Source organism: Geobacter grbiciae (genome assembly GCF_018531165.1).
Lineage (GTDB): Bacteria > Desulfobacterota > Desulfuromonadia > Geobacterales > Geobacteraceae > Geobacter > Geobacter metallireducens.
In genome coordinates this window covers 1-115,343 of record NZ_JAHDIW010000008.1, presented here as the reverse complement: position 1 = coordinate 115,343, position 115,343 = coordinate 1, and the positions used below count along the sequence as shown (strand labels likewise).

Here is a 115,343-nt window from a genome sequence, read left to right as displayed (position 1 = left end):
GCGGCAGGAGCGCATTGTGGGCACCCGAGAGGATAGACAAGCCAACCGCGTCAACGTCCTCTTGAATGGCTGCGGAAACGATCTGCTCCGGCGTCTGATGGAGCCCCGTATAAATGACCTCAAAACCGGCATCACGGAAAGCTCGGGCAATAATCTTCGCCCCACGGTCATGGCCGTCGAGCCCGGGTTTACCCACCAGAATACGCAGTGTTCTTTCAGTCATGACTCTCTCCCCTTATTTTTCTATTCCGACTCGAGCCGGAACACCGGCACGATAGTAATGCTTGATCTCCCGCATTTCAGTAACAAGATCAGCGGCAGCGATGACCCGTTCATCAGCATTTCTGCCGGTCAAAACGAGTTCAACACTCAAAGGTTTCTGCTCCATGAGTATCAGCAGATCCTCAACTGACAAAAGCCCGAAAGAAACGGCACCGTTTACTTCGTCAAGAATAACCAGATCGTACTCCCCGGAGGTCAAGGCAGTGCGTGCTGTTTCGAGAGCTTCCCGGGCAAGACGCGCATCCTCCGGATCGGGATTATCCCTATCAACCCACCCCGGTCTCCCGGTCTGGATTATAGTAAAGTCGGGAGCGAACCGCTCGGCGGCAGCATGTTCCCCATAGGGGCCTCCCCCCTTCATGAACTGAAGCATGAACACCTTCATGCCCCTGCCAAGGGCACGGAAAGCAAGTCCGAGGGCAGCAGTGGTCTTCCCCTTGCCATTACCCGTGTAAATTTGAATACACCCTTGCTCCAGTTTCATGGTCCCTTCCCAGTTACCGTCCGGTAAAGCGGGGTTCCCGCTTCTCCATGAAGGCGCGCATCCCTTCTTTTTGGTCGTCAGTGGAAAAGCAGAGCGCAAAGGCATCGCGTTCCATCAAACAGGCTGTGGCAAGATCGATACCCGCCCCGGCGTCGATGACCTCCTTCGCCACGCGGAGGGAAAGAAGCCCACGGTTGCAGATATTCTTGACCAACGAGACTGTCTCGGCGAGAAGCCGGTCATCAGAGACAACACGGTTGACAAGCCCAATGGAGTGGGCCTTCGCCGCATTTATCCGCTCCCCGGTGAATATCATCTCCTTTGCCCGTGACTTGCCGATCAACCGCGGCAGACGCTGCGTGCCGCCGAAGCCGGGCATGACGCCGAGAAGAACCTCGGGAGCGGCGAAGACTGCTGACTCAGCAGCAACAATGAAATCACAAGCCAGCGCCAGTTCAAGCCCGCCACCAAGCGCATGACCGTTCACGGCAGCCACCACCGGTTTTCCGACCCTCTCGACGGCAAACATGAGCCGTTGCCCCAATTCGGCGAATGACGACGCCTCGGCAGGACTCATGCGGGCCATCTCGGAGATATCAGCGCCGGCACAGAAACTCTTTCCCTCACCGGTAACCACAATCCCCTTCACCCTCCCATCGTCCTTAAGCGAGGTGAATGCAGAGAGCAAACCCAAAACCAGATCTCGACTCAAGACGTTACGTGACTCAGGTCTGGCCAAAGAAACAACGGCAATGGCATCATCATGCCTGACGGCAATCTGTTTTGCGCTCAAAACCATCTCCTGTTTTAGTACCGATAAAAACCGCAGTGACGGACTATAACAACAGCGCCGATTGGCTGTCAAGGTGTATTCAACGGGAAGTATAACGATTTTTTACTATCACTTAAACTTACTCAATACCTCTCGTCCCTCCGAATAAAATTCAAAGCTTGACATGGTTTAACGGTTTTGTTATTAACTTTCTACTTTTTGGGCGATTAGCTCAGCGGGAGAGCACTGCCTTCACACGGCAGGGGTCACTGGTTCGAACCCAGTATCGCCCACCAGAGAACACGACCGGTCAAGTCAAGAAACTTGGCCGGTTTTTTATTGCGATTTAAAACAGTTACAACACTGCACACCAGCCCATTTAACCATCAATTTCTCCACTCGCCAACGATTCCCACACAACCTAGTCAAGCCTGTGCCCATTTTGTGCCCAAATCGCTACAATCACATTCTCAAAAACTCTCGTCGGGAGTACCCAAGTCTCAGCCGCATCAAGTAAGTGCACAGTCCTTATGCTGTATTCCGAGGGAAATGGTCAGCTGCTATGCAAGCGAAAAATAGAAGGTAGCACCCTCCCCACTTCTCCCTCGGCCCACACCTGCCCGTCGTGCCGCTGAACGATCCGCTGCACCGTGGGGAGTCCTATTTCATGTCCCGTGTATTCGCTCGTGCCGGGGAGTCGCTGGAAGGGGGTAAACAGTTTGTCCGAATGGGCCATCTCAAAGCCGGACCCGTTGTCACGGACGAAATACGCCGGTTTACCGTCAACCTCGGCCATACCGAACTCGATGACCGCATCTTCACGTTTGCTGGTGTACTTGCAATAACTTCGGATCACCGTTGACTGTCAGCCCATCCGAAATGGTAAAGGTCACCTTACGTCGGGGCTCCCCCATTTCCAAATTCAGCGGCCACAGCACGCGCCATTCCGCTCAGATCTACCGTTTCCCGATGCAGCTCGCGGTGGGGAACGGAAAAGACAACCAAGCTAGCGCGCGAACTGGAGCGCTTCATAAGTGAGGCGCCCGGCGACACGCGACGCGTCCTCCGACGACTCGCCGAAAGCAATCTGGGCCGACTGAAGGCTCCGGGCATTGAATCCCTGGGAGATCGCGTTAGCCGCAATCTAGAGCGGCTCACCGGAGCTATTGCTGCTGTGGCGCTCGTGATCGGCGACGCGATGCTGGTGATTGCCCGGCTGGGTGGCGGGGTTCAGATACTCGGCGAAACAATGATTGTCAGCGGGATTTTCGGCACTATCATCGTCGGTATCGGCGCATTGCGTCGCGAGCGCGATCGACGCTGACGCTCCCCTTCTGAAAATACATGTTACAATCAAGTAGCTGGATAATCGGTGCCGGATAGAAATATGAACCGGCCTGAATAACGGACAACCACAGTTCAAGGTCCTGGAGGAAGCGGCATGCCTGTTCAAGCCACTCTTGGCAAAGCGTGACCCCATGGTCGAACTGGAAGGCCCCGACGCGTACCAGCACATAGTAAAGGAAGAGGAAAAGGGGGTCAGCTTTTACGAGGAGCTGGCTACACAGGCGAAGGACCAGGGAGCCCGCGAGATCCTGCTTATGATCGCCGCCGAGGAGCGGAAGCACCTAAGCATCGGCGAGAACATCTACGCTTTCGTCGAATCACCCAAAAACTTCCTTGCCTGGGACGAATTCAGCAACCTCAAGGATTATTGATATGCTCCGCTCAGTCTGGAGTTGGAATCGGGATAATCGGCACCGGAGGTACCCATGTCACCGGCAATAAGCACCTTCGTCAGTATCTTGTTCCTCGTGCTCGGAACTGCGGCGGTCTGGACGATGATGATGCGGTTCGGGAGGCAGTCGACCAGCACCACACTCCTCACAATCCACCGGGTGGCCGGCTGGTCGTTCGCCCTCGTATTTGTAGTAATGACCACGGTGATGACCGAACGAATGACGCGTCACTGGGAACCGCTTTCGGCGCTTAGCACGTCCACGCCACCCAGGCTGTCACCCTGTTGTTTCTGCTGATGCTGAAGCTCGTCATCCCACGGTTCTTTCCCGGACTGCTGAAGCATATCGTCTTTATCGGATTTGCGGTATTCCTGCTGGCGTTTACCCTGGTGGGGATTTCGGCGGGATACTACCTCGCGCTCAAGATCCGGAAAATTCCGTACATTTCCCACAATGACCTGTCGAATACCGAACTGGACTCCCAGCGCGGCAAGCAGTTCCTGATCGTCAAGTGTGCCACCTGCCACATTGTGAAGGATATTTTGAGCAACAATACGCCGGAGGAGTGGGAAAGAATCGTCAACAGGATGGTCAAGCTGGCGGCGCCACAGATCACGCCAGGCGAGGCGAGACAGATAATCTACTTTCTCACGACCGAATACAGTTCCCGCACCGGTGACCCGATCCGTCGCATTCCCCCAGCTCATTGATGAGAAAACATTTCACGTGAGGCACTTGCAACGTGTCGCGAGGAGACTGGAATGCAAGGCGCCGCATCCTCTCTTGCGCGCAATACCAATTTTGCTCGTATGTAACGCCAGAAAATTCTTATGCCGAAGGATCTGATTATGTCCTTCAATCCTGTGCTTGTTGTTGCAAAGGTGGAGAAAGCCGGAGTGGTATCAGACCACCACCCGTTATGCGCAACCCGATGAACCGGCACCCCATCACCCTGCTGGGCGTCGGACCGCTTTACTACTTCCTGCACACCTACCTCCTGGTCCCAGTTGCCGGTTCTAAATTCTGACCAACAATCCCCGCGTCAAACTAAATTTCGAGCCGAATCCCCAATTCAACGACCCGCTCGGGCGGAATCCTGAAGAAATCTGTCGACGGCAGGGCGTTACGGGTCATGAACGAGAACAGTTTCTCCCGCCAGAGCATCATGCCGCGGCGCTTCAGGGAGGGGATCAGGGTCTCGTGGGCAAGGAAGTACGTGGTGGTGTCCAGATTCACCTTCAGGCCGAACAATTCACACTCGCGCAAGGCAACCGGCACATTGGGGCTCTGCATGAAGCCATAGTTTACGGTCACTTGGGAGAAGCCCTGTTCCAGTCTGATGACCTCAAGTCGCTTCTCTGCCGTTACCCGGGGGACTTCTCTAGTAACGACAGTGAGGAGTACGACCTGCTCATGTAACACATGGTTATGGGCGAGATGATGGAGCAGTTGGGGAGGGGCTCCGGGAACACGCTTGACCATGAATACCGCCGTGCCCGGAACGCGCAACGGGGGATTCGCGGCAATCCGCAGCAGGAAGTGGTCGAGAGGTTCCCTGGTTTCCTGGAGTCGTTGAGCGAGGATTTCCCGGCCACGGTGCCAGGTCGCCATCATGGCGAAGACGATGCCGCCCGCTGCCAGGGGAAACCAGCCCCCGGCCCCGATTTTCAGCATGTTCGCGCCGAAAAATGACAGGTCCACCGTCAGGAACAGTGTCGTGATCAGAGCGGCAGCGACGGGATGCCACCGCCATGTGCCGACAGCAACAAAAAATGCCAGTACCACCGTGATCACCATGGTGGTCGTAACCGCCACGCCGTAGGCACCGGCAAGTTTGCTGGAAGAGCCGAAACCGAGCACGAGGGAGATCGTCACAATCATGAGCAGCCAATTGACGCTGGGGATGTAGATCTGCCCGATTTCTTCCCGGGAGGTCTGGATGATATGGACGTGCGGGAACTGCCCGAGCTGTACGGCCTGCCGGGTAAGGGAAAATGCTCCGGATATTACCGCCTGTGAGGCAATCACGGTGGCAAGGGTAGCAAGCACTACCAGGGGATAGAGCGCCCAACCGGGCGCCAGATTGAAGAACGGTTGGCGCGCCTGCCCGGGATTGAGCAGGATAAGGGCTGCCTGGCCGAAATAGTTGAGCAGCAGTGCGGGGAGCACCAGGGCGAACCAGGCGAGCCTGATGGGAAAACGCCCGAAATGCCCCATGTCGGCGTACAAGGCCTCCCCGCCGGTCACCACCAAAAAAACGGCCCCGAGGACCACGAAACCGTGCCAGCCGTTGTGGATGAAGAAATCGGCGCCATGGGCCGGATTGACGGCGGTGAGTACCTGTGGCGCACGGACAATCCAGCTGATGCCCAAGATGGGCAGCGTCGCGAACCAGAGGAGCATGACGGGGCCGAACACGGTGCCGATCCGGGAGGAGCCGCGCTTCTGGAAGCGGAAGAGGAGCACCAGGACCGCGATGGTGATCGGCAGCACGTACGGCTTCAACCCCGGAGCCGCGATCTCCAGCCCTTCCACGGCGGATAGGACCGATATTGCCGGGGTAATGGCCCCATCGCCATAGAGGAGCGCCGCGCCGAACAGCCCGATAAAGAGCAGCACCCGACTCTTCCGGGAACGGTCGCGCCAGGGCGCGAGCAGTGCCAAGAGCGCCAGGATGCCCCCTTCGCCGTGGTTGTCGGCACTCATCACGAAGAGCAGATACTTGATCGATATGGTGATCATGAGCGCCCAGAAGATGAGCGACAGTACGCCAAGGACGTTGTCCGGCGTTGGCGGAAACGGATGGGAGCCGTGGAAGCATTCCCGCAGGGCATAGATCGGGCTCGTCCCGATGTCGCCGTAGACAATCCCGAGGGCAGCCATACTAAGCAGAAGAATGGGGCGGTCCGATCTACGATGTCCGTCATCCTCTGCAGCAGAAAGCAAAGGATGGATTTCTCCTTGAATACTGCTTTTCATTGGCTCACCGTTGAACCGTGTTCCCGTTATGCACTTCCTCGATCAACTTGTGGATTTCAGCGATGACGACGTTCTGCGCTTCAAGATTCTCCAGAATGACCCGAATTTCGGTTTCCGCCTTCTGGTTGACTTCGTAATGATGTGCGCCTCGATACGGTCGCGATCTGCCTTCCGGTTCTGGCTCATCATGATCATGGGGGCGGTGTAGGCCGCCTGGAGAGACAGCACGAGATTCATCAGAATGAAGGGATAGGGATCCCAATGTCGCACCCAGGCGGTAACATTGAGAATCGCCCACAAGGTGAGAAGTATGGACTGCCCGATGATGAAATGCCACGAACCAACCTTTGCGGCGATCCAGTCTGACGCTCTCTGGCCTACCGTAAGCCGTTCCTTGATAACTTCGTTGACGTTCTTTATCGGAGCGTGTTCATGCATGTAAGGCGGAGGGAATGCGGGCTGTTTCATGGTGCTCTCCTTGTCATTACGTTATCATCAGGTCTCAAATCCTGATTGTTCTGATTCGCCGGGTTTGCGCTCCAGTTCCGCAATGACCTGAGCGCCAAGGAGCAGGATTACCGCCACGACTTCTATGCTGAGAAGGGCCACCACCGTCACGGCGATGGAACCATAAATGACGTTTACCATGGACACGACCGCGTAATACCAGATCAGCACCCGGCGGGTGATCTCCCATAAAACCGCTGCGGTTACCCCGCCGATGAACGCGTGACGAAACCTGACCCGCACCACGGGCATAACCAGATAGATGGAGGTGAATATCAGCACCTCGCCAGCTATCCCCAGGACATACAGCGCCAAGCCTGTATTACCGCCAAGGTTCAAACTCCAGCCGAGAATAGTCAGATGCCTGTTTTCGAGGGTTTCGATTGCTCCCACAATAAACGACACCAGAACGATGCCGAGACCCATCACAAAGATGTACAGATAGGGAATGATAGCGGAGATGAGAAAGTTGCGGCGCTGAATCCTGACCCGCTGAAAAAAGATTACCGACATGGCGTTTTCCAGCATGGAAAAGGCCAGGGAACTGAAGAACAGCATGACGATAAAGCCGATGATACCGATCGCCTTGCGATGTTCAAGGAACCCCCGCACCTGTTCGGTTAACGTCACCGCATATCCGGGGATCACCATTCCCAGATACGTTGACAAGGTGAGAATCAACTGCTGTTCTTCGATGAAATTGGTCAGGACGATGAGGGCAAGGATTGACATGGGCACAATCGACAAGAGGGTATAAAAGGCGACAGCGCCGGATAACAAGAGCCCCTGATTGCGTCTGAACCCGCGCACCACCCTCAGCAGAAAGCTAAAGAGGCGACCCATGACCTGCCCTCTCATCGTTGCCACAGGATAGAGGCGGCTTCCAGGGGAACTGCGATGCCTGTGCGGTGAGGAATCACACGCGCCGTATAGTCTGTGGCTGGTCGTGTCGCCGGCACCTGGGCTCCAAAGAGGTAGCCGTTTTCCGCGCCTACCAGTTTTTGACCGCGCGTCATCTCCTTGCGCACCGGATTACCGCCGTTGACTCCTTCGGCGTATAACTCGACCAGTACCGCATCCGGATCGAGGCCGTTGAGATAGACCTGAACCTCGACTATATGCTGATCCCCTTTATTCGTAATCGTTGCTTCGCCGAAGCGAAGATTATCCCACCCCCGTTCCAGGGCGTGCCGCCATGCCACCACCTGCGCACCCACTTCTCCCTTATCGGCGGCTCGCTTGCGGTAGGCAACAGCGGCAGGGATATAGTACTGATCGGTGTACTGGCGCACCGTACGATTACTGGAAAAATACGTTGTAAGACGGGACATGCTTTCACGGATACGTGCCACCCAGGCTGCAGGGATACCGTTCCGGTCGCGGTTGTAAAACTCGGGGACCACCTCCTGTTCAAGAAGTGCATAAAGTGCCTCGGCTTCGGCAGCATCCCAGACCGGGTCGCTGCCATGCTCCTTTCCGTCGCCCAGCGCCCACCCCACGTCAGACGTGTAGGCTGCAGCCCACCAGCCATCCAGCTCCGACAGGTTGAGCCCGCCATTGACGAGCACCTTCATGCCGCTTGTGCCGCACGCCTCCCAAGGCCGCCGTGGTGTATTGATCCAGACATCCACCCCTTGCACAAGACGTTCGGTCATCAGCATATCGTAGTCGCTCAGGAAGACCACGTGCCTGCACGCTTCGGGGCGCCGGATAAACCGCATCCATTCCTGAATCATGGCCTGCCCCGCCTGGTCAGCTGGATGGGCTTTGCCGGCAATGATGAGCTGCACCGGTCGCTGCGGATCGGAGAGGATGTGAAGTAGCCTCTCGGGGTCGTACAGCAGCAGGTTCGGTCTCTTGTAGGTTGCGAAGCGGCGCGCGAACCCCAGCGTCAAAGTGTTGGCATCCAAAATATGCTGTGCGCTCCCGATCTCCTCGGGTGCTCCGCCTGAGGCGGCCAGTTGTTTGGACAGACGTTCGCGGACGTAGCCAACGAGAGACTTGCGGGCGTCAGCGCGGAGTTGCCAGAGCTTGCCGTCAGGGACACAACGGATCTTTCCCTCAAGGGTTTCCGTCATTCCCAGCCAGCGCTCCTTGCCACAGTACTCAGTCCAGAGGGCGTCGGCCTCTGCCGAATCCCAGCTCGGCATATGGACGCCATTGGTCACATGCCCCACCGGCACCTCGATCTCCGGCCAGTGCGGGAAGAGAACCTGAAAAATACTCCGGCTCACCTTTCCGTGCAGGCGGCTCACCCCGTTGACCGCTCCGCTCCCCCGTACGGCCAGGTACGCCATATTGAAATATTCCATGGGATCGTCCGGATTGAGCCGGCCGAGGGCCAGCAGATCACGAGGCGGAATGTCGAGCCTGTTCCGGGCATAATCGCCGAGGTAATGCTCGATAAGCTGCGGGTCAAAACGATCAAACCCGGCGGCCACCGGCGTATGGGTGGTGAAGAGGTTCCCCGCCCTTGTAACGGCCAGCGCGGCTTCTAAAGGTTGCCCTGTCTCTTCCATAAAGCTGCGCGCCCGTTCCAATACCGCAAATGCCGCATGCCCTTCATTCAAGTGGCAGACGTCAGGCTTGATGCCGAGTGCTTCAAGCAATCGCCAGCCGCCGATCCCGAGGACCATTTCCTGCCTCAGACGCTGCTCAGGTCCGCCACCATAAAGCTCACTGGTCACTCCCCGATAGGCGGGAAAATTCGCCGCGTCATTGCTGTCCAGGAGGTACAGTTTCACTCTCCCCACCTGCACCTGCCAGGCACGCAACCAGAGCGAGTAACCGGGCAACACAATCTCCAGCCGCAGCCACTCCCCGTTCGCTTCGCGCACCGGCATGACTGGCAATTGCCCGGGATCGTTGTATGGGAAGAGAGCCTGCTGCGCTCCGTACCGATCGATTACCTGACGAAAATAACCTTGCTGGTAAAGGAGCCCCACGCCGACCACCGGTACGCCCAGATCACTTGCCGCTTTGAGCTGGTCGCCGGCCACATTGCCAAGTCCTCCTGAGTAAATAGGTAGCGCTTCGCTCAGCATGAACTCCATGCTGAAATAGGCGACAGAGGTCAAGGTGTTCCGGGGATGCCTCTGCTGAAACCAGGCTGGAACCTCTGCCTCATGACGCTTGATTTCCACCAGGTCATCAACCTTCCTGCGAAAGACGGAATCGTTCAACATTTGCTGGAGGCGGTCCCGCGAGACGGTCTGCAGAACGACCCAGGGATTGTGGGTGAGGTCCCAGAGTTCCGGGTCGAGTTGCGCCCACACTTCGTCGGCCGCATGGTTCCACGACCAGCGCATATTCAGCGCCAGCTCTCCCAGGGAATCGAATCCCTCGACCTCGGTAGGGAAGAACGTATAGATGGGACTGCCAAATCTTTTGAGCTTGCGCACCTTTTCTCTCCTAACCTTCACGCCTGAAAACTGGATCAGTATCAGGGGGGAGGTCAGCAGTGGCCATTACTCTCACGACTCGGAACCAATAAAGGATATCCCATTTTCTGCAGGAATTTCGCCTGATTCAAAAACTGGCGGAGGGACTTGAGCAGTTCCGGCTCTCGCCGACGCTGCACAAGAAGATTTGGCCCATCACGGCGCAGTCTTAGCACGGCTTCCGCTGGAGATAGTCCCTGCTGCAAGTCACTGCGAAGCCGCAGGCAATAGTCTTCAAGAGAGGCCTGATGCATTGAGCCTCCCATGCAGCACACTGAGCTGGGATGGAGGATCAGCTGATAACGCGGCCAAGTTCTGCTTCAACATCAGCAAGTATACCACATGCCGACATGACTACCTGTAAGCACAAAGCCGGCTACCGGTTGAGTATCTCGCACATGACGTAGACCTGCAGGTCGCTTTCGCCCAGTTTCAGGCCGTTTCGTGCCATTTCGGCAAGGACCGCTCCCCTTCGCCCACGGTCCGGCAGAAGGGTCCCATGGGAATGACGTTGTCCAGCCCCCATCTCTTCCCTGACCAGTTTAACTGCCAGGCATTCGAAGGGCGAACCCCTCCCGGTACCGGTCGTCATAATAGCGTGACGCACCGCGAAACCCGATCATCGGGTTCTCCTCCTGCGGCTCGAACGCCCTGCCGCCGATCAGCTTTGGCATATTCGTTGGTCTTGAAATCACTGAGACGCACCAGCACAGGCATGGGATAGAAGGCTGCGGCGATGGTGGCGATCCCCTCGGCAAGCACAAATGTTCGCCGAAAGGAGTAAACGGCAGCAGGGCGGCCACTGCTACACCTGTCAACGAACAGGCGAACAGCCAAGGATTGGGGCGGCTGTTAAACTGGATCACGGCGAGTGCGGATAATGAAGATTGCCAGCACCTGAGTGGCCAGTACCACCGGATCAAGACACAGTCTGAATCTCGCCTCAGCCATAAGCGCCAAAAGGTTCTATGCGTTTTACGATGGTCAAAGGTGATCTGACCGCCGACCGATATATTGAATTTCTGGAGCGACTGCTGAAAAAGCAAAGCATGCTGGTATTCTTGATTGTCAATGGCCATCCCGTACACCGCTCAGTCAGTGTTAGAGCTTTTGTCGAATCCACCGAAGGCTGCGACTTAGTAACATCGCAGGTCAGCCAGCGTCGATATGTCTCGACAACAACACAGGACCCGAAAGGAGATTACACTTGATGTGAGCGAGCCAAGATCGGCCTGGCGCCCGACGCAAGCATGAAAAGACAGGTGGAGGTAATTGAGAGCCATGAAAGAGCCGGACGACACACCGTCTTACGAAGAGACCGATGCTGATCGGCGGCGGGGTATCCTTGGCGACAATGCGCTATCTTTGAATCTGGTGTCCGCTTTAGCCGGAGATCGACCTCTCACGGAAACCGAGAAGCATCATCTCTGCGAACTCAAGAAGAGCCGTGGTCTTAAATTCTTTTCCGATCTTCTCTATTCGATTACCTACCAGCATTTCCCCCCGGAAGTGGCCGAAGACCTGTGGGATGAAGTCCTGCGCCACAAATATGAGTTGTCGACGGCTTTGGGGAGGAACGTCAGAATTGTTGTTGCTGCACTGGATCACCTTTCGAACATAACAGACAATATGGGGTCCGCTACGCTGGTTGGCGAAGCGCATATTAAAGAATTAGTCGGGCTGTCTTTGCGCGATGGTCTGACTGGCCTCTTCAACCATACCTACTTTTATCAACAGATTGACTTTGAAGTTAGACGCTATGTGCGATATGGCGCGCTCGTCTCCCTTGTGCTGATCGACATCGATGACTTCAAAGTGGTAAATGACACATACGGGCATAGGGAAGGTGACAGAATCCTGGCCGCGATGGGTAGAATCCTGATGTACGTAGCAAGAGATTCGGACATATGCTGTCGCTACGGCGGCGAGGAGTTTGCGGTAATCCTGCCTTTTACTGATATCCATGAAGCTGGCACAATTGCCAACAGATTGAAAATGGAACTGGCGGAACCCTTGCCCGGCGGCCAAACAGTAACTGTTAGCATCGGCGTGGCGTCATGCGGCAAAACAACCAAGACACATCAAGAACTCGTTGAGAAGGCAGATGCTGCGCTCTATCAAGCCAAGAGAAGCGGAAAGAACTGCGTGCTGGTGGCCGTGGACGAGGAAGGGGGTCGGATATATACGAAGGGATAATAGAACAATCTTCGTATTTCAAAGGGTGAAGGCGGCGCTATTGAAGGAAGAGATTGTTCAGGATGCCACGGCGACAACATCGGCAGCAAGAACGATCCTGTCGTTTTCCACGGCAATGGCGTGAGCGCTGTTTTCGATTTGCTTGAAAAGATGTAGAAATTTGGCTACTTCCCCCGGTTGACTGGTCTTATGACCGTAATATTTGCCGGACTTGGCAAAAACGTTGATCACCACACGATCATCAATAATGGCAAAGTCAAAGGAACTGCTGGTATCACGACCATCGCTGGACGTCGGCAGTTCGTCACGATAGGCAATCTTCACGTCGATATCATCCCGGTATTGGGCAAGGAGAATCTTTTGGGCTTCAGGGTCTGACAGGTCCTCACGGGTGATGACGAAGATGCGGGTGACCCTGACACCGCGGTCAAGAGCGCGCAGGTTGGATTGATAGAAATTTATGAGCGCTCCGCGTGTCCCCCTCCCCGCCGTGAGAGGGTCGACTGCTATTATCTGGCGCATTGCCTGGTCGGAAATCTTGGCCCCTTCCAGATAGAATTCTGTCTCATCCAGCGGGATGTAGCCCTGTTGCAACAGCGTGATGGTTCTCTTGGTGCCAGCCATGAGTTCCTGAGCCTTAACTTGACATTCCGGATCAAGGATCTGTGCAAGGGCAAAGGGAATTTCATGGACATGGTGATACTGCTCGAGCAGAGTTGACCGGGTCTTTTCTATATCCTCACGCAGCAGGAAGGTGGCTAGCGAGAGTAGGATGCCGATGCCGAAAATGACGTAGGCTGCCTGCTCGTTATGGAGAACCACGTGAAAAAAGATCGCGAGCCCTGACCCCATGAGAAATTCCACAAATACAGCTATGTCTTGTAATTTTTTGTTAATGGCCATTATTATTATCCCACCTTAATGCTTCAATTTTTCCCACAATTCACCTTCACACACTGTATGCCAGTACTTGTTTGTGCAAATAGAAAAGCCCCGGATTTCTCCAGGGCTTTTGGAGGTCGATAAAGTACTCGACTAGATTCTGGTTACGTTCGCGGCCTGAAACCCTTTCGGGCCCTTGGTTAGTTCAAACGTTACCCTATCGCCTTCAACAAGGGATTTAAATCCGTCGCCGTTGATGACGGAAAAATAACAGAATACATCTTCGCCGTTTTCCTGCTCAAGAAAACCAAAACCTTTGCTGTCGCTGAACCACTTTACCATTCCGTTTACCATGTGTTTACTTTCACCTAAACCTTTTGCATGCTTTATCCAATATTATTCGTAAAGCTAAATCAAAGTAACAGCTTTACAAGAATAAAGTCAAACTATTTAATTTTTAATAACTATATAACTAGCCTCATGCAGAAAGTATTTATTGTTTAATGCTATAATTACACAGGTAAAATCTATTTTTATTCTGCATAATAATATTTGTTAACATTTTAAATCAGAATATTCAGTTTGCGAAGATATATTCAAGCATTCTGTCGTTTGGTCTCATTTGAGTCTGACTAACTTCTTCTATTTAGTGTCAGTTTTGTAAGTATAACGTATTGATATTTAATACAAAGTCATGGATATTCCCTATGGCCTTGCAACGCCTCGGGCTACAATTCGGGACTAACATGCTGATATCAGTTAGTGATTTGCTTTGGAGGCCCATCGAAGGAATGAAATATGCCTCTGGCCACCAATGTCCTGGCGAACATCCTCTCCCGCACCGGAGAGGAAGCATCGCCTGAGCAGTGCGCGGCTCCGTCCCATCTGCCGCGCCAAGATGACCACAGCCCTCCTGGTCAGAGTCACCCATCACTGCGAAACAGGAAACGACAGATGGAGAATCAAAAACGAGAAATTCTGACAAAAACTGACTATCTGGGGTGAGTCATTTTCAATGCCGATTGATACAGGATTAAGTACGTTACCAACTTCCACAGGTAACTGTGTCGAATATCAAACACGACACTGATGATTATTCCTCACTTTTATCTACCGCGTCAGTCAGTTTCTCCACATTTTTGTGTAATTTAGCACAGTTATCTATTTGGCTCACCTTTTGTACCTAGCTGCACAAGTCACCGCACGTGAGGAAGAAGAAGGAAATTGACCATGCGAAATAGAACCGTATGGACCGGAATTCTCGTGGTATGTGCCGTGGGGCTTCTCGTGTACCTAGCCTTTAACGTCAGGCTTGCGCCGGTCCCTAACGCAGTGGCGGCCATCAAGACCGTCGGGATGACCTGCGGCAGCTGCGCTGGCAAGATAGAAAAGGCCCTCAAGCCGATGAAAGGGGTGGCGGGGGTCGAGGTGGATGTCGAGGGCGGGTGGGTTCTGGTGGGGTACGACACCAATTCGGCCAATCCGGAGGCATTTGCCGGAGCGGTCCGCAAGGCCGGATTTCAGAGCTGGCTCAGAGAGCAGATGTCACTCGCCGATTTCCGGCGGGTCGCGGGCCGGGATTTCGGTGCGAAAGTGATCCGGTCCGGAGGGTGTGGTACGGGACGCTGCGACTCCGGCGGCTGCGGGAGTGCCAAATAGGCAGTTTCAGGAAGATATATATGAGGCGCGGACGGGTATCTTAGAAAGGAACTGACCATGGGAAAGAAAAGCAGAGCAAACGAAAATAGATCGGTCGAAATCAATAAGTCCAAGGGCGAGGAGGCAAACATGAAAGCAGCAAAGAAGAGCTTCACATGGGGGATTCTGGTGGCAGTGGCACTACTGGTTGGGGTAGCAACGGTATTTGCCTTCAATTTCCCTGGCTTGTCCGGCGTCGAGAAAGTGAAGGCAGTGAACGGCGTGGTGTCGATTCCGCTGACCAGGGTTTCGGATGGCAGCGCCCACTTCTTCCGTTACGCCGACGGCGGCAAGGACATCAGGTTTCTCGTGGTAAAGGGAAGCGACGGCCAGATCCACACCGCCTTCGATTCCTGCGACGTCTGCTTTAGGGAGAAGAAGGGGTATGTCCAGGATAGCGACACCATGCTTTGCAAGAACTGCGGCAAGAAGTTCCAGATCAACCGGATCGGTCCCCACTCCGTCGGCGGCTGCAATCCTTCATATCTCCCCGCCACCAGCGACGGCAGGAACATCATCGTAAAGGCTTCCGATCTCCAGCAGGGAGCGCGCTATTTCTAATCGGACCGGCGAGGCATCGATACCATGAAACTCCACTCCATATCACTCAATAACCTGCGGCGGCGCAAAGCGAAGATGGCGTTTCTCACCATCGGTCTCATGGTCGGCATTGCCACCATCGTCACGCTCGTGACCCTCACCGAATCCATGTCCAACGACATCGGCCGGAAGATGGACGAGTTCGGCGCCAACATCCTCATTATGCCCAAAAGCGATGATCTCGCCATGAGCTACGGCGGCATCAGCCTCGGCCGGGTGAGCTTCGACCAGCGGGAAATCCACGAGGGGGACCTGGCAAAGATCCGGGAGATCAAGAACAACCGGAACATCCTTGCCGTCTCCCCCAAGGTGCTCGGCGCGGCGACCTTGAAGGAGAAGAACGTCCTCCTTGTGGGGGTGAACTTCGCGGAAGAACTCAAGATGAAGCAGTGGTGGCGGATCTTCGGTAATGAGCCGAAGGGGGAGAACGAAATCCTCCTCGGCAGCACCACCGCCGACACGCTCCACCTCTCCCCCGGCGACACGGTCACCATCGGCGGCGAGTCCCTGAAAGTGGCGGGAATCCTGGAGCAGACCGGCTCCCAGGACGACTCCCTGGTCTTCGCACCCCTGAAGAAGGCCCAGAAGCTACTCGGCAAGGAGGACAAGATCACCCTTGTGGAAGTGGCGGCGCTCTGCGCCGGCTGTCCCATCGGCGACATGGTCGTCCAGATCGCCGAGAAGCTGCCGGAGGCGAAAGTCACCGCCATCCAGCAGGTGGTGGAGTCGCGGCTCAAGACCCTCGACCAGTTCAAGCGCTTCTCCTACGGGGTCGCCGGGGTGGTGATCTTCATCGGCTCCCTCATCGTCTTCGTGACCATGATGGGGAGCGTCAACGAGCGGACCACCGAGATCGGTGTCTTCCGCGCCATCGGCTTCAGAAAGAGCCACATCATGAGGATCATCCTCCTGGAGGCGGCCCTGGTGAGCCTGCTGGCCGGTGCCTTGGGCTACCTCTCGGGGATGGGAGCTGCCCGGCTTGCCCTCCCCTTCATGGCGGAATCCGCGAAAGCGGCCCTTGTCTGGGACGGTCTGGTGGCGTCGGGCTCCATCGGCCTCGCCGTGACGGTGGGGCTCCTGGCGAGCCTCTATCCGGCACTCCACGCCAGCCGTATGGACCCCACGGAAGCCCTGCGGGCACTGTAACGGCGGGGACCGGGGACCAGGGACCGGGCAAAATAACGGAGTAATCAATCATGGCACTCATCGAGATCAGCAATCTGACCAAGCACTACTCCTGCGGCGACGAGACGGTGGAGGCGCTGCGCGGCGTCGACATCGGCATCGAAACCGGCGAGTTCATCACCATCATGGGGCAGTCGGGATCGGGAAAAAGCACCCTTCTCTCCATCCTCGGCGGCATGAACCATCCGACCGGCGGGAAGGTAACGGTCAACGGGACCGACCTTTACGCCCTCGGGGAGGAGCAACTCGCCGATTTCCGGGCCGGGAACTTCGGCTTCGTCTTCCAGTCGTTCCACTTGATCCCCTACCTCACGGCCCAGGAGAACGTCATGCTTCCCCTGACCATCGCACCGCTGAAGGGAGAGGAGAAGCGTCAGGCAGCCCACCAGGCCCTGGAACGGGTCGGACTCGGCGACAAAGCGGACCGGCTTCCGAACCAGCTTTCCGGCGGCGAACAGGAGCGGGTCGCCATTGCCCGGGCCATCGTCAACCGCCCCCATATCCTCTTTGCCGACGAGCCGACGGGCAACCTTGATAGCGCCAACAGCGAGGCGGTCATGGCCCTTTTCCGGGAGCTGAACGACGAGGGACAGACCGTGGTGATGGTGACCCATAACCCTGAAAACTGCCAGTACACCGACCGGACGATCCATATCCGGGACGGGAGGGTGATCTGATGATGGGTTTGGCGGACAACAGAGTAGACATGAGTTCGGAAGAGACCTGTCCAGAGAGCGGCGATTTTCTTTTCGTGACCACAGTAAAGCAGTGCGCCGGCATCAAGTCGTTGCTTGTCAGCAACGGGTTGAGGATTACCCGTGCGAGCAACGGCAGAGAAGCGCTTTCGATGCTAGAAAGCAATCCATGGAAAGTTCTGGTTGCCGATGCCCTGCTTCCCGATATGGACGGTATCGAACTGACCCGTGCAGCGCTCGAAAAACAGCCCCGCCTTTTAGTCATCCTCGGTGTCGCCGACCCGCCCGAAGATTTCGGGAAAACTGCAGCAGCGACAGGTGTGGCAGGCATTGTCCATAAACCTTACGAAGCGGACAAGCTGTTCCCGCTTCTTTGGTTCCTCATGCAATGAACACAGGAGCTGAGGATAAAGTAAAGTTGGACACTTATGCCAGCCTGACACATTGACACCGCGAAATGAAGTGGCATTACTTGAGAGGGTTGAGCCGAGTTCACCACCGTGCCTCCGGATGCCAGTCACACCACATCCCACACCAGAAGAGGAGCCTGACGCAATGTCCGTTGCACTCAAGGATGCCATTGAGCACCTAACAGAAACGATCCGCAAAACCCCTCAGTTCTCTACCTCCGTGTTTCGTGCCTCCTCCTATTCCGACAGTGCCGGTTTCACGACGAGGTCAGAAGTGCGCGGTTTCAGCATCCCCATGGACGAGCCACGGGAGCTGGGGGGAGAGGATACCGCTCCGAACCCGGTGGAGATGCTCCTCGCAGCCCTCGGCAGTTGCCAGGAGATCGTCTACCGGGCTTTTGCCGCTGTGCTCGGCATCGAAATTCTGCGGATCGAGGTCCATGCCAAGGGATACCTGGACCTTCGGGGTTTTCTCAATCTGGCCGAAGTGCCGTCAGGATTCACCGGAGTTACCTACACAACCCGAATCGTCTCTACCGAGCCGATAGAAAGAATTCGCCAGCTCACCGAACTGGTGGAGCGCCACTGCCCGGTCTATGACACGCTTCGGCGCCCCATCGAGATCAAGGGAAAGGTGGAGTTGACCCGTCCCGGCGGTGAGGTCGAAGTGGACACGAGCATGGACTGAGGTTCTTGTCGGCGGATTGGATTCCAGAATATCATTGGCACATCACATAAAATTTTTTCATTATTAAATTAAAGCATCATTGAATACCTGCCGATAGGAACTAGAGCGTAATCAATCGAAAGAGTAGAGAATATTCTGATAGGCTGCTGAATATTCCGCGACATGGCTTGTCAACAATAGTCCCGAACCGAATATATATCGTAAAATCAGCTAATTGGATTTTGGCATGACGCGTGTAATACCATTGTTATCACTTCAACATCCAGGAGACCCCATGAAATCACGTCTCGCAATCGGGTTCATGTTCCTCTCCCTGCTGGCGCTCCCTTACCGGGCGCCGGCCGAGGAAACGAAACCATCCGAAAATCTGCCGATGCTCGTCGATGCCGCCATTACCAACAACCCCGAAGTGAAGGCATCCGAGGCCCGTTGGGAGATGTTCCGCAACCGCGTTGCCCAAGCGGGTGCCCTCGATGATCCGATGCTCATGCTCAAGATGCAAAACTTCCTGATCCGTGATCCCTTCAATTCCCAGCGGGATCCCATGAGCCAGCGGGTGATCGGCATCTCGCAACAGCTCCCCTTCTGGGGAAAGCGGGACCTGAAGGCCGAGGTGGCGTCGAAGGAAGCCGAGGCTCTCAAGTGGCAGGTGGACGAGCGGAAGCTGGAGCTGGCCCGGATGGTGAAGGAGACCTGGTACCAGATCTTTCTGACCGACAAGGAGCTGCAGATCGTCGAGAAGAATATCCGGATCATGGATGACTTCATCGCCCTGGCCGAGACGAAATACTCCGTGGGTCAGGGGGCCCAGCAGGATGTCTTCAAGGCCCAGGTCGAACGCTCGAAGATGCTCGACATGAAGATATCCCTGGAGCAGCAGCGGAAAAGCCTCCAGGCCACCCTGAACACCCTTCTCTACCGCCCGGCCGAAACGCCCGTGGGAAAAGTCGCCGACTTCGAGTTAAAGCCTTTCACCTGGTCCCCCGACCAGCTCCGTGCCGTGGCCCGGGAGAACCGGCCGATGGTCAAGAGTCTGCGCGCCCAGATCGAAAAGGGTGAAGCCGGCCACCGCCTGGCGGAAAAGGAGTTATTCCCCGACGTGAATCTCTCCTTCGAGTACATGCAGCGGGACCCCACCAGTGAAATGGAGCGCGGCTACGACATGTACAGCGCGGGCCTCACCTTCAATCTCCCGATCCAGCGGATGCGACGCCATGCCATGGTTAGGGAGTCGTCAGCCGAGATCGCCATGGCGACGGCGGAACTGAACACCCTGAACAACAGCATCAACCTCGGCATCGCTGACAGCCTGGCCCAACTGGAGCGGCGCGATAAGCTCGCCAAGCTCTACCGCACCGGCATCATCCCCCAGGCGGAGCAGTCGCTGGAGTCAGCCACCATCGGCTACCGTGTGAACAAGGTCGACTTCCTCACGCTCCTCGACAACCGGCTGACCCTCTTCAACTACGAACGGGACTATTACGAATCCCTGGCCGAGTACCAGATGCGCCTCGCCCGGCTTGAGGCCTTGGTGGGGAAGGAGTTGCAGGAGTAGAGGGCCTTCCCGGCGAAACCCGCCATGTCAGTTGCTATGCATTGAACTATTTTTCCATAAAACGCGAGGTACGATCATGAAATTGAGCGCGAAGGTTGCAGTTCCGGTGGCAGTGATTCTCCTGGCCTCGGCCGGCGGGGGGTACTACCTGTGGCAGAGGACAGATGCCGGCAAAGGGGTCAAGCAAGGCGAAAAAGCCGCCCAGGGGCCGGTGCTCTACACCTGCGCCATGCACCCCTTCATCATCAAGGACAAGCCCGGCACCTGCCCCATCTGCGGCATGCAGCTCATCAAGAAGGTGGAAGGCGCCCAGGCAGATGCCAAGGAAATGGCCATGCTCGAGCACGTTTCCCTCTCGCCTTCCCAGCAGGTGATGGCCAATGTTGCCACCGTGGAAGCGAAGACGATCCCCCTCACCAAGGAGGTGAATGCTGTCGGCATCGTGCAGTACGACCAGTCCCGCCAGGCGAAAGTCACCGCGTGGGTAGCGGGACGTATTGACAAACTCTACGTCAACACCATCGGCGCATACGTGTCCAAGGGGAGACCGGTGGCCGAGGTCTATTCGCCCGATCTCGTTTCCGCCCAGCAGGAATACCTCCTGGCCATGAAGAGCCGCGACCGGTTCAAGGATTCCCCCATTGCCTCCATCTCCCAGGGCGGGGAGGGTCTTGTGGCCTCGGCCCGGCAGCGACTCCTTCTCATGGGGGTAAAGGAACATCAGATCGCGGGGCTGGAGAAGGCCGGTCGTCCCAACATCCGCCTTCCCATCTACACTCCTCTTTCGGGGGTTGTTATCGAGAAGATCGCCGTTGAGGGGCAGTACGTGAACACGGGGGATCCCCTCTTTAACATCGCCGACCTCTCCACCGTCTGGGTGGATGTGGAGATCTACGAAAACGAGTTCTCCTTCATAAAGCTCGGCCAGCGGGTCGACATCATTTCCCAGTCCTGGCCCGGCAAGACCTTCTCCGGCCGGGTGTCGTTCGTCTACCCCTTCCTCGACCCCAAGACCCGGACGGTCAAGGTACGGGTTCAGCTACCCAACCCTGGCCTGAAGCTCAAGCCGGACATGTTCGTGAACGCCTCGGTCAAGGTGCCGCTCGGCACCGCCGTTGCCGTGCCGGTGGCAGCGGTGATGGATACCGGCACGCGGCAGGTGGCGTGGGTGGAGATGAAGCCGGGAATGTTCGAACCACGGGACGTGAAGGTTGGTGCCCGGGTGGGGGACATGCTCCAGGTGCTCTCCGGGGTGAAGGCAGGCGAAAAGGTCGCGGCATCGGGCGGGTACCTGATCGACTCCGAAGCGCAGCTGAAAGGGACTGGCGGCGGCCATGCCGGGATGCCAGGGATGAAGATGGAGGAGAAAGGCGCTCCGGCTCCCCCGGCCGGCCATGAGGGGCATACGCCGTCCCCTCCTCCCCAGAAGAAGGGGGACGGCATGGATATGGGTGATATGAAAATGTAATTTGATCAGGGACCGGACGCCGGTCCCGGAGGTTCACTGTGATTGAGAAAATCATCGAATATTCCGCCCGAAATCGCATCATCATCATCATGATCTTCGCCCTGATTGTGGCTGCGGGAGTCTGGGCGGTCTACAGGACACCGGTGGATGCCATCCCGGACCTCTCCGACAACCAGGTGATCGTCTTCACCGAATATCCGGGCCGCTCGCCGCAGGTGGTGGAGGACCAGGTGACCTATCCCCTGGCGGTGAACCTCCAGGGGCTGCCACAGGTGCGCGCCGTCCGGGCTTCGAGCGCCTTCGGCTTCTCCATGATCTACGTGATATTTGAGGACAAGGCCGACATCTACTGGGCCCGGACCCGGGTGCTGGAGCGCCTCAACTACGCCGCCTCGCTCCTTCCCCCCAACGTCCGGCCGACCCTTGGCCCCGACGGCACCGGTGTGGGCCACGTCTTCTGGTACACCCTGGAAGGAAAAGGGTACGACCTGGAGCAGCTCCGTACGCTCCAGGATTGGTTCGTCCGCTACCAGCTGAACACCGTCCCCGGCGTGGCCGAGGTGGCCTCCATCGGCGGGTTCGTGCGAGAATATCAGATCGATCTGGACCCCAACCGGCTCTTCGCCTACAACATCAAGGTCGACCAGGTGATGGAGGCGGTGAAGCGCTCCAACAACGACGTGGGGGGGCGGCTTCTGGAACAGGCCGACGCCGAGTACCTGATCCGGGGCAAGGGATACATCAAGTCTCCCAAGGACCTGGAGGACATCGTTGTCGGCGCCGACATGCGCGGCACCCCGGTCTATGTCAGGAACCTCGGCACCGTGCAACTGGGGGGCGCCATCCGTCGGGGGCTCCTGGACATGAACGGCCAAGGGGAGGCGGTGGGTGGCATCGTGGTCATGCGCTACGGTGAGAACGCCAAGGACGTCATCGACCGGGTGAAGGAGAAGATCAAGTCTCTGGAGCAAGGACTTCCCCCCGGCGTGAAGATCATGGTCTCCTATGACCGCTCCGACCTGATCGCCCGGGCCATTGATACCCTGAAGCACTCGCTGCTGGAAGAATCGGTGGTGGTATCCCTGGTGATCCTCGCCTTCCTCCTCCACTTCCAGAGCTCCCTGGTGATCGTGCTGACCCTCCCCATCGCGGTGCTGATCTCGTTCATCACCATGAAGCTCATGGGGGTCACCTCCAACATCATGTCCCTGGGGGGGATCGCCATTGCCATCGGCGTGCTGGTGGACGCCGGGGTCATCATGGTTGAGAACTGCTACCGGCACCTCTCCGAACTGCCCCCCGAGGAGCGCAAAGAGAAGCGTCTTGAGGTGATCATCACCAGCGCCAAGCAGGTGGGGCGCGCCATCTTCTTCTCCCTGGCCATCATCGTCCTCTCCTTCGTGCCGGTCTTCCTCCTGGAGGGGCAGGAAGGGAAGATGTTCCACCCCCTCGCCTTCACCAAGACCTTCTCCATGGTGGGCTCGGCCTTCATCGCCATCACCCTCGTGCCGGTCCTCATGTATTTCTTCATGCGGGGAAAGATGCCGCCGGAGAGCTCCAACCCGGTCTCCATGTTCTTCATCCGGCTCTATTCGCCGGTGATCCGCTGGGTGCTGAAATGGAAAAAGACCACCATCGCCCTCAATATCGTGGCCCTGGCCATCGCCATCCCGATGTTCATGTCCCTCGGCTCCGAGTTCATGCCGCCGCTGGATGAGGGGTCGCTCCTCTACATGCCGGTGACCCTCCCCAACATCTCCATCACCGAGGCGAAGCGGCTGATCCAGGTGCAGGACGCCATAATCAAGAGCGTCCCGGAGGTGGAGCACGTGCTGGGCAAGGTGGGGCGGGCCGAGACCTCCACCGACCCGGCGCCGGTCTCCATGTTCGAGTCGATCATCATCCTGAAGCCCAAGGATAAGTGGCGCGCCGGGGTCACCAAGGCTGACATCGTCTCCGAGCTGGACGCCAAGCTCCAGATTCCCGGTGTCCGCAATGGCTGGACCCAACCGATCATCAACCGGATCAACATGCTTTCCACCGGGGTCAGGACCGACCTGGGGGTGAAAATCTTCGGCCATGACCTGAACGTTCTGAAGGATCTGGCGGTCCAGGCCGAGGGGATTCTGAAGACCGTTCCGGGCGCTGCCGACGTGGTGGCCGAGCGGGTCACTGGCGGCAACTACGTCGACATCGACATCGACCGGGAGGCCGCGGCCCGCTACGGGGTGAGCGTGGGCGAGATCCAGGACGTCATTGAGACTGCCCTGGGTGGCGAGATGCTCTCCACCTCGGTGGAGGGGCGGAACCGCTTCCCGATCCGGATCCGCTACATGCGCGACTATCGGGACAACATCCCGGCCATCCAGCGCATCCTGATCGGCGGCATGAACGGCGCCCAGGTGCCGCTGTCGCTGGTTACGAAGCTCAAGGTTTCCACGGGTGCGCCCGAGATCAGCAGCGAAGGAGGGCTGCTGCGCTCCATCGTCTTCCTCAACGTCCGGGGCCGCGACATGGGTGGCTTCGTGGGGGATGCGAAGACAGTCCTCGAAAAGAACCTCAAGCTCCCGCCGGGCTACTACGTGGCGTGGTCGGGACAATGGGAGAACCAGGTACGGGCCAAGCAGCGCCTCCAGATTCTCGTGCCGGCGGGGATGCTGATCATCTTCATCCTACTCTACTTCACCTTCCACTCGGCCCTGGAGGCGAGCATGGTCATGCTCTCGGTCCCCTTCGCCCTGGTGGGTGGGGTCTACCTGGTCTCGGCTCTCGGCTACAATATGTCGGTGGCGGTCTGGGTCGGCTTCATCGCCCTCTACGGCATCGCCGTGGAGACCGGGGTGGTGATGGTCATCTACCTCCATGAGGCCCTGGACAAGAAGCTCATCAACGGGCCGTGCACCGAGCAGGACATCTACGACGCCACCTTCGAGGGGGCGGTGCTGCGGCTGCGCCCCAAGCTCATGACCGTGGCGGTGGCCCTTCTGGGCCTCGTGCCGATCATGTGGTCCAGCGGCACCGGCGCCGACGTCATGAAGCCGATCGCGGCCCCCATGATCGGCGGGATGATTACCTCGGCCGTACACGTCCTCATCATGACGCCGGTCATCTTCGTGCTGATGAAGAAACATGACTTGAAGAAGGGGAGACTGAAGTATTCGGGAATGAAGCATTAGGCGGCTTCGCTCTTTGCGCCATCTCGACACCGTCCTCGCCGGTCTCCTTGTGCGGCGTAGCGCCGCTACGCCTCCGCGGGACCCGCGGCGGGTGCGCCGACCTGACGCAAATATCGAAGCCGTCGGAGACGGCGAAACCATAAACAAAAGGAGAAAGAAACATGAAAACAACAGCAGTCATCGCAGCAGCACTGTTCGCCCTCTCGGCGCCCCTGGCCTCATACGCCGCCATGGACCATGGCTCCATGAAGATGGATCACGGCTCAATGAAGATGGACCACGGGGGTGACGTCGCCCATCAGGAGGTGGTGGACGGAGTGAAAGCCACCTTCAAGGTGATGAGCATGGCTGAGCACATGAAGGCCATGAAGATGGAGTTGCCCAAGGGGATGAAGGAGACCCACCACATCGCCGTCGAGTTCAAGGATGCGAAGAGCGGCAAGGCGCTGACGGAAGGTGAGGTGAAGGTCAAAGTCCAAGGCCCCGACAAGTCCGAGCAAGTCAAGGACCTGATGGCGATGCAAGGACACTTCGGCGCCGATTTCGACCTCTCCAGAAAGGGGAAGTACGGCGTCATGGCCAAGTTCAAGCTGGCCGACGGCAAGGTGCGGAGCGCCAAGTTCTGGTACGTGGTGAAGTAAGAAAGATCGGCGTCAAGTCGGCACCAGGGGTGACCGGTTGTCCGGTCGCCCCTTTTTCCACCGGGAGTGCCTTATGGGAAAGCTTCGCGTAGTGTTGGTGGCAATCATTGTTCTGATTGCCTTGGCTGGCTGCTCCAAAGAGCAGAAAAACGTCTCCGGGAAACAGGTCCGCGTTTCGGCCACTGGGGCCTATGAAAAGTATTTCGGTCCTGCTCCGACCACCGACAAGGGAACCTGCTACGTCTTCGTCATCTATTTCCCCTCAGCAAAAGAGCCGGGCAAGGTGGTCCCATTTCCGTTCTTCACCTTCGATCAAAGCTCCTTGAAAAAGGTGGCGGTCGAGCGTCTGCTGGGAGGCATGGATGTAGGGAGTTACAAGGGTGAATTCCTCCAGCTATTTGCTCCCGGCACGCGCCTCCTCGGCCTTGCCGAGCAAAATGACGCCGTAACCGTGAACTTCAGCAAGGAAATCCTTGCTGCAAAAGCCGATGCCGCGATTGAACATGCGCTTCTTGATGCAGTTGCCCTCACCCTCTCCCAGTTCAGCGGGGTCCGGGAGGTGCGGATGCAGATTGAAGGAAAAGAAAGCGGCACCGTGGACGGCAAAGACGTCGCGATGTTCCTCGGCCATGGCGGTCTGGAACGGCAGCCGCTGAAACCGCAGGAAAGCGCCGTCCTCCACCCCTCTCCCCCTCGCCTTCTGAGCGTCACCGCCATGAAGGAAAGGGGGGCAAAGGAGGTTGAAGAAGTGAATGTTTTCTTCGACCGGCCGCTGGAGATCAAGGAGTTGAGCATAGCCGGAGGAAACGGCAAGCGATTCGACGGCGACGTCTATCACTCGGTCTTCGACATGGCGGCGGTGCTGAAGCCGAAGGACCCGTCCCAGTTCAAAGCGGGAATGTCGGTAAAGGTCCTATGGAAGGTAACCGACAAGGTCGGCCGTTCTGCTGAAGGGATCGGCGAGTTTCCCCTGGAAGTGCAGGAGCACTGATACGATTCAGGAGAAAATACGAATGATGAAGACAGCAACAATGCTGGCGGCGTGCATCCTTCTGCTGGCACAGGGGGGAGCTCTCGCTCACGAAGGTGAGATGTACGGGAAGAAACACCATGACGCCAGGATGGACAAACTCCACCGGATAATGCCCATGTATGCCGAGGCCCAGACTAAGATCAATGGCGCCCTGGAGAAAGGGGATGCCACGACTGTCGAGGCAGAGGCGAGGAAAATAGCCGAGACCGTTCCCGCCCTGAAAAAAGCGAAGCCCCACAAGAATCTGAAGAAGATCGACACATTCAAAAAAATCGCTGATGCCTTCGGCTCGAAGGTAATGGCAACGGTGGCCTTGGCGAAAAAGGGAGATATTACTGGCGCCAAGACTGCCTTCAAGAAGGCCGAGGAGAAGTGCAACGAGTGCCACGCCACGTTTCGCGACTGACGCGACCTGACGGCCATGGGGCCGGGGAGAGACATCATGGAAGAGACCGGACAACTGTCGGAGAAAATTCGCCAGCGCCTCGACAGGCACCTGAACGAACTTGCGGAGAGGCAGAAGCAGATCGACAGCACGATGAAGGAGATGCTGGATCTACGTGAGCGGTTTGCCGCTGCCGCCCATCGCCTCCTGGAATCCGTTGTCCATCCCAGGATGGTGGAGTTGTCGCACCAATTCGACAACGCCTTCGTTTCCGATCGGCATTCCGGCACCGACTTTTACTGCTCCTGCGAGTTTGCCCACACGCCGCGCTTTCCCGCTGAATTGCTATTGCGCTCCTTGGCACAATCTAAGTAAAAATTACTCACTTCAGTGGATAGTTTGACGAATCTCGGGATTTGGCTCTAACTCGTATGGATTTGACGATTGCATTGTCATGCTGGTGCTCGAGTCGATAGGCCAACTGGGCACGGGTCAGACCGAGCATTCTCGCCGCAGCGGAAAGGTTCCCTTTTGCCTTTTCCACGGCGGCGTTTGCCAGCATGTTATTGGCCTGTTCCATTGTTATCCTGCCGCTCAGGATGGCATCACAGAAGCTTTCACCACTTTCCTCCTGGTCGGCGCTCAAGCCCCCTTTGACATCAAGCGCAAACTCGTGGAGTCCATCGTTTTTGTACGAAGGAAACATATGGTTTATATGGATGTGGGTGCCGTTCGGCGCAAGCATTACAGCGCGCTCGACAACATTCTGCAGTTCACGGATGTTGCCGGGCCATTGATAGGCGAGCAAAGCCAGCTTTGCCTTGTCGGAAAATCCACGCAGCTTCTTGCCGTTGATCGCGGAGTACTTCTTGAGGAAGTGCTTGGCGAGAAGCAAAATGTCCAACTTACGCTCTCTGAGTGACGGAATGTTAATCTGCAGCGCGTTGAGCCGGTAATAAAGATCGGATCTGAATTTTCCCACCTCAACCAGGTTTCGCAGGTCGATGTTTGTTGCCGCTACAAGACGCACGTTTACTTTATGTGTTTTTGTCCCGCCGAGACGTTCAACCTCTCCCTCCTGAAGCACCCGAAGTAGTTTTGCCTGCGCCGAAAGGGGGAGATCTCCCACCTCGTCAAGAAATAACGTGCCTCCGTCGGCTCGCTCAAAGCGCCCGGGGCGAGATATATGTGCGCCCGTAAATGCGCCTTTTTCCACGCCAAACAGTTCGGATTCCACAAGGTCGTGTGGAATGGCGGCACAATTGATGGCGATGAACGATTCCTTGCTACGTGCCCCCTTCTCATGAAGAGTGCGCGCAAATACCTCCTTGCCAACTCCTGTTTCTCCAAGCAACAGTACCGTAATCTGGCTATCAACTGCTTGCGTAAGAAGATCGTAAGCGGCGAGAAAAGCAGGCGAATTCCCCAGCACATCAGAAGGCAATTTTTTCTCGCCCATTGCGGAACGTAAGTGCACAACCTGATTCTGAAGACCGATGAGCTGGTCGGTAATGGATTCCTGATTCATCATTAGTGAAAAATCGCTGGAATCATCCCATTCCTCGACCGGTTTCCCGACAAGGTAGCAGTGGTTCGCGCCAGCAGCGAAACAGTTTACTTCCCTGCAAAGTATTTGCTTGCCCATAAAAGCTGAGCAATAGCCGCTCGAGTAGCCCTGTAAATACCAACACACCCCTTCGGTGGACTCACCATAATGGCGCAGGTACGCCTGACTCTCCCAGGAATTCTCCAAGAGAGCCTCGACATAAAACGTACCTGCTTTCCGGTCAATTTCTAATTTGGGGATAGTGGTCTTGGCATTTCCTTCCAATGTGAACAAGAGTGGCCCGGCCATGAAATTCTCATTATCAGTTGCCCTATCCCGGCTGATATGGGTGAGTTCATAATCACTTATGCCGGTAGCATAGCCTATGCGCATGATCACGCCCCGCGCACGGCCCACTCCGAGAGTTTCGATCAACTCACGGCGCAATTTCGCATGAGAATCCGCATGAACAAGAAGCATACGGTGCTCAGACAACCATATCTCACCGGTTTCGCTTGAAAAACGCAATTGCGAACGTAGATTGTTACTGACCACGGTACTTGCAGAGCTTTCCTTCGCGAGCTTACGCTTTTTCACTATGTCACCTTTCTCGATAAATGCCTCAGATGTGACCCAGCAATATCTAACATTGTTTTATATGTCGCATTTACTTAAATTGCAATTATATACAGTCAGTACTCCGAACTTACTATACCCCGGGCAACGGTAAATTATAAAAAGCATTGCATTATTGACTAGTTATATTATCAACGTCCCTTCTCCCCCCTCGGACTGGCAAGCGCGCCATCGCCCACCACAACTCCACAGTTATTCAAGTGTATAAAAAAAATGTTCATCATTTTCTGAAATATTGAATCCTGAGAGCAGTATTTAGAAAATAATCAAACTTTTCCCCGTCACACTTTCATTCTCGCATAGTGCCGCCCCTCCCCCCAAATCGCTTCCCCCACCCCCACCAACACAAAATACAAACAAAATTTTAGCACCTAATTCATATCATAACATGGCGATTTAAAAGAAGCTACGTCTAGTTGTCAAATATACACTAAATACAATGTGAGACCTGTTTAATGTCTTATGAAACAGTGTTTTGGCACAACTGCTGCTAATGCTCTACTAGAAAGCACGTTCGGTTCAGCAGCATACCCTTTGTCAATCAGGGAGGTGCACCATGCTCACTCCACTCATCACCGAAATTCAAAGATTCTGCCTCCATGACGGCCCCGGCATCAGAACTACCATCTTCGTCAAGGGCTGCCCTCTCCATTGCCCATGGTGCCATAATCCTGAGAACATAAATCCCAAGCAGGAGTTCTATTACCATGCAAGCAAATGCAGTAATTGCGGGCAATGCCTGACTGCTTGTCCATCGAGCGTCAACAATGTTGACTATGGCGGCTGTATTGGGAAAACGACTGATAGGACCCATTGCACGTCATGTTTACAGTGTGTATCCGGCTGTCGGTTTGGCGCACGCGAAACCGTAGGCAAATCCATTTCGATGGAAAGCATTGTCCAGGAGGCTGTGTCGGATCGAATTTTTTACCAGCATAGCGGGGGTGGAGTCACGGTCAGTGGCGGAGAGCCTCTGATGTATCCTGAATTCACCCGTGATCTGACGTATAGACTGAAAGTAAAAGAGAATGTTCATGTAGCGATAGAGACATCTCTGTTTGCCGAATGGCATACTATTGAACCCCTTCTGAAGTACGTAGATCTTTTTATTGTCGACATCAAAACCCCTGATCCCCAAAAGCATCAACACGTTATCGGTGGTTCCCTGCACAAAATCTTGTCGAACCTGGAACGGCTCCTGGAAGCCAGGGCAACAGTACGTACCCATCTCCCGATCATTCCCGGCATCAACGACACCAGCCAAGATTTCGAAGCCTATGCAGAGTATCTGGGGCAGTTCGCCAACCACCTGTCCGGAGTCGACATCCTTCCCTATCACTCCTATGCGACGGGGAAATATGTGCAACTGGGGCGCAGCTATCAATACCTGGGGGTTCCCGACCTTCCGGCACATCAGCTTACCCCCCTGGTTAACGCACTCAGGCAACAAGGAATTCGAGAGATCACCCTCGGCGGTATGGTTGGGTCGTCACCAGCAGTTGAAAATGTTGCCGGCACGAGATCGCTGAAGCCAAGGCGCGACTATTTGCCACGCCCGGTTTATTCGCCGCAGGGAAAGGGGGTGGTTGTCACTCAACGCTAATCGAGATGTATCACGACAATTCCGCAGGATGTCAACCATGCACATAAAGGAGATTCAAAATGACCACTTGTAAGAATTGCTCATTCTATTTTGCCGTTCCTGAAAATGCCGGGGACTTTGAAGCAGGCAAAGGAGACTGCGTTATCGAAAAGGAGGACGCAAAGGGTAAATACTGGCTGTCCAAGCCGACCAGGAACGATTCTCCATCATGTAAAGCATTCAAAACAGCATAACAAATGATAAAACAGGGGGTTATTCATGTCAACGGTTGCTGCATCAATTAAGTACAATGACAAGGTTGTCGATTTTCCGCTGGCAAATCAGGAAGAAAATGCAATAGCTGATGAAGTACTTCATGAAAATCTTGCCCGTCCCACCACGGAGAGGACAAAGAGACTCAAGGCACGGTGCCGTTGGAAGCATGCCGCAGCTGGAGAATTTGTCGATGCGGAGGTTCGGGCCGGCATCGAGCGGATGCGCTTCATCACCGAAGCGCACAAGGCGAGCGCAGGGCAGCCGGAAGTGATCAGAAGAGCGTTGGGACTCGCTAACATATTGAACAAAAGCACGCTGGTCCTGCAGCAGGACGAATTCATCATCGGCTACCACGCCGAAGACCCCGAGATGTTTCCACTCTATCCTGAACTCGCCTATATGGCGGTCCAGGACTACCTCATGAGTGACTACTCCCCCCAGCCCAAAGATGAAGCTGCGGAGATTAATGAATACTGGAAGAAATACAGCATGCAGGCCAAGGGCGAGCGGTATTTCACCCAGGAAGAACTCCTGCAGATGTACCAGGTGAGCACCATGGAGGCTCCGGGGTTCGCCACGGGATACAACAGTATCAGCCCCCCTTACGAAACGGTGCTGCAGGACGGTCTGTTGAAACGCATTGAAATGGCACATGAGAAGATCGAGCATGCCAAAAGGGAAATGCAGAAGATTCCATGGGATGCAACAACCGGACTGGAATGGATCGCCAAGATCGATGTCTGGAAGGCAATGATCATCGCGGATGAAGCCGTGATCAACTGGGCCCGGCGCCATGCCCGGCTGGCGAAAATTGTTGCCGAGAACTTCGAAACGGACCCGGCAAGAAAGGAAGAGTTGCTGGAGATTGCCGAGATAAGCCACCGCGTTCCGGCAGAGCCGTGCAAAGGCTTGAAAGATGCGTTCCAGGCTAAATGGTATACCTACCTGATCTGTCATGCCATAGACCGCTATGCCAGCGGTTATGCCCAAAAAGAAGACGAAATGCTGGAGCCCTATTACAACATAAGCGTGAAGGAGAAATCCTTCCAACCCATGACCCACACCGATGTGGTGGAAATGGTTGAAATGGAGCGCCTGAAGATCTCGGAACATGGCGCAGGGAAGTCCAGGGCATACCGCGAAATCTTCCCCGGTTCCAACGATCTTTTCATTCTGACCATCGGCGGGACCAAGCCCGGTTATGTGGATGCCTGCAGTGACATGACCGATGCCATTCTCGAAGGTGCAAGGAACATCAGAACCACGGAACCGTCCATCGTGTTCAGGTGGCATCCGGTCGGCCGCGAGAAAACCAAACGCCTTGTCTTCGAGTGCATCCGGGATGGCCTGGGGTACCCGTCCATCAAACATGACGTCATTGGTACTGAACAGCTGAAGTATTACAGCCAGTTCAGCAAGAATAACAATGGGGCGACCGATGACGAGGCCCATTACTGGGGTCTGGTGTTGTGCATGTCTCCCGGTGTATGTGGCAGGCGTAAGACCCATAAGACCAGGTCCGAAGGTGGCGGCTCGATCTTCCCGGCCAAGATGATGGAAATCGTCCTTGCGGACGGGTTTGACTGGTCCTATTCGGGCATGCAGCTGGGTCCGCACACCGGGGACCCTACGACATTCAAGACGTTTGAACAGCTGTGGGAAGCGTTCAGGAGCCAGTATGCCTACGCGACGAGCAAGGTGATCCGTGCCAAAGACATCATGCGTTATTTCGAATCGAAATTCCTGCAGATGCCTTTCGTCTCAAGCATCGATGATGGCTGCATGGAGCTGGGCATCGACAGCATGGAACTTTCCGAGCAGCCGAACGGTTGGCATAACCCCATCACGACAGTCGTTGCCGCCAACTCCCTGGTTGCCATCAAGAAACTGATCTATGACGAGAAGAAGTACACGATGGCCCAACTCGTCACTGCGCTCCGCGCAAATTGGCACGGCTACGAGGATATGCGCCAGGATTTCCTGAATGCACCCAAATGGGGCAATGACGACGAATATGCCGATACCATCATCAAGAAATTTTACGAGGATATCATTGGCGGCGAGATGGCAAAGATCACCAATTATTCGGGTGGACCAGTACTTCCCGTAGGTCAGGCGGTCGGCCTTTACATGGAAATCGGGTCACGGACCGGCCCAACCCCGGATGGCCGTTTCGGTGGCGATGCCGGTGACGACGGGGGTATTTCTCCCTACATGGGGACGGACAAAAAAGGGCCGACTGCCGTACTGAAGTCCGTTTCCAAAGTGCAGAAAAATCAGAAAGCAAATCTGCTCAACCAGAGGCTTTCCGTGCCGATCATGCGCAGCGTGCATGGTTTTACTATCTGGAAATCCTATATGGATGCCTGGGAGAAACTCAACATAGATCATGTCCAGTTCAACTGCGTGAGCACTGCAGAGATGAAGGCCGCCCAAAAGGAACCCGAAAAGCATCAGGATCTCATCGTCAGGGTTTCGGGCTTCAGTGCCCGCTTTGTGGATATCCCGACCTATGGCCAAAACACCATCATCGCCAGAAACGAACAGGCCTTCGGTGCCGATGATCTTGAATACCTGAACACACAACTCTAACAAATACATCCACGTGGAGGCATTCCCGGCGGGATGTCTCCACGTGGCCCGGAACAGGAGGCAACAGTGAGCGCAACAAGTAATGGCAACATGATGCACGAAGAGCCTGGCACGAAGAAACCGTGTCAATCATGCAAATGGCAGATAGCGGACCCCACCAACCCGCTTCGGGGACAGTGCACCGTCAATAGAAATGCCATGGGTGGCGTATGGAAACGGTGGGTAACCGACGTAAACAGGATGACCTGCGGCAAACATGAAGTCGGCAAGCTCAGCTTCAGAGAACATGTTTGATATTGGTCAGGCGGGGTAATTCTGGGCAATATGGTCCCACCAGGCTTTGATAACCCCGTTAGTACAGACCGGGAAGAAGGCGGTACCGACATCGGTGCCGCCTATCACCTTTACCTGAAGACCACCGTGAGGACACATCGTATGTCAGCCAGTAAACAGAGTAACTTATCGGTACCCCAGGAAGATCCCTATTTTTATGTAAGCAAGGACGTGGCGGATATCTTTGAAAAGATCCATCAGCTATCGCAAAAAAAACCGGTGAACGTGCTGATCTCCGGTAGGCAGGGATGCGGAAAGTCTTCACTGGTAAGGCAGTATGCCGCCATCTACCAGAACCCTTTATCGACGTTTCAAGTCGGCATACTTTCCGAGCCTGGCCAGCTGTTTGGTGAATACGCGCTGGAAGCCGGAGAGACCAAATATAAACAGTTTCTGTTCCCCGAGGCTATCCAGACCCCCAACTGTGTCATTCACCTGGAAGAGATCAACCGGCCGGAACACCCGAAGGCCTTGAATATGCTTTTCTCCCTCTTGTCCGACAGTCGCGAGGTCTGGCTGGAAGAGCTGGGACAGGTAAACGTGGCGAAAGGGGTGGTGTTCTTTGCCACCTTGAATGAGGGGGATGACTTTGTCGGGACTGAACTGCTCGATGCCGCCCTGCGTGATCGCTTTTACTTTTTGCTGATGGATTATCTGCCGAACGACGTGGAAAGAGAGGTGTTGATAAAAAAAACCGGCATCACCGCTGTGCAGGCAGACGACATCATCTCCGCCCTTAACTTCCTGAGAAGCCATTCCGATCTCAGGATCGACGTATCGACCAGAACGGCCCTCATGATCGGCGATATGATGGCAGTCGGCGCAAGCTTGCGACAGGCCCTGGCCGTCAGTCTTCAGACCAGCCAGGAGGCGCTTGAGTCGGTGCTCATCGGCCTCCATGTCAACAAGGGGTACACCGAGAGCGTCGGCAATGAATACGTTCTGTTCGACCACACCTGGCAACAGCACACCAGAGAATATCGATGATTCATTCCGAAATAACCTCTCGGGACGGTAAAGCTCAGGAACGTTTCCTGATAGCCGGCGAAGACGGTTTTTCCGAATACTGGCGCAGAGACAAATCGCCCGTTGAGATACTGGAACTGGCGAAATTGCTGCGCGGCATCAGAAAGATGGTTTCTCAAGTCGGCAGAAACAGCGGCAACGTAGTCTGGGAAGGAATGCCGATTACCCGATCCGACAGCATCGAAATTGATCCCTCACCGATCATGGGACGCTATCCGATCCCCGCAGTTCAGGCCGACATTGCCATAGGGCTCGCCATCAGAAGCGCCTACCTGAAGACGGAATGGACCGGCCATGTCCTGAAGCTGGCCCAGACAAAACTCGAACTCCCTCCGATGTATGCATACAAATTTTCCCTCTTTCTGGATATTGCGGAAAAGGTTTATGCGGATCTCGTTGCCAACAGGAGCATCCTCGGCCTGTATGCGGCAAAGGCCCGGGAATGGGAGATTGCAAAGGCAGCAAAACAGTTCATCAGCCCCCCCTCATTCAGCGAGCTGCTGCACATCTGGTGGCGGATCGCCGCCGATGCGGAACAAGAAACCTACAAACAACCTTACGAGGATCGTTCCGTCGTGGAAATGGCTGGGAGAACCTCGAATAACCAGCCCTATACCAAGCCGATGGCGCTTCTTAACTCCATTGTGGAAGATTTGATCACACACTGCGCCGCTCTGCCGGGTGTGACTGAACGCTGTGAATACCGGTTGAACCGTTATGCCTCCATTTTCAATGAGTTGCTGGAAATGGTGAAATTCTGGCCCGCCGACAGGAAGGACCCCTTTCTGCTTTCCGCGGATTTCACGGAAGACGTGGCTCAGGAAGACCAGGAAATGGACGCAGTCAAGGCTACCCTCCTGAGTTTTGCGGACGAGATCGAAAGCACTATTGAGACGAAGCATGTGGATTTCACCGAGCAGGTACGACTGCTCGTGGCCAATTTTGGCGATGTGGTTCGCGTGGAAGGGAATGACATCGTCATGCCGGCGAAGAAGAATGTCGATAACGCCCTCCTCTACAAGCTGAAAACAGTGCTCCAGCTGGCTGCCCAGCGAAACATCTCCTTCAGCAGAGGCCTGGATTCGGGGAGGATCGATCGCACGCGCCTATACCGGGCGCCCACAACCGGCTCTATTTTCAACCTGAAGAAAACGAAGTACGAATTGCACAACGATATAGTTCTCCTTGTGGACTGCACCGGTTCCATGTCGGAACCCACCAAATGGTCAAAGGCAGAACTCATCTATCAGACCCTTTATACCGCCATCCATGATTACAACGCCAATGCCCGGATCTTTGCCTACAACGAACGGAATGAGACCTGCCGAATCACGGAAATTTACAAACAAGGGCAATTCTTTTCCGTCATGCCCCATGGCAGGACCGCTTCCGGCGAGGCCATCATCGCCACGGCAATAAGCCTCAAGCCAGGCGCACGCAAACCATTTATCATCCATATTACCGATGGGGCATCCAACTGGGGGTGCGGGGTGCGCGACGCCATCGCCTACTGCAGGAAGAAGAAGATAAACCTGCTGACCCTGGGGCTTGAATGCGATCCCATGAACAAAACTGCTCTGTCGGAAGAATATGGCGAGATGATTCAGTTTGTTGACACTATGGAGCAGTTTCCAAATGTGTTTAAAAAACTCCTTTCACCCAAATAAAAACAAAATTAGCCATACCCGTTAGCGATCAAGACAGTGTAAACAAAACATCTTTCGGTAAAGGTGAATCAATGAAATATAAAATTGTTACACCGTGCACCCTGGCAATGGTCGCAATCATAGTGTCGACTACGTTGCGAGTGGCTTATGCAACAGATGTGTTCCGGCTCGAGGGGTTTGGTCCCGTGTCGCGTGGCATGGGGGGGACCGCAACGGCGTATGATGTCGGCGCCGCGGGGATGATGACTAATCCGGCAACACTGTCGCTGATGAGTGCCGGTTCAGAAATACACGTGGGCCTGGACGTCGTCATGACCGATATTTCCGCCCAAAATAAGGCAACAGCGGAAAATGCCTCGTCTGACTCCCACTCCAATAACCGTGGCCCCTATGCCGCACCCGAAGCGGGATTTGTCTATCGTGCCGCTCCTCTGACGCTTGGATTTGGTGCTTTCGCCCAAGGTGGACTGGGAACGGAGTATGGAAGGAATACCTTTCTTTCCCGTGCTTCCGGCAACCTGGACACAGGGCTGGATAATTCCAGCCGTCTGCTGGTTTTGAATATCCCCTTCGCAATTAGCTACGATGTCAACGAAAAGTTGACCGTAGGAGCCGCCATCGATGCAATGTGGGAAGGTCTGAACCTGGGACTCCTGCTGCCGGCAGAACAAGTCGGCGCACTTATCGGGGAAGGACGCGTTACCGGCAGTTTGCTCCCTGTACTGGGAGGACTCCCCGACTTACGCGGCGCTCATTTCAGCATGACGAAAAATCAACCCATCGCAAGCGGCATAGATGCGTGGGGTTTCGGCGCTCGGATCGGGTCGGTCTACAAACTGTCCAAGGACACTATTATTGGCGCCGCGTACAGCATGGAAAGCCGGATGGCGGACATGGAAGGCAATGCCACCATGACCGCAGTCGACGGGAGTGCGGGACAGATTCCGCTCAAGGGGAAAATAAAGTTGAGCGGCTTGCAGATGCCGGCCCATCTGGATATCGGCGTCAGTCACCAGATCAACGAGCATTGGTTGGTGGTTGCTGATATCTCACGGGTTTTCTGGAAGAATGCAGTGAAAGACCTGAATGTCGCTTTCGTGGCGGATGACGGTAAGTACATCGATATCCGATTACCTCAGAACTACAAGGATCAAATGATTTATTCCCTTGGTGTCGCATACCGAACGAGGCCCTGGACGTTGCGCTGCGGTGGGCGGATTGCCAGCCAGGCCATGCGCTCCGACACGGTGATTGCGGTCATTCCAGCCATTCCCACCAAGCATGCATCAGCAGGATTCTCGTATGATTTTTCGGCGGCGAACACGGTGGATTTTGCCTATTCGCATGCGTTTGAGGAATCGTTCGACAGTGCGAACACACAGCTTGTGCATTCACAGAACAACTTCAGTATTGCCTATACTCACAGATTTTAACCTGAACCCGTTCCAATAACACAGAGCAACAGAGCAACAGAGCAATCAAGATCTTGCAATAGAAGCAGCATTCACCTATCAGGCGAGACTTTAAAAGTTTTTCTATAAGATTTCCCTTTGGTTTCACTCTGTTGCTCAGTTGCTCTGTGTTTCAAATGCTTTTTCTAGGATTTTTTTTGCGCTGATAGTGGAAGGCTGATGCCAATGTGGTTAACCTATATCACCATCGGGACATTTGCCGGGCTTTCTGCCGGTCTGTTTGGTGTCGGGGGCGGTTTGATCATCGTGCCGATACTCACGTTTATGTTCACCGCCCAGCATCTGCCGGAAGAACATATCCTCCATCTGGCCCTCGGCACATCCCTGGCCTGCATCATGTTCACCTCCATTTCCTCCCTGCGTGCCCATCACCGGCATGGAGCCGTGGATTGGGCTGTGGTGCGACGTATCAGCTTCGGCATCATCGCCGGTACGTATACAGGTTCATGGGTCGCCGCCCAGCTCTCGACCCGCTTTCTCAAAGGGTTTTTCGTCTTGTTCCTCTATTACATCGCCGCGCGAATGCTGCTCGATATTAAGCCCAAACCCCACCGCCAGCTTCCCGGCCGTACAGCTCTGTTTGGCGTCGGCGGGCTGATCGGCTGCGTTTCCAGTTTGGTCGGCATCGGCGGCGGCAGCATGTCGGTCCCGTTTCTTGTCTGGTGTAACGTTGCCTTTCACCGGGCTATCGGCACATCGGCGGCAATCGGTTTTCCAATCGCGCTGGCCGGAGCTGTCGGCTACGTGATTAATGGTCTACAGGTGCCGCTTCCCCCACACTCTTTCGGTTTTGTCTACCTCCCTGCGCTGTTCGGTATTGTCGTCGCAAGTATCGTGACTGCGCCGCTTGGCGCAAAACTGGCGCACAACCTGCCAATTTATAAATTAAGGCTTGTTTTTAGCTTGCTGGTGATCGTGATGGGAACCAAGATGCTGCTGAGCCTGTTCTAAAGTGGATCAGCCATGGCAGGCTGGGGCAAAACTGGGAAATGGAGCAAACACTGTTCCGAATCATTTTACCGATTAGAGATCAAGCGGGAGCGGTATGAATCCGGCAACCAGTTGGGACAGAACCGTTGATGTGGTCGTCATCGGCTATGGCGGCGCCGGAGCGACGGCGGCCATTGCCGCCCACGATGCCGGGGCCGCCACACTGGTTCTCGAAAGCACCCCCCAAGGGGGAGGGAATACCCTGGTCTCTTTCGGCGGGTTCATCAGCCATAACGACCCAATAAAAGCGCTTGCGTATGTCAGGGCGCTTTTTGATTCTTCCCATTCGGATAGGGATGATCGATTGTTGCGGGTTTTTGTCGAAGAATCGGCAAAAACTCCCGACTGGCTTAAAACATTAGACAATGAAGTTGCTTTTCAGACCTATGGCGGCGCCGGCTATCCTCAACTTGCCGGCGCCGAGGCGATCATTAGATATGTCGTAAAAGGCGCTAACCGGGGAACAACGGCCTTTGCTCGGAATCTATGGCAGCTGCTCTCCCGGGCCGTGGAACGCCAAAGGAATATCCCGGTTCTGACCCGAACTCGGGCGAAACGCCTTGTTACCGGCGGTAACGGTGAAGTAACCGGAGTCATTGCCCAATCTGCAGGGGATGAAATCGCGATTCAGGCAAGACGTGGCGTCATCCTTACGAGTGGCGGATATGAATTCGACCCGATAACGCTCAAAAACAGCGTCAAAGGAAGTCCTCTTTACTCCCTGGGGCATTCCGGCAACCGGGGCGACGGGCTTCGCATGGCACAAAAAGTCGGCGCAGCTTTATGGCACATGAACGGCGTCTCCTGCGCCTTCGGATTCAAGGCGCCTGAGTTTGACTCGGCGCTGTTGATGTCCATCGGCACCACCGGCCAGATATTTGTCGACAGGAACGGCAAACGCTTTGTTAACGAAAGCGCTGTGGAACGTCAGGCCGGTTTATTGGCTGTAGATTACTTCGACAGCCATGCCCTTTCATATCCTCGTATCCCTTTTTACCTGATTTTTGATGAAAATAAGCGCAAGCGGGAACCGGTTTCCGGCTTGATCGGTCTCGGCTCTGCCGGCAGCCGCTACTCTTGGAGCAAAGACAACACTTCGTACAGAGATCGACAACGGCTGGATTGTGCAGGCTGAGACCGTAGCCGACCTGGCCCGGAAACTGGGAATCTCCGGTTTAACCCTGCGTGATACCATTAAACAGTGGAATGCATCCGTACGGGCGGGAAAGGACACGCTTTTCGGTCGCGAGATTAAGGAGAATAGTGATCTGGCCATGATCCATACCGCACCGTTTTATGCCATGGAAATTTATCCCTCGCTGGCTAACACCCAAGGCGGACCACGGCGCAATGAACGGGCACAGATCGTCGATCCCTTCGGCGATCCGATACCGGGATTGTACGGAGCCGGAGAACTCGGTTCCCTCTGGGGATTGATATATCAGGGTGGAGGCAACATTGCCGAATGTCTGGCCTTTGGCAGAATTGCCGGTGTGAATGCGGCGGCAGGCAGGTGAAATGCCGCAGATTCCGGATTTTTCAGCAATCTGCGGCATTTCAATGTCTTAGTTCAGGGTGTTGAAAGCCTTCATTAGTGTAGGCGGGCGAGCACCGCTGCCGCCACATTGTTCATCAGCACGTGCCCCAGGGCCTGATTGTTTTCCGACATCTCCCGCAGCCTCGCCCCGTTGATGTCCACGACCCTGACCGGCTTGGTTGCCCGGGCGGAAGAAGTGTAGTGGTATGGTTTTATCAACGATGAAACGCCGAAGATCGCCCCGGGGACGACGGAACAAACCGTGGAGTTTGCAACGGATCCCGCTCCGCCATTGCTGTAGAACAGCTCCACGCCCCCTTCCAGCAGGAGCATCAGGTTGTCGGCCTTACTGTTTTCCTTGAAAATAACGCTACCTGTGGGAAAAGATTTCTCCTCGCTGATCAATGCAATATCCTTGAGTTGTTCGTCCGTCAGTGAGGCGAAGAAGCGATAAACCCGCAAGCGTTCCGGTGAAATCATGGCTGTTCCTCCTTTGAAACCGTGTACACTGTCTCCCCTTCCTGCCGCTCCGGATACGAGGCACCTCTCAGGGAGACTCTACCTTCAGGTAGGACTTACCGTCCTCCGAGCATCCCAGACGAATTTTCAGGCCGCCGGAAAAGGTGATTTCCGTAGGGAAAAGTTCATCATCGCTCGTGTATTCCAACCTGTCACCATTCTCATTCTTCATGTCTCACCATTCCTTTCACACCCCTGACGTTGCGGTGGCTGCGGTGTTGCCGATCACCCTGCAAAGAGACTTCTCCCGCCACAGACATAGAAGACCTGACCGGTAATGAACGACGCTTCGTCATCCAGGAAAAAGAGGACAGCATTGGCGATATCTTCGTCCTCACCGATCTTCCCCATCGGTTGCTTGGCAAGAAAGCCGAGCCGGTTCTTTTCCGGAAGCTCGTCCCACATGGGGGTGTGGATGAGGCCCGGAGCAATGCAGTTGACCGTGACCCCTTTGCGCCCCAGTTCCAGGGCCAGGGTCCTGGTAAGCCCCACCAGGCCGGCCTTGGCCGATGAGTAGGGTGCCTGTCCCGCCCCTCCGAGCCACGCCCTGGAGGCGATATTGACGATCCGCCCCCCTCCTTTTTCGATCATGTGGCCATGCGCCGCCTGGCTGCAGAGAAAAGCCCCCTTCAGGTTGACGTCCACCGTCAGATCCCAGTCCGTTTCACTGAGATTTCTCAGGGCGCCGGCCCGTTCCATCCCCGCATTGTTGACAAGGATATCCAGGGAACCGAACCTCTCGACCGCGCTTTTCACCATCTCCTGAACAGCGGAGGTTTTGCAGATGTCGGCCACCACACCCATTACCTCAAACCCTTGTGCCGAAAATTCCTTAACCGTCTGATCGACTTTGTCTGAAACAATGTCGTTGATGACGATCTTTACCCCCTTTTCAGCAAGCCGCTGCGCTGTCTTCTTCCCCATCCCGCTTGCCGATCCGGTTATCAATGCCACCTTCCCCTGTAAACCTGCCATGACTTCCTCCCGATGTGGTATCCGCCCCTACGCGGACATTGACGAATAGATGCTCTTGCCGCCACAGACGATAAGATTCTGCCCCGTGACATAGCCGCTCAGGCCCGAGGCAAAATACGCCGCGGCATAGGCAATATCCTCCGGCTTGCCCAGCCGCTGCACCGGCAACCGGGCAGCCCCTTTCTCCTCCTCTTCAGGGGATAGGGGACATTCTGCCGTCTTGACGTCCCCCTTCAGGATCTGGTTTACGGTAATGCCGTCCTTTGCCAGCTCAAGCGCAAACGAGCGTGTCAACCCGAAGATGGCTGATTTTGCGGCGCTGTAGTTGGCCTGTTTCGGTGTTCCCAGATAATCGAGGCTGCCGATGTTCACGATCCGGCCATACTTCTTGTTCTTCATCACCGGGATAACGTTCAGGGAGAAGGAGACCAGCGGAGTGATATTTTCTTTCAGGGAGCGCTCCCATGTCTCGACGGTCCCTTCAGTGATCGGTACACCGTCCCTGTGATCGATGGCGTTGACCAGGATGTCTATCGAGCCATGTTTCCCGGCAATACCGTCTACTGTGCTCTTGACTGCGCCGGAATCGGCACCGTCAATGGCAATAACTTCCGCTTCACCCCCTGCCGCTGCCACCAGGGCGGACACCGTGTCCAATTTCTGCCGATTTGTATCGATCAGGACGACTCTCGCCCCGAGCTTTGCAAATCTGACGCTGATCGCTCCGCCAATATCGTTTGCCGCTCCCACTATCAGTGCTGTTCTGTCTTTCATGACTGCCTCTCCTTACCCGCTGAGGATTTATTGGTCAGATGCCTCGCTTACCACCCCTTTACCAGCATGTGCATGGTGCACGCCGCATGCTCGGTGCCGGAGAGCCCACCACCCGTGACGTGGGACATGGCGACCTTCGGGGTCGGACCGACCTGGTAACCGCCGCATTCCCCCCGCAGCTGCTTCACGTTCTGGGCGATCTGGGCCGCTCCGGAAGCGCCGATGGGGTGGCCGTAGGAGAGCAGCCCACCCCGGGGACTCACCACGCACTGGCCGCCATAGGTGGACTGGCCGTCCCTCAGGAACTTGAGTCCGTCCCCCTTTTTGCAGAGCCCCATGCACTCGTAATAGAGAAGCTCGGCAATGGTGAAGGCGTCGTGCAATTCGAGAATATTGACCTCTTTCGGGCCGATCCCCGACTCCTCGTACAACTTTTCCGAAGTGGTCTCGGTGATATCGTCGCCGGTAATGTCCCGCGGCCGGTTATGGTACGGCCCCGACTCCACCACCACACCCGCCACCTTGACCGGCTTGGCAATCCCCAGTTTTTTCATCATCTCCTTGGAGCCGACCACCACGGCGGCCGCGCCGTCGGCAATGCCGCAACACTGCTGCAGGGTCATGGGATAGGCAACCATCCGGGAATTGACCACTTCTTCCACCGTGATCGCCCCCTTGAACCAGGCATAGGGGTTGTGGGTGGCGTGCTTGCGGTTTTTCACCGTGATCATCGCCAGATCCTCGATGGTGGCGCCGGTCTCATGCATGTATCGGGTCGCCCGCATGGCGTATTTGCCGGTCATGACCGCCCCGTGCATGGTTTCGATGTCCGACCTGGCAGCACTGAACGCGGCTCCGCTCTGGCGGTGCATGGTATGGTTCTCAGTGCCGACTCCGATGGAAAGGTCGGTAACTCCGGTGGCCACATCCTTAATGGCGCAGAAGACTGCCATGGCGCCGGCTGAACAGGCGCTCTGCACATTGATAATCGGCAGATTGGGCCCGCACATCCCCAGCCCCCTGAAAACAGCCTGGCCGGTGGTCATGTCGTTCATCCCGTTTCCCACATAGGCGCTCTGGATCATGTCCGGTCGGTCGATGTTCGATCCGTTCATCGCCTGCAGAGCAGCCTCCCTCCCCAACACATCGAAATCGACGGTATGCTTGCCGAATTTCGTTTCCCCCACCCCTGCTATGTATACTTCACGCTGTAATTTCATAACCTTCTCCCGTTTCTTTCAATAGTTAGGCAATCTTCTTAAACTTGTAGCTGATGATCGGCAGATTATCGTTGTTCATCCTGATCGGCCCCAGAGTCAGTTCCACCTCTTCGTCGCAGCGATAGGTGTCGACTTCACCCTCCAGTTGGGCGAATACCCGCAGATTCTCCGGCAGATCCACATAGGCGAAGATGTATGGGGTTGCCAGCCCCTGCTGGCCGATATAGATATCCGAAAAACTGTAGACCTTCCCTCTGCGGGAGAGAGGCACCATTTCGAACTCCTCACTCCAACAGTTGGTGCACATCTCAGTCTTGAAATCGAGTTGACCGCATTTCTTGCAACGATACCCCTTCAAATAGGGAAGGCCGCCGTCCTTGGGCACTTCCAGAATATCCGGATGAAAGAAGGTAATATCCGGTTCCTTCTCTTTCGTCTTTTTCTGCTTAACCTCTTCCTTTGCCATGACACTCCTCCTGTAGTTGTTTTCAGCGCTCTTTATGAAAAAAATGACCTTTCTCACCCTTCCATCTGACTGCACACCAGTTCCGCGATATCCTGCACCATCTGCTCTTCCGTAAATTTCTTCAGGCCGTCCGTCAGCATCAGCATGCAGAACGGACAGGCCGTGGCGATGGTTTTTGCGCCCGTGTCCAGCGCCTCTTTGGCCCTGGTCTGGTTGATCCGGGTCCCCTCTTCCTCGGTCCAGTAATTGCCGCCGCCGGCACCGCAGCAAAAGCTTTCGCACCCATGCCTCGGCATCTCCACCAGGTGGCCGATTGAGGAAACGACGCTGCGCGGCTCCGACAGCACGTTGTTGTGCCGCCCCAGGTAGCAGGGATCGTGATAGCAGATGCTCCTGCCGCTGTTGGCGAGCGTTATCTTCCCTGCCTCTATCAGACTGCGGATGAGCACCGCATGGGGGATGACCTCGAACTTCGCCCCCAGCAGGGGGTAATGCCGGGTGAAGCTATTAAAGCAGTGGGGGCACATGGTGATGACCTTGGTCACCCCTAGCTCGTTAAACTCCTCGATGTTCCGGCCGGCAATCTCCGAAAACAGAAATTCGTTACCCATCTGTTTTGCCGGATCGCCGGTGCAGCGGTTTTCCTCCAGGACGCCGAATGAAACCCCGGCCTTCTTAAGGATGGCGACCATAGCCCGGCCGATATGCTGGGTCCGCTCCTCGTAGGCAACCGAGCAGCCGATCCAGAGGAGATATTCGGTGGCGCCTTTTTCAAAAAACGGGACCTCCAGCCCCTTGCGCCAGTCGTTGGGGCCGAAACCGGTACCGATAAAGGGATGTTGACGGGCCTCCAGGCTGCGGTGCGCCTGTCCCATGATGTCGGGCATTTCCGACCGCTCCATGAGGAGATGCTGCCGCATGCTGAGGATGGCGTTCGGCTGGTTCACCGATACCGGGCAGGCTTCCATGCAGGCGGCGCACGTGGTGCAACTGTAGATGGCGTCCGTGGATATGGTGTCGAGGATCGAGTCGTCGTCCATTTTCCCTTGCTGCAGGTACTCAGACAGGGTGACCATAACCCCCTTGGGAGAGAGATGCTTGCCGGTCTGGGCTGCGGGACAGACCTCATGGCACCGGCCGCACTTCAGGCAGGTAGAGATATCCAGCAGGTTCTTCCGGCTGAAGTCGGCCAGCTTGCTGACGCCGAGGGTCGGCGTCTCCTCCCCTTCCCCCTCGAACGCCTCGAAGTCGATGACCCCCATCTTAGGGCCGGGGATCGGGGTATCGAGACCGGCGTTGGCCGGAGCCAGCACCAGGTGGGCCAGGGGGGAGAACGGGATATAGGCGATCAGGGAGAGGACGAGCAGACCGTGAAGCCACCAGAGGTACCGATGAAGTTCGAGTCCGCCTTGCCCGGTTGGCAGCATGAACCCGAGCCAGTTGCCGACGAACGAGCCGGGATCAATGCCGTTCTGGGCGATTCGTGCCCCCTCGATAAAGAAGCCGGTAATGATGATGGCGATGATCCCGATCTCGATCAGGATGAAGCCTGAGTTGGCCTTGAAGCAGGTCAGCCTTTCGGGTGGGGAAAGCCTGCGTATCAGCAGGAACAGCACCCCGGCCAGGGCTGCCACCCCGGCCCCGTCGAGGGCCACCCCCATGAACCAGTGGTTGAATTCCCCTTTGAATACGGGGATCTTAAACAACACATCTGCAAACACCAGCACGGTGCCGATGGACAGGAGCACCATTCCCCAGAACAGGAGGCCGTGGGCGATGCCGGTGAACGGTTTCTTGTAGATACGGGTCCCCACGATCCCCCGGGTCAGAAATGACCAGACATAGACCGGTCCCAGCTTCAGCGCATCAAGGGTAATCCCCTGCCTGACGCTCGCCTTCCCCTGGCGTATCCGTTTCCAGTGGCGGTAGATCCCGTACCCAAACACGGCCATTGCCGGGATGGAGAGGAGGTCGATCAGGAGGCCGTAGCTGATATTCCAGTAGGGGATCCGTTCCATGTCAGGCGTTCTCCTTGAGGGCGTTGATCAGGGCCGGGACCGCCTTTTTGTAGTCACCGACGATGCCGAATCTGGCCCGTTTGAAGATGTTGGCCTCGTTGTCCTTGTTGATGGCCACGACGCACTTGGCGTTGGAGATCCCCGCCAGGTGCTGGCTGGCACCGGACACCCCGACGGCGAAATAGACGGTGGGCGCGACGATTTTGCCGGTCTGGCCGATCTGGGCGCCGGGCGGCATCCACCCCTCGTCCACCGCTCCCCGGGAGGCCCCTACCGCACCGTTCAGCATTCCGGCTATCTCCTTCAGGATGGAGAAGTTGTCGCCGCTGCCGATCCCCCGCCCGCCGGTCACCACGACCTCGGCGTCCTCCAGGGGAATACCGGTGCGCTCCTCCTCGATCTCTTCCAGAAGTGTTATTTTCTGCGGTCCGACCGGTAATTCTTCGGTTGCCGTCGTTCCTTCCAGAATGGCCGCTTCGAAGTATTTACGCTTGATTGTCAGGACCAGCGGCCCGGACTCCAGCTTGTAACGGGCAACAGCCTTGGAGCCGTAGAGGGACCGCTCGATTGTCAGGTCAGGGCTTATGGCGGTAACCTCGGACAGAATCGGCGCGCCGAGGCTCACCGCCAGAGGACCGGCCAAGCCGCTGCCGATGGCAGTCGTGCTGAGAAGAATCAGCTCGTACCCTTCCCTCCTGATCAGATCGGTCAGGGAAGAGCCAAGGTTCGCCCCAAGGGTATCGGAAAGCCGGTAGGCCTTGCCGTAGCTCCCCTGCAACTCCCCGCTACCCAGCACGACAACATCCGGGGCCTGGCAGAACAGCCTGCTTGCGGTTACCAGTTCTCCAAGGATCTTGGCATTGGCCGTTTCGATGATCAGCGTTTTCATAGGTACCGTTCCTCCTTGAGCCTTCTCAAGAGAACACGAACAGCGTCGTCCATATCCTCGGCCGGGATCTGTTCACAGTTGGACTCGACCTTGGGGATGCTCACCGACAGTTCGGAGAGGCTCATCTTCCGGGCCCCGATCTCAGGCAGCTTCTCCACCGGCTTCTTCTTGGCCGCGAAGATCGCCTTGACCGCAGGAATCCGGGGAACGTTCTCCGGGACGCTGGTGATGGAGAGTACCCCCTTGCCGGAGAGCTTCAGCAACCGCTTCCCTGTCTCGGTTATCTGCGAAATCTTCCACCCTCCGTCAACGCTTTCAACGCCGCAGGCCTGGGGGACAAAGGGAAGGTCGAGCATGCCGGCCAAAACCCCCGGGACGACGCCACGGTCCATGTCCGAGGACTGGCGGCCCGCAAGGATCAGGTCCACGGTACCCTGGCGATCGATGGCATCCTTCAGGTTGGCGGCGATCACATACGGATCGTCCGAATCCCCTTCGACCAGAACCACCTTGTCAGCACCCATGGCGAGCGCTTTTCTGAGAAATTGGACATCGTCGTTCCGGCCATAGGAGACAACCGTCAGGTCGGCCCCGAGTTTTTCCTTCAGCTGCACGCCGAGTTCGACGGCGTTTTCATCGTACAGGCCGATCATCCTCGTGTACCGGGGATGGGCTCTGTTCCCCACCAGTTCGAAGTCTGCGGACGGCACTTCGTAATCCGGCACCACCTTTGCCAAGACGACTATCTGCATGATCCGGCTCCTATCTCCCCCGATACTGGGGCGCTCTCTTCTCGGCAAATGCGCTGAATCCCTCTTTCCGGTCTTCCGTGTCCCGCAGTATTCCCCACAACAGGTACGAAAAGTCGATGGCATGGGGGAGCGGCATGTCCATCCCCATCACTGCAGCCTGCTTGGCCGCCATGACGCTCAAGGGAGCGTTGGAGGCGATCTTCTCCGCATATTTCCTGGCCAGGGCCATCAGTTGGTCCGGTTCGGCAACATCGCTCACCAGCCCGACCCGGTGCGCCTCGGCGGCGTCGATCATCTCGCCGGTCAGGAGCATCTTCATGGCAACCGCCTGAGGTACGGCTCTGGGGAGGCACTGGGTCCCGTTCAGGCCGGCAAGGCTTGCCACCTTCGTCTCTGTGAGGGCGAATTTGGCCGTGGTGCTGCAGATCCTCAGGTCGCACGCCAGGGCCATCTCCAGGCCGCCACCAATGGCGTACCCGTTGATGCAGGCAATGATCGGCTTCCACATCTTCATGTGCGGGATGATCGGCTGCCCCTCCTTGTAGTAAAGCGCGGCCATGCATTCGTCCGGAACTTTCGACTTTTTCATGTCCGTGCCGGTGCAGAAGGCCTTCTCCCCTGCCCCGGTCAGCACCGCGACCCGAATATCGGGGTTGTTCTTCACCTCGCCCCATATCTCCGCCAGCCGCACGAGCCCCTCGGGGTCCAGCGCGTTCATGGCGTCGGGACGGTTCAGTGTGATGTAGGCGACATTCCCCTCTGTTACGAAATCAACTCCCATTGCATCCTCCTGGTATGGTTTAGACGGTACATCGTCATGTAGGGTCACTCCTCGTCGGCGGCAACGATAAACGGATTGTACGGCTTCTTCTCCTTCAACAGCTGCCGGGCAACCAGCCACCGGTGGACCTCTGACGGGCCTTCCACGATCCGCCACAGGCGCACATGGCGGGCCACGTATTCGATCCCCAGTTCATGCGAGACCCCGAGACCGCCATGGATCTGGATCGCCCGGTCCGCCACCCGGGTCAGCATTTCGGTGGCCGCCACCTTGACGCTTGCCCCTTCGATCCGCAGGTCCTTGTGCCCCTGGTCCGATTTCCAGGCCGCGTAGTAGAGCAGCCAGCGGACCTGTTCCAGTTCCATGGTAGAGTCCGCTATCCAGTTCTGGATCGTCCCCCGTTCGGCCAGCGGCTGGCCGAAGGTGATGCGGGTATTGGCCTGGTCGATCATCATCTGGATCAGCCGCTCCGCCATGCCGGTGCAGCTGGAGGCCAACTCGATCCGGCGCACGCCGAACCGGTTTTGTAGCGGGATGAATGCCTTCCCCACATCCCCCAGGATGGCATCGTCGTCCACTTCCACATCCTCAAGGATCAGGTCCCAGGTCGGCATGGGGCCGATTACCGGAATCTCCTTGCCGATCCGCACCCCCGGATGCTCACGGTCGATGAGAAATGCGGTAAACCGGTCTTTGGTCGATGCCGAGGGGTCGGTAACCGCGATGACGATGAAGAAGACGTTGTCATAGTCGCATTTGCTGATGAACGACTTGGTCCCGTTGATGACCCATTTATCCCCCTTCTTGACCGCCTTGGTCTTGAGGCCGCTCACGTCAGAACCGGCGCCCGGTTCGGTACAGGCCATGGCGGAATCGACGTCGCCGTTGCAGTAAGGGACGAAGTATTTTTCCCGCTGCCGGGGGCCGCAGCACTCGTGCAGGTAATAGAGGTTCGGGGCATCCGGAGGGAGGGTGAAGCCGTGGTTGGAGAAGCCGACCAGGCTCTTGGAGAGTTCCTCCACCACCAGGGTCTTGGCCAGCATCCCGAGCCCCTGGCCGCCGAACTCCTCATCCACCTCAAGCCCCCAGAACCCAAGTTCCTTCGTCTTCTGCATGAGCCGCTTGTGATCCTCGTCGGGAATAAGGTGGCCGGGCTCGGTCCAGAGAGAGAGCTCCCGCTCCAAGAGCGTCTTTTCCAGCGGCATCAGTTCACGCTTTACGAACTCGCGCATCGACTCTTTGAGCATCATGTATTCTTCGGGTATACTGAAATCCATTCTCTTTCTCCTGGTGGTAGTATTGAAAGGCAGCTACACGAGCACCTTTTCCTCGCTGAGCATCGCGATCTCTTCATCCGTATAGTCCAGCATCCCCTTCAGCACATCCCTGGTGTGCTGACCCAGCAACGGGGCTGCAGTTTCCATCCGGAGCGGGGTTTTGGAAAGGCGGATCGGCGCCCGGTTGTACAGGGTGCGCCCCATCACCGGATGGTCCAGGTACGACCAGAACTCCCGCTCCCTCAAGTGATCATCCTCGATGGCGCCCCGGGCATCGTTGACCACACCCGCTCTGACGCCGTTTCGCAGCAGCTCGTCCATGATCTTGTCCGCGTGCAGCCGGCTGGTCCACGCCTCCACATGCTCGTTCAACTCCGCCTCGTTTTCCTTGCGACTTTGCAACGAGCCGAACTTCCCATCCTCGGCCCAAGCGGGGTTGCCCATAACCTTCTTGAGCGCCCGCCATTCGTCCTCGCTGAACACGGCAATGGCAATCCATCTCCGGTAGCCGAGTGTCGTGAACAGGCCGTGGGGCGCAGCATTCGGATCACTAAGTCCCGCCGGCCCCAGCGTGTCGCCGTTTGCCGCATAGGTCATGGCACTCGTCGGAGCCATGCTGATGGCGGATTTCAGCTGGGAGATGGCCACGGTCTGCCCTTCTCCGGTCTGCTCCCGTTCAAGTAAGGCTGCCATGATGCCAAAGAGGGTATGGCTCGGGGCCATGACGTGGTCGGTATAGTTCGTGCCGGTGCCGAAGGGGCGCTCACCGGGAAAACATGCCTGGGCCGTCAGACCGCACAGGGCGTTCAGATTGACCCCGAACCCCATGTAGCTCTTCTGCGGCCCGGTTTCCCCCTGCAGGCTCATGGTGACGTAGATGATCCGCGGATTAATCTTCCGGACGTCCTCCCACCCGAGCCCCCACTTCTCCATCTGCCCAACACGGAAGTTATTGATGACGATGTCGCTTTTCCTGATCAGGCGAACCGCAACGGCCCGTGCCTTGGGATGGCTCATGTCCAGCGCGATCCCTTTCTTGTTGGGATTGCGGTTGGCAAAATAGCCGCTCCGTTCCAGCCCCTCGTTGATCCCGTCCTTGAATGGGCCGCCGGTCCGAAGCAGGTCCGGACGGCTTTTGCTTTCAATCTTGATAACCTCGGCACCGCACTGGCCGAGGACGTTCGTGGCGATCGGACCGGCCCCCACCCAGGAAAAGTCGCACACCACGATCCCATCAAGGGCCTTTTTAAGATTTGGCAACATGAACAACCCCCTCCCTGTCAAGCGCATCGATTTCATTACGGCTATAGCCGCATTCGCCCAGCACCTCGGCGGTATGCTGGCCAAAAGTGGGAGCAAAATCACCCAGGCGCCACTTGAGGTGCCCGAACTCGTAGGGAGCTCCCGGACAGACTACCTCTGCGCCGACCGGCTCGTGATACAGCCGCTGCCAGAAGTCGTGATGGTTCAGCTGGGGGTTTTCCAGAAGGTCTTTGCCGTTGCTGACCGGGCTAACGGCGACCCGGTGGGCCTGACCGGCGTCATAGAGGTACTGCTTGGTGTGCTTCATGGTAAACCGTTCGAAGATGCGGCAGAACAGTTCGTATCCAGCCTTGGACTCACGGTAAGACGCATTGATCCAGTTGTCGTTGTCGAACAGTTCCCATTCTTCAACACCCTCCTCCTTCATCCATTGGACAAAAGGCGTCCACATCGTCTTGTTTCTACCTACGATGGCAACGATGGCGATAAACCCGTCCTTACAGGGATGGATCGTGGCCGAACCCGCCTCCTTGCCCCGCCCCCTTCTCAGCGACCCTTCGAGGTCCCAGCATTGAGCGGCAGTCTCCAAGGCCATGCCGACTGCCTCCATGCAGGAGACATCAACAAATTGGCCCACCCCGGTTTTTTGGGCGAACAAGAGGGCGATCGAACTCCCGACTGCCGCGTATACCTCTGCCATCCGGTACGCCTGATTATCACAGGCCCTTACCGGTTTGTCGTTATCGATACCACCGAGATACAAAAACCCGCCAAGCGCAGAACAGGTCAGGTCGGAACCGGGATAGGTACTGTATGGTCCGAAGCTACCGAATGGTGTAATGGATGTTTGTACCAATCTGGGGTTTGCCGCACTCAATACATCAAAGGAAAGGCCAATCTCATCAAGATAACCGGGGGTAAAACTCTCGAACAGGATGTCAGCGCCCTTACACAGCTCGACAAATACCTCTTTTCCTTTTTCTTTTTTCAGGTCCAGCACCAATCCCCTCTTGCCTGCATTGTAATAAATGAATTGCATGCTTCTTTCTTTACCGGGATGGTTCCCAAAGAACGGACCGGTTGAACGTAATGTATCTCCTGAAATTGGTTCTATGTGTATAACGTCAGCGCCCAGACCAGCATATAGTTTTGCTGCATAAGGTCCAATCTCACCAGTAAAATCCAATATTCGCAGAGATGATAACGATCCGGTATTACTCATTTGATTATCTCCAGTCAGCTGCATGGTTAATGTAATGCCAGTTACTTACCGTTTCTCTCACAAAAACATAAACTAGGATGTAAGATAAAGTAGTTTTCACTAAGTTCTCACCTATGAATATCAGTATTGTGACAATGCCTTACAATGCCTGTGGCCTATTCATTAGCACGCTGCATGCCAAACAATATTTGTTGAATTTGAATTAATTTATTGACATCAGACCAATAGGACCCAAATCGATATATAATTTGCTTGTATTTCGCTATGTTGTAGCGATGTTGATTTTTAAAATAATGTTTTTCTTTTAAAGGTGCGAGAGAACGGCCTGGCAGGATCAGAATACACATCAATGAAGATAGGGGGGGGTAACATCTGACAATGTCGATGTTTTTTGAATCAATCACATGATGCCAAGAAATACGAATAGGGAGAATACGAGCAACATTGAGATAACAAGCAATATTTCATCATTTTCTAAATTTGGCCGCTACAGCCTTGAACATTTATAAAATAATGAAAATCTGTGACATTATTATTAACCCATATGGTGCCCGACTACGGCCTTCCATTTACCATATCAGGCCATACGTGCCGTGGCCATTAAGGCCCTGGACGTTTCACTTGCCGACCAGGTTGATACCTCTGCAGATATAGGTGAGGCACAATCATGGCGCGACGCAAGGGACTTGCTGGGTTGATAATCTTTCCTTCTTTCGATCACTTGTATCCATCTCCAATTCTTGACCCCCCATCCGATTCACCCCGTTGAATCGTCTATGTCTCGTGTTTTGTGAGCATGTTCATTTTTTATGTTGCCATCCTTTTGGTTAGCCGTTATAGTGAGCGTGCTCATATAATTGGAGGGTAATTGATGCGCATCAGCGAACAGGCCAAGCAGGAAAACCGCGGCCGCATCCTGGAGAAGGCTGCGAAACTGTTCTGCGGCAAGGGGTTCGAAGCCACCACCACCCGGGACATCGCCCTGGCGGCCGGGCTGGCCACCGGCACCATGTTCAACTATTTCCCCAGCAAGGAGACCCTGGCCATGACCATGGTTGCCGAAGCGCTCAGCCGCGGGGGGGATGACTATGAGCAGCGCCGCAGCGGGAATGAAGAACTGGCAGAGGAGCTGTTTCTGTTCATCGCGTCGGGACTCCGGCGACTGCGGCCGCTGCGCCCCTTTCTCGGCCCGGTTCTGGAGCGCTCCTTGAGCCCCTTCCCCCGGAAGACGGTCTGCCCGGAGGGGGAAGCTGCCCGGCAGGACCATCTTGCCGCCGTGCACCGTATCATAGGCCGGCACGGCTTCACCACTGCCCCCGATTACGTTGCCATAACCATCTACTGGTCCCTCTATCTGGGAGTGCTCGCCTTCTGGGCCAGCGACGAGTCGCCCAACCAAGAAGCATCCCGGGCCTTGATAGACTATTCGATCCGGATGTTCGTACAGGTAATCTCCGGCAGCGGTCCGGATGGAGGAGGAGCGCATGAAGCCTGAGAAGCGTCACGCAACGGAATCGATGACCATGGAGGCGCTGCTCGACCTTCTCCCCAAGGATGCCGCAACTGATCCGACCGGCCGGCGGCTGGCGGAGCTGGTGACCCGTATCGCCACGAAAAGGGTGCCGGTCAGCTCGTTTTCCCGTATCTGGAACCTCGGCTCCCTCCAGGCCAGGGTGACCATTGGCTATGTTGCCTACTGGCTGCGCAGCCGCTTTGCCGATAGTGACGAGAAGCAAAGGCTCCGGAACGAAGCCCATCTTGCCGCGGCCCTGAGGCTGTTCGGCACCATGGGGTACCTGCGGGGTGCGGTGATGAAGATCGGCCAGCTCCTGGCCAATCTCCCCGAGGTGGTGCCGGAGGAGTTTGCTGAGGTGCTGTCGGCCCTACACTTCGAGGCGCCTCCCATGCACTTCTCCCTGGTGCGGGAGCTGTTTCTCGACGAGTTCGGCCGTGAACCGGAGGAGCTGTTCGCCTCCTTCGACCGCCAAGCCTTTGCCGCCGCCTCCCTGGGGCAGGTGCACCGCGCCCGGCTTAAAAGCGGCGAGGAGGTGGCGGTGAAGATCCAGTACCCAGGCATTGCCCGGACCATCAAAGCCGACCTGCGCAACCTCCGGCTCCTGCTCCAGCCCCTCTGTCTGACCAACGACTGGCAGAACACCCTCGACAAGCTGGCCGACATCGAGCAGATGCTGCTCATGGAGACCGATTACGAGCAGGAGGCCCGCTTCTGCCGGGAGGCGCGGCTCCTCTTTACGACCGAAGACCGGGTGGTGGTGCCGCGGGTCTTTGACGACTATTCCACCAAACGGGTCCTGACCACCGAGTTCCTCACCGGTTGTCATCTGGATCAGTTCTTGGCGGGCAATCCGAGCCAGGCGGAGCGGGACCACTTCACCACCCTCCTCACCGTGGCCACCATGCGGATCTATTACCGGCTCCACTGGTTCTGCGCCGACCCCCATCCGGGGAACTTCATCTTCATGCCGGACGGCCGGCTCGGCCTGATCGACTTCGGCTGCACCCGCGCCATGACCGATGAGGAGTGGCGTCTGATCCTCGAGTTGGAGGAGACCCACCATAGGGGCAACACGGAGCGTTTCGACCGGGTGATTGCCCGGGCCTCACTGTACGACTCGCCCGAGGCGATGGGGAAGGAGCAGTTGGCGACCGTCCGGCGCAATGTCTTATGGAACATGGAACCGTGGCTCAAGGAGGGGCTCTTCGATTTCGGGGACCGGGAGTTCTTCAGGCGCGGCATCGACGGGCTCATGGAGCTGACCCGCAAGCGGTACACCCGGGGCTCCCCTCTGTACCTCTGGTCCACGCGCTTCGTCCTGGGAGGCCGGGCCGTCTGCTACCGGATGCGGGGGCGATGCGAATTCCAGAAGATCTTCCGGCAGGAGTCGGCATGGGTCTGCCCAGAACCACCCATTTGAACCAAGGAGGCGGTACGCAATGCTGAAACTCCACAACGTATGCAAGACCTACGAGGGGAAGTCACAGGTAACGGCCCTGGCCGGGATCGACCTGGCCATCGGAGTCGGCGAGATGGTGGCGATCATGGGCCCCTCAGGCTCGGGGAAATCAACGCTCCTGAACCTCATGGGGGGGCTCGATATCCCTACCTCCGGGGAGGTGCTGGTGTCGGGGAAGGACCTGGCCCGGTCGAACGAGAAGGAGCGGTCGCTCTTTCGCCGCTCGCAGATATCCTACATCTTCCAGGCCTACCACCTGATGCCGACCTTTAAGGTGAGCCAGAACGTGGCGCTGCCGTTGCATCTGGCCGGGGTCTCTTCCGGAGAAATCAGCCGACAAGTTGCGCGGGTCCTGCAGGAGGTGGGGCTTGAGGCACGGGCGAACCACCTCCCGGACGAGCTTTCCGGCGGCGAGCGTCAGCGGGTCGCCATCGCCCGGGCCCTGGTCACCGGTGCGCCGCTGCTCCTGGCCGACGAGCCCACCGGCAACCTGGACAGCGCCCGGGGGGAGGAGATCCTGAACCTGCTCCGCACCATCCATCGGGAGCGGGGGACCACCATCGTCATGGTCACCCACGACCACCATGCCGCTTCCGCCTGCGACCGGCTCATCAGGCTCCGGGACGGCCGGGTTGAGGGTGACAGCGCCCTCGGAGGTGGGAGATGAGCTTCCTGCTCCGCACCCTGTCGCTCAGCTACGTCCGACGTCACCTGACGAAGACCCTGCTGACCCTTCTAGGGGTGGTGGTCGGCGTTGCCACCTTCAGCGCCATCCGGAGCGCCCAGGGAACCTTGGTCAAGGGGATACGCTCCACCGTCGACCGGGTCGCCGGCAAGGCCCACCTTCAGATCACCACGACCGGCGGAGTGCCGGAGGAGGTACAGGAGAAGATTCGGACCCTTCCGGGAATCCGGGCGATCTCGCCGATCATCGAGCAGATCGTGGTGCCGCAGCGGGGGGAACTGGGGAGCCTGATGGTGATCGGGATCGACCTCCTGGGAGACCGGGAGATGCGGGAATACGGTTTCGAGGGGGAGGATGCCGACCTGGACGATCCGCTCCTCTTCCTCGCCCGGCCCGACTCGGCCATCTTCACCCGCGACTTCGCCGGGCGTGCGGGACTCAAGACCGGTGACACCCTGCCGGTGCGGGTGCCGGCCGGGGTGAAGCGGGTGGCGGCGCGGGGGTTGTTGTCCCCCAAAGGTTTTGCCGAGGCGTTCGGCGGCAACCTGATGGTCGTGGATGTGTACGCCGCCCAGGAGCTGTTCGGCCGGGGACGCCGCTTCGATCGCATCGATGTGCGGCTTGCGGAAGGAACGACCGTGGCCCAGGGGACCGCAACGCTGAAGGCCGCCCTCGGCCCCGTCTATAGGGTGGAAACGCCGGACCGCCGGGGGAAGCAGATGGAGCAAACGGTCAACAATTTCGTGGCCGGTTTCAACGTCTCCAGCGGCTTTGCCCTCGCCATCGGCATCTTTCTCATCTTCAACGCCTTTAACGTGGCGGTGAACCGCAGGCGCCGTGATATCGGCACGCTCCGCGCCCTGGGAGCGACCCCGCGCCAGGTGCAGGCCATCTTCCTCATGGAAGCGCTGGTGATCGGCCTGATCGGCGGCGCTGCCGGCTGCCTCGCCGGAGGTGCTGCTGCCGAAGGATTCCTCAGGATGATGGGGCAGACCACGGAAACCATATATGGGATCAGTTCCCCAGGAGGCTCTGTCCTGTTTCCTCCGGGAATCGTCCTGGAGTCGATGGTCCTCGGGATCGTCGCCTCTTTAGTGGGGGCATGGAATCCGTCCCTTGCCGCGTCCCGGATCTCCCCCACCGAGGCGTTCGCCAAAGGGGTTTTCCTGGCCAAGGATGCCGGAAGCCGCGCACCGAGGATCGCAGCCGGTCCCGTTGCCTTCGGCTGCGCCGTTCTCATGGCCTTCTTCCCCCCCTACGGCGGCAACCCCCTCATCCTTTCCGTTCTTGCTTTGGGCGCAGTGGGGATGGTGCTCCTGGTGGGGCCGCTTTCCAGGCTGATCCTGCGCCTCCTAGCCCCGCTGCTCATGGGGCTGTCGCCGGTCGCGGGACGGCTCTGCTCCGACGCCCTCCTAGGGGCTCCACGCAGGACCTCCGGCACCGTCATGGCCATGGCCCTTTCCCTCACCTTCGTGTTGGGGATCGGCGGATATATGGGATCGATGACGGCGACCATGGTCAAATGGATGGATGACGTCCTCACCAGTGACTTCTACGTGCGGGCGTCCGCCAACTGGTCACGCCCCGATTTCCTCTTCCCCGGAAGCTTGCGGCAGGAACTGCTGAAGGTGCCTGGAGTGCGGGCAGTGGAATCGGTGAGAACGATCCGTCCCCTGTACCAGGGACATCAGATCGTCATCAGCTCATATGAGGTCGAGCCGGTGATGAAGCGGATCAAATATGAATATTTCAGCGGCAACGAGCAATCCATAGTGCAGGGGGTCGGCCGCCAGGGGATGTGCTATGTTTCCGAAAATTTCCAGCGCCGTTTCAATCTGGGGGTCGGCCAGGCAGTGGAGCTTGAAACGCCGACCGGCATTGTGCGCTTCCCCATAGCCGCGGTGGTCCGCGACTACGGCTCCGATCAGGGTTCCATCTTTTTGGATAGGAATACATATCTGCGCCATTGGCAGGATGACCGGGTGGACATATACGACGTATCCGTGGTTGCCGGAGCGGATGTGGGGCAGGTCCGCAACTTGATACGGGCGAAGCTTGCGGGGAAGATGCCGGCGTTGATTTCCACCCGCCAGGAATTCATCGCCGAGATCAAGAAGGCCATCGATGCCTTTCACGCCCTGACGCGGGTTACAGTCTTTCTTGCTCTGGTGGTGGCCTTCCTGGGGATCGTCACCTCACTGCTCATTTCGGTGGCCGAGCGGACCAGGGAGATCGGCGTACTGAAGGCCTTGGGTGCGATCCCGTCGCAGATAGTCCGCAGCGTCGTGGCTGAGGCGCTGGTCATCTCGCTGGTGGCGGTGATCGTGGCGATTCCGGCCGGCAACCTCTTTGCCTCCTTCATGGAAGGGGCGGTGGCACGGTTCTACACCGGCTGGAGCATGTCCCACGAGTATCCCTGGGAAATCCTGGCCCAGCTTCTCGTCGCCCTTCCGTTCATCTCGACGCTGGCCGCCTGGATGCCGGCGCGCCAGGCGGCTCGGCTGAAAATAACCGAGGCAATCGAGTACGAGTGAATCAGGAGGAAGAAACCTATGGCAGAAGTAGCAATAAAAATCGGCGGAATTCTCTCCGCCCTGGTGGGGTTCGGTCACTGTTTTTTTTACCGGGGGTTCGGCTGGCGGGAGGATTTCGCCGGGACTAAGATACTGACGGCACGGGTACTCTACACGATTCATTTGTTTCTGATTCCCATGTTCCTGTTCTTTGCCTACGCTTCCCTCTTCCATACGAGCGAACTGGCCGGAGGCACGCCGCTGGGTGTTGCCATGAGCACCTTCTATGCCTCCTTCTGGCTGTTCCGGCTGATCTGGCAGGTGGTCTATTTCCGGCCGGCGCAGATACCGGAATTGGAAAGGCTCCTGCCCTTGCACTACTTTCTGATTGTCAGCTTCGTGGTTCTGGCGGCGGCCTATGGTGTGCCGTTGACAATGCAGGGGTGACCGCGGCGATTGCTGAGACAAATATCCATGACAGGTACCTTTCGAGGAGACAGAGATGAGTAACAAGAAAACCATGGTCACATCATTGGTTGTCATTGCTGCGGTTATTTCAGCCCTCTTGGCAGGAACCGTCTTCGCGGCCCCGGATGCCCGGGCGCTGCTCAAGGAGTCTGAAAACCGCCACCGTTCCAAGACCCAGCAGTATTCCGGCAATCTTGCCGTCGTCAACAGGGAGGGGAAGGTGCGCAAAAAGGGGTGGAAGAGTTATCGCCAGGGATATGCCGGTGACGCCAAGACCCTGACCCGCTTTACCGATCCCCCCGAGGTGAAGGGGGTCGGCTTCCTCTCCATTTCCCGGCCGGCGGGGCAGAATGACGACCAATGGCTGTACCTTCCCTCAATGAAGCGGGAGCGGCGCATCGCGGCCCAGGACCGGGACGCCTCGTTCGTGGGAACCGATTTCAACTATGAGGACATGGAGGAGTTCGACCACGAAAAATACAGGGTGACGCTCCAGGGGGAGCAGACCGTTGACGGCCAGCCCTGCTACGTAATTGCGGCATTCCCCCTGGAAGGGGCCGGCAGGTCCGTGTACGAGGAGAAGATCCTCTACCTGCGCAAGGACATCCTCTACCTGCTGCGCATGGACCTCTATCGGAAAGGGGATAAGCAGCCGAGCAAGATTTTCACCCTTTCCGACCTGCAGCATCTGGAGGGGCATTGGGTCGCCAAAAAATGGGAGATGAGCGACCTCAGGAAAGGAAGCAGGACGACTGTCCTCCTGGACCGGATCAGCTACGACAAGCCCCAGCCCGTGGGCCGCTTCACCCTGCAGAATCTCAATCGCGAGGGGGGCGATTGAACGGATATCCTTTTCGGCTTTGCCTGATTCTGTTCGTTTCGCTGCTCTCTTCCCCTGCCGTGGCCGGAGAGTTTTCCGGTTACGCCGAGGCAAAGGGATTCGTCTATCCCGAACGGGCTCGCGGTCAAAGCCCATCTGTGGACGGCTGGGGAACCCTTTTCAACAAGTGGGAGGAAAAGCTGGGCGAAGCCCGGCTGACCGCATCCCTGCGGGGGGAGTGGCTTTCAACCGACGACCAGGGAGCACGTCTCCTGGACCCGGCGGACCGGCACTTTCGCCGTCCCCCGTTTTCGGTGCAGGACTTCTGGCTGCGCCTGCCCCTTTCTCCGGAAATCGACCTGCAGATGGGGCGTTTCCAGCTGGGCTGGGGAAAGACGGACGGTTACTCCCCGGCCGACGCCTTTCTTCCGCGGGATCTGACCGATCCGTATGCCGACGAAAAGCTCCCCTTGTGGGCACTCCGGCTTTCGGGACAGAAGGGAGACGTGCGTTACGAGGCCGTGGGTTGCCCGGTCACCACGCCGTGGCGCCTGCCGGTGCTCGGCAGCAGAAATGCGCCCATCAACGGAGAAATCCCCCCGGGGGTGACACTGAGAGAAATGGATAGCTCGCCGCCGGTACTCGGGTTCGGCGCCGTCCGCCTTCTGGCCACCTTCGGCCAGTGGGATGTGGGGGGGTGGGTGCGCGCCGGCATCCGTCCGGCCCCCATCCTGGAATTCCGCACGGATCAGGCTGTGGAAACTTCCGGCGGCATCGAGATTCCCGTGGAACGCCGCTATGCAGAGGAAGAGGGGATAGGTATCGAGCTGTCACGGGTAGTGGGGGCGTGGGTCATCCGGGGGGAAGTTGCCGGGCTCTTCTCCAGAAACGATCACCTGGGCAATGCGGCCATCGGGTCGCTGAGCGCCGAAAAAGCCTTTGGCGACGGCACGCTGCTCATGACTCTGGCCGGGAATGCCATCGATCCGCCGGGGGATGAGATCCTGCTCTTCGATAGGGCAATCCTTCCTGCGCTCATCACGGCGTGGACCCGCACCGAGGAGTGGGGGGAGTGGAAGACGGTCTGGAGTGTGGGGCTGAAGCATGGCGACGGCCTCGTCAAGGCTGAGCTTTCCTACAACATTACCGACGTATGGAAGCTGACAATGGGGGGAGAAGCCCCCTACGGGTCGGGTGCCGGCGGCTTCGGCGCCCTGGATGCCGCCCGGCGCCTGCGCATGGCAATCCGCCGGAGCTGGTGAAGTTTGCGAATGTATCCAATTGGCCTGTGCATCCGAACATTTGGGAGGGAGTCATGAGCAATCTCAATGGTGACACCGGCACACAACTTTTTCACTGCAAGAGTATTCCCTTCCCAACATCAAGCCAGAGATATCAAACCGGTTGATATGGCTATAGCCACAGCGTGAGATCTGTTTGCTGCTCCGAGCTTCTGCACAATGGTTGAAGTATGGAACTTTACGGTCCGTTCGATGATTCCGAGTATGACCGATATTTCCCAGTAGTTCTTGCCGTTGGCCAGCCAGCTAATCACCTCGATTTCACGCGGTGTAAGGGTGGCGAGACAGGCAGACGACAGATCGGCCTGCACGGTTCGTCGCAGGGCCTCGTGAAAATACGGGGCCAGGATGTCGAGTATTTGGGGGGTATGCACTGGGTTTTTCTCGCTGACGCAAAGGGAGAAGATGCTTGCTGTCCTGTCGGTTGATGACAAGGCCCCGAAACTATAACCCTTGCGGATTCCGAAATCCTCCGCCAGGGAAAGAAATGGCTGCGGCCGTCCCCACTTGAGGTATGCGTCGCTCCAAGGCTTAGCCGAGAATTCTGCTATATGTGCGCGCACCACTGGGTCTACCGCGGCAAAATCACGTTCAGCATAAAGACCGAGCCACTCCTCGGGGTAAGATATGTTGATGATCTGCTGGGCATTCATGGTCCCCGCTCCGTCAAACCGCGCGGTACCGCAAACGGCCATATCAAAAGATAGAAGATCGTTGAGCGAATAGAACAGCCGCTTGAGCCTTTCCATATCGGCACAGCTTCTTGATGCATCTATTAGCTCCAGCAGCCTCACCGCCTCCCTCCGTGATAGCCACTCCATCTATATACCTCATTGTCACTGTCCCAATGGACAGGTGATTTTTAGGGGACATTAACATATAGTGCATCATTCCGGCAAACGATTGGCCGTACCGAAATGAAATGCCCACGAGGAGAACCATTGATGAAAAGACACTTCCTGCTGTTTCCAATCCTGATCCTGATGCTGGCAACACCGGCTTTGGCCGATCTCACCAAAATCAGCGACAACGTATACTCCTACGTGGGGGCGACGGATGCCTCGCCAACCCACAGCTTTGCCGCCAACGCCGGGATCGTCATCGGCCGCGACGGCGTGCTGGTTGTGGATACCCTGATCTCAGCAAAGGAGGGTGAGCGGTTCCTCGCCGACATCCGCAAGGTCACGACCAAGCCTATCCGCTATGTGGTCGACACCCACACCCACCTGGACCATGCCTTGGGCAACTGCGTCTTTGCCCGGGAGGGCGCTACCATCATCTCCCATGAAGCCGAGCGGTCCTCGTTGGCCCAAAACGGGGCCGAGATTCTCAGAAAAGCCGGCAACTATGGGCTGAAACCGGAAGACATGGCCGGCACCGAGATCGTCCTGCCGTCGCTGACGTTCAGTGACCGACTGACCATCGACCTGGGGGGAGAGACGGTGGAACTGCTCCGCATCGCCCCTTCCCATACCGCGGGGAGCACCATTGTCTACCTGCCGGCACAGAAACTCCTCTTCAGCGGCGATATCCTCTTCACCGATTTCCACCCCTTCTTTGCTGATGGCGACCTCCCCAACTGGGCCAAGACCCTCGACGCCATCCTCGGCATGGACGTGGAACGGATCGTCCCGGGCCACGGCCCCCTCTCGACGAAAAAGGATCTGCAGGAGATGAAGGAATACTTGCGGCTTTTCGACGCCAAGGCACGGGACCTGGTGGCAACGGGCAAGGACGTTGACACCGTTGCCGCGCAACTCGCGAAGGTGCTGCCTAAGCGGACCCTGGCGGAGTGGATGATTCCCGCCAATCTGAAGGCCCGCTACCTGCAGAAACAGTGAGAAGCGCACATGTCTGCGAGAGTAACGGATTGGATGACTACCTTGTCGAGACTCATCGTGCTACTCATGCTCGCAACGAATATCTTCGGCTGTACCCTAATGCGGAGCAGCCTTGCCGCCTTGAAATCCACCGCCGATTTCGTTCCGACGGGAACCGATCGACGCGTCTTCGCGGAGCCGGGGGCCGAGGACGTGGCAACGGTTGCCGCGAAAGAGCTGGCCGGAGCCATTGCCACGGTGGAAAGGGAGCAGCATGGCCCATTCGCGGGGCCGGTTGAGGTCTACGTCACGCGGGACGAGGAGAGCTTCGCCGCATTTACCGGGGTGCCGAAAGAGGTACGCGGCGCCGTGATCCTGAAAATATTCCTCTCCGGAGGGCTGAGGAAGGAACCGGACCGCATCAGGCGGATCCTGACCCACGAGTTGTCTCACCTGCACCTGGGGCAGCGGCTCGGCATGGTCTATGGCTACAACGCCACCCTCCCCTCATGGTTCCAGGAGGGGGTGGCCGTGGTCGTCTCCGGTGGCGGCGGGGCGGAGAAGATGAGCGAGGAAGGGGCGGTCGAGGCAATCTTGAAAGGAAAGAGCATCATACCGGAGGCAAATGGGAGTTTCTTTTTCAAGAAATTTGCCAATTCATACGGGCTGACACCGCCCATGTTCTACCGCCAGAGCGGCATGTTCGTCGCTCACCTGCAGCGGCTGGACGAAGCGCGATTCCGCTCGTTCCTGCTGGCCATCGAGGACGGGCACGGATTCGGAGATTCGTTCGCCAAGTCATATGGAATGGGTGTGGATGAGGCGTGGCAGCAATTCACGGAACGATTGAAACGACGGCAACGATCTGCCCATTTATGAATTTGCGGGTTTTCGCGGTGATCCTATAATGATCGAAAGAGGGATGAACATGGCAATAAACTCGGCAAGACTGATCTACTTCTCCCCGACCCGGACGACAAGAAAGGTCGTGGAAGGCATTGCAAAGGGAATTGGTGTTGACGATGTTGAACACCTCGATCTGACGCCACCCGGTGCCGCAGTTCAAAGGCAAGTGGATACCCGTGATGGGTTGGTCATCATAGGCGCCCCCGTGTATGCCGGACGGCTCCCGGCCGAGGCAGCCGCCAGATTACAGCGCCTCATGGCAAACGGTACACCGGCGGTCATTGTCGTCGTGTATGGGAACAGAGCGTACGAGGATGCCCTGCTGGAACTTTGGGACCTAGCCCTGGAAGCGGGGTTCAAGCCCGTTGCCGCCGGGGCCTTTATCGGGGAGCATTCATATTCTACAGTTGCCACGCCGATCGCCGTCGGGCGACCTGATACGGAGGACTTGAGGGCGGCCAGGGACTTTGGGAGAATGATCAGGGAGAAAATGGGGATGATGGAAGGTTTCGGAGACATATCTCTGCTTCAGATGCCGGGGAACTTCCCCTACAGGGAGTCGGGTTTGTCTTCAAGCATATCTCCTGTTACCCAAGAGGCTGCATGCACAAAATGCGTACGGTGCGTTTCAGTATGTCCGACCGGGGCGATTGTCCTTCAGGACAAGGTGGCAACGGACCCAAGTATCTGCATCAGGTGCTGCGCCTGTATCAAGGGTTGTTCCGCTGGGGCACGAACAATGACTGATCCGCACGTACGGCAGGTGGCGGAGCAGTTGAGTTCGAGCTGCCGAAGCCGGAAAGAGCCGGAAATGTTCCTGTGAGAGTTCCCCATGGCAAGAAATACGGAATCGTTCTACCTCCGCTCGCCTACATCTGATCCTAACGCGCTGCCGTTTTTCGTAACGAACTTCTCCCCATGCGACAGCGCTGCCCGGTTCAGCCTCGGCGACGAGAGGCTCGTCTTGACGTAAATAGAAGGGAACAATGATGAGAGTGACGCATTTTTTTATGGCCGCGATTGCGGTTGTCTTTGTGCTCGCCGGCTGCTCAACAATGCCGAAGAAGCCGGACAGTCTGACACGGGGAGATTACGGTTACACGAAGGAGTACGTCTCCTGGCTGATCAAAAAGGAGATGCGGGAAAACGACGTGACCGGTCTCAGCATCGCCCTGGTGGACGATCAGCGGGTTGTCTGGGCACAGGGTTTCGGCGTTGCCGATGAGGCGAACAAGGTGCCGGCCACACCGGATACGATTTACCGGGTCGGCTCCATCTCCAAGCTGTTCACGGCCACCGCGGTCTTGCAGTTGGCGGAACAGGGCAAAATGGACATCGACAAGCCGCTGTCGACCTACCTGCCCGAATTCTCCGTCAAGAGCCGCTTCCCGGATGCCGGCCCAATCACTCCCCGCACCCTCATGACCCACCATTCCGGCCTCCCTTCAGACTTCCTGAAAGGGATGTGGACGAAATACCCCGAACCTATTACCAATGTGGTTAATCTGTTGAAGGATGAGTACGCGCAGTATCCCCCCAATTTCGTCTTCTCCTACTCCAACCTCGGTGTTTCCCTCCTGGGCAATGCGGTGGAGCGAATAGCCGGCCGACCGTATGCCTCCCAGATGGATGAGACGGTGCTCCACCCTCTGGGGATGGCCAGTTCGTCATTTTATACCCATTCCGACGTAGCGTCCCGCCTGGCCAAGGGATACCGGAACGGGAAGGAGATCGGGGAACCGCAGCTGCGGGACATCCCGGCCGGCGGGCTCCACACCAATGTTCTGGATCTTTCCCGCTTCATGGAGATGGTCTTTGCCGGGGGAAAGGCCGGCGAACGGCGGATACTCAAGGGGGAAACGCTTGCGGAGATGCTCAGCCCGCAGAATGACGGGGTGCCCCTTGACCATGACTTCCACATCGGGCTCGGGTGGCTGCTGACTGACGTCGGCATCGAAAATGCCGGCAAGGTTGCCTGGCATGACGGCGCCACCCTTCTCTACCGCAGCCAGATGGTCATCCTTCCGGAACAGAAGCTGGGGGTCGTGGTGCTGTCCAACTCAGCCACGGCTGCTCCCGTGGTGCACAAGGTGGCGACCGAGGCTCTAAAGCTCGCCATGGAGGCCAAGGCAGGCATCCGGCAACCGGAGCGAAACAAGCCGGTTGAGCGCGAGGCGGACTTGTCCCCTGAAGAACGGCAAAAACTGGCGGGCGCCTACGTCACTCCCTTCGGAACTGTCAAAGTAATCGAATCCGGCACTACGCTGCGGACGGAGTTATTCGGCAAAACCTTCAGCGTCGTTCCCCGCAATGATGGCCGGATGGGACTCCGGTACAGACTTTTGGGAGTCATCCCGATAAGTCTGGGAGATCTGGACTATCTCGGGTTCTCCACGTCAACGGTTTCAGGCCATAACGTTCTCCTGGCCACGGCAGCGGGGAAGAGCATGCTGGTCGGCGAGAAGGTGGAGCCGGTGCTGGTCTCTCAACAATGGCAACGGCGGGTGGGGGCCTATGAGATCGCTAACCCCGGGGACGACACCATCCTGGTTGACGACCTTCGCCTGCGGTACGAAGACGGCTTCCTTCGGGTCGACTACGCCCTTCCGCTGTTCTTCGACGGGAAGCTCAACGTATCGCTGCAGCCTCTCTCCGACACGGAGGCGGTGATCCGTGGCCTGGGTCGGGGGATGGGGGAAACGATCCGTGTAGTTGCGGTCAACGGCGAGGAGATGCTCCAGTATTCAGGATATCTGCTCAAAAAGAAGCGAGAGTAAGCCGTGGATCAGCACGATGATCTGTCTGCTAGGCGTGCTGGTGACGCCGACTTTGTCCGGCGTCATCTGCCGGAACTTTTCTACCCGCGCCGCCCGGTCGGGTGTATCCGCAGGGATAGTGGCGGTCATGCCGGTCCACGCAAAGGGAGAGATGCAGTTGGACCGGACATGGTACCGCTGCATGCCCAGGGCTATTGATTTGGAAAGCCCTACGATCCCGAGCTTGGCAGCGGAATAGTTCGCTTGGCCAACGTTGCCGATCAGCCCCGACGTGGAAGTCATGTGGACATAGGCGCCGCTTTCCTGGCGTTGGAAGTACTCGGCTGCCTCACGGCTCACGTTGAAGCTCCCTTTCAGGTGCACGTCGATTACTGAGCTGAATTGATCAGGGGTCATCTTGTGAAAGATGGCATCCCTCACAATACCCGCGTTGCTGACTACCCCATCGATCCTGCCGAACTGCTGGACTGCCTGCCTTGACGATCTCCAGCGCGACCGCGCGCCCTATTCCGCTGCCCGAACCGGTCACTACCACTGATTTTCCAGCAAGATATCTGGTCATTGTACTCCTGTACACATTTCAGGCTACGAGGCTTCACAGGGCCAGTCGATAAAAGCTTTGCCGCGTCGGCGAGGGACATGGGCTTGACATTCAGTTTCAGGGCGCGACCAAAATCATTTCTTGCCGTGGGCCTTTTTCCGTGGATCCGCTAGACGTTGCTCATCATAACAATTTCTTACCCACGGAGTATGCCCTGTCAAGCAACGGCCCAACAGCATGATACCCCCTGTGGGCGGTATCAAAGACCAGTGGCTGTATCTTGAGGATGTCGGGAAGACCGTCCTCGCTCAAGATGTTCTTGTCTGCCTTCACATCAATGATCTCGCCAATGAACTGGGTGTGGATCCCTATCTCCAGCGTATGGAGCAAGCGGCACTCCAGAACTACCGGGAACTCCTCCGCATACGGAGCGTCCACCAGTTCGCTTCTGACAGGGGTCAATCCGGCAACGGCAAATTTGTCAGCGTCACGTCCGGAGGCGATGCCCACGTAGTCCGCTTCCGCCATGGTCGCTTCGTTGGCAATCCCCACCGTGAATGCCTGGCGCTCGACGATGCTGTCATAGGTGTGTCTGGACTTGCGCACGGATACCGTCACGCACGGCGGATCGGAGCAGCAGATGCCGCCCCAGGCAGCATTCATCAGATTTGGTTTGCCTGCGTGGTCGTATGTCCCCACCATCAGGACCGGTGTAGGGAACAGCAGCGTCTTGGCACCGAGTGATTGTTTCATGTGGTCTCCAATCTATGTTTTCAGTTTTACCCTCTGGCTGATCTTGCCAATCGGGCGCCCAACTCTGAAGCTTTTCTGCAATCTTCCGGGAACACGTCCCTGCGCCGCTGCCGGCGCTCTTCGGGATCGAAGTAGTTGAACACCACCTTGTCGTAATCCTCGAACTGGAGTGTTTCATAGGAGCAGAGCGTTTCTGCCTGCCCGAAAATCCGGGTCAGGTAGTTTTCGTTCATCCCGATATGGATCGGGTACTGATTCTCCTTCATGATCTCTTCCGAGACGTTCATGGTGTAGATGAACGCGGTCGGAACATTTCTGGTGAAAAGTGAACTCGGTGGCCGGGTGTATGCCAGATACTGGAAAAGGAGCCGTTCCATGAAGGAACGCATCTCTCCTGTCACGGTTCCGAAATAGATGGGCGAGCCGAGGATGAAGGCATCAGCGGTGGCGAGCTTTTCGAGGACCGGCGTGAGTCCGTCGTTCATGGCACATTTGCCGTAGCTCTTACCCCCCTTCAATTTGCAGGCAAAACAGCTCGTACACCCCTTGAAAGTGAGGTCATAGAGATGGATGAGCTCCGTTTCCGCCCCCTGCGACGCAGCGCCTGAAAGCGCATGTTCGAGCAACATCGCGGTGTTCCAGTTCTTCCTTGGGCTGCCATTTACAGCATAGACCTTCATGCAAATCCTCCTTGAGAGATCAGTGATAATGGATTATCAGCGTTGCAGTTCTTTGGGGAGAGACTCCAGTCAGCCGAGGTGTATGAACCCCCGGAGACCAATCATCATGGCCTCTGCTGCATCATGCCTCAGAGAGGTCGGCCGTGATGGGCTCTACAAATCAAGAAATATGCTTCTATTTTATCATGCCTCGTAGAAATAATCGGGATTACCAGTGTCTGAGGTTCGGGTGTTCATTTCACCTCCACATTCCTGATCCCCTCCGGCCGCCAGGCGGGGGAGATGACGTGGGAGCCCTTCTCCTGGCGCCGCTCGCTGTCCAGGAGGCTGCCGAAGGTGACGGCGAAGTCGCCAAACTTATCATTCACCTGATCCATGGCCCCGGCCAGGAGCACTTTCTTGCGCTCCTCTTCGAAGAGCGGCAGCTGATTCGATTCATAGCGGAGGTTACTGAGCCTTACCCCCAGGAGCCTCACCGGCTGTTCCAGGACGAGGGTGTCGAGGATGGTGACCGCGGCCCGGTAGATGTCATCGCTCTGGTTGATGTATGTGGGAAGTGTCTCTTGCCTCCCTACCCAGGTGTCGAAGTCGGCGTAGCGGATGGAGAGGGTGACGGTCTTTCCCCAGACGTTATATCTGCGGGCCCGGCGCCCCACCATCTCGGAGAGTTGGAGGAGCCACCTAAGGATCTCCCCCCGCTCCTCGATGTCGTGTTCGAGGGTGGTGGAGTGCCCCACTGATTTGACCTCTTCCGCCTCCTCAATGGGGACCACCGGGGAGTCGTCGATCCCCTGCCCCATGAGGTGGAGCTTCTCGCCCACTATCCCGAATTTACGCTTCAGCCGGTCCACCGGGTAGCGGCCCAACTCGCCGCAGGTCCTGATCCCCAGGAGGTTCAGCTGGCGCTCCATCTTGGCGCCGATGCCGCAGAGTTCCTTGATCGGCAGGGTTTCGAGGACCGGGGCAACGTCGTCGGGCTTGATGACGGTGAGGCCGTCGGGCTTTTTCATCTCCGAGGCGAGCTTGGCGAGGAGCTTGTTGGGGGCGATGCCGATGGAGCAGGTAATGCCGAAATGGTGGCGGATCTCGGCCTTGAGGAGAAAGGCGATCCGCTCGGCGCTGGAATACAGGGAGAGGGAGCCGGTGACGTCGAGAAAGGCCTCGTCGATGGAGAAGACCTCCACGAGCGGGGTGAACTGCTTCATCATCTCGACGATCCGGGCAGAGGTGTAGGTGTATTTCCGGTTGTCTCCGGTGACGAGGATGATCTGGGGGCATTTCTGTTGTGCCTGCCAGACGGTCATGCCGGTTTTGACGCCAAAGGCCCGGGCCTCGTAGGAGGCAGTGGTGATGACGGTGCGGGCTGCGGAGCCGATGACGGCGATGGGCTTGCCCCTGAGCGCGGGGTCGTGCTGCTGCTCCACGCTGGCGAAAAAGGCGTTCATGTCCACGTGCATGATGACCCGGCCGCTCACACAACCTCCGCATCGGCCGCTTCCAGGGTCCAGAGTTGTTCCCGGGAGTTGTAGATCAGCTCATAGAGGGCAGTGCCGTCGGTAACGGCGAAGTGAAGCAGGAGGGCATTGCCCGCCATGTGCCGCCAGCGGTAGGTGACCTTCTCTATGGCGTGTTTCTGTTGCCGCCAGTCGAACCAGACCGGGTGGATGGACGGCCCTGGGCCAAAGACGGCCCCGACTCTGATCTGTTCCTGTACCCGCTGCAGCATGGCTTATTCCAGGGTCCGGAAGATCCCGACCACCTTGCCGACGATCGCGACCTCACCCTCCCCTTCCCGGATGATGATCGGCTCCATGTTCGGGTTGCGGGGCTGGAGGCGAATCTGTCCCCGCTCCCGGTAAAAGGCCTTGAGGGTCGCCTCGCCGTCGACCATGGCGACGACGATGTCATTATTCTCCGCGGTGGGCTGCGGACGGATGAGGGCCAGGTCGCCGTCGAGGATTGCGGCGTTCACCATGGAGTCCCCTTTCACCCGCAGGAAGAACTTTCCCCCCTTGAGTTGAGCCTGGTCAACGGCGAGATACCCCTCGATATCCTCGATGGCCGGCTGGAGCATCCCGGCCCGCACCACGCCAGCGACCGGGAGCGATGCCGACTTTGCTCCGTGGTGACCCACAAGTGAAATGCCGCGGGAGTTGCCAGGGTCCCTGCGGATGTACCCTTTGCGTTCCAAGGCGGTGAGGTGTTTCGATACCCCAAGGGTGCCACTTATCCGCAGATGGGCGGCAATGTCCCTCAGGGTTGGGGGATAACCGTACTGGGTGATGTAGCCTTCGAGAAATCGGAGGACTTCGTTCTGGCGAGGGGTGAGTTCTTCCATGGCGCTGCTCCTCTATAGGTTCACATGCGCCAACCTATCACCAGAGGAGCATCGTGTCAAGCGGGTGGTGTGTGAGGGAGGTTACCCCTGGAAGAGCTTGAGCATTACGCATGGCGTGGCCAGAGAGAAAATTGTTGACCATGTCGAAAGCTGTCTTGATTCATTATCGACGCACGCCGACGCGATTCAGTAATAAGAACAGGCTCGAAAATTTCTTCTGGCGCGACAACCTGCCCACATGGCGTTATCGGTCGCTGCCCCCCTCACCCCTTGATGATCCCGAGCGTCTTGACCGCCTCTTCCCGCCCGGCAAAACTGTTCTTGCTCGTCACTGCCTTCGTCAGGAGCTCTTTGGCACGGGCCTTGTCGCCGGCCTTGTAGGAGGCCATGCCGAGGTGATAGTCAATAACCGGGCTGTCGCCGGTCTTGCGATGCACCTGCGACAGAATTTCGACGGCCTTTCCGGCATTCCCCTTCTTGTAGTAGATCCAGCCGACGGTATCGAGGACCCGGGGATCGTCGGGGCGGCTCTGTTTAACCTTCTCGATGAGCGTAAGCGCCCGGTCGAGGTCGGCGCCCGAACCGGTTTCTGCCAGGAGGAACGCGAGATCATTGGCGGCGCTCCAGTTGGAACCATTAAGTGACAGAGCCTTTTCGTAGGCCTGCCGGGCCTTGCCATACTGATTCCGGGCAACATTCATCTGGCCCAGTAGGGTGTAGGAAGCAGCGTCGTTGGGATTTTGCTTCAGACGTTGATCGAGGAGGAATTCCGCCTTATCGAATTTGCCAAGCCGTGTATAGAGCCGCGCAAGGGAGCCGGCGAGAAGTTCCGACGACGGATTGAGCCGCACCGCCTGCTCCAGTTCTGCCAGGGCCTTGTCGGACTTGCCCCGGTACAGGTAAATGTCGCCCATCTTGACGTAGCCGACCGGGAGGTTCGGAGCCTTCCGTTTAATTTCTCCGTACTCGGCTTCGGCGCGCTTCAGATCGCCAGAGGTCAGGAAAAGATCTCCTAGCTCCGCCTTCGCTTCCAGATCGTTGGGGCTCTTGGCAAGGACTTTGCGGAGGGCCGCCTCGGCGTTCTTCATATCCTTCTGCATGACGTGATACCGCGCCAGGGCCACAAGGGCATCGCGGTTTTCGGGATCGATCTTCAGGGCATTCTGCAGGTTGTCGAAGGCCAGATTCTTCTCTCTGTTAAGGAGATGGGCCTCGGCGAGACGGATAAAGCCGGGAACGGACTGGGGATTGTCGGTCACCACAGTGCGATATTCAGCAACGGCTTGGGCACCCTCCCCCTTCATCATGTGAATGTTTCCCTTGAGAAACCGTGCGTCCGTATTTTTCGGACTTTCTTTCAGCACTTCAGTTACCAGTTTTACGGCTTCGTCAACCCGGTTACGACCAAGGGCGATTTGGGCCAAGGCATTTTTCGCCTGGAGCGATTCCTGCCGGGAGGCTTTGTCGAGGCCTGCCGTTTCGGTGAGGAGCGTAACGGCCTGGTCGCCCTTGCCGGTATTGAGGTAAAGGTCCGCCAGGGCAAAGCGGAGCTTGTAGTTCTTCCCTTTTCCGGCAATCCCCTCTTTCAGAAGCTTTTCCGCCTCATCGGCCTTCCCCTTGCCGGCGAAGAATCCCGCGGCCTGAAGCCGGTTTTCCTCATTTTCAGGAGCAATCGCAACCAGATCGGTCAGGGCCTTACGCGCTTCGGCAACCTTCCCCGTGTCCCAGCAGAGTGCCGCGAGCTTCAAACGGTGGTCTGTCCTACCGGGTTCCAGCGCGACAACCCGCTGGAGCAGCGAGATCGCCTCGTCGGTCCGTCCAGTCCCGACGCAGAGACCCGCAAGGGTCAGGTGGAGATCGGAAGACGAAGGATTTATCGCGAGCCCCTTGCGGAGAATCGCCTCGGCGTCCTTTGCGTTCCCGTCCAATGCGTGTATCGAAGCCAGGAGCGAGTAGGCATCAGGCTTCTTCACTCCCTTTGCCACAAGGCCTTCCAGTAATTCGCGGGCCTTACCCTTCTCCTTTTTGGCGATGAGGACCGCCCCTTTCAGGAGCTGGGCGTCTTCGCTGGCGGGGTTGATTTTCAGAACCTCCTCGGCCTCCTTCATGGCCTCATCGGGAGCTCCGGCCCCAAGGTAGATGCGGCCCAGCTGGAGTCGTGCCTCCTGGTGCTGCGGATTCAGCTCCACTGCTTTGGTGAAGTTGCCGAAGGCCCCCTTGATGTTCCCCTTCTTCATCTCCACCAGGCCGAGCATGTGGTAGGCCTCGGCGTATTTGGGATCAATCTGGATGGCATTCTTGAACTCGAGCGCCGCCTTGGCATAGTCTCCCTTGTCGTAGAGCTCCTTCCCCTTGGCGTAGAACTTGGCTTTCTTGGCGTCGGGGCCGCTACAGCCGATAACAAGCAGGACGCCGAGGGTGGCGCAGATTCCACGTACCGAACGATGGTTCATCTTTGTATTACCTCCAGTTGATCGTTACCAGAGCGACGAGGGCTGCGGCTGTCCATCCGGAGAGCCGGCCGTACTTGCCCCGCAACTCGGCCATAAGTACTTCGAAACCGAAATAGAGAATGATGATTTTTGCCGCCATGAGTCCGAGCCGGTAGGGTTGCAGAGACTGGACCGGAAGGCCCGTAACCGCCACCGCGAGCATAATGACAAGCAGATCGAGGGGAGTGCTCCGAAACCCCTCGCTGCGACGCGAAAACTTTGAGATGACTGGGATAAGAAGTGCCAGAATGCCGAACATCACTCCGTAGAGCCGCTCTCCCATGCTCCCGAACCGTGAACCGGCGCCGGTGTCGCCGTGATAAACCACAAAGGGAACAAGGAGATAGATGATTACCCTGATGGCTCCGCCGCTCCACGCCGGCCGGAAAATGCGGACAAGGGCCAGCAGAAGGAGAAAAGCGGGCGCCGCAACGGATACATATTCTGTAACGCGCACTGGACGCAGGCAGGAGACAAGGAGCAGTGCCGGCACACCCAACTCGAAGCACCTGAAGGCCAGGCGGATTACGCCACCTTCCCTCCTGACCCGCCTGAGCCCCCCCACAATCACCACATCAAGGATGTCAAACCGTCGTATTGTGAAGCCCGTCCGGCGGGCATAGGCGAAAAAACCCGCGACAACCGCCGAGAAACCCAGATACCCGACAAGAATGATTACATCCGACTGAAAGCGCAGCATCACCGCCGTCAACACGAGCAGGGCCTGGACCACATAAATGACCAGCACCGACTCGGGATGCCGCAGCCCCATCTGCATGAGGCTGTGATGGATATGGTTCTTGTCGGCAGAGAAGATCGATCGCCCCTGGGAGGCCCTGATGGCCATGACCGTCAGCGTGTCGAGGACCGGCAGCCCCAGAAGCAGGAGCGGCAGGAGCGGACTCAGGGAATCACTCTTCTGGGTGAGCCCCAGCGCCAGAGTCACCGCTGAAAAACCGAGAAACTGGCTCCCCGCGTCTCCCATGAAAATGGAGGCGGGGTGGGTGTTGAAGCGGAGAAACCCGAAGATGACCCCGGCCATGGCCAGGGCCACAAGCCCGATGGAGACATTGCCGTCCAGAAAAGCCAGGTAACCGATTGCGCAAAAAATAAGGAGGCAGATGCCGCCGGCGAGCCCGTCGAGCCCGTCGGCCATATTTACCGCATTGGTGACGCCAACGATGGCGAGAATGGTGAGGGGGATGGCGATAAGTTCGGGAAGCACTGCGCTCTCGGGGAGGAGTGTCCCGAGGCTGTCGATCTTTACCCCACCCATGAAGAGGGCCACCGCTGCCGCGGCGAACTGACCGCCGAATTTCACGCGGGGTGATAGCTCATACAGGTCGTCGACGAGCCCGGTGGCAACAAGGATCGAAGCGCCGATGAGATAGGCCCGTACGAAGCCGTCGGCAAAGTTCCAGACCATAATCGGGACAAAGGCGCCCAGGGCCATGGCCACACCGCCGATCCGTGGAATGGGCCGCAGGTGCACCTTGCGCTCATTGGGCATGTCGACGGCGTGAAAGCGCACCGCCAGGGCGCTCACCACGGGGATGAGCATTACCGTCAGCAGCATCGCTAGTATCAGGGTCGCAAGGGGGAGCATCAATCAGCTTCCCACGCACTCCATAAGCTCATGGCAGGCCTCAGACAAGTCAGGCACCTTGCCGTATTTACGGCCAATGACATCCCAGATCCGCTCCGCAGCCTTGCCGTCCCAGAAGGGGGGAACCTTCCCCCGCTTGCCCCTTCCCTCCGCCGCATCGAAAACGCGGGTAAGAATCCGATCCGGGTCGGTCCCGGCCAGGACGTTGGTCCCCATTTCCACGGTAATGGGACGCTCGGTGTTCTCCCTGATAGTGACGCAGGGGACCCCCAGGGCTGTGGTTTCCTCCTGGAGGCCGCCGCTGTCGGTCATGACCACCCTGGCATCCTTCCAGAAATAGAGGGACTCACTGAAACTCAGGGGAGGAAGACAGGTGACACCCTTGTGGAGTTGGATGCCAAAGCTCTCCATCATCTTGCGGGTCCGCGGGTGAACCGGGAAGATAATCGGCATCCTGGAAGCGATCTCGTTCACGGCAAAGGCGATGCCGCGGAAGGTCTCCTCGTCATCAACATTAGAGGGGCGATGAAGGGTCATAAACACGTACTCTCCCGCCTTCTGCTTCAGTTCCCGCAGTTCGGGCGCCACAGCCCCGTTCAGGTGAACCTGAACCATCTGGTGAAGGAGATTGTCGACCATGACGTGTCCCACCAGAAAGATCTGCTCCGGCGGCTTTCCTTCGTCAAAAAGATTGCGCACAGCGCTCGTTTCGGTGACGAAGAAGAGATCGACGATGGAGTCGGTCACCATCCGGTTGATCTCCTCGGGCATGGAGAGGTCGAAGCTGCGAAGCCCTGCCTCCACGTGGGCAACCCGGATACCAGCCTTCTTCGCCACAATGCTGCAGGCGAGGGTCGAATTCACATCCCCCACCACAATCACCAGATCGGGGCGTTCCTTTGCACACAACTCCTCGAAAGCCACCATGACCCGGGCTGTCTGCTCGGCGTGGGAGCCGGAACCGGCATTGAGGAAGTAGTCGGGCTGGGGGAGTTGCAGGTCGTCGAAGAACGTCTGGGACATCTCGTAGTCATAGTGCTGCCCCGTGTGGACGATGCGGCAGGTCACCCCCTCGCGGGTGAGGGATTCACGATACAGCGGTGCAATCTTCATGAAATTTGGCCGGGCTCCGGCCACGAGAAAGACGTTCATGGGGGTACTCCTCGAAATCAGTTGGTGTAGGCCGGTTTATCCGTGAGGAGTCCGGCAATGGTCAGGGACAATGGACTGCTAGGCCCCAGGAAGAAATCCATCGAGTACCGGCACAATCTGACGGGTGAATGCCTGGAGGCGCTCTTCGGCTACATCTACCCGCTCGTTGGGATAAACCGGAGTAATGATCCTCACTAGCGCCCCATCGGTCCGATGGCGGGTCAAGGCGTCCCAGAAGGCATAGATCTTCAGCTGCCAAGGAGAGGTTAGAATCCGTCCCCGCTGGGGAAACCAGTAATAGGTCAACTGCCTGACCTCTCCTTTCTGCATGAAGGCGCGGTTGACTGTCATACTCCGGCTGCCAGAAAGAGAAATCTGCGTGTTGCCCGACTCCTCGAAAACCCAGCCGCTACCCGGGAGGCAAGTAGCGGGCGAATGGATCGATTCACCTTTGCGCTGACTCTCATAGTAGGCGGTATAGAAATTGATTTCCCTGTCGGTGGGGTTGTGATAATTGACAATCACATAATCGGATAACGTAAGTTCATCAAGGAACTTCTGCTCCATGGTCTGTCGTGCTCCCCGCCACTCGCCCACCTCTTGGGGAAAGCTGGTGAAAGGGTGCTTGATTGGCATTTTTTCCCGGAACTCAACACCATGGGAAAGAGCAGCCGTGGCGAAAAGGAGTACCAAGGCAAGCACCGGTTGAAGAGGGAGGTGCCTTACACTACTCTCTGAGACGCTTGTCGCGGCAATCCCCGTCGAACGGTGTGATGCCGAACCGGCAGCGCTCTCCCCTTCGCCTGCCGGTCTGCCGGTTATCTTTCTCAGAAGCCACAGTTCGGCCAAGAGCATCCCCAGGGTGCACATGAAGATAAACCACCCTGAAAAGTCGTGGAAGAACCCTTCCGCCACCTGCGCCCCCCATATGGGGTAAAGGATGCCGACAGAGGCGATCCGAAGTCCGTTGGTCACAATGGAAAGAGGAATAGTGGAGACGACCAGCAGAATCTTCTGCCAGAGAGCCCCCCGGTGAAAATGGGCCACTAGGCAACCGAGAACCACGAGGGGAAGGAGGTAGCGCAGACCGCTGCAGGCATCAACTACCTGGAGTTGAGTAAAGCCGACGTCAATCACATTCCCTTCCCGGAAGGCCGACATCCCCGCCAATTGCAGCGCAGTCACCCCCATCCGGGAAGAAATCAGCTTGAGGTTCATGGAAAGGTTGTTATAGATGAAATTCGGCGGTGGAAACATCGTAAGAAGGAATAAAACCGGAAAACCGATAATTCTCAGCTTTTGCCAGCCGAGGTGCGCCCAAAGAACCCCCACCACGATGAACCATGACGATATATAGAGTGTGAAATATTCACCTCCCAATTCGCCAAGCCAGAACAGCGCCAGACCGAGCACAAGAGGAAGTGCCCCCCACCACGAAACGCGTGATGGTAGCGCTGCGAGTTCTTGCCGCTTCTCCCATACCAGGTACAGGACTATAAAAGGAACAAAATAACAGTGATTGAAGTCATCCCGCTCCCACCATCTGAACATGACACGGTATGCAGGTGAAAAGATTATCGTCAGGAGCGTGCCGTAAAGGAACACCGCAACCAATGAGGCCGGTGTGGGGAAAATTGGATTAACTGCGCGCGTACGCATGATTTCCTTTCGATGAGGTTCTGAATTCGATCGATGCCTGCCGTCACTTCAAGATCGACAGAGTTGCAAAAGATGATCAACCTTCCTGAATCCGGGTCTTCTCTGCCACAGGCACCACATTCACGGCAACTCTTTTCCAATCACGCCAATGGTTGACGCCGGTAAAGGCACCATACTCGAGAGAGTTTCAAGGTAGCGGCGGGCGAGTACCTCACGATTGAAGACTGCCGAAACGAAGCGCCGTCCGTTTTGCCCCAGTTCGTCGGCAAGCTTCCCGTCGTCTCTCAGACGCCGAATCGCATCCGCCAGTTCCGCCGCGTTTTCGGGCTCAATGCAAAGGCCACAGCATCCCTCTTCGACAATTTCACGGCTTTCGCCTTCAACCCCGAGGATAATGGGACGCTCCATGGCCATCGCCTCGAATATTTTTGAAGGTATCACTGTCTTGAAGAGATCCGTTTTTTTCAGAAGCACCATGCAGGCATCCGAAGCGTTAATGATTTCCGGCATCCGCTCCTTTGGCTGTTGGGGGAGCATAAGCACGTTCGTAAGCCCTAATTCCGCCTTACGGGCAAGAAGCGGCTCCCTCTCTGCCCCATCTCCGACGAGCAGGAAAACAATATCCTCACAGCTCCGCATCGCCTCGGCAGTCTCGAAGATGGTATTGAGACCATGGGCCATGCCATGGGTGCCAACATAGGAGACAACAAACTTTCCTTCCAGTCCATGCTCTCTCCGGAAAGAATTCTCCCTCGGACCAGATGTGAAACGTTCAAGGTCCGCGCCGTTCTTGATGACGGAGATCCGGTCTCTCCCCACACCGCGGCCGGCAATATGCCGCTTGAAAGCGTCGGTCACGGCCACCACATGGTCGGCACGACGGTACATAAATGTTTCCAACCCTTCCAGCAGGTCGATCACAGTTCTATTGCGGATGGCACCGACGGCAATGATCGACTCGGGCCAGAGGTCCCGTATCTCCACAACCCACGGGGCACTCCTCGCCCGCGACACGAAATAACCGGCCAAACCACAGAAAAACTGGGGGGAAGTGGAGACCACCACGTCGATGTCCCGCACCAGACAGGAGAAGACGGTACTTGAAAGCATATACGAGAGATAATTGGCGATCCGCTTGGCAAAACCCTTGTTGGCGCTCAGGTAGGTCTTCACCCGCAGCACCCTGATCCCGTCAAGATCTTCCTGTTGACACCAGCGGTTCCGGTATCCCGGGTAGATTACGCCCTTCGGATGGTTCGGAGCGCAGGTAATGACGGTGACATGATGACCGTCCCGAACCCATCGCCGCGCGTTCTCGTAGGTGCGCGAGGCAGGAGCGTTCACCTCGGGGGGAAAATAGTGGGTAAGAAAGAGTATGTGCATGGCCTCGCTAACCTCATTTTCATGAAGGAGCTTACAGGGCGCATGCTAGCACCGCTCTTTGTAGACTGTGTTACACGGAAGTAAAAAGAGTATGGGTGGGAAACTTACTACGATAGCTCGACCGACAACTGCCGGTTCAGGTTACTGCGGGACTTACCGCAGCTCATCAGCTGAGCCGATAGTCATGACCCATCCGCAACGGGAGGGGAATCTCACGTTACGCAGACGGACCGAAAGGACTGAACAGGGGAGGCTGAGTCCAAACTCGGGGCAGTACCACCCCTCGTCACACCCGATCTCTTCCCCCCCCAGAGACGCCACTGTCAGGAGCAGCTCAGAACCGTTCCGGATAAAAGCTCGATTTTCATGAAACCCGACCGTGAGATCCGGATGAATATGAAGCCTCGATTCAACTTCATGCTCCCCTTCCCCATCGAGCAGATCCTCCACGACCAGTCTCTTCCCCTGCCAGACAACATTTCGATGGTGGACCGGCCTGCCGGAAAGTCGGTGGTAACCATCGTGGGCGCCGGTAAAGTGGAGGGCGCCATCATCGCGGAGCGTAATGCCTGGGCCCATGGGGCGGGCCCGCCGGGCGCACCGATGGGCGCTCCAGACATCCGACTGGTTCACCCCGTCCAGGGTGACGGTGTTGTGTCCGACGTTGCCCCGGTTATACCGGCGAATGTCACCATCGAGGTACTGACAGCAGCCCGAATCGACTATTACCCGTCTCCCCCTTAGCGACAGTTCGAAGCTCAGAGTGTCACAGTGGGCGTGCCCCGGCTGGTAGTCGGGCCCCACGGGCCCGCAGTCGATAATGAGACGATTCCCCTGCGCAGGGGCCATGACAAAATAGCCGGATTCAGGAAAAGCCCAATAAGCGCCAGTCTGCGCCGCAATCCGCTCACCGGTAAGACGTTCGTAGTAGGCTGCAAGCTCTGCCGGCCGGGTCTCGATGCCGAAGGCTGCATCATTGAAGAGGGCAATCTCCCCGTCGGGGTGACTCATACCGAGCAAAAATCTGACCATGGCACGAGTCACAAGTCTCAATCGTTCGGAAAAGATCCCCAGGTCGCGTCGGGAGTGATCCAGACAGAGGTTCAACAGATCGAGACAATCCTCAAGAATCATGGCGTGATACATGGGGCTGCGTTCAAAATGGCCGCCGTCGGCAAGAATTTGCTCTTCAATCTCTGAAGAAAGGATTTGCAGACCCTTTCCCAGCCACCTTTCGGCCACAGGCCCCACGAAGAAGAGTCCGGCAAAAAGGAGCGCTTTGCCATTCTTGAAATAGTGATTGCCCATCAGATGATATTCGACGGATTGTTCCAGCCAGAGGGTTTGATCGTAGAGGCTGTCCAGCCATTTATCAGCAATTGTAGTCCGCATATCGGAAGTGAGGAATAACTTGATCCAGTTCACAATGCGCAGCGACAACGGGAAAGGCTCCCACGCATCGGCCGTTCCGGGTGCATTGGAGGCGATCCATGAATCGAGCAGTGTCCGCATGCTTTCCCGAGACCGCCCCTCTTCCATAAGGCAATCAAAATAATGAAGATTATAGCGCCAGAGCTTGCCGACGGCGACAGGGTGCCAGTCGATGGCTTCGGGGGAAAAACTCAACTCCTCGTTCAGGAAGCGAAACGCAAATTCACTGCCGCAGTTCATTTTTCGAACAATTACCGGACTCATGAAAACACCGGACCGTCGGTTCACCGGGCCACGGCGACCAGGCAGCGAGGGCTGCCTGAGGCGGCGAACAACTCGAAAAGCCATCTGACGAAGCTTCAGGTGGCGAAGGGTATGAAAATAGCGGGACACTGATTCTGCTTTCACTACCGTATCCTTTATTGAGACAGTTCGTGCAAAATGATGCGGCGTGCCTCATCCGCCTTGCCGGTGTCAACAGGATTTGAAAGAACTCCTTTCGCCAGCGCCCTTGCCGCATCTTCCCCCTTGGACTTTGCATACATGGAGAGCAGTTCGTAATCCTCAACGCCCATACGCCAGGCCTCCCAGCGGCGACTCGAAACAATACCGCCGTTGGCCCCTTCATAGATCACTGCAAAGTCCGGACGGTCACCATCAAAATCATCCCAGGCACTCCCAGGGTTATCGCCTGAACCGATATCGGCATAATTCCAGAAACCGGCCCCTTTGAATCCCAGATAAAACGCTTTCCATGCCATGAGTCGATAGTAGGAATAGGGAGAAAGCGATTTCGTATTGTCGGCCGCGCCGTATATCCATATCTCTTTCTTTGAACGCCTTGCACCCTCCAACAGATCATCACGGTCGATTACCTGGGCTATATCCAGGTAAGGCAAGACCCTCAGGGCTTCCTTCCTCTCCAGAGTCCCGTAAAACTTTATCGACGGGATTTCCTTTCTGGCCCAGGAAGCGAATGCCACAAACCGATCGATATCCTTTCCGTGCACCTCGTCGAAAGGATAAAGATACAGTTGCTCCTCGGAGAATCCGGCTCGTGCGGCACTCTTGACCAGCGTACGATAGAGCTCTTTGAACCAATCCTTCCACTCGGAACTCAGGTACGCATAGTTATTGTTGGCAGTCAGCTTTTTGTTTTCATTGAAATTCAAAAAAAATAAAACCTTGGAAGCCCCGCTACTCAAACGGAGGTAATTTTCAATCCTGAGCAGATCACGAATTTTAGCCGGGGAATTAAAGGGAATATACCACGGGGGAATAACCGCGATATTGACATGATGTGCAAACAGGTCTTTCACCGCATCAGCCTTATGCTCTCTGATGGGCTTGAAATCGAGATAACCCCAGTTAATCGCATTGCAGGAGAATCTAGCGGGGAGAGCAGTGGTTGCTACATAAAGATTCAGGGGGACCGAACTGACATCTGCGCCTATAGCGACTTTCAGAGTGCTCTGCCATTTGCCGGGATATGCCCCATGTGCTGCCAGAAATATCATCCGTGATTCGCCGGGACGCAGTGTAAAACCGGAGTTCACTGGTACAAGCGGATCGGCAACAAATTCCATCGCAGCGCTTTTCACAAACGGCACATAATATACAGCCAGGCTGGGAGCCTCCTTCGCCATACTCTCCGGTCGAATGATTATCTTCTGAGGGGTTGCCGCCAGGTTCGTAAGCACAAAGGATGCATAATCATAGCCGCCCTGCGGCATCGTTAAAGCTATGCCGTTCGGAGGGTTGTCAAGGGGCGCGGAAATCGGTGACATCGGTGCCCAAGGGTTGACTGATTCCAAAAGGAATCGCCTTCCCGAAAATCGCGAACGGAGCGCGTCGCCACGCTGAGCAAAAATCGCAGTCTCGATTGACCCGGTTTCGTCGATACCGGAGAGGGCGTTTATGCTCTGCCTGATTGCGGATAATTGCATATCGGACCTAATGGAGTTGCCAGGCTCCCTGATTGCCGCGTCCAGGAGCCCGATCATAAATTCCTTTTCTATATCGAGCCGTTCCAGCTGGCTGCCAAAGCTCCGTACCGCCTCCATATCCATAGAGCCGACGATATTAGTTGGTCTGTTACCGGCAAAAACCTCGATCTCATCGCAGAAGGCGAAATTCCCTCTCGGGATAACCTCCAGCAGCAGATACCTTCCCTTTGTATTGATGCCTGACAGCTCGAACTTCTTGATCTTGTAATGGCCTGGCGTATTGTCCGGGCTTTTGACAATATCCCCCACATAGGAAAAATGATCCTTGTCAGTTCCGACGAATGCATACACATGGGCGGGGAAGTACACGCCCGCTCCCTGTCCGCGTGCGGTATTGAACGACAATCCGCCGATATCCGCTACTTTTCCGAGATCAATCAGTATTTCAATTCTTTTTGCACCCTGCCACCCCACTGTCGATTTCCGGGTCCAGAAATAGCCTGAGCTGTATTTGCCGTCCGTAAGGGAGGTCCTGTCATCCGGCCCTGCTGTCAGCTTGTAGTTTTGAATTGGAGTGACCGTGTATGCCTTGCCGATGGCCATGTTTGTAGCGGAGTACGTGGAAGGAACCAGGGCGGTAAACGAATATACGAATACCAAAAGAAGGAGGATCAGCTTGTGGACAATTGCGGCAGTCATGAAGTCAGGCAACGGTACATGTGCCAAGTAGCCGGGAGTAATACTGTTCTGCAGCCGATTTACTTAAGTGGGCCTTGAAATACTCGTAGCAGTTATCAGACATAGGTTTGAGCAACTCCCGATTTTCCAGTATGGTGCGGATTGCCTTCTCCAGTGCGGAAACATCGCGGGGCGGGATTTTAAAACCGGTAACCCCGTCCTCGACCAACATCTCCAGTGCTCCCGAGCTCGTAGAAATCATGGGCAACCCGGCACGCATGGCTTCGATTGCGGCATAGGGAAATGCTTCGTGATACGATGGAATGACCAACAAATCAGCTTCTCTATATGCCTGTTCCAGAGTCTCTCCCGACACATGCCCCAGAAACCGTAATGCACCATCAGAAATATATTTGCACATCGTAGAAAGTTCAGGATAAGCAGGGCCATCTCCCGCAACCGTCAACTCAACCTGTCCGTCGGCGCCATGCAGCCTGTTGAAAGCCTCCAGCGCTTCGAATATTCCCTTTTCTTTCACTAACCGCCCCACAAACAGGAGTTTAAGAGGAGCATTTTGGGACTTCAAGTGTCTTAGCCAGATGTCGTCTCCCTGGGCATAATTGGCAAACAGACCGACACTACAACCTTTGCATACAGGTACAAAACCCTCCTGCTGAATTTTGCTTAAAAAGTGATGCATTCGTACCTTGTGCATCAGTCGCAAACACAGAGTTGAAAGAAGTACCGACAGCCATGCGGGTAAGGACTGGAATCTGCCTCCATGATAAAATACATGTATTTTTGTATTGTCTGCATTCGGCAAAATCGCAAGAATCAGCAGCAACTTGATGATAGAGCCGGTATAGATGGAGGTGTTCACGAAAACATGAGTGAAGCGCCCCAACAATATTCTTTGCTTCAATCCTGTCAGTGAGCGGAATATTGAGACAATGCCAGTTTTATTGTTGGAATGGATGGAACCAGGATCGATGACTTCAGCATCCTTGAAACAGGCAAGTGTCTTCAACGTACTGATATGAGTGGCAACCCCTCCTTGATAGGGGCTGTCAGGAGACGGTCCGATTATGCATACCTTCTTATCTGGTTCCATTCCCATTCCATATTGGCGTCATCAAATCAGGCATTATATAATTGTAAGTACTTCTCAGCTGTCATCTCAATAGAATATAATTGTGAGAACTTTTTTCGAGCATTATGGGCAAGACTCGAAGCAAAAGAATTGTTTGATAAAACCTCGATAATCGCATTACCAAGACTTTTAGAGTCACCTTTCGAAACGAGCAGACCATCAAATCCGTGCTCAATAACGTCCGGAATACCACCGACAGATGTGCAGACGACCGGAGTACCGTACCCCATGGCTTCAAGGAGCGTTAAAGGCACCCCCTCCCAATCTGATGAGAGAACAAAAACATCTGAAGCAATCAACAACTCTGGAATATCTTTCCTTGGACCAAGGAGATGTAGGTTCTCTCTGGTTATATCTGGCAATTCAGATATTATTTTATCAATCTTATTTTTATAACTGCCGTTCAAATTATCTTCTCCGACTATCAACAAAGTATAATTTTCAGCATTTTTACATACTTTATTAAAAGATTCTATCAACAGTAACTGGTTCTTTTGTGTGCAAAGCCTGCCTATTGTTATAATTATTTTACTATTAAGCGGAAGTCCATAATGCTTTCTGATATCTTCTTTGCTTTTATTGATAATTTCGCTATTTGTTTTAATCCCGTTATTTACTATAACTGACTCTAAACAATACATATCCCTGACGCTGTCTTGTACTTCCTTGGACAAAGATACGGGTATCCAAGAAAAGAATTTAAAAGCAACTCTGTGTACGTTCTTCAAAAATCCGAATGTCTCATGAGTTGCTAAGTTGTGAACTGTATGAACCTTCAGGGAATAATTACCCAACACTCCTGCGAGAAGTGTATAGCGAAGCCCTGCCAAGTGAGTGTGAATTACATCCGGCTTGATGGCACGGAGGGTTTTAAGCATCCGTAATGGCGTAAACGGATCAAAGCCTTTTTTCTTCCCCAATGTTACGATTTGTGCGTCAGAAGCAAGAGCTTCGTCATATACAATAGATGGTATCGGGTCGTACAAGCTGATCAGTGTCACTTTATAATCAGGTCTTTGATTTTTAATTTCAGCGCAAAGTCTGACCGCCAACAACTCACCGCCACCCACATTGAAACTTGGTATAACCTGAACAATATTCATTGGCATTCCTCAAATCACGCATTCATGGCTATACTTTTAGAGTTCTTTGTCATACCGCAGAGATTGCCTTTAACATAAGCAAAAACAATAGACAAATTGCGATTACGAACAGAATTTACCATGTAAAGCAGACCTAAACTTATCACCGACCAAGCAAATAGTGCAGCAAGCAGAAGCTTCTTGAATGCTGTGTTGCCTCTCACAAAGATATATTTTTTCCAGAAGACAAAACTATTACATCCAACGGAAAACGCTGAATATACTGCTCTCATTGAATCAAGCCTCGTGGAACCGCACAAGTGACGCGTCAGCACATCGGGCACCGCAAATATCCGATAACCAGCCAAGTGAGCTTTGTATGAAAGTATCGCATCGTCACGGAAACCATAGGGCGAGGAATCAACCCACACGTCCTCGTCAAGATTTATTGCCAACAGAGCTGATCGTTTTGCAAGCAACAGCATGCCAGGACAGCTCTCACTCGGGAGCGGAGTTAACGGATCCTTATTCAGGTACGAATACCCACCGGTGGGGAGCATGCGAATAAATACATCCTGATTTTTTCGCGCAATCGCTTGAATGGTGATAAGGCGAAGCCATGCCTTGCCCGGCGTTGGAAGAAGCGTCCTGTTAATAGGATAAACAATATCGGCACCATATTTTGCCATGGCAAGCATGAGCTTGTTCATGGTTTCAGGTTCAAACTCCACATCATCGTCCAACAACAGGACATGATCGTTTCCTGCGCTTTCGATCCCCTTGATCCGTTGAGCAAGCATTCCCTTGCCCGAATAAACAACCAGTTCATTACCCCTGAGTTCGGGAGGAGCAGGATAGCCATGGGGCAAGACGACTATGATTTCGTTCGGTGGTATGGTTAATCCATCTATACTCTTCAACAGCGCTTCAAACCTGTCAGCGCTGGTGCCCAATGTTCTGATGCAAATCGAATATTGAGGAAATATATCTTTTCTATTCGGCTCGGTGTCCATAATTTCCATGGGTTAAGATTCTATTGAAGAAGTTCCAGATAACTCCGGCTGACAGTATCCCAGCTATAGTCGCTGACTTTATCATAGTTTGTGGTCGATATACTATGGCAGAGGCGTTTATCTGCTATCAGCATTGTAATAGCATTGACTATGTGCATATGATTATTGCGTCCCACCAAGAGGCCGTTCACCTCGTTATCTATCAAATCGACATTACCGGCCACTTGAGTTGCGACTATTGGTAATCCTGAAGCCATGGCCTCAAGTATGACCAACGGACAGCATTCATAATTGGAGGTTGACAGAAAGATGTCGGACTGCTGATATGCCGCTACTAGACTTTCGCCAGCAAGGTTTTCACATGTCGTAACGGTGTCGCGTAACCCTCTATTAATAATTGTTTCGTTCAATTGTGATGTACCACCGCCTACTATCAGATAATGTATGTCGCTTCTTGATTTTGCAATTTCAGCGACAGCATTTATCCCAAGTCCAAGGTTTTTAACCAGAGAGTTCCTGCCAACGGTTAATACCAATTTTTTATGTTCGGGGATATTGAACATCTCCCTGATATTTGTATTTGCCTTAGTTTTAAATCTATTCAGCTCTACGCCATTTGGTATTACTCGTATGAGCGAAGGTTTTACTCCAATATCCAACAAATTAGCTTTTGCACTGTTACTGATGGCAATTACTGAACTTGCATTATTGAGGGAATTTGCCAGTTTGTTGTCAATATCGTACTGGTCGCGTTGTGAGTTTACGTCATTACGCACAATATCGGAACCGTGGCTGGTAATACTCCAGATTCGTTTTGGCTTCAAATTATCAAGATACAAAGCTACAGGAATAGAAAAATGTCCTGATACAAAATCAGGATTAAAGTAGTTTATCTGTCTGTTCAAACTTCTTGTGCTGACATTTACCCATGGGAATCTATGATAACCGAATCGCGTTGCGCCGCGCATGATCTTATAACGCATTACCTTATAAAGAGCCTCAGGGTGAGCAACCTCTGCCGTCAATGAATTGAATACGCAGACATCATGTCCCTGCATGCTCCATTGGTTGCCAAGATGATGGACAACGAATTCTCCTCCACCCGTTAAAGGTAGAAATGTATTTGTTACAAGGGCTATTCTCAAGAAATCTGCTCCATAACACTGTGCTTCATGAACATTTTCAACCGCTCAGTCTCTGTCGTGGTGGACAATGAAAGTCCGGCGAGTGAGGTGGCACTTTGCTTGACTGACATAGGGTCATCGCTTTTTGAATCCACAAATCGAAGGATTGTATTTGCTGCTCCAGCCGCATTGTCAAGATCAACAAAGCAGAAGCATGATGAATCAAGCCTGGCGGACGACCATGAATTTGCAACATTGCCAACAATAACCGAAAGGCCACAGGCAAGATATTCTCCGAGTTTTGTCGGCGAAGCGACTCGATTTACGACGCCATCATCCCGGATCAAAAATCCGATGTCTGCAGCGTTAAGATAAGCAGGCACTTCTTCATGGGGGACTGCAATTATTCTGAAATCATCATCGGACAAACCAAGCGAATAGGCATGATTGCAAAGCTCAGCATCCGGATTCGGACACATGATCAACAATTTGGCAGCAGTTGCGGAGCACTTGAGATACTCGGCAAAAACGTTTACTGAGTAATGCACGTTCTGCCACTTATGAACGGAACCACAATACACGAACAAGGTTTCACCGTCATTCAACTGAAGCTTTTGCCTGTAATATGATCGCGTATCAAGATCCATCCTGAAGAGCTCTGATCTCACAGAGCATTGAAACGGATGGAACCGGGCACGTGTCGCAGGATACTTTATTATTAGATGTTCAATCATGTTGACAGACTGACAAGTGATAAAATCAGCATTAAGAGCTATTTCTTGCTCCAGCCTAGACTCATAGCTGTAAACGGATTCATGTAGTTTTGACGTTGGATTATGGAATAACACCTCTTCAGGCCCTGCGCCGTGGAGGTCCATTATCAGTTTGGCTCTCTGCCGCCAAAACTTGGTTGCCTTGGCCAGTTTCCACGACGCGCTGGTTTCCCCGACAACAATGTCAGGCCGCAAGAAGGTGGCAAGAATCAAGCCTGCAATACATGAACTGAAACCATTCCATGTGCGTGCAAGAAGATGACGGTTTGTCCAGAGGATAGGGAGAATCAGCCTCCGTTCGAAAATTCGCGTATTCCTATCGTTCTTAAATATTTCGCGAAAGTGACGCAATGAGACAAGGACTACCTCGTGGCAATGTCCAGCAGTTATTTCAGCAATAGCCGAATTGAGGTTTTTGACCCTGATAAAGGCGCCGTCATCAGGCCGGCGAAACGTATGTATCAAAAGGTTCTTTGACACTATCATTCCTCATTCTGCTGTTTGCCATATCTGTGTACTCACTTATGAACAGCCCGACAAAAATGCCGAACGGGACCAGATTCATTGAATAAAACAGGTATGGAACCGTGTTCAGCAGCATCATCAAGCAGGCGCACATTACTGCGCAGAATGCAGACAGACAAAGCCCCAGATTTGGTTCACCACACTTTTTCAACAATTTGGCAAACCTTAAGAATAGAGTAGATATCCAAACCAAAACCATAAGAATTGCCGGTAGTCCCCCCATAAAGCCTACCCGCAGGATACTATGCGCATCCTGGCTTCTTGTGCTCGAAACGATTGAACCGATCCCCCATAGGGGTGATTCTACAATAGATTCGAGAGCATCGCGGTTTGCAGCAATCCTTGCATTCCTTGGGTCCAGACTTCCCACTTTGGCAGCTTCTGCAAGCCGCTTTTCCATCACTGCAGTAAAATTCGACTTTGCTGACGCATTCCTGATAACTGCATATCCACCACCAACCAGTATGACCATGACAAATACAGTGGCTATGCCCCCCCTTCTCTTAAAGGAAAGTCCCGCATAGATCAGCATAACTAAAGGCAATATCAACACGAAAGACCGTTGCGCAAACGATATTGAACATATGAGACAAATAACCAAAGATGACAGCAGCAAGAATAATCCGTAAACATTTTTGTATGATTTAAGCAAAATTCTGCCCGCCAGAAATGCAGTTGTTATCATTATCAACGCTGACGCCCTAGGTACATAGAACATCCCAGAACTGGTGGCTATGTTTTCAGATACTCCGTAAGCATCATTCATCCCCTTTGGCAGGAAATAGTATTTTGCAACCAGCTTTCCATTTTTTGTCCATAAAATGTCGAGGTGGATTAGAGCAAACAACACAGCTAACAAAATAGTAATGTTTGCCAGCAATTTTCGCTCTTTAGCTGAAAGGGTAGAGACTGCTAAAGGCAAAATATAAAATATTGCAGTTTGCAAAGTGACAGCAATCAGATCCCATTTGGTTGATTGGTTAGTCAGAAAAGCAATACTAGCTGATGCAAACAGCCAACCAATTAATATTATTAACAATCGTGCATCGAATTTATTTACAGTTTTAGATTTATAACTAATAATTGCACGAACAAACAAACATAATATAAGTATGGTTGCAGAGCTAGTGCCTGTGATAATAAAGCTGACATTTGTAAACACAGACGGCAGAACAAATGAACATTCCAATAACAATAAAGATATAATTCCGACAATAGGTTTAAATAATGTCACTATGCCGATAAATATGACAAAAAACGTTAACATCTAATTCCCTTCAAAGGTAAGTTACTATCTAATCGCATTTGATACATTGAGAACCTTTAAATAAAATCCTAACTTTATGATCCTGTTGTTCCACATATCGCGAGTAGTTTGTTTATGGGCGAAATTCCTTATCTGATTTTCTGAATACAAATACCTTCCATACCGCTTCCAAAGCGTTTCATTCTCTTCACGAAATACGCTTTCCAGGGTGCTGGTCTTGCTCGTCGGATGATAGCGGAAGGCAGCCAGAAAAGATCGTATCCGGCCGCTCGGCCTGCGCTTGGCCAAGCGGAAGAACAAGTCGTAATCAAAACAGAAGCGCAGGGTCCTGTCGAAGCCCCCTGCTTGCTCGAATGCGCTGCGCCTCCAGAAGCTCGCCGGCTGATGAAATCCGCCGCAATTGTGCAGCAAAAGGCGTTTGAAGGTTACTTTGACGCCGAGATCAGCCTCGGGAAGCCCCCTGCGCGAACGGATGATCGGTTTGCCCAACCCATCGATCAGTATCGTTCCGCCGACCACCCACTCTTCGTCGGGATGCTCCCTGAACCATCTGCCAACCATTTCCAGGGAACCCGGCAAAAGTAGATCATCTGAATTGACGTAGCAGAAGATTTCACCCGTGGCCCGCTCGAATCCACGGAATATGGCATCCGCTTGCCCCTTATCCGGAGCGCTTTCCCAATAGGTCAGGCGATCTGAATATTTTTGTATGATCTCGGCCGAACCATCGGTACTTCCACCGTCCATGACTATGTATTCAAGATCAGGATACCCCTGATCCAGGATGGATCTCATGGTGGCTTCGAGATACTGGGCCTGGTTGTAACTGGGGGTAACAATCGAAATTTTCGGCAACGTGCCGTGATTCAACTGGCTGGACATGGCTTACGCTCTATTACTGTCTCGTAAATTTTGAGAAGCCTTTTTACGAACAGCTTCATGCTGAAATTCTCTTCAACGAGTCTCCGTCCACAACTACCCATTCGACTTCTTTCTTCATGATTCAGTGCCAAATTGAGCATTGCCTCCTGCAAGGCATTTTCACTTATATCCGGCAATAGAAGACCATTCCGTTTCGCAATGCAGATTTCCGGATTTCCATCCACGTTCGATGCGATAAGTGCCATTCCGCGCCCGGCACCTTCTATGAGCGTATACGGCAACCCTTCAGACCTGCTCGGTTGGACCAGGATGTTGCTTGCCATGTAATAGGGGCTCGGATCCTGCACTTCTCCAACAAGGAACACGTTCTCGACACCCATCTGGTGAACATAACCCTTCAATTCCTCAAAGAGGGGGCCGCCGCCCACGAAGGTAAGGGTCGAATCCGGAATGCGACGTTGAATATTGTGAAAGGCCTTCAAGGTCAGAAACGGATTTTTCCGTTCATTCAGTGCCCCGACCTGCAGGAATTTGGGCGGACCGCTGATGACACTCGCCATATTCGCTTCGGGAAAAGGTATTGCATTGGGAAGGGGAAAAACCCGTTTCCCCATAAACGGCCAGTATTTATTGCGGATTCCTCTGGCAGAGGCTTTACAGCAGCCAATATGAGCATCTATATACTGTCGTGCCTGTTTTAGAGTGAACCAGTCGTACATATCCCAGTGGTTGACAGATGGCTTGATTATCCTGGCAACCCACTGTTTCCAACCGATTTTAGGAACACTGTGGTACGAGAGCAAAACAGGGACATTGCATAGTTCGCGCAACTGAATCAGTTCGGAAAACCGTTCCCAAACATGCAAATGGATTACGTCAGCGCGAGCTTCCTGAATTATCCGGCAATAATCTGAGCGGCTTGCAGGTCTCTCAAAGGCGCGCACTACTATTCCATGTTCTTCAAATTTTGCTTTCCTGTCGTGCGGCGTGTTTTCGGCTATTATGGTAATGGAATGGCCATATTTCACCAGTTCCAATGCGGAATACTCCACCCAGCCTTGCGTCCCTCCACGTCCGAGATCCGTGACTATGTATGCAATTATCATTGGGGACTCAGCTATATCCGTTGAAAGGAGCGAAGATGGGGATATGCTCCATCGATTAATTTCTGCCAGTTTATCCTGGGATCCGCAGTATGATGTATCGGCTTTCGACTCCCGCGCCAGGCAACCCCCATGAACATCGATGTGTAATGAACGCCGCATTGCCAGCCATTATTCTGGAGCCAGAGCAGAGCTTCGGCGATGTTTGGCTGGACCAGATCATGGAGAAGGATAATGCTGTCTTCCGGTGCTAACTCCGCGCACATCCTGGCGTCCTGCAACGGCGCATCGCCATCATGATTGCCGTCAATAAAAAAGATATCCCACGATTCTCCCTGCCGGGAAAGCTGCTCCACCTTTGCAGGGGAAAACCCGGGCACCAGATCTACCGAATTCATGAGCCTGGCGCGAGCAAGAGAATCCCGGCAGGCATCGCCTTGAGGCATGTTTTCCAATACAGGATCAACAACGGTCAGCTTGAGTCCGGACAGCGCCAAAGCGACGGTTGACCACCCAACCCAGCAGCCGATTTCGAGCATCTTCTTGCCGCTAAACATTTTTCCGTAGTTGTAGAGAAGGGTCGCCTCATCCCAACTAACCCACCCTACCGTGGGGAAACGCTCATCGATTCTTGCCGAGTGCGGCACATTCCTGTTGAACGACCTCAGCTTTCTCATGAGCGGGAAATACTGCTCTATTTCACGCGGCAACACCTCACATCCCGTCGGGGAATAATCATAATGAAGTGACCAATGTATGTATTTAACTGGATTACGAACTGGAAACGGTAGTCTCAGCATCGACGGTAGTCCTTATTGTACTTGGATTTGTTAAACTATTTTTCAATAACATTATATATATAACAATTATAATGGCACTTATCGAACCTGACAGAATGGGAGTCATGGTTTTTTCAGCTATGAAGCAGATACCTACTGCCAGAACAGTAATGAATACGAATCGAAGGAATGGTAATTCCTGAAAATAGTCTGGCTCCTTGCAGTAGACATAGACAGTCATGAATGTGCAGGACACAAGGTGTGCAATTGAGAACGCAATACAAAGCCCTTTGGCGCCGCTTTCAGGAATCAGCAGATAGGAGCAGCTGAAATACAAGACGCTCCACATCATGTTGTAAGCCCATCCGAACCACATCCTGTTCATACTCGCCACAATAGTCCCAAAAGGATAGAACAATCCGACGAGTATGGAATGAATCATCAGCCACTGCACTACCTGACGGTTTCCATTGAATTCCTTCCCATAGGGCATAAGGGTTACGTCAGGTACCGCTATCTGAACGAGAGAGACCGGAACGAGCACCAGAAGAGACAACGTGAATGCATATCTCAGGGTTTTGTTGTACTGCCCGAAAGACCGGTTGCCGAACTGTTCGCTCAGAATCGGAAGAAGTGGGGCCATGACCATACCGAGAACCAGTTCGGGCACCTGCTTGATGCGCATGACTGCATTGTAGACTCCCATCTCCGCATAGCCGTTAGGCTGGTTGACCAGCAATGCGCTTGCACCCCACATCACCGGACCGATAAGCACCCCACCCATAACCGAAGGCAGGCTGAACCGCCAGAGTACTCCCCGTTCTTCCCAGCAGGATTTGTATGTGTATGGTACTCCTGCAATTCTGCATTCCCGCCGGATGGCAAGATGATTGAGCAGCCAGTTCACTCCAGCCGCGGCAATCATCCCCCACACCGCGCCCCTGAGCCCTGCGACATAAACACCACCAACCATCAAGGGAAAGTTGGCGAACCCGGACCAAAGGTTGATTCTTGCTACCGTCTTGAATGCCTCGAAACCGGAAAGCGCGCCGGTCTGAGCGCCATTGATCGAAGTAAGAAACAGAAGCAATGAGCAAATCCGCAGGAGGTCTGCAAGGTGGGGCGCGGCAAGGGTATGCTTCGCAAGCCAGGGAGCGAACATAAACAACACCGATGAGGCAAGTGTGCCGGTGACCCAGGCAAATGCGCTTGAAAGCCCCCTGATTCGTCCGGCTCTCTCCGGATCCGCAGACCGATATTCGGCGATAAATTTTGTGGCGGTCAATCCCAGACCAAACCCCGCAAATGTCCCAAGCATCCCGATGGTATTCTGAATGACACCCAATTCACCAAAAACTGATTTTCCTATCATTCTGGCGACCAGAATGGAGGATAAAAGCCCCATTCCCTTTGAAATCAAGGACCCGGTCAAAGACCAGAACATTCCCTTCGCAAATCGGTAGCCAACCTTGGAGCTTCTGATACGCTCCAGGGTTGACGAAAGTATATTCGGGCACCAGGAGAGGATAATCGCATTCATGTTCATGCCAGCTGTCCGCCCATGCAGGTGTTGGGGAAATCAGCAAGACATTTCGCGATTCGTTCTGCCGCCCGGCCGTCACCATACGGATTGAGAGCCTGCGACATGACTTGATACGCGTCCGCGGCATCAAGTAGGCGGGCTGCCTCGCGGTAAATGGACTCCTCACGGGTTCCAACCAGCTTGACCGTTCCGGCACCAATTGCCTCCGGGCGTTCGGTGGTATCGCGCATCACGAGCACCGGCTTTCCCAGGGATGGGGCCTCTTCCTGCACGCCACCGGAATCGGTAATGATGAGATACGATTGAGCCATCAGGTAAACAAAGGGCAGATAATCAACAGGTTCGATAAGATGGACATTGGATAGCTTTCCATTACCCAGGAGACGTCTGACCGGTTCACGTACATTCGGATTCAGGTGCACTGGATAGAGAATCTCCACGTCCGGATATCTCTCGGCTATTCGCGCAATAGCCCTGCATATACTTTCAAAACCAGCACCGAAATTTTCTCTTCTATGGCCGGTTACCAGGATCAGCCTCTTATGGGGATCGAGAAACTGGAATTGGGTGGACAGGCTTTCTTTAAGCTCCCTATTGGCGTTGATTTCGCCAATGACCGAAAAAAGCGCATCAATTACGGTATTGCCCGTCACGAAGATAGAAGTGTCCGCCACCCCTTCGTTCAGAAGGTTTCGACGGGCAGTTTCGGTGGGTGCGAAATGCAGATCCGTCAATGCTCCGGCCGTTCTGCGATTCATTTCCTCGGGAAAAGGCGAAAATTTATTATAGGTTCGCAGCCCTGCTTCAACATGACCGACAGGAATCCGGCAATAGTAGGCGGCAAGGGCCGCCGACATTGTCGTAGTGGTGTCACCGTGGACAAGCAGGATATCGGGCTGTTCTTTCGTCAAGACAGGCTTCAGTCCCAGGAGCACGTTGCTGGTGATATCGAAGAGGTCCTGCCCCGGCTTCATGATGTCGAGATCATAGTCGGGCCTGATGTCAAAGAGTTGGAGCACCTGATCGAGCATCTGCCGATGCTGCGCGGATACACAGACTATGGTCTTGAACTGTCCGGCTTGCTTCTGCAGTTCCTTCACCAACGGCGCCATTTTTATGGCCTCGGGACGAGTACCGAACACAAACATTACTTTCAATTTATCCATTGGCGCGCATTTCCCGCTCTGCCAGCGCCAGATCGGCATCGGTCATCATGGCGACCAACTGGTCAAAGCTGGTCTGCTGTTGCCAGCCGAGTACCCGCTTTGCCTTTGATGGGTCTCCCAGTAGCAAGTCAACCTCTGCGGGACGGAAATATTTGGGGTCAACGCGAATCAGAGGCTTGCCGGTAGCGGTGTCAACCCCTTCTTCCCGATCGCCGCTCCCCCCCCATTCAAGCGGCATCCCAAGGCGGGCGAAAACCTTTTCGGCGAAGGTTCGGACCATATAGGTCTCGCCGGTGGCGATAACATAGTCGTCCGCCTGCTCCTGTTGCAGCATCAGCCACATCGCTTCAACGTAATCTCCGGCAAATCCCCAGTCCCGTTTTGCATCCAGGTTCCCCAGATAGAGACAGTTCTGGAGCCCCAACTTGATCCGGGCCGCCGCCCGGGTGATCTTTCGGGTAACAAAGGTTTCGCCACGCCGAGGTGATTCATGATTGAAGAGAATGCCGTTGCAGGCGTACATGCCGTAGCTTTCGCGATAGTTCTGGGTGATGTAGTAGGCATAAGCCTTGGCACAGCCGTAGGGGGACCGGGGGTAAAATGGAGTCGATTCACGCTGTGGTGTCTCAACGACCTTTCCATAGAGTTCAGAAGATGACGCCTGATAAAATCTGGTATTAAGTCCGGTTTCCCGGATTCCCTCAAGTATCCTGACCGATCCCAGAGCATCTACTTCCCCGGTGTATTCCGGCACATCGAATGAGACCCGGACATGGCTCTGGGCACCAAGATTGTAGATCTCTTCCGGCTGGATATTGCGCAGCAGAGTGTTGATGGAACTGGCGTCGTTGAGATCGCCATAGTGCAGAAACAACCGTACGTCCTTTTCGTGGGGATCGCGGTAGATGTGGTTAATCCGACCTGTGTTAAAGGATGACGAACGGCGGATCATGCCGTGGACTTCGTAACCCTTTTGCAGCAGCAACTCCGCCAGGTAGGAGCCATCCTGACCGGTGATGCCGGTAATCAGTGCTTTTTTCACGTTCCTACCTCTATTCAATACATTGCTGGTTCTGAAGCAGAGCCACCTGACAAATTCATGCCCCTCACTCCACCGTCACGCTCTTGGCCAGGTTCCGCGGCTGATCCACATCATTCCCCCGGAGCACCGCCACGTGGTAGGCCAATAGCTGCAGCGGCACTGTGGCGAGGATGGGAAGAAGTTCCGGAGGTGCCTCGGGAATCTCCAGCATGATTTCCGCCTTGCCGACCAGGGTGTCGTCCCCCTCGGTGGCGACGGCGATGACCCGGCCCCCCCGGGCGATGACTTCCTCCATGTTGGAGATGGTCTTCTCGTAGTGGGCGTTTCTCGGCGCCAGGACCACTACCGGCATCTGCTCGTCGATGAGGGCGATGGGGCCGTGCTTCATCTCGCCCGCCGGGTACCCCTCGGCGTGGATGTAGGAGATCTCCTTGAGCTTGAGGGCACCTTCCAGGGCCACGGGGTAGCAGGAGCCACGCCCCAGGTAGAGGAAATCGCGGGCATGATGGCATCCGCGGGCGACCGCCTCCACAACGGGCGATATCCGGAGGGTTTCTTCCACGAGACCGGGAAGCTTCACCAGAGAACCGATCAGCTCCCTCCCCTTCTCCCGGGAGATGGCCCCAACGGCCCTGCCAAGCCGGATGGCCAGGAGATGGAGCGCAGCCAGCTGGGTGACGAAAGCCTTGGTGGAGGCGACGCCGATCTCGGGGCCGGCGTGGGTGTATATGACGCCCTGGGCCTCCCGGGCGATGGATGAGCCGACCACGTTGCAGATGGTGGCGGTGCGGGCGCCGCGCTGCTTCGCTTCCCTGAGGGCCGCCAGGGTGTCGGCGGTTTCTCCCGACTGGGAGATGGCCAGCACCAGACTCTCCTCCCCCACCACCGGATTGCGGTAGCGGTACTCGGAGGCGATCTCCACCTCCACCGGCAACCGGCAGAGGTCTTCGAGCAGGAACTTTCCCACGAGACCCGCGTGCCACGAGGTGCCGCAGGCAACGATGACCACCCGGGAAACCTTCGCCAGCTCGGCGTCGGTCATCTTCAGTTGCTCCAGAAAGACCTCTCCCTCTTCCTCGAAGACCTGGCCGGCGATGGTGTCGGCAATGGCCCGGGGCTGCTCGAAGATCTCCTTGAGCATGAAATGGCGAAAGCCCCCCTTCTCGGCCATGACCGGGGTCCAGTCGATGGTGGTGGGCTCCTTGGCCACGGGACGGCCGTCGATGCGGGTCAACGATGCCTCGCCGTCGCAGAAGAGGGCCACCTCACCGTCATCCAGGAAGACTACCCGGCGGGTGTGGGAGAGGAGCGCCGGGATGTCGGAGGCGACCAGAAACTCCCGTTCGCCGAGCCCCACCACCAGTGGGGAGCCATTACGGGCGGCGATCAGGGTGCCGGGCATCCCCTCGCAGAGGATGCAAAGGGCGTAGGCTCCCCGGAGTTCCCGCAGGCTCTCGCGGACAGCGGTTTCGAAATCGGACCCGAGCTTCATGTTGTGCTCGATGAGGTGGGAGATGACCTCGGTATCGGTGTCGCTGCGGAACAAGTGCCCCAGCCGTTCCAGTTCCTCCTTCAACTCCCGGTGGTTCTCGATGATCCCGTTGTGGACGACAAAGACCTCGCCTGCCCGGTGGGGATGGGCGTTCTTCTCCGACGGCCGGCCGTGGGTGGCCCAGCGGGTGTGGCCGATGCCGATGGTTCCCCCCAGGGGCGTTTCCGTCAGAAGCCGTTCCAGGTTCGCCAGCTTCCCTTCGCAGCGAAGCATTTCGGCGCCGTGGCCGTTCATGGTGCAGATGCCTGCCGAGTCATAGCCCCGGTATTCCAGCCGCTGCAGACCTTCGAGGATGACGGGGACCGCCGGCTGCCGCCCCGTGTAGCCAACTATGCCGCACATGGCTTCCTCCGCTTGAGCGCCAGCTCCCATTCCCAGGCAGTCCTGATGATGAAGTCAAGATTGTCGTACTGGGGTTCCCACTTCATAAGGGAACGGAGTTTGGAGCTGTCCGCGACCAGGGTCGGCGGGTCACCCGGCCGCCGCCCCGTTTCCTCTACCGAAAAAGGGGTGCCGGTAACATGCGCCACGGCCTCGATCACCTCACGCACCGAAAATCCGTGCCCGTAGCCGCAGTTGACGATCTCGCTCACGCCTCCCTCAACCAGGTAATCGAGGGCCAGGACATGGGCAGCGGCAAGGTCGTCCACGTGGATGTAATCACGGATGCAGGTACCGTCGGGAGTCTGGTAGTCGTTCCCGAAGATCTGGAGCCGTTCGTACTGGCCGTGGGCGGTTTTGAGCGCCCGGGTGATGAGGTGAGTCGCCTCGCGGTAGGCCTGGCCCAGGCGGCACGCCACATCGGCGCCGGCCACATTGAAGTAGCGGATGGCCACGTAGCGAAAATCCTCGGCCAGTGCAAGGTCGGCAAGAATTTTTTCCACCATGGCCTTTGATGAGCCGTAGGGGTTGATGGGAGCAAGGGGAGCGGTTTCGGCGACCGGCACCACATCCGGAATCCCGTAGACCGCCGCGGTGGAGGAATGCACCAGGCATCGCACCCCCGCCCTGACCATTACATCGAGGAGATTGAGGGTGCCGGCCGTGTTGTTGCCGTAGTAGAGAAGGGGCCGGCGAACCGACTCCTCCACCTGGATGGATGCGGCAAAGTGCATCACCGCGTCGGGACGGAACTCGCGGAAGACCTTTTCCAGCAGAACGCGGTCCTCCAGGTCTCCCTTGACGAGAGTGCCGTACATGACCGCCCACTCGTGCCCGGTGGAGAGGTTGTCGTACACGAGCAGTTCATGTCCCTCCAGGCCAAGGGCCTTCACCACGTGACTTCCTATGTAACCGGCACCACCGGTGACCAGTATTTTCATCGTGACCCTCCCAGTTCCGGCCTTGTGCTGCGGCGCGCCGTCATCTCGCAGCCACCTCCGCCAAAGTTCCCTCGCCCTGTTGTTGGGTGGAGACGAGCCCGATCACCGCTGAACGTTCCTTCTCCAGCGAAAGGTGATTCCCCGTCGTGCGGAGGGTGGCCATAAACATCAAAAGCGCCACCGAGGCAATGAGCATCCAGAGTATCCGTTCGGTTCTCGCGTGCATGGGTCACCTCATCAGGAAATTGGGTGCGGATGGTTCCGACGAAGGCAAGCCTACGCCCGAACTGTTACATTGAAACGACAGGATTATTAATATTTGCCAAATTCATCACCACGGCACATCAGCAATTCTCGGGGGCGGTAGTGGGTCCACTTCCCAATTTTTCACGGTTTTTTCCTGACCGTCACCTCACAGCAACACCGGCCCGGTACTCTCTATTTGTTAGCTACGTAAAACGAGTGAGGAGGAAATGCGCATGTTAGTCAAAGGCGATCTCGTACGATTCATCGGCAGGAAGGATGAAAGGGAAGAACTGGAACCGGGGACCACGGCCAGAATATCCAATGACCAGGGCGAAGGGGTGGTGTACCGGTTCAATCTGGAAGGGTACTGCTCTTCCTTTGCGGAGAGCGAGCTGGAACTGGTGCACGGGGTTGCTGAACTGCACGAATGCGAGTGCGGCGTATGCACCTGCTACCGGCCTGCGGCATAGAACATTCACCTGACGTTAACCGCAGCCATCAGGAGCCGGTAAATAGTATTTTGCAGCATTTATGTCTCGCTACATGCCGAACGAGAGGGCCTCTTGTCGCAATCGAACAGCAATGCCTTGCACTTGTTGAATAACACCAGTACCGACTCCGTACAGTCGGAGCCCATACCGGCCATCCTGGCCCGTATAGGTACTGAGTTGCAGAATGGAGGGGTTAGAGTCCCGTCACTCCCCTTTTCCGCCGGCGACACCACCGCCGGCACTGAAACCGAACTTCAGGCAGCAGTCGCCGGACAGCGGAGCGATGTCGATCTCCCCCTTGCCATCGAGGAATCAGTCTATTTTGCCGCCATAGCCCGGCGCGCCGCTGCCGGTGAAGCACCTCGAAGCGCCGTGTCCGATCTGGAGCGGTTCCTAGCCCGCAACCGCGAACAGGTCTGGGAGAACAGCTGGGTGCGGTTTCCCCGCCGGATGCTCTCACCCTTTGCCGATCGGGTCTTCACCGCCGATCTCAGGGCGAACAAGTCCGATCTTGCCTCGGGGGAGCGGAGCGACGCGGGACGCTTCATCGCCCTGAAAGACGGCGAACAGTGGCTTCGCCTCCCCGTAAGCTACCTCATCAAGCTGGCCCTGGCCGACGCCGCCGGCACCAGCGCCCATCCCGCCATCCGCGCCACGGGGGAGCGCCTCATGGGGCACTTTCTCAACGACAACACCTCCCCGGAAACCTTCTCGTTCCACGTGGTCACCACTGCTTCCGGAAGCGGCCCGGGCAAGGGGGTGGCCCGGGAGAAGGCCATCCGGTACCTTCTGACGCAACTCCTGATCATGTACGCCAATACCGCCTTCGGCCTCTCCGCCAACGGACAACGGGCCATGGTTTATCTGGCACCCCATCCGCCGGTCCGCCAGAAGGAGCTGAACGGCCTCATCGCCGACTCCTTCTACCGGGATCTCTTCATGAGCCCCTGCCTTTCCGGATGGGACCGGGGCGAAGATAAGCACCGCTACATGCACCTCTGCCACCAGGTCCTCTCCCGCAGCCGTCTCAACACCGTAACCAAGCTGCGCGACGCGGGGATCATCCAGAACAACCTGGTGGTGCTGCCGAGCGTCTCCGACGTGAGCCTCGCCAACAACGGCACCCATCTCTCCCTGGGAAGCCTGCGGCTGGGCGCCGCCCTCGATGATCCCTCCTCCGGGTTCACGCCCCATCACGAGAAACACCTGGGTGATCTGGTCATCAAGGCGACGGAACACTTTCTCCCCCTTTTCGTCGGCACCTACACGGCGGCACCCTACCGGCTGGGATTCACCGACTTCCACCCGGAGCGGGCACTGGGATTCCTCCCCCACGAGCTTGACTACACCCATCTGCGGATGCTCTGGCGGCGGTGGCGGAAAAAGGCGCGGCTCTCCTTCTTCGGCAACGTCATCACCCCCTTCGGCCCCGAGTGGCTCGACCGTTCCGTCAGCAGGCTCTTCGGCTTCACCGGCGACGTCGTGCCGGACTTCCGCCTCATCGACTACTTGGTCAGCCTCCTCTCCACCACCTGCAGCCCGGCTCTGGACGGCAGGGTCGGCAACGGCGACCGGTTGCGGCGCGATCTGGCCGAGCTGGGGATCTTCGACGCTCAGATGTCGGTCTATCTCCTCTGCAAGCTCCGCGAGAAGCATGTGGTGGGCTTCTCCGGCTTCGAGGGGCGCCACTACAGCCTCTTCGAGTCCTTCGAAGACGACCTGGGGGGTGCCGCCGACCTCCAGAACCTGGTCATCCTCTTTGCCTACAAGCTCATGGCGGAAGGGAAATTGAGCCACCGGGACATCCCCGACAATCCGGTCATCGAGAGCGAACGGAGGCAGATCTTCTTCGCCGCGGCCCTGGGAGTCCCCACCATCTACATCCGCCGGGCCACCCGCAACCGGCTCCTCAGGTCGATTCTCGAACGGACGGACGGCAGCAGGCAGAGCCGGCGCTACCCGGGCTACCTTCGGGTCCGGGTGGAGGAATACCGCCGTGCCCTGGTGCGCACCCTCATGACCGATGGCGCAGACCTGATCGAGATGCTGGGGATGAAAGAAAGGATGGAGGAACTGACCGCGCGGCTGGAGCTCCCGGACCGCCTTACCGCGGCGGGACGGCTCACCCGGGGAATCCTGGCCGAAACCGGCACCCGCTCGGCACTGGCGACTCCTGCCGCGGACTTCAACCGGGGAGCGGAATCGTTCTACCGCCAGGGACTTCGCTTCAGGCACATGAGCGAGTCACTGGACCTGCTCGAAGAACGGCTCGCTGCCCTTGACCGGCAGGCTGCGGAAGGGGACTCCTCAACCGTCGCCCTCCTGGCGGACCTGACTGGAGAAAACGGCGGCGCCTCCTACCTGCGGCGGGTCCGGCGCGACCTGTTGGACGAGAACCTGCCGGCCGAGGCGCTACGGACAGTCATCGCACTGGTCCTTGCCAGCGTCTCGCACGATTCAGATCATGCCCGTAACACGCATAAACGCCCACAAGGTATCTGACCATGACCGAACATCAATACATCGAACGTGAGACCGGATCTATCCGGAACGAACGGCTCTTCGGCGACCGGCTGATCCGGCTCCTCTACCACGGGGCGCGGGAAAACGCACCGTTTCTCTTTAAAATGGCCACCAGCAGCTGGTCATCGGGTCTCCTCGGCTTCATCAACTTCGACCTCCCCTTCGGCAGCAACCGCCGTTTTCTGGAGGAATGCGGGGTGGACCTGGACGAGTGCCTCGATCCGCCCGAGTCCCTCGACACGCCCCGCAAGGTCTTTGAACGGAGGATCCGCTACGAGCAGTGCCGTCCCATGCCCGAGGCGCAGTGGACTGTGGTCTCGCCGGCCGACGCCCGGGTGCTGGTCGGATCGTTTCGTGACACCTCGGCCCTCTTCCTCAAGGAAAAATTCTTCGACTTCGAGGAGCTGCTAGGCCGCCACAAGGGAGAATGGCTCCGGGCATTCACCGGTGGGGAATTCGCCGTTTTCCGCCTGACGCCGGACAAATACCACTACAACCACACGCCGGTGGCGGGAACGGTGCGCGATATCTACGAGCTCGACGGCGATTACCACTCGTGCAATCCGGGGGCCGTGGTCGTCGAAGCGACCCCCTTCTCCAAGAACCGGCGGGTGGTGACGGTTATCGACACCGACGTGCCGGGGGGGACCGGCGTGGGGCTCGTGGCGATGATCGAGGTGGTGGCCCTCATGATCGGCCGGATCGTGCAGTGCTACAGCTATGAGGGGTACACGGCCCCGCGCCCCGTCGAGCCCGGCATGTTCCTTCGCCGAGGGGTGCCCAAGAGCCTCTACCGCCCCGGCAGCAGCACCGATGTCCTTATCTTCCAGCGCGACAGGGTACGCTTCTCCGACGACATCGTGCGCAACATGCATGACACCCGGGCCGCAAGCCGCTTCTCCCACGGGTTCGGCCGTCCCCTGGTCGAAACCGACGTTAAGGTCCGTTCGCTTATTGCCGTTGCGGTAACGAACTGAACCATCAGGAGCCGTCCATGACCCTATTCATAGTAGTCACTGCCGTTTTGTCAGCCATCTACCTCTGGTGGGGAATCAGTTTCCTACCGGCGGAGCGCTGGCAGATGGCGGCGGCCGTGCCGGTATCCCGCGAGGCCGACGGCGGCTGGCGAGGGGTGAACATCACCTGGTACGGCATCCTGTCGGCCAACGCCTACGGGGCCGCAGCCCTGCTCTTCCTGGCCCTGGCCGCAAGCCTCGGCGCACCGCTCATCCTTACCCTCTCAACCCTCGCCGTGACCCTTATGATCTGCGTTCCGGCGTCGCGGCTGGTGGCGCGAATCGTGGAGGGAAAGCGCCACACCTTCACCGTGGGTGGGGCGGTCTTCGTGGGCACCATTGCCGCCCCCTTCGTAGTGAGTCTCATGAACCGGCTCCTGGCCCCCACCGACGGACAGCTTCCGGTCATGGCGCTCCTGGCGGCCGTGGCAAGCGCCTATGCCTTGGGGGAAGGATTCGGAAGGCTCGCCTGCATCAGTTTCGGCTGTTGCTACGGCAAGCCCCTGTCGGCTGCGAACCCGGTCATCGCCCGCCTTCTGGCAGGGAGAGCCTTCATCTTCCGGGGCGAAACGAAAAAGGCAAGCTACGCCGGAAACCTGGTCGGAATCCCCCTGGTGCCGATCCAGGGGATCACCGCCGTCCTCTACACCGCCACGGCGCTGGCTGGCGCAGCCCTCTTCCTGTCCGGACGCTTCACCCTCTCCTTCCTCATCGCCATGGGAATCACCCAACTCTGGCGCACGGCATCCGAATTCCTGCGGGACGACTACCGGGGCGACAACCGCATCTCCGCCTATCAGATCATGGGGATTCTGGCGGTTGCTTACGGGGCCGCCACTGCCTTCTACTTCCAGGGAGAGACGCAGATTATCCCCAACGCCGAAAGAATAACCGCGGCCCTCTGGACCCCGGCCGCCATCCTTCCCCTGCAATGCATCTGGCTCGCGATCCTGTTCTATACCGGCCGGAGCACCGTCACCGGCTCGCGCATCTTCTTCCATGTGCATCGGGAGCGAGTTTGAGCTGCCGTAACCGACTTTTTATTCATTCTTAATAGAATCGTCATATCGACCGTGTATGAATAGGAGAAATTAGACAACGGGACCTTTGCTGACCCTAAGGCACCAGGAAGCCCGAACAGGATAAAGCGCATCAGTCGTTCCGAGCGACAGAATACGCACCGCATCCTCTTCCTGGTGGGGTCACAGCCCAATACAGCCTTTCCCTAACTGACCACCCTGCGGGTTCAGCTGACCAGCCGTCTGGGAAACAGGATATCCCGGAACAGGCCCATGGCCTTTCCGGGATTAATCTTTTGTGACGGAGGTTTGCCATGACCACCCGCACCAGTCTGGTTCTTGTTTCAATACTGCTCTTCACCACCATTGCCGAGGCCGCGCCGAGAATTATTGAGCTTCCCGACCGGATAATCGTCGAGCTGTACGGCACCCCCGGTACTCCCGAATCGTCCGCACCTCCCCCTAAGGCCAAAGAACCGTATCTGGTCGAGCGATTTGAAAATCATCCGGACCACTACGAAGTCGAGTTGGTCGGCAAACCCGAACACGACAAGGACAAACCGGCCGACTACACGGCTTCCGCTTCAGCGTATCCCCAGGCTATAATCACTCAGACCGCGACCGAACAGACCTATTCTTCTCCAAGTTATGGCGGCGACACGCCGGCGATGCCTGTCCAGTCTCCCTATTACCGGGAACTCTCTGAACGGATCCGTACCCTGCAGCGGGAGCGGCAGGAATGTCTCAAAACTGCCCCGGGAGAAGAACGTGCGGACCGGGACAGGAAACGCCGCGAAGCAGAAGAAAAGCTCCGGGAGATTCGGGCCGTTTCGGCTGAGATGGCTCAATTACGTGGCCAGGGAGGAAGTTGAGTGCGTACAGTTGGTTCCTTATGAATAACGCTGTAACCGACAATTCACGGAACGGTTATAAGGCTGTAAATTCGGCAGTGCATACTGCAACCATGAAAACTGAATACAGATGCGACCTTCACGTTCATTCGAGCCATTCCAACAAGCCTACCTACTGGGCGCTGCGCAAGTTCAAGTGCCCCGAAAGCTTCACCTCGCCCCGGCACATCTATGACACGGCCAGGGCGGCCGGCATGGACTACGTGGCCATCACCGACCACAACACCATCACCGGTGCTCTGGAGATAGCCCACCTCCCCGGCGTAATCATCGGTGCCGAGCTCACCTCCTACTTTCCCGAAGACGGCTGCAAGATACACGTGGTGGCCCTGGGGCTCAGGGAAAGCACCTTTCAGGACATCATGCAGCTTCGGCGAAACGTCTATGAGCTGGCCCCCTACCTGCACGAGAAACGCATCGCTCATTTCCTTGCCCATCCCCTCTATGCCCAGAACGATAAACTTTCTGCCGACCACATCGAAAAGCTGCTCCTCCTCTTCAACACCATCGAGGTTCGTAACGGCGCCCGGGCCAAGCGGTTCAACGGCTTCACCGACGAACTCCTGAACACTCTGACCCCGGAGCGTATCAAACGGCTTGCCGCGAAGCACGGCATTGTCCCCACCGGCCCTGAGCCCTGGATCAAGGGGCGCGTCGGCGGCTCCGACGACCACGGCGGGCTCTTCATCGGCCGGGCCTGGACCTCTGCCCAGCGCGGCGAGACGCCGTCGGAGTTCCTGGACACCGTTTTCAACCGCGAGACCTGGGCCGACGGCGAGGACGGCGATGCCCTGACCCTGGCCCACAGCCTCTACGGGATTGCCTACAACTTCTACCGGGAACGGCTCGACGGGGGGACAAACCGCTCCACCCCCTTCGTGAATGCCCTCCTCAATCGCATGTTCGAGACCAGCAGGAAGATGACCCTGCGGGAGCGGCTGCGGCTCCTGGTGCGCAGGAACCTCCCGGAGATTTACGAGCAGCGCGGCGGCGCCAGCTTCGAGGAGGTTCTGGACCGGGAGGCGAGACGGGTGCTGAACGACACGGGATTCATGGCCCGGATCAGCCCCGAGACCCGTAACCGGAAGATCTTCGCCATCACCAGTTACCTGGCTAACCGGATGCTGTATCTCTATTCGGAGAAGTTGACCAAGCTCTCCTTCTCCTCGGGCATCTTTTCCATAATCCAGTCCCTGAGCACCGTGGGGCTTGTCCACCTTCTCATCTCCCCCTACTACCTGGCGTTCCACCATCAGCACCGGGGCAAGGAGCTGATGCGGGAGCTGGCCCACCGCTTCCCCCTCGCCGACCAGGGGAATCAGCGTGAAAAGATCGCCCTCTTCACCGACACCCTGGACGAGATCAACGGCGTGGCCATCACCATCCGACGGCTTATTGCCACGGCCCGCAGCCGGGGAATAGAACTCACGGTCATCACCTCGTCTCCCCGGGAGACCGGCTATGCCGACGGCGTCATGAACTTCACGTCCATCGGCGACTTCGTTCTCCCCGAGTACCCGGAGATCCGCCTCCACTTCCCCCCCATTCTCGATGTGATCGACTTCGTGGAGCGGGAAGGCTTCACCTCCATCCATGTGAGCACTCCCGGGACCATCGGGCTCTTGGGCCTCATGGCGGCACGGCTCATGGACATCCCCGCCGCCGGCACCTACCACACCGATATCCCCCAGTACGTGCGCGATCTGACCAACGACGAGATGCTGGAAAAGGCCGCCTGGAACTACATGATCTGGTTCTATGGACAACTAGCCGAGGTGATGGTCCCATCAGCCAGCACCCGGCGGCAGTTGGTGGAGCAGGGGCTCCCCGAAGAAAAGACCCGTCCCCTCCCCCGCTGGGTCGATATCGACGCCTACACTCCCGAGCGGCGGGATCCCCACTACTGGAAACGCCACGGGATCGGTGAAGGGTTAAAGTTTCTCTACGTGGGGCGGGTATCCCGTGAGAAGAACCTGGAGCTTCTGGCCGACGCTTTCCTCCGCATCGTGGATTACGGCGCTCAGGCCTGGCTGATTGTCGTGGGGGATGGCCCCTACCGGGCCGACATGGAGGCGCGGCTGGCCGGCTACCCGGTCCTCTTCACCGGCTACCGGGAAGGAGAAGAGCTGCAGCGCTGCTATGCCTCGGCCGACGTCTTTGTCTTTCCGAGCACCACCGACACCTTCGGCAACGTGGTCCTTGAAGCCCAGGCCTCGGGACTACCGGTGATCGTCTCCGACGAAGGGGGCCCCCATGAGTTGATGGCGGGAGGCGAAACGGGGGTCATCGTGCCTGACATCGACGAGGACGGCCTCGCCGCCGCCCTCATCACCTTTATCCGGGAGCCGGACTTGGTCCGGTCCATGGGGCGCAGTGCCCGGACCTTTGCCGAGCAGGGGGCGTCCCTTACCGGCGACGCTTACAGCACTATACTGCGGCAGCCGGGCAAGGCCGCCAACTTCTAGCCCCATCGGTTCCCATCATTGACATTCTCCCCGTTCCGCTCCATCGGGCGGGTGGCAGCGCTCCTGACACCTGTTCTCTTCATCATTGCCGGCGGGTTGTGTTTCTATTCCCCCGCCGACGCCCGTCCCCTTTCCATTGGCATTATCGCCCCGCCGTCACTTCTCGCCGCCCCGGTTGCCCGAAACACCGTCAATGACGCACTCCGTCTCGTACAAGAAAGTTTCCCCTGCGCCCGAATCTCCCTGAACGATTCCACGGCCTCCATCCGTCTGGTTCTTCCTGCTCTCAACCAGAATAATGCCGCCACTCTGCCCGGCACCGTTGCCCAATCGTACACCTGGACATCCCGTCCCACCGGAAGCGCTACCGTCCTGACCCTCTCGGCAACGACTGCAGCGGGTGTCAGCAACGGCCTCTACGGTCTCCTCCAGGAGCGGCTCGGTTACCGCTTCATCCACCCCCGGCAGACCATCGTTCCCCGCCACGCCACGTGGCCCCTCCCCGGCCGCTTTCGCTGGAGCGCCACCCCCCGCTTCGCCAGCCGCGGGTTCCACCTCCATACCCTTCATCCCACCGAACTGGCGACCCAACTCCACGACCCCTCGTATCCCGGTGCCCTCGCCGATGTGAAGGAATATATCGACTGGCTGGCGCGCAACGGCCAGAACACGACGCAGTTTTTCCTCCTGCGCGGTGTGGATCGCGACCGCTGGCCTCCCCACGCCCGGGCTTTCGTGGAGTATGCCCACCAGCGGGGGGTCACCGTGGGGGTTGAGATTTCCCTCTCCATGCTCCAGCAGCAGGCATTTCAGGCAGTGAAACTGCTGAGACCCTTCCACCGGCGCCAGATCGACCGGAACCTTGCCTGGCTCTTCCAGGTGCCGTGGGACTTCGTCACCCTCGAAAGCGCCACGGGTGAGCATCTTCCCCGCATCGACCGGCTGGCCCCCTCTCTGCGCAACCAGGTGGCAGAGCGGGTGACTAAACGCTACGGCGCCCGCTTCTTCCACGCCACCCACGTTATCCGCCCTAAAGCCGAGGAGGCGAACGGCACCCCGCCGCGGGTGGACGAGCTGCCGCGAGACTGCGGCATCCTCGTGCACACGGTCATGTGCTACTCCGCATCGGAGGAAAAAGCACCGGTCTACGGCAACCACAACCAGCGCTTCATGCTGAAGCTGGCTGAACAGGAATCGCGGCGGCGGGAGACCTGGTACTGGCCCGAATCGTCCTACTGGGTCGCCTTCGATAATTCCGTCCCCCAGATGCTCCTCCCCTATCTCTCGGCCCGTCACCACGACATGATGACCATGGAGCGCCTTGGCGTGACCGGACATCTCACCTTCACCTCCGGTTGGGAATGGGGCTACTGGCTCACCGACTGGAGCATCGCCCGCTGGTCGTGGCGGCACGTTTCCAGCGGACGGGAAGAGTTGACGTCCCCCCTCTCCGTACTCGGAGATATCTTCCCCGACCGACGGCTCCGGCACCTCTGGTCGGACGCCCTCACCCTCCAGGAGCACTACCTGAAGAATCGCGAGCTTCTCCGCTACACCGCGGCCCTGGCCCCCTTTTCGGAGATGCCGTGGCCCTTCAACCGGCCGTTCCAGCCGGAGCCCCCGTTCCGATACGAAAAACTCATCGAATCAAGGGACACCGAAGGGTTACTCGGGACAACGGTGACCGACCTGGAGGCATTCAGCCAGAGGATGGAGCGTCTGGCTCTGGAGATCAGCAGAGAATCGGAACGATTCGAGGCAACGGTCCCGAATGGTAAGGAAGGGTTACGGGGAATTTCGCGGGAACTGGAGCGTGGTCTCACGGTCACGGCCCTGCGGGCCGGTCATCGGGCACTCACCATCCGTGCCAGCATGGCCCAACGGCAGCTGCCGCCCGAGAAGCGGCCCGGAGCCGAGGCGCTCCGGCTTCTGGCCAGGGCGGCGGCGGTTCGTGAACGGGCACTGGTTCTCGTAAAGGAGCAGGAGGCGGGATATCGTTACCCGGTGAACCTTGTAGCGCGTAAGCGGACGGACCTGACCGCCTACGGCTTCGGCTATCTCTATCCGGTCAGCGAGCTTCATTTCTGGAAGCGGGAAGAGGAACAGGCGCGCCGGCTGCGCTTCGACGCCCTGTTCATGAATCTGTGGGATTTCAGGAGGACGTTGGGATTGGAGAGTCTGCTTTTCTGAAATCTACGTCACGACCGCTGATCATGGCCGGCGAATTCCGTCAGGCTCATGATCATCTCTCCGTCAACCGTCGGATCGATGTGGGGGATTTTAGTCTGGCCGCCGAGCTTTCCCCGCACCTCCCGTGACCAGCGGTAGATGAGTTCCTCTTCCACCGTCAGAACCCGCGGCGCCGCAATGCGTCCCTGTTCCCGGAACGTGGCGTAGTCGGCGTTCAGGGACCGAAGGGTTGTGTCGAGAAGACGCGCCAGGGTTTCGCTGTCACGCTCGTTCATCTCTCCAACCGCCAGCACCCAGACGTGCCGCCGGCCGGCGATGTCAGGACCCACCATGAACTCCCGCACCTCTATGCCCCCACTCTGGTTAAGTCGGGCTATCGCCTCCTCCACCTCCCCCTGGGTCACCTTCTCCTCGAAGCGGTCCAGAAACTTGTCCCTCCCCGTGAATTCGATAAAGAGGGGCTCCCGGTCGGTGAAGCGGATGGTGTCGCCGATGTGGTAGCGCCAGAGTCCGGAGCAGGTGGTGAGGATGACGGCATAACGCCGCCCGGTCTCGATCTCCTCCAGGGGAATCGCCGGGGCGTCGGAGGCCGGCACTCCCCGCTCGTCAAGCTCCTCAAAGGGGACAAACTCGAAGAAGACCCCGTAGTGAGGGACAAGACGCATGCGCTCCTCGCCCAGGAGCTGAAAGGCCATGAACGCTTCCGATGAAGGAAGCACCTCCAGGCAGTTGGGGAGTCGGTTGCGGAAGAGACTGTCGAACTCCCGGCGGTAGGGTTTCATGCTGGTGCCGCCGTGGATGATGAGTTCGAGATTGGGGAGAAGCTCCGAAAGGGGACGATGCCCCATCTCCTCCACCCGCTGCAGCAGCAGGATGATCCAGGGGGGAACGCCGGATATGCCCCGGATGGAGCGGTCCGAGAGGAGCATCCCCGCCAGCTCCACTACCTTCTCTTCCCACGGCAGGGCCGCCACCCGTATCCCCGGAGCGACAAAGGGTTTAAGGAAGAAGGGACGATGGCGCAGTGTGATGGCGCTCATGTCGCCGCTTTTGACCCCGTCCCCCAGATCCGTGAGATTCGTGTTTCCGGACATGTAGAGGAGCTTTCCCTGGAAGAGCCGGCTCCGGGGGTTACGGTGGAGGTAGCAGGCGGTCATGTCCAGGGCGGCCCGCTTGTTGGCGGCGAACATCTCCCGGGAGAACGGGATGTACTTGGTGGGTGCCGTGGTGCCCGAGGTCTCGCAGAAAAAGGGGATCCTGCCCGGCCAGGTTACATCCTCCAGAAGGAGCCGCTTCCTGCCATTCTCCTCCCGAAGCCCCTCCTGAAAGTACTCGTTCCAAAAGTCAGAGTAGGTACGGATCGGGACGCGTCTGCGGTATTGAGCGTAAAGCCGGTCGAAGGGCTCTCCCGCCAATTCCGCCAGCCCGTGATCCCGGCCGAATCTGGTGCCCCCCCCGACCGCCACCAGGCGCTGCAGCATCTCCCGCTGGCAGGCCAGAGAGTCGCGGGACTCGAAGTTCCTGGCAAGGGCTGAGGCGCCGCTTTTCAGCATCAGATCCAGGGCCGGCGCTGTCAGTGTCCTGAAGGGGGAAGATGCCGTCACGAAACCACCGCCAGGCGCAGCGGCGTTGTGAGTCTGTCGTACCACGCCTCGATGAGGGGATTATAGCAGTGCTGGTGAAAGATGAGGGAGGCATGGGCCACGGCGTCGCCGCTTGCGGGGGACATGACGGTCCGCACCTTGCCCCGGGGGAAGAGCCGGGCGCGGATTTCCGAGTCCCGAAGAGCCGCAAGCGTCGGGGAGGTGTGAACCAGGAGTTCGTCTTCCTTCTCGGCCAGGAGCACCAGGGCCGGTCCCCCGAAAACCGTGCCGTCCGTTGTCGTCGGGGCATCCCGCAGGGCCATGACCCTTTCGTATCCGCCAAGACAGGAAGTGCTTTCCAGAACCCCCATGATCCTTTTCCGTATGGAGAGGTGTCGGTTCGACAGGACCCGATTCTCGGCCCCTGCCTCAAAGAGGGCCTGGAAGCAGCGGCGCGCCCGCTCGATCTGGCGGTTCAACTCGTCCCCCTTGGTGGTTTCGGCCCGCAAAATCCGCTTCAGGTTGCTCTCCAGCATCCTGACGCCTCCGCGCCGCTCCCCTTCGGGGCGTACCAGATCCTCAATGCAGAGGACCGGGCTCGTCATCACGGTCCCCCTGATTGAGAGGCCCGCGTCGAGCCCATCCCGGAAGAAACGGGCCACCAGACTGCAACCAAAGCTGACGGAAAAAATGACCGGCTTCTGCCCCTTGCGGTTCAGTTCTTCGATCAGGTCCGCCAGTTGGGCGAAAAAGAAAGGAGCCGAAAAGCCGGAGCGGGAGAAATTAATATAGTAGACGGAACCGTGGCGCCGGAAGATCTCCCGCTGGAACTCCACCGCCTCGGTGGCATCGGGAACGAACCCCCCGATGACTATAGTGGGAACCTCTCCCTGTCCCTTCTCTTTGAACAAGTGGTTACGGACGGTATGGATGCTCGGCAACTCGTGCCGCAGGGCCATTTCCCTGCGCCTGAGCCTTGGGGAGAATGTCTTAATGGACATCTGCCGGATAAAACCGGAGGTGGCGGTGGCCATCCCCATGAGGGCGGGGTGGGTGCTCATAGCTCTTCGGGCCAGGGGAATGACAGCATTTGTGATCATGGTCGGAGCTCCCGTCGTTTTCTTCCCTTATGCCAGAGCCCGGTTACAACTCAGTGGCAGATGGGAAAAAAGCTTGTGGCTCCGCAGTGAAGGCTAGAATTAGAAGATCTTGCCGTTCTCCGGAAGGATGAGGGTGTTACCATTGGTGACGCTCGTCTGGAAGTCGGAGAGGTCCTGGGTGCTGTAGTTGGAAAGCTGCGGCTTGATGGCGGCGTAGTTGGCGGAGGTGGCCATGAAGGCCTTTTTCCCGCCGGCGTTGTTCAGTTGCAAAAGCTTCACCGTGGATACCGCCGGGCTGTTCGCCTGCATCTGTTCCAGCACGCCGTGCTCCATGGCGCTGGCCAGGTGGCCGGTGGTTCTGAAGTAGGCATCCCTGGCAAGGGTGTCGCCGTGGATGGAGGAGACGGCGGACATCTGCGCCTTCACGTCGATGTAGTAGCCGGTTTCCTGCGCCACGATGCCGAAGCGGTGCTGGCGCAGATCGATGACCCCGCCGATCTGGCTCAGAAGGTTGGCGTCCAGGGTGGTGTCCCGCATCCAGGTCTGGCCGATGACGTTGAGGGATTCGGTGAGCACCTGGCGGGATGTGTCGCCAAGCCCCGATTCCCGGTAGGCCTGCATCTGCCGCTCCCGTTTCTCCAGAAGCTTCCCGAGACGGCTGCCGCCGAAGTCGTAGACGATGGCATAGGTGGAGCCGCGCTTCAAGGTGTAGTCCACCGACTGGTCGGAGAAGTTGCCTGCATACTGGTGCATGACCGAGATGGTCATCGTGCTGAGATCAACCCCGCTGACGGGTTCCAGTTCCTCGACCAGCATCGTGTCGTCAAGCCAGAGCTGGGCCACCGGGGGGAATATGGGAAGTGTCCCTCATATCCCCCCGACCGCCCGCCCCTCAAAGGCAAGAAGCAAGGCAAGTCTATCAAAGGCTTGTCTGTGATACTTTCAGTTCTTCCTTTTTGCTTTCAAGTATATAATTTCTATGGCAGAGATTAGGATACATATTAATAACAGTATTTTAGCAATTGCAACAGAATACAGCTTATAATTCACATAAGCTGCAATAGCTAAGATAGTTACTACAATTGCAATAATAGTTCGTGGCAGATTGATATTATTTTGATTGTTCATATCTGGCAGGGTGTCTGCAAGTTCATTCTGTCTCAATCTATTACATTTAGTTGCAACGAAACATATATCAAAGATAATAACAATAACAACAGAAATAACAATGCCTTTATTCATTGATATTATTGTAAAAACACCAGTAAAGGCTTGAATAAGAAATAATATCAAAGTGATAAATGGAATAAGTATTATAGCAAAAACCGCTAATCTAATCCTATCTGGCCAGTTCTTGGTCATCTGCCACATCCTCTTTTAAAGGGGTTATAGCCATTTATCAGACCTTCCGTAATGGTCTGTTGTACATTCAACCCATTTGTAAAAGGAACTGGTAAATGATTAACTGCGTTACCAATCGACAAGCCTAATCCAAAACCGGCTAATGCAACTGCACCAGTTCCGCCAGATGATACAGCCAAGCGTGCGCCAACTGCGCTTGCAGAAAGGCCACCGATATCACCAACGGCCTGATTCGGCGCAATATTAAACAGATGAGAGGCCGAATCCACTGCTATGCCAGTAACAAGTTGGCCAGCCGTTGCTTTCGGGTCTAAGTATGACTTTAATTGCCCCGCAAATGTGGTAATTGCAGAGAGAACATTTACTCCATCCAATCCAGTAGGGTCTATGAAGTTAATCGGATTATTTTGGACATACGCCATAAGGTTAACATCACCGCCACTTAGTCCCTTCGGATCCTCAGATATGAACCGCCCGACGGAGGGATCATAATACCTTGCCTTCATGTAGTAAAGCCCGTTCGGCTCACTCATAACGCCGTATGTTCCCACATACTTGAACG

106 protein-coding genes, 1 tRNA gene and 1 pseudogene (1 of these 108 running past the window's edge) are annotated in these 115,343 nt (G+C 56.4%); 47 read left to right on the top strand and 61 right to left on the bottom strand.

What is annotated here, in order from left to right; translation table 11 throughout:
• The 3 genes in view from icmB to KJB29_RS11280 are tightly spaced (at most 13 nt apart) and all read right to left on the bottom strand, a layout consistent with a single transcriptional unit that may run on beyond the window.
• Window positions 1–223: the 5' portion of a coenzyme B12-dependent isobutyryl CoA mutase small subunit gene (gene icmB / locus KJB29_RS11290; protein ID WP_215734662.1), read on the bottom strand. Its footprint begins 182 nt before the window's first position; 223 of the gene's 405 nt are visible here — the first part of the coding sequence; it begins with the start codon at window positions 221–223; the stop codon falls past the left edge of the window.
• A 12-nt stretch (window positions 224–235) separates the two neighbouring features.
• Entirely contained in the window at window positions 236–766 is a 531-nt protein-coding gene (cobO, locus tag KJB29_RS11285; protein WP_215734661.1) for a cob(I)yrinic acid a,c-diamide adenosyltransferase, read from the bottom strand.
• A gap of 13 nt (window positions 767–779) precedes the next feature.
• Window positions 780–1,565, bottom strand: a complete 786-nt coding sequence (locus tag KJB29_RS11280) for an enoyl-CoA hydratase/isomerase family protein (RefSeq protein WP_246561217.1) — start codon at window positions 1,563–1,565, stop codon at window positions 780–782.
• 194 nt (window positions 1,566–1,759) lie between these two features.
• On the opposite strand from KJB29_RS11280, the gene KJB29_RS11275 reads away from it, so the two are divergent.
• A tRNA-Val gene (locus KJB29_RS11275) sits at window positions 1,760–1,834 on the top strand.
• A 257-nt stretch (window positions 1,835–2,091) separates the two neighbouring features.
• On the opposite strand, the gene KJB29_RS19720 is transcribed toward KJB29_RS11275, so the two are convergent.
• On the bottom strand, window positions 2,092–2,394 hold the full coding sequence (locus KJB29_RS19720; RefSeq protein WP_343213559.1) for a sensor histidine kinase: 303 nt from the start codon (window positions 2,392–2,394) through the stop codon (window positions 2,092–2,094).
• Window positions 2,395–2,712: 318 nt separating this feature from the next.
• Between KJB29_RS19720 and KJB29_RS11265 the strand changes: the two genes are divergently transcribed.
• Together KJB29_RS11265 and KJB29_RS11260 are read left to right on the top strand one after the other, a co-directional pair.
• Entirely contained in the window at window positions 2,713–2,862 is a 150-nt protein-coding gene (locus tag KJB29_RS11265; RefSeq protein WP_215734659.1) for a hypothetical protein, read from the top strand.
• 154 nt (window positions 2,863–3,016) lie between these two features.
• The gene (locus KJB29_RS11260; RefSeq protein WP_246561215.1) at window positions 3,017–3,256 is read left to right on the top strand and encodes a ferritin family protein; all 240 of its coding nucleotides are present in this window, start codon (window positions 3,017–3,019) and stop codon (window positions 3,254–3,256) included.
• On the opposite strand, the gene KJB29_RS11255 is transcribed toward KJB29_RS11260, so the two are convergent.
• Window positions 3,250–3,480, bottom strand: a complete 231-nt coding sequence (locus tag KJB29_RS11255) for a hypothetical protein (RefSeq protein WP_215734658.1) — start codon at window positions 3,478–3,480, stop codon at window positions 3,250–3,252. The two genes, KJB29_RS11260 and KJB29_RS11255, sit on opposite strands and share 7 nt — an antisense overlap.
• An 81-nt stretch (window positions 3,481–3,561) precedes the next feature.
• Between KJB29_RS11255 and KJB29_RS11250 the strand changes: the two genes are divergently transcribed.
• A complete protein-coding gene (locus tag KJB29_RS11250) occupies window positions 3,562–3,987 on the top strand; it encodes a hypothetical protein (RefSeq protein WP_215734657.1) in 426 nt (141 codons plus the stop codon).
• A 337-nt stretch (window positions 3,988–4,324) separates the two neighbouring features.
• On the opposite strand, the gene KJB29_RS11245 is transcribed toward KJB29_RS11250, so the two are convergent.
• The 6 genes from KJB29_RS11245 to KJB29_RS19835 form a co-directional block, all read right to left on the bottom strand.
• Window positions 4,325–6,160 (bottom strand): potassium transporter Kup, encoded by a 1,836-nt coding sequence (locus KJB29_RS11245; protein ID WP_246561238.1) that lies wholly within the window; start codon window positions 6,158–6,160, stop codon window positions 4,325–4,327.
• A 138-nt stretch (window positions 6,161–6,298) separates the two neighbouring features.
• Window positions 6,299–6,724, bottom strand: a complete 426-nt coding sequence (locus KJB29_RS11240; protein WP_246561201.1) for a DUF1003 domain-containing protein — start codon at window positions 6,722–6,724, stop codon at window positions 6,299–6,301.
• Between the two features lie 27 nt (window positions 6,725–6,751).
• Window positions 6,752–7,606 (bottom strand): YihY/virulence factor BrkB family protein, encoded by an 855-nt coding sequence (locus KJB29_RS11235; protein WP_246561199.1) that lies wholly within the window; start codon window positions 7,604–7,606, stop codon window positions 6,752–6,754.
• Window positions 7,607–7,617: 11 nt separating this feature from the next.
• Window positions 7,618–10,164 carry an alpha-glucan family phosphorylase gene (gene glgP / locus KJB29_RS11230; protein ID WP_215734655.1) on the bottom strand — a complete coding sequence of 849 codons (2,547 nt, stop codon included), beginning with the start codon at window positions 10,162–10,164 and terminating at the stop codon, window positions 7,618–7,620.
• Window positions 10,165–10,217: 53 nt separating this feature from the next.
• Window positions 10,218–10,457 (bottom strand): cation-transporting P-type ATPase, encoded by a 240-nt coding sequence (locus KJB29_RS11225; protein ID WP_215734654.1) that lies wholly within the window; start codon window positions 10,455–10,457, stop codon window positions 10,218–10,220.
• A 122-nt stretch (window positions 10,458–10,579) separates the two neighbouring features.
• Entirely contained in the window at window positions 10,580–10,795 is a 216-nt protein-coding gene (locus KJB29_RS19835) for a hypothetical protein (RefSeq protein ID WP_246561196.1), read from the bottom strand.
• 376 nt (window positions 10,796–11,171) lie between these two features.
• On the opposite strand from KJB29_RS19835, the gene KJB29_RS11215 reads away from it, so the two are divergent.
• Window positions 11,172–11,414 (top strand): hypothetical protein, encoded by a 243-nt coding sequence (locus KJB29_RS11215; protein WP_215734653.1) that lies wholly within the window; start codon window positions 11,172–11,174, stop codon window positions 11,412–11,414.
• A gap of 70 nt (window positions 11,415–11,484) precedes the next feature.
• Window positions 11,485–12,399 carry a GGDEF domain-containing protein gene (locus KJB29_RS11210; protein ID WP_215734652.1) on the top strand — a complete coding sequence of 305 codons (915 nt, stop codon included), beginning with the start codon at window positions 11,485–11,487 and terminating at the stop codon, window positions 12,397–12,399.
• 57 nt (window positions 12,400–12,456) lie between these two features.
• Here KJB29_RS11210 and KJB29_RS11205 read toward each other — a convergent pair whose 3' ends face one another.
• Together KJB29_RS11205 and KJB29_RS11200 are read right to left on the bottom strand one after the other, a co-directional pair.
• Window positions 12,457–13,302: a hypothetical protein gene (locus KJB29_RS11205; RefSeq protein ID WP_215734651.1), complete on the bottom strand. Its 846-nt coding sequence runs from the start codon at window positions 13,300–13,302 to the stop codon at window positions 12,457–12,459.
• A 132-nt stretch (window positions 13,303–13,434) separates the two neighbouring features.
• A complete protein-coding gene (locus tag KJB29_RS11200; protein ID WP_215734650.1) occupies window positions 13,435–13,635 on the bottom strand; it encodes a cold-shock protein in 201 nt (66 codons plus the stop codon).
• 876 nt (window positions 13,636–14,511) lie between these two features.
• Here KJB29_RS11200 and KJB29_RS11195 point away from each other — a divergent pair.
• The 13 genes from KJB29_RS11195 (at window position 14,512) to KJB29_RS11135 (ending at window position 27,190) form a co-directional block, all read left to right on the top strand.
• Complete coding sequence (locus KJB29_RS11195; protein WP_215734649.1) at window positions 14,512–14,940, top strand: heavy-metal-associated domain-containing protein; 429 nt, start codon at window positions 14,512–14,514, stop codon at window positions 14,938–14,940.
• Between the two features lie 129 nt (window positions 14,941–15,069).
• Window positions 15,070–15,540, top strand: coding sequence for a DUF2318 domain-containing protein (locus KJB29_RS11190; protein ID WP_215734648.1), 471 nt, complete (start codon window positions 15,070–15,072; stop codon window positions 15,538–15,540).
• A gap of 24 nt (window positions 15,541–15,564) precedes the next feature.
• Complete coding sequence (locus KJB29_RS11185; protein WP_215734647.1) at window positions 15,565–16,725, top strand: ABC transporter permease; 1,161 nt, start codon at window positions 15,565–15,567, stop codon at window positions 16,723–16,725.
• A gap of 50 nt (window positions 16,726–16,775) precedes the next feature.
• Complete coding sequence (locus KJB29_RS11180; protein ID WP_215734646.1) at window positions 16,776–17,441, top strand: ABC transporter ATP-binding protein; 666 nt, start codon at window positions 16,776–16,778, stop codon at window positions 17,439–17,441.
• A complete protein-coding gene (locus KJB29_RS11175) occupies window positions 17,441–17,851 on the top strand; it encodes a response regulator (protein WP_215734645.1) in 411 nt (136 codons plus the stop codon). Before KJB29_RS11180 ends, KJB29_RS11175 begins: the two co-directional genes overlap by 1 nt.
• A gap of 163 nt (window positions 17,852–18,014) precedes the next feature.
• On the top strand, window positions 18,015–18,557 hold the full coding sequence (locus KJB29_RS11170) for an OsmC family protein (protein ID WP_215734644.1): 543 nt from the start codon (window positions 18,015–18,017) through the stop codon (window positions 18,555–18,557).
• Window positions 18,558–18,831: 274 nt separating this feature from the next.
• Window positions 18,832–20,112, top strand: coding sequence for a TolC family protein (locus KJB29_RS11165; RefSeq protein ID WP_215734643.1), 1,281 nt, complete (start codon window positions 18,832–18,834; stop codon window positions 20,110–20,112).
• A 76-nt stretch (window positions 20,113–20,188) separates the two neighbouring features.
• Window positions 20,189–21,580, top strand: a complete 1,392-nt coding sequence (locus KJB29_RS11160; RefSeq protein WP_215734642.1) for an efflux RND transporter periplasmic adaptor subunit — start codon at window positions 20,189–20,191, stop codon at window positions 21,578–21,580.
• A 38-nt stretch (window positions 21,581–21,618) separates the two neighbouring features.
• Window positions 21,619–24,756, top strand: coding sequence for an efflux RND transporter permease subunit (locus KJB29_RS11155; protein ID WP_215734641.1), 3,138 nt, complete (start codon window positions 21,619–21,621; stop codon window positions 24,754–24,756).
• Window positions 24,757–24,917: 161 nt separating this feature from the next.
• On the top strand, window positions 24,918–25,397 hold the full coding sequence (locus KJB29_RS11150) for a hypothetical protein (protein ID WP_215734640.1): 480 nt from the start codon (window positions 24,918–24,920) through the stop codon (window positions 25,395–25,397).
• A gap of 73 nt (window positions 25,398–25,470) precedes the next feature.
• On the top strand, window positions 25,471–26,388 hold the full coding sequence (locus tag KJB29_RS11145) for a GerMN domain-containing protein (RefSeq protein ID WP_215734639.1): 918 nt from the start codon (window positions 25,471–25,473) through the stop codon (window positions 26,386–26,388).
• A 22-nt stretch (window positions 26,389–26,410) separates the two neighbouring features.
• Window positions 26,411–26,836, top strand: coding sequence for a cytochrome c (locus KJB29_RS11140; protein WP_215734638.1), 426 nt, complete (start codon window positions 26,411–26,413; stop codon window positions 26,834–26,836).
• Between the two features lie 36 nt (window positions 26,837–26,872).
• Window positions 26,873–27,190, top strand: a complete 318-nt coding sequence (locus tag KJB29_RS11135; RefSeq protein WP_246561194.1) for a hypothetical protein — start codon at window positions 26,873–26,875, stop codon at window positions 27,188–27,190.
• Window positions 27,191–27,197: 7 nt separating this feature from the next.
• Here the strand turns inward: KJB29_RS11135 and KJB29_RS11130 are convergent, their stop codons facing one another.
• Together KJB29_RS11130 and KJB29_RS19710 are read right to left on the bottom strand one after the other, a co-directional pair.
• Entirely contained in the window at window positions 27,198–28,958 is a 1,761-nt protein-coding gene (locus KJB29_RS11130; RefSeq protein ID WP_215734637.1) for a sigma 54-interacting transcriptional regulator, read from the bottom strand.
• Window positions 28,959–29,538: 580 nt separating this feature from the next.
• Entirely contained in the window at window positions 29,539–29,706 is a 168-nt protein-coding gene (locus tag KJB29_RS19710; protein WP_343213563.1) for a hypothetical protein, read from the bottom strand.
• On the opposite strand from KJB29_RS19710, the gene KJB29_RS11125 reads away from it, so the two are divergent.
• The 10 genes from KJB29_RS11125 to KJB29_RS19365 all read left to right on the top strand — a co-directional run bounded on the left by KJB29_RS11125 (window position 29,623) and on the right by KJB29_RS19365 (window position 40,452).
• Complete coding sequence (locus tag KJB29_RS11125; RefSeq protein ID WP_343213560.1) at window positions 29,623–30,600, top strand: glycyl-radical enzyme activating protein; 978 nt, start codon at window positions 29,623–29,625, stop codon at window positions 30,598–30,600. The genes KJB29_RS19710 and KJB29_RS11125 overlap by 84 nt on opposite strands.
• Before the next feature lie 59 nt (window positions 30,601–30,659).
• The gene (locus tag KJB29_RS11120; RefSeq protein ID WP_004511526.1) at window positions 30,660–30,833 is read left to right on the top strand and encodes a benzylsuccinate synthase gamma subunit family protein; all 174 of its coding nucleotides are present in this window, start codon (window positions 30,660–30,662) and stop codon (window positions 30,831–30,833) included.
• A gap of 25 nt (window positions 30,834–30,858) precedes the next feature.
• Complete coding sequence (locus tag KJB29_RS11115) at window positions 30,859–33,447, top strand: pyruvate formate lyase family protein (protein ID WP_215734635.1); 2,589 nt, start codon at window positions 30,859–30,861, stop codon at window positions 33,445–33,447.
• Between the two features lie 33 nt (window positions 33,448–33,480).
• Window positions 33,481–33,741 (top strand): benzylsuccinate synthase beta subunit family protein, encoded by a 261-nt coding sequence (locus tag KJB29_RS11110; protein ID WP_246561192.1) that lies wholly within the window; start codon window positions 33,481–33,483, stop codon window positions 33,739–33,741.
• 141 nt (window positions 33,742–33,882) lie between these two features.
• Window positions 33,883–34,767: an AAA family ATPase gene (locus tag KJB29_RS11105; RefSeq protein WP_215734634.1), complete on the top strand. Its 885-nt coding sequence runs from the start codon at window positions 33,883–33,885 to the stop codon at window positions 34,765–34,767.
• Window positions 34,764–36,473 (top strand): vWA domain-containing protein, encoded by a 1,710-nt coding sequence (locus tag KJB29_RS11100; RefSeq protein WP_215734633.1) that lies wholly within the window; start codon window positions 34,764–34,766, stop codon window positions 36,471–36,473. Before KJB29_RS11105 ends, KJB29_RS11100 begins: the two co-directional genes overlap by 4 nt.
• A gap of 71 nt (window positions 36,474–36,544) precedes the next feature.
• Window positions 36,545–37,906 (top strand): OmpP1/FadL family transporter, encoded by a 1,362-nt coding sequence (locus tag KJB29_RS11095; RefSeq protein ID WP_215734632.1) that lies wholly within the window; start codon window positions 36,545–36,547, stop codon window positions 37,904–37,906.
• Between the two features lie 198 nt (window positions 37,907–38,104).
• Window positions 38,105–38,896, top strand: coding sequence for a sulfite exporter TauE/SafE family protein (locus tag KJB29_RS11090; protein ID WP_215734631.1), 792 nt, complete (start codon window positions 38,105–38,107; stop codon window positions 38,894–38,896).
• Window positions 38,897–38,990: 94 nt separating this feature from the next.
• On the top strand, window positions 38,991–40,070 hold the full coding sequence (locus KJB29_RS11085; protein ID WP_246561190.1) for an FAD-dependent oxidoreductase: 1,080 nt from the start codon (window positions 38,991–38,993) through the stop codon (window positions 40,068–40,070).
• Window positions 40,060–40,452, top strand: coding sequence for an FAD-binding protein (locus KJB29_RS19365; RefSeq protein ID WP_343213558.1), 393 nt, complete (start codon window positions 40,060–40,062; stop codon window positions 40,450–40,452). The genes KJB29_RS11085 and KJB29_RS19365 overlap by 11 nt, the downstream gene beginning before the upstream one ends.
• Before the next feature lie 74 nt (window positions 40,453–40,526).
• On the opposite strand, the gene KJB29_RS11080 is transcribed toward KJB29_RS19365, so the two are convergent.
• The 12 genes from KJB29_RS11080 to KJB29_RS11025 all read right to left on the bottom strand — a co-directional run bounded on the left by KJB29_RS11080 (window position 40,527) and on the right by KJB29_RS11025 (window position 52,628).
• Window positions 40,527–40,952 carry a cyclic nucleotide-binding domain-containing protein gene (locus KJB29_RS11080; RefSeq protein ID WP_215734630.1) on the bottom strand — a complete coding sequence of 142 codons (426 nt, stop codon included), beginning with the start codon at window positions 40,950–40,952 and terminating at the stop codon, window positions 40,527–40,529.
• Window positions 40,953–41,216: 264 nt separating this feature from the next.
• The gene (locus KJB29_RS11075) at window positions 41,217–41,966 is read right to left on the bottom strand and encodes an SDR family NAD(P)-dependent oxidoreductase (RefSeq protein ID WP_215734629.1); all 750 of its coding nucleotides are present in this window, start codon (window positions 41,964–41,966) and stop codon (window positions 41,217–41,219) included.
• A 27-nt stretch (window positions 41,967–41,993) separates the two neighbouring features.
• Complete coding sequence (locus KJB29_RS11070; protein WP_215734628.1) at window positions 41,994–42,740, bottom strand: SDR family NAD(P)-dependent oxidoreductase; 747 nt, start codon at window positions 42,738–42,740, stop codon at window positions 41,994–41,996.
• Between the two features lie 47 nt (window positions 42,741–42,787).
• Window positions 42,788–43,960 (bottom strand): benzoylsuccinyl-CoA thiolase subunit BbsB, encoded by a 1,173-nt coding sequence (bbsB, locus tag KJB29_RS11065; protein WP_004511538.1) that lies wholly within the window; start codon window positions 43,958–43,960, stop codon window positions 42,788–42,790.
• Window positions 43,961–43,985: 25 nt separating this feature from the next.
• Window positions 43,986–44,426, bottom strand: a complete 441-nt coding sequence (gene bbsA, locus KJB29_RS11060) for a benzoylsuccinyl-CoA thiolase subunit BbsA (RefSeq protein WP_004511539.1) — start codon at window positions 44,424–44,426, stop codon at window positions 43,986–43,988.
• Window positions 44,427–44,479: 53 nt separating this feature from the next.
• A complete protein-coding gene (locus tag KJB29_RS11055) occupies window positions 44,480–46,444 on the bottom strand; it encodes a heterodisulfide reductase-related iron-sulfur binding cluster (RefSeq protein ID WP_215734627.1) in 1,965 nt (654 codons plus the stop codon).
• A gap of 1 nt (window position 46,445) precedes the next feature.
• A complete protein-coding gene (locus tag KJB29_RS11050) occupies window positions 46,446–47,333 on the bottom strand; it encodes an electron transfer flavoprotein subunit alpha/FixB family protein (RefSeq protein ID WP_215734626.1) in 888 nt (295 codons plus the stop codon).
• A complete protein-coding gene (locus KJB29_RS11045; RefSeq protein ID WP_215734625.1) occupies window positions 47,330–48,085 on the bottom strand; it encodes an electron transfer flavoprotein subunit beta/FixA family protein in 756 nt (251 codons plus the stop codon). Before KJB29_RS11045 ends, KJB29_RS11050 begins: the two co-directional genes overlap by 4 nt.
• A gap of 10 nt (window positions 48,086–48,095) precedes the next feature.
• The gene (locus KJB29_RS11040; protein WP_215734624.1) at window positions 48,096–48,866 is read right to left on the bottom strand and encodes an enoyl-CoA hydratase/isomerase family protein; all 771 of its coding nucleotides are present in this window, start codon (window positions 48,864–48,866) and stop codon (window positions 48,096–48,098) included.
• 44 nt (window positions 48,867–48,910) lie between these two features.
• Window positions 48,911–50,143, bottom strand: coding sequence for an acyl-CoA dehydrogenase family protein (locus tag KJB29_RS11035; RefSeq protein ID WP_004511544.1), 1,233 nt, complete (start codon window positions 50,141–50,143; stop codon window positions 48,911–48,913).
• Between the two features lie 33 nt (window positions 50,144–50,176).
• Window positions 50,177–51,406 (bottom strand): CaiB/BaiF CoA transferase family protein, encoded by a 1,230-nt coding sequence (locus KJB29_RS11030; RefSeq protein WP_215734623.1) that lies wholly within the window; start codon window positions 51,404–51,406, stop codon window positions 50,177–50,179.
• Complete coding sequence (locus tag KJB29_RS11025; RefSeq protein WP_215734622.1) at window positions 51,390–52,628, bottom strand: CaiB/BaiF CoA transferase family protein; 1,239 nt, start codon at window positions 52,626–52,628, stop codon at window positions 51,390–51,392. Before KJB29_RS11025 ends, KJB29_RS11030 begins: the two co-directional genes overlap by 17 nt.
• An 871-nt stretch (window positions 52,629–53,499) precedes the next feature.
• Here KJB29_RS11025 and KJB29_RS11020 point away from each other — a divergent pair.
• Genes KJB29_RS11020 through KJB29_RS10990 form a run of 7 tightly spaced genes read left to right on the top strand, consistent with a single transcriptional unit; the run spans window position 53,500 to window position 61,351 of the window.
• Complete coding sequence (locus tag KJB29_RS11020) at window positions 53,500–54,123, top strand: TetR/AcrR family transcriptional regulator (RefSeq protein WP_004511547.1); 624 nt, start codon at window positions 53,500–53,502, stop codon at window positions 54,121–54,123.
• Window positions 54,113–55,564 (top strand): ABC1 kinase family protein, encoded by a 1,452-nt coding sequence (locus tag KJB29_RS11015; protein ID WP_215734621.1) that lies wholly within the window; start codon window positions 54,113–54,115, stop codon window positions 55,562–55,564. Before KJB29_RS11020 ends, KJB29_RS11015 begins: the two co-directional genes overlap by 11 nt.
• Before the next feature lie 19 nt (window positions 55,565–55,583).
• Window positions 55,584–56,270 carry an ABC transporter ATP-binding protein gene (locus tag KJB29_RS11010; RefSeq protein ID WP_215734620.1) on the top strand — a complete coding sequence of 229 codons (687 nt, stop codon included), beginning with the start codon at window positions 55,584–55,586 and terminating at the stop codon, window positions 56,268–56,270.
• Window positions 56,267–58,822, top strand: a complete 2,556-nt coding sequence (locus KJB29_RS11005; protein ID WP_215734619.1) for an FtsX-like permease family protein — start codon at window positions 56,267–56,269, stop codon at window positions 58,820–58,822. Before KJB29_RS11010 ends, KJB29_RS11005 begins: the two co-directional genes overlap by 4 nt.
• 18 nt (window positions 58,823–58,840) lie before the next feature.
• On the top strand, window positions 58,841–59,248 hold the full coding sequence (locus tag KJB29_RS11000; protein WP_215734618.1) for a hypothetical protein: 408 nt from the start codon (window positions 58,841–58,843) through the stop codon (window positions 59,246–59,248).
• A gap of 55 nt (window positions 59,249–59,303) precedes the next feature.
• Window positions 59,304–60,110: an outer membrane lipoprotein-sorting protein gene (locus tag KJB29_RS10995; protein ID WP_215734617.1), complete on the top strand. Its 807-nt coding sequence runs from the start codon at window positions 59,304–59,306 to the stop codon at window positions 60,108–60,110.
• Window positions 60,107–61,351: a hypothetical protein gene (locus KJB29_RS10990; protein WP_215734616.1), complete on the top strand. Its 1,245-nt coding sequence runs from the start codon at window positions 60,107–60,109 to the stop codon at window positions 61,349–61,351. The genes KJB29_RS10995 and KJB29_RS10990 overlap by 4 nt, the downstream gene beginning before the upstream one ends.
• Window positions 61,352–61,470: 119 nt before the next feature.
• Here the strand turns inward: KJB29_RS10990 and KJB29_RS10985 are convergent, their stop codons facing one another.
• Entirely contained in the window at window positions 61,471–62,211 is a 741-nt protein-coding gene (locus tag KJB29_RS10985; RefSeq protein ID WP_215734615.1) for a LuxR family transcriptional regulator, read from the bottom strand.
• 123 nt (window positions 62,212–62,334) lie between these two features.
• On the opposite strand from KJB29_RS10985, the gene KJB29_RS10980 reads away from it, so the two are divergent.
• The 4 genes from KJB29_RS10980 to KJB29_RS10965 all read left to right on the top strand — a co-directional run bounded on the left by KJB29_RS10980 (window position 62,335) and on the right by KJB29_RS10965 (window position 66,893).
• Window positions 62,335–63,231: an MBL fold metallo-hydrolase gene (locus tag KJB29_RS10980; protein WP_215734614.1), complete on the top strand. Its 897-nt coding sequence runs from the start codon at window positions 62,335–62,337 to the stop codon at window positions 63,229–63,231.
• Between the two features lie 33 nt (window positions 63,232–63,264).
• Window positions 63,265–64,089, top strand: coding sequence for a gluzincin family metallopeptidase (locus tag KJB29_RS10975; RefSeq protein ID WP_246561188.1), 825 nt, complete (start codon window positions 63,265–63,267; stop codon window positions 64,087–64,089).
• A 49-nt stretch (window positions 64,090–64,138) separates the two neighbouring features.
• A complete protein-coding gene (locus tag KJB29_RS10970; protein ID WP_215734612.1) occupies window positions 64,139–64,939 on the top strand; it encodes a 4Fe-4S ferredoxin in 801 nt (266 codons plus the stop codon).
• 163 nt (window positions 64,940–65,102) lie between these two features.
• Window positions 65,103–66,893, top strand: a complete 1,791-nt coding sequence (locus tag KJB29_RS10965) for a serine hydrolase domain-containing protein (protein WP_215734611.1) — start codon at window positions 65,103–65,105, stop codon at window positions 66,891–66,893.
• On the opposite strand, the pseudogene KJB29_RS10960 reads toward KJB29_RS10965, so the two are convergent.
• From KJB29_RS10960 to KJB29_RS10825, 28 genes and pseudogenes are all read right to left on the bottom strand, one after another.
• A pseudogene (locus tag KJB29_RS10960) lies at window positions 66,861–67,358 on the bottom strand (SDR family NAD(P)-dependent oxidoreductase); the annotation flags it as partial. The gene KJB29_RS10965 and the pseudogene KJB29_RS10960 sit on opposite strands and share 33 nt — an antisense overlap.
• A 259-nt stretch (window positions 67,359–67,617) precedes the next feature.
• Entirely contained in the window at window positions 67,618–68,187 is a 570-nt protein-coding gene (locus KJB29_RS10955) for a flavin reductase family protein (protein WP_004511626.1), read from the bottom strand.
• A gap of 26 nt (window positions 68,188–68,213) precedes the next feature.
• The gene (locus KJB29_RS10950; protein WP_215734610.1) at window positions 68,214–68,867 is read right to left on the bottom strand and encodes a flavodoxin family protein; all 654 of its coding nucleotides are present in this window, start codon (window positions 68,865–68,867) and stop codon (window positions 68,214–68,216) included.
• 233 nt (window positions 68,868–69,100) lie between these two features.
• Window positions 69,101–70,342, bottom strand: coding sequence for a DNA polymerase IV (gene dinB / locus KJB29_RS10945; RefSeq protein ID WP_215734609.1), 1,242 nt, complete (start codon window positions 70,340–70,342; stop codon window positions 69,101–69,103).
• Window positions 70,339–70,593 carry a hypothetical protein gene (locus KJB29_RS10940; RefSeq protein ID WP_215734608.1) on the bottom strand — a complete coding sequence of 85 codons (255 nt, stop codon included), beginning with the start codon at window positions 70,591–70,593 and terminating at the stop codon, window positions 70,339–70,341. The genes dinB and KJB29_RS10940 overlap by 4 nt, the downstream gene beginning before the upstream one ends.
• Before the next feature lie 3 nt (window positions 70,594–70,596).
• Complete coding sequence (gene lexA, locus KJB29_RS10935; RefSeq protein WP_215734607.1) at window positions 70,597–71,205, bottom strand: transcriptional repressor LexA; 609 nt, start codon at window positions 71,203–71,205, stop codon at window positions 70,597–70,599.
• A 263-nt stretch (window positions 71,206–71,468) separates the two neighbouring features.
• Window positions 71,469–73,658, bottom strand: coding sequence for a tetratricopeptide repeat protein (locus tag KJB29_RS10930; protein ID WP_215734606.1), 2,190 nt, complete (start codon window positions 73,656–73,658; stop codon window positions 71,469–71,471).
• 7 nt (window positions 73,659–73,665) lie between these two features.
• On the bottom strand, window positions 73,666–75,303 hold the full coding sequence (locus KJB29_RS10925) for an MraY family glycosyltransferase (protein ID WP_215734605.1): 1,638 nt from the start codon (window positions 75,301–75,303) through the stop codon (window positions 73,666–73,668).
• 3 nt (window positions 75,304–75,306) lie between these two features.
• Window positions 75,307–76,455, bottom strand: a complete 1,149-nt coding sequence (gene wecB / locus KJB29_RS10920) for a non-hydrolyzing UDP-N-acetylglucosamine 2-epimerase (protein ID WP_215734604.1) — start codon at window positions 76,453–76,455, stop codon at window positions 75,307–75,309.
• 78 nt (window positions 76,456–76,533) lie between these two features.
• Window positions 76,534–78,006 carry a VPLPA-CTERM-specific exosortase XrtD gene (gene xrtD / locus KJB29_RS10915; protein ID WP_246561186.1) on the bottom strand — a complete coding sequence of 491 codons (1,473 nt, stop codon included), beginning with the start codon at window positions 78,004–78,006 and terminating at the stop codon, window positions 76,534–76,536.
• Window positions 78,007–78,234: 228 nt separating this feature from the next.
• Window positions 78,235–79,497 (bottom strand): glycosyltransferase family 4 protein, encoded by a 1,263-nt coding sequence (locus KJB29_RS10910; protein WP_004511565.1) that lies wholly within the window; start codon window positions 79,495–79,497, stop codon window positions 78,235–78,237.
• A gap of 153 nt (window positions 79,498–79,650) precedes the next feature.
• Window positions 79,651–81,192: a heparinase II/III family protein gene (locus KJB29_RS10905; protein WP_187148471.1), complete on the bottom strand. Its 1,542-nt coding sequence runs from the start codon at window positions 81,190–81,192 to the stop codon at window positions 79,651–79,653.
• 155 nt (window positions 81,193–81,347) lie between these two features.
• Window positions 81,348–83,477, bottom strand: a complete 2,130-nt coding sequence (locus tag KJB29_RS10900; RefSeq protein ID WP_238378992.1) for a glycoside hydrolase domain-containing protein — start codon at window positions 83,475–83,477, stop codon at window positions 81,348–81,350.
• A gap of 100 nt (window positions 83,478–83,577) precedes the next feature.
• Window positions 83,578–84,663, bottom strand: a complete 1,086-nt coding sequence (locus KJB29_RS10895; protein ID WP_004511568.1) for a glycosyltransferase family 4 protein — start codon at window positions 84,661–84,663, stop codon at window positions 83,578–83,580.
• Between the two features lie 26 nt (window positions 84,664–84,689).
• Window positions 84,690–85,805, bottom strand: coding sequence for a glycosyltransferase (locus KJB29_RS10890; RefSeq protein WP_004511569.1), 1,116 nt, complete (start codon window positions 85,803–85,805; stop codon window positions 84,690–84,692).
• A 14-nt stretch (window positions 85,806–85,819) separates the two neighbouring features.
• Window positions 85,820–86,806, bottom strand: coding sequence for a glycosyltransferase family 2 protein (locus KJB29_RS10885; protein ID WP_011365834.1), 987 nt, complete (start codon window positions 86,804–86,806; stop codon window positions 85,820–85,822).
• An 11-nt stretch (window positions 86,807–86,817) separates the two neighbouring features.
• Window positions 86,818–87,942 carry a glycosyltransferase family 4 protein gene (locus tag KJB29_RS10880; protein WP_004511571.1) on the bottom strand — a complete coding sequence of 375 codons (1,125 nt, stop codon included), beginning with the start codon at window positions 87,940–87,942 and terminating at the stop codon, window positions 86,818–86,820.
• On the bottom strand, window positions 87,939–89,180 hold the full coding sequence (locus KJB29_RS10875; RefSeq protein ID WP_215734602.1) for a glycosyltransferase: 1,242 nt from the start codon (window positions 89,178–89,180) through the stop codon (window positions 87,939–87,941). The genes KJB29_RS10880 and KJB29_RS10875 overlap by 4 nt, the downstream gene beginning before the upstream one ends.
• Window positions 89,134–90,486 (bottom strand): hypothetical protein, encoded by a 1,353-nt coding sequence (locus tag KJB29_RS10870; protein ID WP_215734601.1) that lies wholly within the window; start codon window positions 90,484–90,486, stop codon window positions 89,134–89,136. The genes KJB29_RS10875 and KJB29_RS10870 overlap by 47 nt, the downstream gene beginning before the upstream one ends.
• Before the next feature lie 24 nt (window positions 90,487–90,510).
• On the bottom strand, window positions 90,511–91,368 hold the full coding sequence (locus KJB29_RS10865; RefSeq protein ID WP_215734600.1) for a glycosyltransferase family 2 protein: 858 nt from the start codon (window positions 91,366–91,368) through the stop codon (window positions 90,511–90,513).
• The gene (locus KJB29_RS10860) at window positions 91,353–92,474 is read right to left on the bottom strand and encodes a glycosyltransferase family 4 protein (protein WP_215734599.1); all 1,122 of its coding nucleotides are present in this window, start codon (window positions 92,472–92,474) and stop codon (window positions 91,353–91,355) included. Before KJB29_RS10860 ends, KJB29_RS10865 begins: the two co-directional genes overlap by 16 nt.
• Before the next feature lie 11 nt (window positions 92,475–92,485).
• Window positions 92,486–93,184, bottom strand: a complete 699-nt coding sequence (locus KJB29_RS10855) for a class I SAM-dependent methyltransferase (protein ID WP_343213557.1) — start codon at window positions 93,182–93,184, stop codon at window positions 92,486–92,488.
• Between the two features lie 58 nt (window positions 93,185–93,242).
• Complete coding sequence (locus KJB29_RS10850) at window positions 93,243–94,796, bottom strand: oligosaccharide flippase family protein (RefSeq protein WP_215734597.1); 1,554 nt, start codon at window positions 94,794–94,796, stop codon at window positions 93,243–93,245.
• On the bottom strand, window positions 94,793–95,959 hold the full coding sequence (gene wecB / locus KJB29_RS10845) for a non-hydrolyzing UDP-N-acetylglucosamine 2-epimerase (RefSeq protein WP_215734596.1): 1,167 nt from the start codon (window positions 95,957–95,959) through the stop codon (window positions 94,793–94,795). The genes KJB29_RS10850 and wecB (KJB29_RS10845) overlap by 4 nt, the downstream gene beginning before the upstream one ends.
• Entirely contained in the window at window positions 95,952–97,001 is a 1,050-nt protein-coding gene (gmd, locus tag KJB29_RS10840; RefSeq protein ID WP_215734595.1) for a GDP-mannose 4,6-dehydratase, read from the bottom strand. Before gmd ends, wecB (KJB29_RS10845) begins: the two co-directional genes overlap by 8 nt.
• Before the next feature lie 64 nt (window positions 97,002–97,065).
• The gene (glmS, locus tag KJB29_RS10835; RefSeq protein WP_215734594.1) at window positions 97,066–98,895 is read right to left on the bottom strand and encodes a glutamine--fructose-6-phosphate transaminase (isomerizing); all 1,830 of its coding nucleotides are present in this window, start codon (window positions 98,893–98,895) and stop codon (window positions 97,066–97,068) included.
• The gene (galE, locus tag KJB29_RS10830) at window positions 98,883–99,875 is read right to left on the bottom strand and encodes a UDP-glucose 4-epimerase GalE (protein ID WP_215734593.1); all 993 of its coding nucleotides are present in this window, start codon (window positions 99,873–99,875) and stop codon (window positions 98,883–98,885) included. Before galE ends, glmS begins: the two co-directional genes overlap by 13 nt.
• 40 nt (window positions 99,876–99,915) lie before the next feature.
• The gene (locus KJB29_RS10825) at window positions 99,916–100,101 is read right to left on the bottom strand and encodes a hypothetical protein (RefSeq protein WP_215734592.1); all 186 of its coding nucleotides are present in this window, start codon (window positions 100,099–100,101) and stop codon (window positions 99,916–99,918) included.
• A 253-nt stretch (window positions 100,102–100,354) separates the two neighbouring features.
• Between KJB29_RS10825 and KJB29_RS10820 the strand changes: the two genes are divergently transcribed.
• The 7 genes from KJB29_RS10820 (at window position 100,355) to KJB29_RS10790 (ending at window position 110,736) form a co-directional block, all read left to right on the top strand.
• A complete protein-coding gene (locus KJB29_RS10820; protein ID WP_004511583.1) occupies window positions 100,355–100,591 on the top strand; it encodes a hypothetical protein in 237 nt (78 codons plus the stop codon).
• A 93-nt stretch (window positions 100,592–100,684) separates the two neighbouring features.
• Window positions 100,685–103,114: a hypothetical protein gene (locus KJB29_RS10815; RefSeq protein WP_246561174.1), complete on the top strand. Its 2,430-nt coding sequence runs from the start codon at window positions 100,685–100,687 to the stop codon at window positions 103,112–103,114.
• A gap of 2 nt (window positions 103,115–103,116) precedes the next feature.
• The gene (locus tag KJB29_RS10810) at window positions 103,117–104,112 is read left to right on the top strand and encodes a phosphatidylserine decarboxylase (RefSeq protein ID WP_215734591.1); all 996 of its coding nucleotides are present in this window, start codon (window positions 103,117–103,119) and stop codon (window positions 104,110–104,112) included.
• A gap of 17 nt (window positions 104,113–104,129) precedes the next feature.
• Window positions 104,130–105,173 carry a prolipoprotein diacylglyceryl transferase family protein gene (locus KJB29_RS10805; protein ID WP_215734590.1) on the top strand — a complete coding sequence of 348 codons (1,044 nt, stop codon included), beginning with the start codon at window positions 104,130–104,132 and terminating at the stop codon, window positions 105,171–105,173.
• Between the two features lie 311 nt (window positions 105,174–105,484).
• A complete protein-coding gene (locus KJB29_RS10800; protein ID WP_215734589.1) occupies window positions 105,485–106,042 on the top strand; it encodes a hypothetical protein in 558 nt (185 codons plus the stop codon).
• 92 nt (window positions 106,043–106,134) lie between these two features.
• On the top strand, window positions 106,135–108,546 hold the full coding sequence (locus KJB29_RS10795) for a glycosyltransferase (RefSeq protein WP_215734588.1): 2,412 nt from the start codon (window positions 106,135–106,137) through the stop codon (window positions 108,544–108,546).
• An 18-nt stretch (window positions 108,547–108,564) separates the two neighbouring features.
• Entirely contained in the window at window positions 108,565–110,736 is a 2,172-nt protein-coding gene (locus KJB29_RS10790; RefSeq protein WP_215734587.1) for a hypothetical protein, read from the top strand.
• A gap of 8 nt (window positions 110,737–110,744) precedes the next feature.
• Here KJB29_RS10790 and KJB29_RS10785 read toward each other — a convergent pair whose 3' ends face one another.
• From KJB29_RS10785 to KJB29_RS10765, 5 genes are all read right to left on the bottom strand, one after another.
• Window positions 110,745–112,289 carry a GH3 family acyl-acid amido synthetase gene (locus KJB29_RS10785; RefSeq protein WP_215734713.1) on the bottom strand — a complete coding sequence of 515 codons (1,545 nt, stop codon included), beginning with the start codon at window positions 112,287–112,289 and terminating at the stop codon, window positions 110,745–110,747.
• A gap of 47 nt (window positions 112,290–112,336) precedes the next feature.
• Window positions 112,337–113,419 carry an alpha/beta hydrolase gene (locus tag KJB29_RS10780; RefSeq protein WP_215734586.1) on the bottom strand — a complete coding sequence of 361 codons (1,083 nt, stop codon included), beginning with the start codon at window positions 113,417–113,419 and terminating at the stop codon, window positions 112,337–112,339.
• A 99-nt stretch (window positions 113,420–113,518) separates the two neighbouring features.
• On the bottom strand, window positions 113,519–114,262 hold the full coding sequence (locus KJB29_RS10775) for a hypothetical protein (protein ID WP_246561172.1): 744 nt from the start codon (window positions 114,260–114,262) through the stop codon (window positions 113,519–113,521).
• 99 nt (window positions 114,263–114,361) lie between these two features.
• Window positions 114,362–114,781: a hypothetical protein gene (locus KJB29_RS10770; protein WP_215734585.1), complete on the bottom strand. Its 420-nt coding sequence runs from the start codon at window positions 114,779–114,781 to the stop codon at window positions 114,362–114,364.
• A partial coding sequence (locus KJB29_RS10765) for an RHS repeat-associated core domain-containing protein (RefSeq protein ID WP_215734584.1) occupies window positions 114,778–115,343 on the bottom strand: 566 nt, incomplete at its 5' end. The genes KJB29_RS10770 and KJB29_RS10765, both read right to left, overlap by 4 nt.

Excerpts from the sequence above, each read along its gene's own strand:
- cobO (WP_215734661.1), bottom strand. The coding sequence starts at position 766 with ATGAAACTGGAGCAAGGGTGTATTCAAATTTACACGGGTAATGGCAAG.
- KJB29_RS11280 (WP_246561217.1), bottom strand. The coding sequence starts at position 1,565 with ATGGTTTTGAGCGCAAAACAGATTGCCGTCAGGCATGATGATGCCATT.
- KJB29_RS11260 (WP_246561215.1), top strand. The coding sequence starts at position 3,017 with ATGGTCGAACTGGAAGGCCCCGACGCGTACCAGCACATAGTAAAGGAA.
- KJB29_RS11245 (WP_246561238.1), bottom strand. The coding sequence starts at position 6,160 with ATGGCTGCCCTCGGGATTGTCTACGGCGACATCGGGACGAGCCCGATC.
- KJB29_RS11240 (WP_246561201.1), bottom strand. The coding sequence starts at position 6,724 with ATGAAACAGCCCGCATTCCCTCCGCCTTACATGCATGAACACGCTCCG.
- KJB29_RS11235 (WP_246561199.1), bottom strand. The coding sequence starts at position 7,606 with ATGGGTCGCCTCTTTAGCTTTCTGCTGAGGGTGGTGCGCGGGTTCAGA.
- KJB29_RS11225 (WP_215734654.1), bottom strand. The coding sequence starts at position 10,457 with ATGCATCAGGCCTCTCTTGAAGACTATTGCCTGCGGCTTCGCAGTGAC.
- KJB29_RS19835 (WP_246561196.1), bottom strand. The coding sequence starts at position 10,795 with ATGACGACCGGTACCGGGAGGGGTTCGCCCTTCGAATGCCTGGCAGTT.
- KJB29_RS11215 (WP_215734653.1), top strand. The coding sequence starts at position 11,172 with ATGCGTTTTACGATGGTCAAAGGTGATCTGACCGCCGACCGATATATT.
- KJB29_RS11210 (WP_215734652.1), top strand. The coding sequence starts at position 11,485 with ATGAAAGAGCCGGACGACACACCGTCTTACGAAGAGACCGATGCTGAT.
- KJB29_RS11205 (WP_215734651.1), bottom strand. The coding sequence starts at position 13,302 with ATGGCCATTAACAAAAAATTACAAGACATAGCTGTATTTGTGGAATTT.
- KJB29_RS11200 (WP_215734650.1), bottom strand. The coding sequence starts at position 13,635 with ATGGTAAACGGAATGGTAAAGTGGTTCAGCGACAGCAAAGGTTTTGGT.
- KJB29_RS11195 (WP_215734649.1), top strand. The coding sequence starts at position 14,512 with ATGCGAAATAGAACCGTATGGACCGGAATTCTCGTGGTATGTGCCGTG.
- KJB29_RS11190 (WP_215734648.1), top strand. The coding sequence starts at position 15,070 with ATGAAAGCAGCAAAGAAGAGCTTCACATGGGGGATTCTGGTGGCAGTG.
- KJB29_RS11185 (WP_215734647.1), top strand. The coding sequence starts at position 15,565 with ATGAAACTCCACTCCATATCACTCAATAACCTGCGGCGGCGCAAAGCG.
- KJB29_RS11180 (WP_215734646.1), top strand. The coding sequence starts at position 16,776 with ATGGCACTCATCGAGATCAGCAATCTGACCAAGCACTACTCCTGCGGC.
- KJB29_RS11175 (WP_215734645.1), top strand. The coding sequence starts at position 17,441 with ATGATGGGTTTGGCGGACAACAGAGTAGACATGAGTTCGGAAGAGACC.
- KJB29_RS11170 (WP_215734644.1), top strand. The coding sequence starts at position 18,015 with ATGTCCGTTGCACTCAAGGATGCCATTGAGCACCTAACAGAAACGATC.
- KJB29_RS11165 (WP_215734643.1), top strand. The coding sequence starts at position 18,832 with ATGAAATCACGTCTCGCAATCGGGTTCATGTTCCTCTCCCTGCTGGCG.
- KJB29_RS11160 (WP_215734642.1), top strand. The coding sequence starts at position 20,189 with ATGAAATTGAGCGCGAAGGTTGCAGTTCCGGTGGCAGTGATTCTCCTG.
- KJB29_RS11150 (WP_215734640.1), top strand. The coding sequence starts at position 24,918 with ATGAAAACAACAGCAGTCATCGCAGCAGCACTGTTCGCCCTCTCGGCG.
- KJB29_RS11145 (WP_215734639.1), top strand. The coding sequence starts at position 25,471 with ATGGGAAAGCTTCGCGTAGTGTTGGTGGCAATCATTGTTCTGATTGCC.
- KJB29_RS11140 (WP_215734638.1), top strand. The coding sequence starts at position 26,411 with ATGATGAAGACAGCAACAATGCTGGCGGCGTGCATCCTTCTGCTGGCA.
- KJB29_RS11135 (WP_246561194.1), top strand. The coding sequence starts at position 26,873 with ATGGAAGAGACCGGACAACTGTCGGAGAAAATTCGCCAGCGCCTCGAC.
- KJB29_RS19710 (WP_343213563.1), bottom strand. The coding sequence starts at position 29,706 with ATGGTAATAGAACTCCTGCTTGGGATTTATGTTCTCAGGATTATGGCA.
- KJB29_RS11120 (WP_004511526.1), top strand. The coding sequence starts at position 30,660 with ATGACCACTTGTAAGAATTGCTCATTCTATTTTGCCGTTCCTGAAAAT.
- KJB29_RS11115 (WP_215734635.1), top strand. The coding sequence starts at position 30,859 with ATGTCAACGGTTGCTGCATCAATTAAGTACAATGACAAGGTTGTCGAT.
- KJB29_RS11110 (WP_246561192.1), top strand. The coding sequence starts at position 33,481 with ATGTCTCCACGTGGCCCGGAACAGGAGGCAACAGTGAGCGCAACAAGT.
- KJB29_RS11105 (WP_215734634.1), top strand. The coding sequence starts at position 33,883 with ATGTCAGCCAGTAAACAGAGTAACTTATCGGTACCCCAGGAAGATCCC.
- KJB29_RS11100 (WP_215734633.1), top strand. The coding sequence starts at position 34,764 with ATGATTCATTCCGAAATAACCTCTCGGGACGGTAAAGCTCAGGAACGT.
- KJB29_RS11095 (WP_215734632.1), top strand. The coding sequence starts at position 36,545 with ATGAAATATAAAATTGTTACACCGTGCACCCTGGCAATGGTCGCAATC.
- KJB29_RS11090 (WP_215734631.1), top strand. The coding sequence starts at position 38,105 with ATGCCAATGTGGTTAACCTATATCACCATCGGGACATTTGCCGGGCTT.
- KJB29_RS11085 (WP_246561190.1), top strand. The coding sequence starts at position 38,991 with ATGAATCCGGCAACCAGTTGGGACAGAACCGTTGATGTGGTCGTCATC.
- KJB29_RS11080 (WP_215734630.1), bottom strand. The coding sequence starts at position 40,952 with ATGATTTCACCGGAACGCTTGCGGGTTTATCGCTTCTTCGCCTCACTG.
- KJB29_RS11075 (WP_215734629.1), bottom strand. The coding sequence starts at position 41,966 with ATGGCAGGTTTACAGGGGAAGGTGGCATTGATAACCGGATCGGCAAGC.
- KJB29_RS11070 (WP_215734628.1), bottom strand. The coding sequence starts at position 42,740 with ATGAAAGACAGAACAGCACTGATAGTGGGAGCGGCAAACGATATTGGC.
- bbsB (WP_004511538.1), bottom strand. The coding sequence starts at position 43,960 with ATGAAATTACAGCGTGAAGTATACATAGCAGGGGTGGGGGAAACGAAA.
- bbsA (WP_004511539.1), bottom strand. The coding sequence starts at position 44,426 with ATGGCAAAGGAAGAGGTTAAGCAGAAAAAGACGAAAGAGAAGGAACCG.
- KJB29_RS11055 (WP_215734627.1), bottom strand. The coding sequence starts at position 46,444 with ATGGAACGGATCCCCTACTGGAATATCAGCTACGGCCTCCTGATCGAC.
- KJB29_RS11050 (WP_215734626.1), bottom strand. The coding sequence starts at position 47,333 with ATGAAAACGCTGATCATCGAAACGGCCAATGCCAAGATCCTTGGAGAA.
- KJB29_RS11045 (WP_215734625.1), bottom strand. The coding sequence starts at position 48,085 with ATGCAGATAGTCGTCTTGGCAAAGGTGGTGCCGGATTACGAAGTGCCG.
- KJB29_RS11040 (WP_215734624.1), bottom strand. The coding sequence starts at position 48,866 with ATGGGAGTTGATTTCGTAACAGAGGGGAATGTCGCCTACATCACACTG.
- KJB29_RS11035 (WP_004511544.1), bottom strand. The coding sequence starts at position 50,143 with ATGGATTTCAGTATACCCGAAGAATACATGATGCTCAAAGAGTCGATG.
- KJB29_RS11030 (WP_215734623.1), bottom strand. The coding sequence starts at position 51,406 with ATGTTGCCAAATCTTAAAAAGGCCCTTGATGGGATCGTGGTGTGCGAC.
- KJB29_RS11025 (WP_215734622.1), bottom strand. The coding sequence starts at position 52,628 with ATGAGTAATACCGGATCGTTATCATCTCTGCGAATATTGGATTTTACT.
- KJB29_RS11020 (WP_004511547.1), top strand. The coding sequence starts at position 53,500 with ATGCGCATCAGCGAACAGGCCAAGCAGGAAAACCGCGGCCGCATCCTG.
- KJB29_RS11015 (WP_215734621.1), top strand. The coding sequence starts at position 54,113 with ATGAAGCCTGAGAAGCGTCACGCAACGGAATCGATGACCATGGAGGCG.
- KJB29_RS11010 (WP_215734620.1), top strand. The coding sequence starts at position 55,584 with ATGCTGAAACTCCACAACGTATGCAAGACCTACGAGGGGAAGTCACAG.
- KJB29_RS11005 (WP_215734619.1), top strand. The coding sequence starts at position 56,267 with ATGAGCTTCCTGCTCCGCACCCTGTCGCTCAGCTACGTCCGACGTCAC.
- KJB29_RS11000 (WP_215734618.1), top strand. The coding sequence starts at position 58,841 with ATGGCAGAAGTAGCAATAAAAATCGGCGGAATTCTCTCCGCCCTGGTG.
- KJB29_RS10995 (WP_215734617.1), top strand. The coding sequence starts at position 59,304 with ATGAGTAACAAGAAAACCATGGTCACATCATTGGTTGTCATTGCTGCG.
- KJB29_RS10985 (WP_215734615.1), bottom strand. The coding sequence starts at position 62,211 with ATGGAGTGGCTATCACGGAGGGAGGCGGTGAGGCTGCTGGAGCTAATA.
- KJB29_RS10980 (WP_215734614.1), top strand. The coding sequence starts at position 62,335 with ATGAAAAGACACTTCCTGCTGTTTCCAATCCTGATCCTGATGCTGGCA.
- KJB29_RS10975 (WP_246561188.1), top strand. The coding sequence starts at position 63,265 with ATGACTACCTTGTCGAGACTCATCGTGCTACTCATGCTCGCAACGAAT.
- KJB29_RS10970 (WP_215734612.1), top strand. The coding sequence starts at position 64,139 with ATGGCAATAAACTCGGCAAGACTGATCTACTTCTCCCCGACCCGGACG.
- KJB29_RS10965 (WP_215734611.1), top strand. The coding sequence starts at position 65,103 with ATGATGAGAGTGACGCATTTTTTTATGGCCGCGATTGCGGTTGTCTTT.
- KJB29_RS10955 (WP_004511626.1), bottom strand. The coding sequence starts at position 68,187 with ATGAAACAATCACTCGGTGCCAAGACGCTGCTGTTCCCTACACCGGTC.
- KJB29_RS10950 (WP_215734610.1), bottom strand. The coding sequence starts at position 68,867 with ATGAAGGTCTATGCTGTAAATGGCAGCCCAAGGAAGAACTGGAACACC.
- KJB29_RS10940 (WP_215734608.1), bottom strand. The coding sequence starts at position 70,593 with ATGCTGCAGCGGGTACAGGAACAGATCAGAGTCGGGGCCGTCTTTGGC.
- lexA (WP_215734607.1), bottom strand. The coding sequence starts at position 71,205 with ATGGAAGAACTCACCCCTCGCCAGAACGAAGTCCTCCGATTTCTCGAA.
- KJB29_RS10930 (WP_215734606.1), bottom strand. The coding sequence starts at position 73,658 with ATGAACCATCGTTCGGTACGTGGAATCTGCGCCACCCTCGGCGTCCTG.
- KJB29_RS10925 (WP_215734605.1), bottom strand. The coding sequence starts at position 75,303 with ATGCTCCCCCTTGCGACCCTGATACTAGCGATGCTGCTGACGGTAATG.
- wecB (WP_215734604.1), bottom strand. The coding sequence starts at position 76,455 with ATGAACGTCTTTCTCGTGGCCGGAGCCCGGCCAAATTTCATGAAGATT.
- xrtD (WP_246561186.1), bottom strand. The coding sequence starts at position 78,006 with ATGTTCAGATGGTGGGAGCGGGATGACTTCAATCACTGTTATTTTGTT.
- KJB29_RS10910 (WP_004511565.1), bottom strand. The coding sequence starts at position 79,497 with ATGCACATACTCTTTCTTACCCACTATTTTCCCCCCGAGGTGAACGCT.
- KJB29_RS10905 (WP_187148471.1), bottom strand. The coding sequence starts at position 81,192 with ATGAGTCCGGTAATTGTTCGAAAAATGAACTGCGGCAGTGAATTTGCG.
- KJB29_RS10900 (WP_238378992.1), bottom strand. The coding sequence starts at position 83,477 with ATGGCCATCGGCAAGGCATACACGGTCACTCCAATTCAAAACTACAAG.
- KJB29_RS10895 (WP_004511568.1), bottom strand. The coding sequence starts at position 84,663 with ATGGAACCAGATAAGAAGGTATGCATAATCGGACCGTCTCCTGACAGC.
- KJB29_RS10890 (WP_004511569.1), bottom strand. The coding sequence starts at position 85,805 with ATGAATATTGTTCAGGTTATACCAAGTTTCAATGTGGGTGGCGGTGAG.
- KJB29_RS10885 (WP_011365834.1), bottom strand. The coding sequence starts at position 86,806 with ATGGAAATTATGGACACCGAGCCGAATAGAAAAGATATATTTCCTCAA.
- KJB29_RS10875 (WP_215734602.1), bottom strand. The coding sequence starts at position 89,180 with ATGATAGTGTCAAAGAACCTTTTGATACATACGTTTCGCCGGCCTGAT.
- KJB29_RS10870 (WP_215734601.1), bottom strand. The coding sequence starts at position 90,486 with ATGTTAACGTTTTTTGTCATATTTATCGGCATAGTGACATTATTTAAA.
- KJB29_RS10865 (WP_215734600.1), bottom strand. The coding sequence starts at position 91,368 with ATGTCCAGCCAGTTGAATCACGGCACGTTGCCGAAAATTTCGATTGTT.
- KJB29_RS10860 (WP_215734599.1), bottom strand. The coding sequence starts at position 92,474 with ATGATAATTGCATACATAGTCACGGATCTCGGACGTGGAGGGACGCAA.
- KJB29_RS10850 (WP_215734597.1), bottom strand. The coding sequence starts at position 94,796 with ATGAACATGAATGCGATTATCCTCTCCTGGTGCCCGAATATACTTTCG.
- wecB (WP_215734596.1), bottom strand. The coding sequence starts at position 95,959 with ATGGATAAATTGAAAGTAATGTTTGTGTTCGGTACTCGTCCCGAGGCC.
- glmS (WP_215734594.1), bottom strand. The coding sequence starts at position 98,895 with ATGTGCGGCATAGTTGGCTACACGGGGCGGCAGCCGGCGGTCCCCGTC.
- galE (WP_215734593.1), bottom strand. The coding sequence starts at position 99,875 with ATGAAAATACTGGTCACCGGTGGTGCCGGTTACATAGGAAGTCACGTG.
- KJB29_RS10825 (WP_215734592.1), bottom strand. The coding sequence starts at position 100,101 with ATGCACGCGAGAACCGAACGGATACTCTGGATGCTCATTGCCTCGGTG.
- KJB29_RS10820 (WP_004511583.1), top strand. The coding sequence starts at position 100,355 with ATGTTAGTCAAAGGCGATCTCGTACGATTCATCGGCAGGAAGGATGAA.
- KJB29_RS10810 (WP_215734591.1), top strand. The coding sequence starts at position 103,117 with ATGACCGAACATCAATACATCGAACGTGAGACCGGATCTATCCGGAAC.
- KJB29_RS10805 (WP_215734590.1), top strand. The coding sequence starts at position 104,130 with ATGACCCTATTCATAGTAGTCACTGCCGTTTTGTCAGCCATCTACCTC.
- KJB29_RS10800 (WP_215734589.1), top strand. The coding sequence starts at position 105,485 with ATGACCACCCGCACCAGTCTGGTTCTTGTTTCAATACTGCTCTTCACC.
- KJB29_RS10795 (WP_215734588.1), top strand. The coding sequence starts at position 106,135 with ATGAAAACTGAATACAGATGCGACCTTCACGTTCATTCGAGCCATTCC.
- KJB29_RS10785 (WP_215734713.1), bottom strand. The coding sequence starts at position 112,289 with ATGCTGAAAAGCGGCGCCTCAGCCCTTGCCAGGAACTTCGAGTCCCGC.
- KJB29_RS10780 (WP_215734586.1), bottom strand. The coding sequence starts at position 113,419 with ATGATCACAAATGCTGTCATTCCCCTGGCCCGAAGAGCTATGAGCACC.
- KJB29_RS10770 (WP_215734585.1), bottom strand. The coding sequence starts at position 114,781 with ATGACCAAGAACTGGCCAGATAGGATTAGATTAGCGGTTTTTGCTATA.